Raw genomic sequence first — 115343 nt, forward strand, 5'->3', positions numbered from 1 at the left:
TTTCCAATCGCATCTTTGCCACAGACTGAAAGATGACCGGCAGAGCGTAAGAAAGGCGGCAGATTGCCGCCTTTCTTACGCTCTTAAACCCAAGTGATTTCCTATTATTCGCCAAGTGCGTAGGTTGTAAACGCGATAGCTAACAAGGCGATTCGGCCGTCACGTTTTCCCTGGTCAAATTTCGAGCGAGCAAGACAATGGGCCGGAGCGCCGCTTCAACCTACGCACTTGCCGCACCTTTCGTTGGGCGGTCATTCGGGAATCAGGTTTCGAAGTATCGCCAAGTGCGTAGGTTGATGAGCACAGTGCCACCAAGGCAGGGGCGCCATGCACGTTTCGGCTGCTCGATCTTGGCCCGGACGAAGCCCTAATGCAGCGCGTCACACAAACCTACGCACATCGCGCGCCTTTTGGCGGAACGCTGTCGCAAGCGTGCGCGAACGGCCGCAGCAACCACAGCGACAACCGCAGCAGCAGCAGCCACAGCGACGACCATTGGCCGTTGCCGCCAAATCCAAAACCTAGCAAATCGGGGGTTGACAGAAGAGCGAGCGCCTGTCCCATAGTTTTTGGGCACCCGAGAGCGAAAGCTCATTCGCCATCGCCAGCGCGCTGTGCCCGCGCGAAGACCACGAGTCCGACCCGTTCTGGCCACTTGCCGCAGCGAACTATCTGGCAAGCTACATCGCCTATGTCCTTGAAGCGATTCCCGAAGAGGACCAAACGATGACCGAGGTCATCCGGGTGTTCGACCGCGCTTGCGACAACCAGGCCGGCAAGCTGTTCGAGGAGCTTGAGAGCGAAAACCCCTACAGCTACGCCGTACGGTTGCACCGCCGTGCGAGCTCGACGTGCCTGGCCAAGCGCATGCACGCAAGCATCATGGGCATCATCGCGGCGAACCTGCTGCCAATCGGCTTCAAAGGCGCCATGGCCACCTACGAGAGCTCGCGCCGCGTCAATTTCTGCCATCTGGGCCGCCGGCGCTGTGCGCTGTTCGTCACCATCGACGACATGGACGCCAGTTTGCGCCCGCTGACCAGCCTTTTCGTGCGCCAAGCGTTCTCGACCCTGTGCGACAAGGCCGACCGCAACATCCCCGATGGGCGCCTGACCGTGCCCGTGCGGTTCATGCTCGACGACTTCGCCAACCTCAACCTGGCGAACTTCGACAACGTCTTGTCCGTCACGCGCAGCCGCGAAATCAGCTGCACCGTGGTGTGCCAAACCGTCAGCCAGCTTGAGGCGCGCTACGGCAAGCCTGCGGCGAACTCGATCATCGGCAACTGCGACCACCAGCTTGTCCTGGGGTTTCAGGACGAGGAGACGGCGCGCTACTTCAGCCTGCGCGCGAACAAGCCCGCCGCCAGCCTGCTGGCAACGCCGGCGCGGCGCTGGTGGCTGTTCGAGCGCGGCTGCCCCGCCATCTGCGACGATGCCTATCAGCTTCAGCAGCACCCGCGCTACGCCAAGCTTGCGGCAAGCGAGCGAGCCCTCAGAAGCGAAACCTTCGTGGACGCATGGCTGGAAAGCGTGGTCGCCGACGACGATGGCTTCGAGGAGATGACGCAAGAAGACCTCGAAATCTTCGGCGACTCGTGGGAGGCATAGCGCGAGGTACAATAGCCCGCAAGCAAAAACACCTTCACGGGGGCGCGCAGTTTGCGCCCCGCACCTAGTGCCTCTTCGCTCGGGCAATCGGTCACCGCTATCAACCGGCGATTGCTTGCGCTTTCCGTATGCAACTGCGTTCCCGTCTTCCGGCCGCGCACGTTCACCGCTATACTTACACAGTTACGCACGAAACCATTCACCGGCCGCCCCCAGGCGCGCCCGCGCCCGGACGCGCGACCGGTTTGCGGAAAGGACCTTCATGCCAACGCTGGCAGAACACATCGCGTCGCGACGCACGTTCGCGATCATCTCGCATCCCGACGCGGGCAAAACCACCCTCACCGAGAAGCTGCTGCTGTACTCAGGCAGCATCCAGACGGCCGGCTCGGTCAAGGGCAAGGCCTCGTCGAAACACGCCGTGTCCGACTGGATGGACATCGAGAAGGAACGCGGCATCTCCGTCACGTCGTCCGTGCTGCAGTTCGAGCACGACGGCTGCTGTGTTAACATCCTCGACACCCCCGGCCACCAGGACTTTTCCGAGGACACGTACCGCACGCTCATGGCCGCCGACGCCGCCGTCATGGTCATCGACGGCGCAAAGGGCGTCGAGGCCCAAACGAAGAAGCTGTTCAAGGTGTGCACGCTGCGCCACATCCCCATCTTCACGTTCGTGAACAAGATGGACCGCGAAAGCCGCGACCCGTTCGAGCTTATGGAAGAGATCGAGACGGTGCTCGGCATCGGCACGTACCCCATGAACTGGCCCATCGGCAACGGCCGCACGTTCCGCGGCGTATTCGACCGCCAAACGCGCAACGTCATCGCATTCGACGGCGAAGGCCGCGGCAACTCGGCGAAAAAGGTTGCCGAGATCGAGGCCGAACTGGGCGACACCGCGCTTGACGAGCTGATCGGCGAGGAAAACCACCGCAACCTGATGGACGACATCGAGCTGCTCGACGGCGCCGCCGACGAGTTCGACCTTGACGCCGTGTTGTCGGGCAAGCTGTCGCCGGTGTTCTTCGGCTCGGCGCTCACGAACTTCGGCGTGGAGCCGTTCCTGAAGGAGTTCCTGCACCTGGCCCCCGCGCCGCGCCCCTACCTTGACACCTTGAGCGGCCAGGAAATCGACCCGCAGCGCAAGGAATTCTCCGGCTTCGTGTTCAAAATCCAGGCGAACATGGACAAGAATCACCGCGACCGCATCGCGTTCGTGCGCATCTGCTCGGGCAAGTTCGAGCGCGGCATGGAGGCGTTCCACGTGCAGGGCGGCAAGAAGCTGAAGCTGGCCACGGGCACGTCGCTCATGGCCGACGACCGCGCCACCGTCGACGAGGCGTTCGCCGGCGACATCGTGGGCCTGTTCGATCCCGGCATCTTCAGCATCGGCGACACGGTGTGCAAGGGCGAACACGTGCAATTCCCGCCCATCCCCACGTTCTCGCCGGAGCATTTCGCGCGAATCACGCAGGTCAACACGCTGAAACGCAAGCAGTTCGTCAAGGGCATGCACGAGCTGGCGCAGGAAGGCGCCGTGCAGATCTTCCGCGAGCCGGGCTTCGGCATGGAAAGCGTCATCGCCGGCGTGGTGGGCGTACTGCAGCTTGACGTGCTGGAAACGCGCCTGAAAAACGAGTACGGCGTGGAAGTGCGCCGCCAAGGCATGCCGTACACCGACATCCGCTGGATCGAGAACGACCCCGACGAGTTGGACACGTCGCGCCTGAACATCACGCGCGACACGAAGCTGGTCGAGGACATGCGCGGAGGGCGGCTGCTTTTGTTCACGAACTCGTGGAACGTGAAGTGGGCAACCGATCACAACCCCGAGCTGAAGCTGGCCGAAGTCGGCAACGTCAATTTCTAGTAGATTGGTCAACATTGCGCAAGGCCGCGACCTGGGGAAACACGATTAAAACGAGTAGCAAGGGCGTGGACATAAATATCTAGCATGTTGGTTATCTTTTAGCAGCAATGTACACGCAATTGCAAGGATATTCTTCTAGTCCTTGCTTTCCGCAAAGGCAAAGGCGGCAGCCATCGGCTGCCGCCTTTTTCGTGCCCCGACCCCCAGCATCATCCGCGGCAGGTCCTTCTTGCCACAAACCAACGCCCAAGCAAAACCCAAAATGCCGCCAAATGGCACCTCGAATTCCTAGTGAATCCTTATCATTCGCGAAGTGTGTAGGTTAGCGTGACGAGCGGCTTCAGAGCTTTGCTCAGGCCAAGACCGAGCAGCCGAAACGTGCACGCTGTCCCCGCCTTGGTGGCGCCGTGCTCATAAATCTACGCACTTGACGATACTTCGAAACTCGATTCCCGAATGATTGCTCAACAGAAGGTGCGCGATGTGCGTAGGTTGCCGCACGTGCCTGCACAAGCCGCCCCAGTCCAAAAACCGCCACCAGGGCATTTGCGGCGCGCCGGCGAGGAACTCTCGCGTCCGTCGCCTCAACCTACGCACTTCGCGCACCTTTTGACAAAGCAAGGGCGGCACAGCGATGCGCCCTACGCACTTCGCGAACGTTAGCGTTTTACTAGGATTTCAATGGTCTCGATTTTCTTTCCCAATGGGTCTTTTCGCCGTCCTGCATGCTATAAACGGTTTAAACGGTTGAACGAAAGAAGGTATCACCGATTGGAAAACGCGAAATCACATGATGTGCAAGACGACGAGCAGCGGCAACACGTTAACTCACTCGAAATTCAACAGCTAGCCGAAGAGTTCGCGTCGTGCCGAAAAATCCTGCTGGCACTTGGCGACGAAAACCGCCAACACCTCATCGTCGAGATGATTGGAATCGGCAAGTGCAGTGGCGTTCGCGTAGGCGAGATCACGGAGCGCACGCATCTTTCCCGCCCTGCCGTGTCGCATCATCTGCAAATCCTTAAGGACGCGGGGCTGGTCAAGATGCGCCGCGAGGGCACGAAAAACTATTACTACTTCGACGCCGACGCAAAAGCCATGAACGGCCTGCTTCACATGCTCATGCACACAAAACGCATCATGGAAGACCAGCCCGATCGAAGCTGCATCAAGTAGCACGGGCACGCGCTGCAATCAAATCCTTCGATTCTACCCTGTTTACCTGCGGTTATACCGCATCAAAGAAACGCAGCCACAACGTAAGACGAGGCGGGCACCGTACCCCTGATACGACGAAAAGAGCGAATACCATGGAACTTATGGAAGCAATCCAGCAGCGCCACAGCGTGCGCCAATACACTGACGAGCCCATCGCGGCCGACGCGCTTGCTGCGCTGCAAGACGAAATCGCGGCGTGCAACCGCGAAGGCGGGCTGCACATCCAGCTTGTCGTGAACGAGCCGAAGGCGTTCGACAGCACCATGGCCCACTACGGCAAGTTCAGCGGCGCCAAAAACTACTTGGCGCTGGTGGGCCCGAAAGGCAGCCAGCTTGACGAGCTGTGCGGCTATTACGGCGAGCGCCTAGTGCTGAAGGCGCAGCAGCTGGGCCTGAACACTTGCTGGGTGGCCATGACGTACAAGAAGATTCCGGGCGTGTTCCAGGTGGGCGCCAACGAGAAGCTGACCGTGGTCATTGCGCTGGGACATGGGGAAACGCAAGGCGTGACGCACAAGGTGAAGTCCGCCGCCGAGGTAAGCAACCTGGGCAGCAGATTGCCGGCGTGGTTCAAGGCCGGCGTCGAGGCAGCGCTTCTGGCGCCCACGGCCATGAACCAGCAGAAGTTCAAGCTGACCTTGGAAAACGGCAAAGTGTCGGCAAAGGCAGGCATGGGCTTCTACGCGAAAGTGGACTTAGGCATCGTGAAATACCACTTCGAAGTGGGCGCCGGACGCGAGAATTTCACCTGGGCGTAAGACGAAATCTCGCATCGGCGCAGGCCAAAACGGCAAAGGGGCGGGCTGTTTTTCAGGGCAACCCGTCTTTTTTGCGCAGCCCTATCAAGCGTAATTCCCCCTCGCTGGCAAATCCAGCTTGGCAAGTCACACCACCATCGCCCTCGAAATGCCCCGCGACATCAATCGACGCGCGTCAGCAAAGCCGCTTTCGCCGACAGCAGCCGCCCCGCCGGCACGCCGCACCGCCGTCGCCTTCCCGCAAGCGAAGCGCCGGGCCCCGCTAGCGGCCGAGCGCCGCCGAGAGCGCGTCGATCGTCTTCGTCAAATCGGCGTTGATGCAGATGGATCGGCCCCCTATCTCGCGCGGCGCCACCGCCTCGCCGTAATTCGCGCACACGTACGTGGCCTGCGAATTCTCCAGCACGGCGCGCCAAAACGCCCACAACTCCTCGCTGGTGGCGTACGGATAGAACCCGCCCGAGTACATGTCGGTGAACCCGTAGCGCGCGTGGAAGTCGGCGAAGTGGCGCTCGAAGCGCTCGCCGGTGTAGGTGAACCCGGCCGCCGTGGAAAGCCCCGCGCCGACACCCACGAACACGGCATCGGCCGCATTAATCGTCTCAGCCGTGCGTGCGATATCGCGCTCGAACGTTTCCGCATTGTTTACCCAGTTCATTGCCTAATTCCTTCCGAATTTCCTCATTCGCAACTCACCCTATATTCTTGCGGGGCCGACATCGGCACAAGCTTTTTTGCCACCAGCGCGTCGAAGACGCAGCGCCAGCCCCTACCTCGCTCCGCCAAAGTGCCGCGCGGTTCGCGGCACACGAACCCGCCGCGACGTGTACTTCCGAATGGCGAAACGCCGCCGCGGCAAATCCGTCAGTTGCTAATCCATTTCCATCCAGCATTGCGGGTCAGGGGCGTACCTGTTGCCCGTGTAGCCCGCCGCCACGGCCGGGCAGCCGCGACACCACCCGCGCAGCTTGCAGCAGTTGCACTTCTCGAACTTCGAGAACTCGCGATGCGCTTCCATATTCTGCCCCGTGAACAGGTCGAACATGCTTTCCTCGCGCACGTTGCCGATGCGGCTTTCCATACGGCGGCACGCGTACACGTCGCCGGTTGGCAGCACCGTCATGTGCGCGATGCCGCAGTAATAGCCGTCGTAGATCTTGCCGCACGCCGCGCCCTCCGGGATGGTGGAGCGCCCCTGCTCCCACTCCAGCAGCGTCCACAGGTGGTCTTTTTTCTGGAACGTGGTGGTGCAGCCGGCGGCGGCAAGCGCGTCGATGCGCTCCTGGCAAGCAAGCAGCAGCGCGCGATACTCCAGCGGTTCCATGTGGAATTCCTCGAAACGCTGGGCCTTCGTGGGACAGTAGCGCCCAAACGCGAACACGTCGGCACCGATGCGGGCGGCCAAGCTGATCATGTCGGGCAGCTCAGCGGCGTTCATGCTGCTCACCGTGCTCATAAGCACCAGCCACATGCCGCTGCGCTTGATGCAGCCGGCCGCGCGCAGCGTTTCGTCGAAGCTGCCGGGTTTGCGGAACAGGTCGTGCGCGGCGGCGGTGGCGCCGTCTAGGCTCAGCTGGTACTTGCGGCAGCCCAGTTCGCGCATGCGGCGACACACCTCGTCGGTGAGGTGGAAGGGGTTGCCCATGATGCACCACTTCGCGCCGCGGGCGTGCAGCTCTTCGGCCAACCGCCAGAAATCGCGATGCAAGATGGGGTCGCCGCCAGTGATGTAGGAGTACGGCTCGCGGCCGACGCGGTCGCAGAAGTCATAGCAGCTGTTCAGCACAAGCATCATGTCGTCTCAGCTCATCTACTTGCACGTCATGCGCGCGTCCTCGCTGAACAGGCAGCAGTGCTTGCAGCGCTGATCGCACTCGTCGGTGATGTGCCACTGGAGGGCGAACGTGGGCCGTATAGGTCGGTCACCATTTTCAACCGGTACGGAAACGTTCTCTCCCGCTGTTTCGCAGGTACTGCACATGGAGGATCCTTCTTCGTTTTCCCTGGTTAAATCCGTTCTTGCGAATTGCAAACGACTTTATTCGCCGGTTCGCTCGATGGCCTGGACGGGGCAGGCTTCATAGCATGCGCCGCAGTGCAGGCAGTGCTCGGCTTGGATGCAGAACGGGTCGCCCTCCTCGATGACGCCTTGCGGGCAGACGCCCTGGCAGGTTCCGCAACCGATGCGGCTATCCGTGATGCGGTAGCCGCGAGCCTGTTCGATGGGCGCCGCGCCGTCAAGCCGGTGCAGCCTTCGGGTCGGCAGAGCCGCAAGCAGGCGCCGGGTCCGCGGAGCCGCACGCGGTGCCGCATGCGGGAGCTGAATCCTTCGCGCCGCAGGCCGGAGCCAGGTCGGTGGTGCCGCAGGCCGGCGCGCCGACGACGTCGTTCAGATTGCTCATGTCAGTCTCCTTCTTCATCGCAACGCCTCCCAGTCGGGCGTCTATAATGCATTTTCAGGAAACCCGCGCGGCGGCGGAAGAAGGCACTAATCTATTAGGTACGCATCTTTTGGTAAGTACCCCTTTCGCCAGTGCGAAGGACGCAAACGCCTGCTGGCACACAACACGCGCCAGCGCACGCCCTCGCATATGCCAAGCGCGCAGCAATGCCGAACCGCCTGGCCGGCCGACACGCCAGCGCAAGCCAGCCGGGCTCGCGCGCCAGCGCAGCAACCAACACCAGCACGCTGGGCGACCTCGCGATATGCTCGCCGGCCAGCGCATGCGCGCCCGCAGCGCACGCATGACAACGCCGTCGCGCGCCGCTGGTACGGCATAGACCGCAAGCCTTCGCAAGCCGCCCGCACGACGCAAGAAAGGAACGCCATGCTCACGAAAGAGGAACTGCCGCCCTGCCCCGTTGCCACCACGCTCATGCTCATCGGCAACAAGTGGAAGATCTTCATCATCCAGCAGCTGATGGACCGGCCGTTCCGCTTCGGAGAGTTGCGCCGCGCCATCCCCGGCATCAGCGAGAAAGTGCTCACGGACAACCTGCGCGCCATGGAGAAAGACGGCATCATCACGCGCACCGTCTTCCCCGAAGTGCCGCCGCGCACCGAATACGCCTTAAGCGAGCTGGGCAACACCATGCGCCCCATCATCGAAAGCATGGCCACGTGGGGCACCGGCTACCAGCAGCTCGTGCGCGAGCAGTAACGCGCACGAGGGCATCGCAATCCAAGCCCGCTTCCGCCGAGTTGCCCTTGACGCGTGCGGCCTCTAAGCATCAGGGCCGAAAACCACACGTCTTAGGCTTCGCAACCGCACGGCCAGGCGCCTTCGTTTTCCGACGCGCTCTCGCAAAACGCACTGCCCCGCGGCTTCGCGCGAAAACGCCACGCAGCGAATGCGCGCCCCCGTCGCGCAGCAGCACCCCCCGCGCGGCGAGCGCCTAACAACCCCGCATGCAAACGGTTGGGCGCATCACAGCGCCCAACCAAAAAGGTCCGAGGCACATGCCCCGGACCCTCTCGTTTTCGCTTCGTTTTCCCTCTTCACAGGCTTAATAGCCGAACAGCTCCGCTGCGTATTCCATGCGGCAGGCAATGCGCACGCCGAACGGGCAGTTGCGCTCACAGCAGCCGCAATCCAGGCAGTCGCCCGCGTGCGCCGACAGCGCCGCGTAATGGCCGGCCACCGATTCCGGCACCTCGTCGTGGACGCGCGCCAGATCGTAGAACTTGTTGACTTCCGCGATGTTGATGCCCACCGCGCACGGCTGGCAGTGCCCGCAGTAGATGCACTGGCCGAAATACGAGTGCGCCGGCGCGTGGGACAGCACGCGGCCGCAATTGCGTTCCCAGTCGGTTGCGGTTTCGTACGCCACGCATCCGGCCAGCTCATCGACGTTGCGATAGCCCGCCAGCACCGACGTCACCGCCGGGCGCGCCAGGCAATAGTCGATGCACTGCACCGGCGTCATGGCCACGCCGAACGGCGATTTCTCCGCATCAAGCAGCCGCCCGCCAGCGAACGGCTTCATCACCGCCAGCCCCACGTTGCGCTCTTCGCAGCGATGGTGCAGCTCCTGGCGGCGCGGGTCGATGTTCGACAGGTCGTCGCTGTAATGTTCGGCGAACATGGTGCTGATGTCCTCGGACGGCGGCAGCATGTCGAACGCAGGGTTGAGCGAGAACATGATCATGGCGATGTCGTCATAGTCGCATGCGGCAAGCGCCACGTCGGGGTTGTGCGTCGACAGGCCGATGTGGTCGATGTGGCCCGCCGCGCGCTCGGCGCGCACGTAGTCGATGAACGGGCCCGCCATGATTTCGGCGAACTCGGCCGTCGAGTCAACGTAATGGATAAGCCCCAGCTCAATGTGGCCGCCGAAGCAGTCAAGCAGGTATTCCCACGCCGGCACAACCTTGTCCATGTCGCGCGTGCGCACGTATTGGCCGTCCTGCCAAGTCGAGCCGAAATGCCCCTGCACGATCCACTGTTCGCGCTGCTCGCACACCGCATCGCCCAGCACACGGCGCACGGCCGGATCGGCCATCCAGCAGTCAACGATGTTCACGCCCGCCGCGGCCGCCGCGCGCGTCACCTCGCGCACCGCCTGCGCGTCGCCGCCCGGCATCCACTCGGCGCCGAAGCCGATTTCGCTGACTTTCAATCCCGTCTTCCCCAGCACGCGATAGTTCATGTGTTCCTCCGTGTACCTTTCGATTCTCTCCGCACACCAGGATACCGTCCATGCTCGCGCGCCACAACAATCCCGCGTATACTAATGTCCCATGGACATTGCAAGCAGGACATATCCTCTGGGCGTTTACCGCCTGGTACTGGTGTGCGCGGCCGCCATTTGGGGGCTGGGGTTCGTCATCGGCAAAGGGGCCATCGCAACCGTTGGCGCAACGTGGTTCACCGCCATTCGGTTCTTGGGCGCGGGCATCGTGCTGCTTATCATCCTGTTTCCCCACATCAAACGTCACTTCAACGCGCGCGTTCTTAAAGCAGGGTGCATCATCGGCCTGTTTTCGTTCCTGGGTTTCTGGACGCAGTTTTTAGGGCTCGGCATGACCACGCCGTCGAAAAACGCCTTCCTGAGCGCATGCTATTGCCTGACCGTCCCGTTTATCTGGTGGGTGGTTGCGCGGCGCCGGCCGGCAACAAAAACCCTGATCGCCGCCGCCGTTTGTACAATCGGCATTGCACTGGTGTCGCTGACTGACGGCTTTTCCATCAGCCTCGGCGACGGCGTCAGCGTCCTTTCCGCGTTCCTCTATGGCGCCGAGATCGTTGTCATCGGGCTGGTCATGCGCGACAACGACGTGCTGACCGTCACCGTCATCCAGCAATTCACCAGCGGCGTGCTTGCCCTTGCGCTTGCAGCAGCCACGCAGCCGGCACCTACCGCCGCGCAGGTGGCAACGCCCCAGTTCATCGGCGCGATGGCCTACGTGTGCGTGCTTTCGGCAGCGTTCGGCGCCGTTGCGCAAAACCTCGCGCAAGCACACGTGTCGCCCGCCGAGGCCGGCCTGCTCTGCTCGCTGGAAAGCGTGTTCTGCGCCCTGTTCAGCGTGGCATTTTTCGGCGAGATTCTTACGCCAAGGATGGCGCTGGGCTTCATGCTGATTTTCGGTTCGATTGCCATCACGCAGCTGGGCGACAAGGGTAGCCCCGAACACCAGGAGACAGCCGAAAGCGCGCCCGACGCATCGGCGGACGCCGCGAACGGCAGCACCCCTAACTCCCACCAGCGAAAACGCAATCGCGGCCGTATCGCCCGCTAGCATCGCGCAACCCAAACCAAACCCCCAACCCATCGCCAATCACCACAAACGGCAGCAGCCGTCGTGCCCTTTGATTCCCCAGTAATTCCCTATCATTCGCGAAGTGCGTAGGTTGTAGCCACTCTCCGCCCTCGCGCCAAAATCGCGACGCCATTTCCCAGGCATTTTGTCAACCTGCATCCACCGCCGCATACACCTTGACGCATCACCTACGCACTTCGCGAATAATAGGAGCCAGCTAGGAATTACCGCTCGCCAACAGCGCCCGAAATCGCAGTTAAAGCCCGCGCAGCCTTTTCTGCCGCGGCGCGCAAATGCGGGTATAATGCCATGCAAGCAGCTATCACAAACCCCGAACGCGACGCGCATAGCAAGCTGCCGGCGCGCCGAAGACATGTTTTCAAGGAGAGAGAAGCATGACGAAGTTCAACCACGTAATCATCCGCCGCCCGGGCAAGTCGCTGTGCGACGGCATCACCAGCGCTCCTGAACTGGGCAAACCCATGTACGAGCGCGCCATCGAGGAGCACTACGACTACGAGCACGCCCTTGAGCAGTGCGGCGTCGACGTCACCGTCCTGCCCGCGCTTGAGCAGTATCCCGACAGCTGCTTCGTTGAGGATCCGGCCGTCATCACGCGCTGCGGCGCCATCATCACCAACCCCGGCGCGGACAGCCGCAACGGCGAGAAGAACGAGATCGAGCCGGTCGTGCGCCGCTTCTTCGACGACGAGCATGTCAAGCACATTGAGGCCCCGGGCACGCTCGACGGCGGCGATGTCATGATGGTGGGCGACCACTTCTATGTCGGCCGTTCCGCGCGCACCAACGAAGAGGGCATCCGCCAGTTCTGCGAAATCCTGGCCGGCTGGGGTCTTGAGGGCTCCGAAGTGCCGCTTGAGGAGGTGCTGCATCTGAAGACGGGCGTGAACTACATCGAGGACAACAACATGCTGGTGTCCGGCGAGTTCATCGACAAGCCCGACTTTGCCCAGTACAACAAGGTGGTCGTGCCCGAGGACGAGGCCTACGGCGCGAACTGCATCTGGGTCAACGGCACCGTCATCGTGGCCGAGGGCTACCCCACCGTGCTCAAGGCCGTCCAGGACCTGGGCTACAAGACGCTGGTGGTGGACACCTCCGAGTACCGCAAGATCGACGGCGGCCTGTCCTGCCTGAGCCTGCGCTTCTAATCGCGCGCATTTCACCTGGGGAAACCGATTTCCGCGAAGCCCGCTGGCGAAAGCTAGCGGGCTTTTTTCGCCGCGGGCCGTCGCGTGTCATGCATGTGGCACGCGACGGCATAGCCCCTGGGGCGAGTTTGCGCGTCACACGCATGCGGCACACGGTCGGCGTAGCTGCGGGGGCCGCACAGCTGCAACCACGCGAACTCACCCGCACGAACGCAACCCGCAAGTTGACGATTTTGTGTACCCAACCGTCATCCGTTACTAAAGCGTTACCATAGTCAACCCTTGCAACCGCAAGGCAACAACTGAAAACGCGCATGTCCCGCCCGGGGCAACCTGGGCGGGACATTTTTTGTCTCCAAAGCCCGGCCCGGGCGGCAAGCGCGCCCGCAACCGCACAACCAGCAACGAAACGGAACCCATGCAGCACGACAAACTCAAGCCAATCCTGTTCAGCGTTATCAAACACACCGATAAAGAGGAGCTGCGCCGCCAAATCCCACGCGACATCGTGTCCGGCATCGTCGTAGCTATCGTGGCGCTGCCGCTTTCCATCGCGCTTGCCATCGCGTCAGGCGTCGGCCCTGAGCAGGGGCTTTACACGGCCATCGTCGCCGGCTTCCTTATTGCGCTGCTTGGCGGCAGCCGCGTGCAAATCTCTGGTCCCACCGCCGCGTTCGCCACCATCGTCGCTGGAATTGTTGCCACCGACGGCATCGACGGCCTTATCGCGGCGACCATCATCGCCGGCATTCTGCTGGTGCTCATGGGCCTGCTGAAGCTTGGCACGCTCATCCGCTTCGTGCCGTACACCATTACGACGGGCTTCACGGCCGGCATCGCCGTCACCATCGTGATTGGCCAGGTCAAAGACCTGCTTGGTCTCACGTACCCCGCCGGCACCACCACCATCGAAACCGCCGACAAGCTTGCCGCCATCGGCGCCAACATCGCCACCATCAATGGGCAGGCGCTGCTGGTCGGCGCCGTGTGCCTTGCCATCCTCATCGTGTGGCCGCGCGTGTCCCGCCGCATCCCCGGCTCGCTTGTGGCCGTCATCGTCGGCGCGGCCATGGTTGGCGCCTTCAACCTGAACGTCAACACCATCGGCGACCTGTACACCATCAACACCGGCCTTCCCACGCTTCACGTTCCCCAACTTGACCTGGTCCTTTTCCGCGATGAACTCGCCAACGGCATCACCATCGCCATCCTGGCCGCCATCGAGTCGCTGCTGTCGTGCGTCGTCGCCGACTCCATGATCAGCTCGCACCACCGCTGCAACATGGAGCTGGTGGCGCAAGGCGTCGGCAACATCGGCTCCGTGCTGTTCGGCGGCATCCCCGCCACCGGCGCCATCGCGCGCACGGCCGCCAACGTGAAAAGCGGCGGCCGCACGCCCATCGCCGGCATGGTGCACGCCGTCGTGCTGCTGGTGGTGCTGGTGTTCCTTATGCCCTACGCCGCGCTCATTCCCATGCCCACCATCGCGGCCATCCTGCTGCAAGTTGCCTACAACATGTCGGGCTGGCGCAACTTCGCGCACCTGTGCCGCACCGCGTCGCGCGGCGCCGTGGCCACACTGGTGCTCACGTTCGCGCTCACCATCGTGTTTGACCTGGTCACAGCCATTGCCGTGGGCATGCTGATCACCATGGCGCTGTTCATGAAGATGGTCAGCGAAGAAACCGAAGTGAAAGGCTGGAAATACTACTGCGACGAGAACTCCGAGGTTACGCACCTGCGCGAGCTGCCGAAAAGCGTGCGCGTGTACGAGATCAACGGCCCGATGTTCTTCGGCATGACCGACCGCATCTCCGACATCTCGGTGAAGGATTTCACGAAATACCTAATCATCCGCATGCGCGGTGTGCCGTCGCTTGACGCAACGGGCATGAACGCGCTTGAGAACCTGTACGATTATTGCAGCGAAAACGGCGTTCGGCTCATTTTCAGCCACGCGAACGAGCAGCCGATGAAAACGATGCGCCGCGCCGGATTCGTCGACCTGATCGGCGAAGAGCACTTCCGCCCGAACATCGACGACGCCATCGCCCACGCCCGCGCGCTGCTTGAGGCCGAACGCGAGCAAAAGCAGGCCGCAAAGTCCGCCGCGTAACGGCAAGCGCAAGGGCGTAGGGGCCACAAACGGCGCAAGCGGAACGTACCATCTGCCGCAGCACGGCAGATTGACGAAGGCAGGCAGAGCGATTACCCCTCGCTTACCCGCCTCGTTGCCGCAGGTGAAACAGCAAGAACGCCAGGGGGGGTCAATGCCAAAACGAGCTTCGCACGAGTAGCCAACCCCTTTCGTTTCTCAACCTCGCGGGCTTCCTCCTTTCCCAAACCCCTCACGTCAAATCGCTCATGACTGCCCACCAGCACGCGAAACCTTGCCGCTCTGCTCGCAATGGGTAACGCGTTGGCAACCGTTTCGCGTCGCGGCGCCGAAGCCCGCAATCATCGCGTATAGTTCGCCCATGGAAGAAACCTTATGCGACATATCAGCGTTCCACCTGCACCGCACACCGCCGCAGGTGCTCGCGCTAATGCCCACAGTTCCCGCAGCTCAAACCGACAAAACCCGCAACAGACTTAAGCGCCACCCCTTGGTGCGGCACGTGGTCGGGCCAACCATTCACTTTATGGTCACCAACCGCCGCAAGCGCTCGAGCGCAAAATGCATCCGATCGCACCTTGCCTCCACCGAGCTTCCATTCGGCTGCGTTCAGACTACTGACCTTGGCATCAACGTTACATCGCCCCTGTTCACGCTGCTGCAACTAGCGCAACATCTCTCGGAAGAGCACCTTGCGATGGCCATGTACGAGTTCTGCGGCACGTTTTCCGTGTTCAAACCCTCGACCGAAATCGAAGACCTGCTTGCCACCGCGCAACAAGCCGGCACACTGCCGGCGAACAGCTGGCGGCGAGTCACCGGACAAGACGGTAAACCCACCAGCCTTTGGCAACGCAGCCCGCTCATCAGCCTTGACGAGCTACGCCAGTTCGCGGTGGCCACGAAGGGCATGCGCGGCAACCGACGCTTCGCAAAAGCGGCGAAAACCGTAACGGGCGCAACCGCCTCGCCCTTTGAGGCACAAACATCCATTTTGCTGACCCAATCCCGCCGCAAAGGCGGCGAGGGCTTCCCGGCATTTACCAATAACCAGCGCATTGCGCTTTCCCCCGCCGCATCTATGCTGGCAAATCGCAGCACCTGTTATGCCGACCTGCTGTTTGACCAGCGTAAAGGCAAGAAGCCGCTCATTATCGAGTGCCAGGGGCGCATCGCGCACGACAACACCGCGTCGGCAGTGTCCGACGCCAACCGCACCGTAGCCTTGCAGCACATGGGCTACGAAGTCGTGTTGCTTTCATACGAGCAGATTGCACTGGCCGATCGGTTCGACGCCGTCAAGCGGCTCTTAGCAAGCCACCTCGGCATCACCTACCGCCGCAAAACTAAAAACCTGCGCAAACGAGAGCACGACCTGCGCCGCAACATCTTCATCAACTGGGAAACACTAGCCGCCTAACCACGCCAAGTTAGCGTCCGCCTGCGCACGCCCGGCGCCCACACCGCCGGCAGAGAGCGACTCCTACCCCCCACCACGCCACAAATAAGAAGCATCTGCGCTTTCGAACGCCAAACATCTCAAGCAGATGCTCCAAGAACGATTATTAGCAAAACGCCTAATCAGAACGCTACTGAGGCAGCTCTCTTCTATTCCGCTGTTCTCGGCAATCCACGCATCAACATGCTGGCAGCCTCCATCATCAGCAAATTCAAGCCAATGAAGCGCCACTTTGCTTTTCTCGCGCCACATTCAAAAGCAGAGATGCCAAACAAACCGCAACGTTCCCCCTCGTTCGGCCCATTCCTCTCTATGTCAAATTCCCACCACTTTCCTTTCGTTCGCGAAGTGCGTAGGTATTTCAACCTCCGCTCGCGATACCCGTTTCCACATCGCCGCCATCTGGCCTTTTCCCGTAAAGCAACCTCGCCAAACCCCTGTATATGCGCTTTCGCGAAATCAACCTACGCACTTCGCGCATCTTTTGATGCCCGGAGTGCACCCGACCGCCTTTCGCGCTCCATCAACCCCAGGCAACGCCGTCGGTGGCACGCGGATAAGGCCCTGGCTAACACGATTCCCCATTTGCCCGCTCGACAAAAAGCGCGATAATCAACCAAAGAAAGGGGCATATCATGAATGAGTGCGAATATGAAGCAGCGGCAGGCTACTGGACTAGCAAGGAAAACGATGCGACGCGTATGCCGGATGAACAGCTCAAAGAGGCCATTGACGACTTTCTAACCTCGCATAACACCTGTGCGCTCGCCTGCGCCTCGGGCGATTTTGTGCGATGCACACCGCTTGAGTACGCCTATCGCGATGGCGCGATTTGGATCTTTTCGGAAGGCGGTCTGAAATTCGCGGCGCTCGAGCACAACAAGAACGTGTGCCTTGCTATCTACGAGCCGTATGCCGGATTCGGAACGCTTGCAAGTGCCCAGGTCACTGGCGTTGCGAAAATCGTCGACCCCGACAGCGCAGAGTTCGCCGACGCCGCCAGCGCGAAAGGCATCAAGCCTGCCATGCTCGACAAAATCAAAACTATGCTGCACCTAATTAAGGTCACGCCCACCAGCATCGATTACCTGGCCAGCAACCTTAAGGAGCTGGGCTTCGATTCGCGGCAGCACCTCGATTGCTAGCTGGTGCTGCCCGGCCAATCGCTCGCTACTGTTGCGCGCGATTGGCCGAGCGCATACAATACCGGCAAGCGACAAAGAAAAGCTTTGTCGCAATCAATTTCAAGGGGATGTCTTTTTGGTCCCTGTTCTTTAGAGAACGCTAAGCAAATAGCCTGGTCAGAAGGCTGCGATAAGCAGGTCTAAGGTTTTTGCGGCGTTCTTTTGACCCCTATGTCAAAACCAAGCTATCAACCAATGAGAACAGGACACCATCATGCATTTCCCAAAAGCGAACAGCTTCGAGTCTGCAATCGTACAATCTAAAATCATGGGTCCCACCCCGCTAAAGCTCTGCGAGGAGTTGCTCCTTGAAGCCGACCTCCCTGCAGGCAGCCGCATTTGCGACCTCGGGTCGGGCACCGGCATTACCAGCGTTATGCTTGCGCGCGAATACGGCCTGGATACCTATGCCGTTGATCTGTGGAGCGACCCTGCGGAAAACCACGCGTTTTTCCGCAGCATGAAGGTTCCTGAACAGGGGATACATCCCGTGAAGGCCGATGCAACGCAGGGACTGCCGTTCCCGCACGGCTTCTTCGATGCCGTGGTGAGCATCGACTCCTACAACTACTACGGCCGCGATGCGCACTACCTCGGCGAAAAGCTGCTGCCCTACGTGAAGCAAGGTGGCATGCTGTACCTGTCTATCCCCGGCATGGTGCGCGATTGCCATGACGATTTGCCTGCATGCCTGCTTGAATCTTTGACACCTGAGCAGCTTGCATACATGCACGATATCCCCTGGTGGCGGAGCATGATTGGGCAAACCCCCGGCGTTCAGATTCTCGACATGCACCCCATGACATCCACGGCAGAAGCCTGGGCCGATTGGGTCGCCTGCGACAACCCCTATGCAGCAGGCGATCGCGCAGCCGTTAAGGCCGGCGCGCTCGAGTGCCTCAACACCATCGCGATAACGCTTCGCAAGCAATAGGGGCAAGTGGGCCGGCAGGGTTTCCTGCCGGCCCACTTTTTTCATGCTGCGCATTTTGAGAAATGCGGTTTCGTAGCAGTTTAGCTACGTTGAACCCCGGCGGCGGTAGCCATCGCGGCGAAATTCGTCGTGCCGGCACCCATCGATCTTGCCATTTGCCCTTGAGAAAACTTGGACGCAACAAAACATGCGTGAAGTGCGTAGGTTGCGAAAGGGAGAGCACGCCGACCACCGCACTTCGACGCCAAAACCGCAGGGAAACCGCCCTTCGTGTCGAAATCTCCGAATGAACCTACGCACATGGCGCCCGTTCGAAACAAGCCGACTAAAATCTTGATGCCGAACGAGGTTTACCTACGCACTTGACGCACGTTCGAAACGAAGTCTTTACCTTGCAGGGATTACAATGGTTTTTGCAGGCAAACCGCCGCTGCCACCCAACTGCTCTGCGCTCAAGCGTGGGTTCGCAGCAGCGAAGCAGCCCGCCCCAAAGCGAAATCATCGACCTATCGGCGAAAGAGAGCATCTGCGCCGGAAACGCTCAAATGCAAGCGCTCAGCAAAAGGAGAACCATGGACGCGAAAACTGCACGCATCGGATTCATTGGGTTTGGAAATATGGCCCAGGCAATGGCGAAAGGCCTGGCAGAGCACGCGAATGTTGCAGGCGATCGCATCACCGCCTGCGCCGCGCATTACGACAAGCTTCAGGCCAGCTGCGCCGCGCTGGGCGCGACGCCGGTGCACACCGCAGCCGAAGTCGCCGAAGCAAGCGACCTGATCATCGTTGCCGTGAAGCCGCACATGGTTGTTGACGTGCTTGCACCGGCGCGCGAAGCGCTTGCGGGCAAGGCCGTGGTCTCGGTTGCCGCCGGGCTGCTGTTCGACTTCTACGACGAGCTGCTCGGGCAAGAAAGCCACCACCTGTCCACCATCCCGAACACGCCCATTGCCGTTGGCTGCGGCGTAATCGCCTGCGAGCAAAAACACTCTTTGACCTGCGACGAATGGGACACGTTCACGCAGCTGTTCAGCCCGATCGCGCTCATCGAGCCTGTGGCGGGAAACCTGCTGTCCACTGCATCGGCCGTTGCCGGGTGCGGGCCGGCCTTTGCCGCCATGTTCCTTGAATCGCTTGCCGACGGCGCCGTGAAGAACGGCCTGCCACGCGCCACCGCGTACCGCCTGGCCGCGCAGATGATGGCCGGCACCGCACAGCTGCACCTGGCAGAGGGCACGCATCCCGGCGCCATGAAGGACGCCGTCTGCTCGCCGGGCGGCACCACCATCAAGGGCGTCGCCGCGCTGGAGGCGGCTGGCCTGCGCAACGCCGTGATCAGCGCCGTAGATGCCACGCTGCAGTAAAGGCAAGCGCGACCTGCGAAAACGAAGATACCAACAAGCGCAACCGTAAAGACCGGTTCAAACCGCAACAGGCGCCCTGACAGCCGCACGCATTGCCCTTAAGCCACCGCACAAACTGCAAAGCATTTCGGTTTCGTTTCGGTCTACATGCACCCCACGTAACAGCGCAAGCAGGGGTAAAATAAACACGTTTGTATATTGAATCCGTTCGTGCGCGAAGCACCAAGCCGCACAACCAACCGGCAGGCTGTGCGCGGCCGAAGGCGCCACAACCTGGCCAAACACCAGCGCCGCTACGCTATGCCCACCAAGGCACGTGCACGAGCACCAAGCAAAGGAGCAGCCCCATGAGATTGGGTCCCCAAGAAACCGTATGGATTGCCGGCGCCGCCGGCCGCATGGGCCAAGCCATCGAGCACGCGCTCGACCACAGCCGCTACAAAGTGGTCACCACCGACGCCGAAATCGACGTCACCGACCTGCACGAAATCATGAACTACGCCGAATCGTATCGCCCCGACTTCGTCATCAACTGCGCCGCGCTGGCCAGCCGCACCGAGGCGGACGAAGACCCCGACAAGGCCTACAAGGTCAACGCGCTCGGCGCGCGCAACCTGGCCATCGCCAGCAACGGTGTGGGCGCCACGCTGGTGCACCTGTCCACCGACGACCTGTTCCCGGAAAACGCCGACCATGCGTTCAACGAGTTCGACGTCACGAACCCGCCGCATGTGTACGGCAAGTCGAAGCAGGCCGGCGAGCGCTTCGTGCGCGAGCTGTGCCAGCGCCACATCATCGTGCGCTCCAGCTGGGTGTACACCGCCCAGCCCAACGACCTGCTTGGCCGCGCCCTCAAAGCGTCGGCGCAAGGCAAAACCGTGCCCGTCCCCGCCAACCAGTTCGCCTGCCCCACGTCGGCCGACACATTCGCGCGCTTCGTCCTGGCCGTCATGGAGTCAGACGAGTTCGGCACGTTCCACGCCGCCTGCACGGGCGTGACCAGCCGCTTCGAGTTCTTCGAGCGCGCATTCACGCTTGCCGGCCAGCCCACGGGCAACCTGCGCGGCACCGCGAACCCGCGCCAGGGTTACCGCATCGAGCTCGACGACATGATGGCGCGCCTCACCGGCGTTTTCGCCATGCCCACCTGGGAAGACGACCTTGCCGCCTTCACCGCCGAACACGACCTGGCCGCGCTGGCCTGCGCAGAATAGGGGCGCCGCATGTCCACCAAAATCAACATGGGCGAAAAGCCCAAGCGCTTGCACATCGGGCTGACCGGCGCCATCCTCATCGCGCTTCTGCTCGGCCTTGTCTGCGGCGTGATCTTCCACTACCTGGTGCCGGCCGGCACCATCCGCGACGACGTGTTCGTCAATGGCATCTTCTACATGGTTGGCCAGGGCTTCATCCGCCTGATGCAGATGCTGGTGGTGCCGCTGGTGTTCTGCTCGATCGTGTGCGGCGCGTCGTCCATCGGCGACACGAAAACGCTTGGCACCATCGGCCTGAAAACGCTGGCGTTCTACCTATGCACCACCGCGCTTGCCGTGTCCGTAGCGCTGAGCGTGGCGAACCTTATCAACCCCGGCCGCGGCGTGGACATGTCCAGCCTGGTCGCCGGCGACACCTCGTCGCTTTCAAGCAGCACGTCCACCGACGTCTCGTTCGCCGACACGCTGCTGAACATCATCCCGAAGAACCCCATCCAGGCGCTGGCATCGGGCGATATGCTGGCCATCATCTTCTTCGCCCTGTTCATCGGCATCATCCTGTCCATGATGGGCCGCAAGGTCGAGGTGGTGCACCGCTTCTTCGAGCAGTTCAACGATATCATGATGAAGATGACCTCTCTGGTCATGTACGTGGCGCCCATCGGCGTGTTTTGCCTGCTGGCACGCACGTTCGCCAACATCGGCTTCGACGCGTTCCTGCCCATGGTGAAGTACATGCTCGGCGTGTTGTTGGCGCTGGCCGTGCAGTGCCTGGTGGTGTACATGCTGCTGCTGTTCCTGCTGGCCCGCGTGAACCCCGTGAAGTTCCTGAAGAAGTTCATCTCCGTGATGATGTTCGCGTTCTCCACGGCCACGTCGAACGCCACCATCCCGCTGAACATCGAGACGCTGGAGAAGAAGATGGGCGTCGACCGCCGCATCTCGTCGTTCACCATCCCGCTGGGAGCCACCATCAACATGGACGGTACGTCCATCATGCAGGGCGTGGCCGTGGTGTTCACGGCGCAGCTGTTCGGCGTGCAGCTGGGGCCCATGGAGTATGCAACGGTTATCGCCACGGCAACGCTGGCGTCCATTGGCACGGCTGGCGTCCCGTCCGTGGGACTTATCACGCTGTCGATGGTGTTCAACTCCGTGGGGCTGCCGCTTGAGGGCATCGCACTGATCATGGGCATCGACCGCATCCTGGACATGACCCGCACCGCCGTGAACATCACGGGCGACGCCGTGTGCACCACCGTGGTTGCCAAGCAGGCCGGTCGCATGAACCTTGACGTGTTCAACGACCCGCACGCAGGTCAGGAGCTTGACGACGTGAAAGCGGCGTAAACGGAGCGCCCCGCACGAATCCCGACCGAATAGCACGGGCCGCATCGCCAACGCCTGGCGATGCGGCCCGTTTTCTGTTGCAAGTTTTCACGCTCCGGCGGCTAGCGCCAGGCGCCAACCGCGCCTACTCAGCCGGTTCCTTCGCGTTCGGCGCAACCATCACATGGCTGGTGAACTGTGGGTCGTCGCGCCACGGGACCACCTTGTCGCCGGCAAGCGTGGCCGGCAGGTCGATGATGCGCTGGTTCGACGAGCCGCGGAAGCGCAGCGTGATGTCGTGGTGCGCCTGCACGAACGGACCGTCCACCAGCACATCGATAGCAGCCAGCAGCCGATCGGTCACCTCGGTATGGCGCGGGCTATCGGGATTGCGCAGGTCATCCAGCGAATCGCCCGTGTAGCACCAAATGGACTTGCCGGGATACGTCTGCCGCACGCGCTCCACGAAGTCCACCAGCGCGCGCTGGTTCTCCGGCTCCATCGGCTCGCCGCCAAGCAGCGACAGGCCATCAACATATTCCGGCGCCAGGCTTTCAACGATCTTGTCCTGCACCTCGCGCGAGAACGGCTTGCCCGCCGTGAAATCCCACTGGTCGGGGTTGAAGCAGCCCGGGCACCCATGACGGCACCCCGACACGAACAGGCTGGTGCGCACGCCCTCGCCGTTGGCGATATCGAAATATTTGATCTCCGAGTAGTTCATGCTCCCCCGCTTTCGAAGATTCGTTTGCAAACCAAAGGTTTCACGCTCCATCATGAAGCTTTCTGCCGCCGGGCGCAACCTACCCGCCGTTTACTGGCCATTTTGCGCCATTTGGGCAGGCCGCCGCGCCAATTCGCCCTCGTGAGCCTGCAGCAGATCGCACAGGTTCACATGCAAGCCGCGATAGTCGGGGCACGCGCGCTCAAGCACGGCAACACTGCTTTCGAACGTGAAGGATGCGGTCGCACCGACAACCCCAAAAACATCCATCGCATACTCCTTTCCCAAAATGCGGTTAAGGCTTAATACCACTTTGAACAGGCAAAACAAGACTGATAATCAACGGAGGAATCTGGTAATGTATGAAACATCTCAAAGCAGCAAAACCGCTGTTTGTCCACGTTTCGGTCTGTGCTATGGTGAATTGCGAACCCCGCATCCGACCGAAAGGACCCCTATGAAAAAGCTGCTCTACATCGACAGTTGTGTGCTGCGTGAAACTTCGAACACCAGGAAAATCGCCGATGCGGTGGTGGCAAACTTGCAGCAAACAGGCGAATACGTCACCGAGCAACTGGTGCTTGAGAAGCTCGACCTGCGCCCGTTCACGTCCGAAACGCTCGCCCATCGAAACCAGCTGCGCCACGCGGAAAACTACGACGATGCCATGTTCGACCTGGCCCATCAGTTCGCCGAGGCCGACGTCATTGTTGTTGCGGCGCCATTCTGGGACGGCAGCTACCCGGCGCTTTTGAAGGTGTACCTTGAGCACATAAGCGTCACGGGCATCGTGAACCGCTACACCGACCACGGGCCTGTCGGCCAGTGCCGCGGCCAGAAGCTGTACTACGTCACCACCCGCGGCGGCCTTGCCACCGACGAACAAGATCTTGGCTGGCAAAACATAAAGGCCCTGTGCCACGTATATGGCATTGACCAGGCTGAATGCATCAGCGTCAACGGCACCGACATCCCCACCACCAACGTCGAGCAAGCCGTAGCCGACGCTATTGCCAGCATCCCCGAGCGCATCGGCCGCTAAGCTACCAGCAACCACATAACCGCACATGAGGAGAGGCGCCCACGGGCGCCTCTCCTCATGTTCACGCCAGGTCCGCGCTCATCAAAACGCCCAACACCACACCCAATCGCACCAATTGCGCCAACCTCACGACGCATCACCCCCCAAGTCCCAGCACAAACTATCGCGAAGTGCGTAGGTTGAACAGCATATGGCAGCAAGCCCCCAAACACGCCAATCTGCGACCTGGCGTTTTGCTAGCACCGCATGCCCACCCTGCAGACAATGCGCTTCAACCTACGCACTTGGCGATAGTTCCCAATAGCAGCAAAAAATGCGAGCCACAAGGCAAACGCCCTAAGCGCCAGGTAACTAATCTCCTTTTCGAAGTCGAAGCCAAAAACGCAGGCCATCATCTCGCATGCAAACTATCGCCAAGTGCGTAGGTTGGTGACCACAATTGCTCAACCCACTACGCCGGCAACCGACAACCTGGGGTTTTCCCGGCGCCGCGCGCCGGCTCTGCCGACAGCACACCTCAACCTACGCACATCGCGGTAGTTTCAGCAAAAAATGAGGGCGCGGCGGAGGCAACAACCTCCGCCGCGCCCTCTTGTGCCGCAGCGTTGGAACTCAACAGCCGGTGAACACCTCGCGAACAGTCGCGCGCTCTTAGCAGGCAGGCATTCACCTCGCAAGCCAAGCGTTACGCAACCTGCCATTCAAACAAAGCACGTACGCAATCGAGCACATGCACGAAATAGCCGTCAGGTCGCGAAGCCGCCACTTTGTCGTAAAACCGGCCAATCCAGCAAAGTGGATGCTCGCGCGCAAAGCGCTCAAGCTCCTCAACCTGCGCATCCGCCGAACCACACGTCGAGCGTTGCGCATCCGCAATACGCCGGCACAGCTCGGACAAATACAGCAGCTCGATTCCCAGATGATCCTCGAACTGGTTGCTGGAACCGCATTGCGCCAACCCCACCGCGCGCAAGCGCTCGCGCATCTGATATGTTGCCTCGCCGAAACCAACATGCGATCCCACCGGCCCATTTGCCGATTCCCACGGAGGCGCCGCCGGCGAAGGAGGCCCGACAAACAAATGTGTGAACTCAACGGAAACACGTTGCACCAGCTCATCGCGCGAACAATCACCTGCCGCCCGCTCTGCCCACGCAGCGCAATCCAGCGCCGGGCGCGCAATCGCACCGCCAAGCAGTCCGGCCAAATCATGCCAAAACGCCGGGTCAAGCCCAACCGTTTCCGTGCGATTCATGGGGCTGAGCAGGCTGTTCCCGAAAAACGCGTACAGCTGCCCTAAAGTTCGCCACTCATCGCAATCCAGCACTCGCATATCAAGCTCCCTTGCTATCACGAATCATTACAGCCCTACGCAATAAGCCGTAGAATCAACACCCAGCAGCGCGCCAAACGAAGCTTTCAAGGCGCCCCGCCGTATCGGGCGGCACAAACCAAACAGCAGAAAGCCTCACGCAAATGCTCCCACGCAACCGCCACGCTCCGGGCGCCAAGCGGACTGCGCAAGCGCAGCCCGCAGCCAATCCTTTATGCAGCCTTGACCAGCTTCTTCGACAGCACTGCAATGCCCAAGATGCAGAAGCTCACCACAGCAATCACCACGGCAACCTCAACGGGCGTCGGCGCATAAGAGCCGGTCAGCGCCCACATGCCAAACCCATCAGCACCGCGCGCCGCCGTAGAGCCCGATGAAATGCCCGGCGCTCCGTACACGTTGGTCATGGTGAAGCTGGTGAACAGCAGCCACACGCGCTTGCACAGCACGCCCGCCATCACCAGCGCGCTGGCGGCAACCACCACGGCGGTGCGCTGACGGCGTTTCGCGGACGCCAGCAGCAGAAACGGCACCAGCAAGCCACCCAGAATCTCGAACCAGAAGAACGGCGCGGTTGCCCCCGAGGTCATGATACCCAGCAGCTCGGTAGCGCCCGCCGCACCCGGATACGCCACAGTCAAAAGCTCGCAGCCAATGAAGAACGCGTCCACCGCAATGAAAGTTGCCAGCAGTCGCGCCAGGTCAGCAAACAGTTTCTCGCCGCAATCGAACACGCCGGCCTTCTTCGAGGCCGCCAGCACGCACATAAGCAACGCCAGGCCCGAGTCCATTGCCGACGCCACGAAGATCGGCGCCATGATGGCCGAATACCAGCCTTCCTTCGCGATCTCCAGGCCGAAAATCCATGCCGTCACGCTGTGCACCAAAATGGCAACGGGCAGAGCCACGTACGACAGCATCTGCACCTTGCGCTCATCGCCGCGACGCAGCCACACGATGTCCAGGACGTTGATCACCAGGTACGTGGTGATCACGCACATGTCCCACGCCAGCGGGCTCGTGAAATTCAAGTGCACGAACATATTCCAAATGCGCTGGATACCGCCCAGGTCGATCAGGATGAACGCCCCGGCACAGCAGATGCACACCGTGGAAGTGATGACGGCCGGCATGGCCACGCGCTTGAACGACTCGATATGGAACACGTGCGCCGAGCTGGCCACAATCAGACCACCCGCCGACAGGCCCACGAAAAACATGAAGCACGTGATGTACAGGCCCCACGACACGCCGTTCGACATGCCCGTCACGCACAAACCCTGCGTCAGCTGAAACACATATGCGCACAAGCCGATCGCCATCAGCGCCACCAGAACAGCCGCGCCGGCTTTACCTTTTGCAGAAAGCTTCATCACGGCACCTCCTTACTCGTTGTAGTAGAAGACCTGGGGCTTCGTGCCCTTTTCCTCCAGCAGCAGATGCACGTTGCTGCCGGCCTTGCTGCGCAGCTGCGCCAGCTCCGACGTGGGATCGTCCAGGTCGCCGAACACGCGTGCATGGGTCGGACAGCACACCACGCACATGGGCGCCTCGCCCTCGTCGGTGCGCTCGCGGCACAGCGTGCACTTCTCCATCACGCCGCGCGTGCGCACGGGAACGCGCGCATCGCCCCAGTTGAAACCGCCATCGCGCTGGGGATCTTCCCAGTTGAACACGCGCGCGTTGAACGGACAGGCTGCCATGCACATGCGGCAGCCGATGCAGCGGTCGTACTCGATTTCCACGCGGCCCGCATCGTCTTTGTACGTGGCGCCCGTCGGGCACACCTTCATGCACGCGGGATTCTCGCAATGTTGGCAAGCCAGCGGCACGTACGTGCGCGACAGGTCCGGATACGTGCCCACCGCGCCATCGATGGCGTCGCAACCCTCGGTCAGCACGCGGTTCCACAGCATGCCGTCGGGCACGTTGTTCTGCATCTTGCACGCGTTTGCGCAGGTGTGGCAGCCGATGCAGCGGTCAAGGTTGATTCCTATAGCAAGTTTGGTCATGGCATATCACCTACGCTTTCTTCACTTCGATGAGCGTGTCGTTGAACGGAATGGGCGCGCCGGTGGGCAGGAAGGCGTCGCGCGGATTCACGTGGTCGTTCGTAACGTTTTGCGTGTTGCCCTCCTCGATGTACTTGCTCCAGCCAGCCTCCCACGTGCGGCTTGACCCGGGACGAATGGCGTTGTTCGCGCGGGCCGTGCACTTGAACGACCCGCGGTCGTTGAACGCCTCCACCAGGTCGCCGTCGGCGATGCCGCGCGCTTCCATGTCAACCGGGTTCAGCTCAAGCGTGGGCTTGGCGAATTGCTGCAGCCATTTCGCCGCCTTGAAGTGCGAATGGTTCGAGAAGCGCGTACGCGTCTGCGTGAACTGCAGCGGGTACTTGTCGGCAAGCGGGTTGCCCGCGTACGCCTCGTTGTTCTCTTCCCACGTCGGCCACGCCTGGTCGCACGCCGTCCACGCCTCGTAGTACGGCTCGATGCGCGTGGTGGGCGTTTCGAATACCTGGTCGGTATACGCGCGGCGCGGCTCGTCGGTGCCAGCCATCTTGATGCTGCCGTGGTTTTTCACCAGAGCATCCAACGTAATGCCCTGTTCAGCCAGGTCCTCGGAGTGCTCGATCTGGTAGCGCACCAGCTCTTCGGCCGTTTTCGGCAGGTAATCGCCCACGCCCATCTCCTCGGCGATCAGGCGCATCACGTCGAAATCGGGCTTACTATCGAACAAGGGATCAATGCACTTTGTCTGCAGGTTCACGTGGTTGTAGTCGCTGCGCACGATGGAGTGCTCCACGGTGTCCTCGAACTTGCTGCACACGGGCAGCACGATGTCGGCATAGCGCACCGTGTCCTCGTAGTACATGCCGATGTGCACGATGAAGTCCAGCGAATCGATCCACTCGCGCGTTTTGTTCATGTTCGCCCAATACTGCTGGAACGTGTTGCCCAGCGAGATGATCACGTGCACGCCACCGTTGTCGTTAGGGAAGCGATCGGCGCGAACATCCAGCTCAGCAGGCTTAAACTGCTCGGGAAGCTTCCACTCGCCCAGCGCCACGCTATAGCCGGCGCCGCCGATGGTGTGCCCGATGCCGCAACCAGGCTTGCCGATGTTGCCCGTCAGCGCCGTCAGCACCATGCCGGCATGGCCGATGATGTCGGGGTTGGAATACTTGTCCGAACCGCCCTGGCCGAACGCCAGAAACGCCGGGCCCGCCGTGGCGTATTTGCGCGCCACTTCCTGAATGGTTTCCGTCGGCACGCCGGTGACGCCCTCGGCCCATTCACACGTGAAGGGCTTCTGGTTGCGCTTCAGGCTTTCAAGCACAGTGATGACTTTTGCGCCGTTGACCTCGTATGTTCCCTCAAGCGCGGCCGTCGCAACCGCTTCAGCGTACGGCACGGCGGCATCCGCAGCGCCATCCCACACCAGGAAATCGCCCGGGTCGACCGGCTCGCCGGTTTCCTCGTCGGTGCCCCACGGCGCCCCGGTACGCAGCAGCTTGCCCGTTGCCTCGTCCAGCAAAAATGGGAACGACGTGTGCTCGCGCATGTACGCTTCGTCGTAGAGCTTGTTGTCCAGGATGTAGCTGGTCATGCCCAGGTAGAACGCCGCATCGGTGCCCGGCTGAATGGGAATCCACTGGCTGGCCTTGCTGGCCGTGGTGGAGAAATGCGGGTCAAGCACGATGATGTCGCAACCGGCCTTCTTTGCGTCCAGGAACGTGTTCGACTGCATCATGGACGACTCCAGCAGGTTCGCGCCCGCCACGATAAGCGTCTTCGTGTTCACCCAGTCGCGCGATTCGCACGTGCCACCGCCGAACACATCGCCGCCGATGGCCGGCGCCGAGCCGTTGCCCGTGCCACGGTCGATGCCGGGCTCCACGCCGGTGGCGCAGCCCAAAAGCGCCGGCAGAAAGCCGAAACGCGGTTCGTTCGACGCAGACATGTACACGGACTGCTTGCCGTATTTGCCCCACGCCTTGCGCAGCTCGTCGCCTACCGTCTTGATGGCTTCATCCCAGCTGATGGCCTCGAATTCGTTGTCGCCGCGCTTTCCCACGCGGCGCATGGGCGTTTGCAGGCGCTCGTCGCTGTAAACATGCTGAATCTCGGAGATGCCCTTCATGCACACGTGACGATAGTACGGGTCAACCGTGTCGTTGGGCTGGATCATGGCCAAGCGGCCGTCGCGCACCGTGCACTTCAACGAGCAGCGGCCCGTGCACATGAACTGATGCAGCGTGTAGACGGTTTTCTCTTCGGCGGCCTGCTGCGGCGCGGCGCCAAGCCACGCATCGCAGCCGGTCATCGCGCCGGCAGCGGCAAGTCCCGCCGCCCCGGCCGCGCCGACTTTGAGAAAGTTCCTACGGGTAAGGCTTCGGCTTGCGTCTTGCATTCCCGTCATCTTTCCTCCTCGGTTTTCGTCCGAAAGCCCCACCACAGCTGCACCGTTTGCGCCGTTTGCAACCAGCGTCCATGCGGCTCGCGGCAGGCTCCCCCATTGCATACCACGGTTGGCCAACCTTTCGAGCCGTATATTACTCTGTTATTGAACTAGTTCAATAGTTCAATGGGTATTTTATTGAAGAATAGTGACTACCTGGGAAAATTTGAAAGCATCAAGCATTCATTAGCTTGCGGTCACCGATATTAACCGGTTTTGGCAACCTGTTTATCTCTGCGACAACGCGAAAAACGGTGCACCTCGAAGCGCTACTTACCCGAAGTCTTCCCCACGTCCACGAAGCCATCGGCCAGGCTGCTGGGCGCCAACAGCACGCCCTTGCCATCGCGGGCACTTTCATACGAAAGGTTCATGGCGCGCAATTCCATAGCGCCGGGTTCTTCGTTGTACACGCGTGCCGCTTCAACGTACATTTCAGAAATGTCGCGCTCCACATCGGCCAAAAGCACGCGGGCATCGCGCTCGCGTTCAGCCTGCGCCTCGCGCGCAAGCGAATCTTGCAGCGCCTGGGGAATCTTGATGTTGCGAATTTCCACCGATATGACGCTGATGCCCCACTCCTCGCACTTGTTCGTCATAAACTCCTGCAGCTCATGGTCAAGCTGTCGACGACGCACGGACAGCTCCGCCAGCGTCACCTGGCCAATTGCATCGCGCACGGCGTTTTGCGCTGCGCGGCGCACAGCCTGCGGAAAGTTCGCCACCTCAAGGCACGCCTTCTCAGAATCGAACACCATCCAGAATAGAATTGCGTCAACATCAACGCTGACCAGGTCGGATGTCAATGCCTGCTCGGCGTAAAACGCCGTGGTGATGGTGCGCCTGTCAATATGCATGGCAACCGAATCGATAAAGGGAACGACCACGTACACGCCCGGGCCGGCAACCTTACGGAAGCGTCCCAGGCGTAACAATGCCACGTGCTCCCACTGAGCCGCAACGCGCACCGTCGACGCCACGGCAACGCCCGCAGCCGCAGACGCCAGCACCGTGAACACGCTCAACAGCGGAAACGTAACGGCAAACACCAACCCGAAGCCCACCCCAAACATCAACAGCGCGAACCCGTACACTCCCGCGCGGCTGGCATCTTTTTCCGTGACGATGTTGTCGGGCGACTCATGCGGCGTGTCGGCAAATACCGTCTCGCTCCGTTCGACCCCGCGACGCGCGCGCATCTTTCGCGATTTCCTCATACGAACATCCCCCCTGCTCGCTTCGCCACCGCCTCGGCGGCATCGGCTTCGTTCAAGCCCAACTCCTTGCATTGCTCGAAAAACTTATCTATCAGCAGGTCTATAGCCGCTTTTGCATCAGCAGCCTCATAGCCATCCGAATTGATTTCCGCAACGAACGTGCCTTTGCCGCGGCGGGTGATGACATAGCCGTCCTTCTCGATATCGCGATACACCTTGCTGACCGTGTTGTAGTTCACCTGCAGCGTCGACGACAAATCACGCACCGTGGGCAGCTTTGCACCCGCCGGAAACGTGCCGGACACCACCAGATACACCAAGCGGTTGCGCAGCTGCATCCAAATGGGTACACCGCTTTCCTCGTCGATGGTGATAAGGCTTTTGTCTGCCACCAGGGGCAACGCGCTTGATTGCTGCGTGTGCGTTGATGCCACCATGCTGCGCCTCGCTTCGTCGTGCAGGGCATCAAACAAGCGCCCCGCTTTACCTATTGAACTAGCCTATTATGTCACATTGACCGTAATGGCGGAATACGCCGCCGCAAGCACCACGCAATATCGCAGGCACACGCCGCCCGCAAGCGTAGAGACCGCGCCCGCAAGGCGCAGCACAGGCACGCGCACCAGCCGATTCGCCATGTCGCACGCAAGCGGCGCCGCGAACCCGCACAACACAAGGCCGCCCCAAAACAACCCGGCCAGATCGCCCGCAAACAACGTTGCGCACGACGATTGAGCGGCACCACCCGCAAACCAGCGAGAAAGCAAGAACACCGCAAGCGCAGCAAACTCAACTGCGCGCGAGGTGCCCGCTGCGCGTGCCAAGTCGCGCAGCCCGCGGGAGCTTCCCACCAGCACAAACGACAACGCCTCGACAAGCGCTGCCCCGCAGCTAACAGCCGAAGCAACAAACAGAAGCACAAGCCAAGGCGTGTTCCAAAAATCGATTGACACCATAGACGAAAGCAACACGCCGGTATACGTCATAACACCCGCGCCAAACACCACGCCCGCAAGTTCAAGCACCCGAAACAAGCCCGTCGCCGACCGTCCAAGCAACAGCAACGCCGAAACCGCAACCGAAACGACCAGGCAAAGCATCAATAGCCAGGCGCCCACGGACATAACCGAACGCAGTGGATTCTCGAACAAGTACAAGATGTCGTAAGGATTTCCCAGGTCAAGGAACAGCATCAGCGCCGCAAAAGCAAGCAGCACCGTGCAGCCATGAAATCCCGCCCGCGACCGAAACGGCACGCTGTTCCGCGCAAGTACGTGCGCGCCGCGGATGTCGATAGCTGCAGCCCACAAAAACGCCCCGGCAGCCGTGCCCGCCAAGAACAAGTACCAAATAGCAAAATCGCTGAACACGCATTCCCCCTTGCAGTCCAAGCCAGTATAGCAAGGCCCACCCCGCACCCCAAACGCAAACCCAAACAGGCGATTCACAATGGCAACCAGAGCAAAATTCGCCGGACACGCCAATGAGGCAAAGGCTATGCGCGCGTCCAAACGCACATCAGCGAAACCGCCCACCACTCAATCTATCGCCAAGTGCGTAGGTTGGATGGCATGCGGCAGCATGCAGCCAAAACCGGTAATCCGCGACCTGAGGTTTTACCACCGTGGTGCGCTGGCCCTGCCGGCAACGCGCCCCCACCTACGCACATCGCGACACTTCGAAGCACGCAGCCCGGAAGCGGGCGGGCGGCACAGCCCGACCGCAACCCTCCCCACAACACAAAAGCACCCCTCGCGACTGTTGTCGCGAGGGGTGCCTCGTATCGCTGGGCTACACGCCCGGTTATGTCAACGCAAGCTAATGCACGCTGCAGCTAAAGCAGGGGTCGTAGGCGCGCACGAGTTTCTCGACCTCAAGCTGGACCTCGGGCTTTTCGGCACCATCGGCCACCAGCTTCTCGGCAAGCACGCGCATGTCGGCCTCCAGGTTCGCGCAATTCTGCGCCGTGGGCGTCATGATGGCGGCATGCACCACGCGCCCGGTCTCATCAAGCTCCAGCTCGTGGAACAGCGCGCCGCGCGGCGCCTCCGTGAAGCCCGTGCCCTTGCCAGCACGCACCCCGAACGCCACCGGCTGGCTGTCGCCCGCAAACTCGCCGTCGGGCTCGGCCAAGCGGCGGCACAGCTCAGCGCAACGCGCCAGCGCGTCAAGCACCTCAACCGCCTGAGCCACGTTGTTCAGATACGGGTTGCGCTCGGGCGGGCGCAGGCCGGCCTTAGCCGCCGCCACCTTCGCCTCCTGCGACAACGCGCCCCACGACGCGTTGATGCGCGCCAGCGCGCCCGTGAAATACGGCGTGGCCGTTTGGCGGCAGCGCGCGAACAGCGCCGCCGAATGCGACACCTCGTACTCCTCGATCTGGCCAGCCGCGCCCGCAGCCTCATCGGCGTCGAACGTCACGCCCGCGCCCAAAAACCGCGCATCGCGCGAGTCGCACACCGGGTAGCGCCCGTCGGCAACCATGGCCAGCATGTCACCCTGCGTGGCGATGGCCGGCACGGTGAAGCTGCGGAACAGATCGACCACCTGGCGCGCGAACTCGCGCTCGGCGTCCAGCTTGTCGGCCATGGCCAGGTACTCGTCGCGCGTGGGCTCGTGCGTGAAGCCGCCCACCACCGCGGTGATGGGGTGGATGGAACGCCCGCCCACCAGGTTGCACAACTGATTGCCCAGTGCCTTCAAGCCCAGCGCGCTATCGAACAGCGCCGGGTTCGCCTGCGCCAAGGGGAACACGCTTGCCATGTCCAAAAAGTCCGGCGCCGCGAACACGAACAGGTGCGACGCATGGTTTTGCAGGTAGCTGCCGTACACCAAAAGCTCGCGCAGCGCGCGCGTGCGGTCGGTCACTTCCACGCCGAACACGCGCTCGATGGCCAGAATGTCGGTAATCACGTGGCTTGCCGAGCAGATGCCGCACACGCGGCTGGCAATGTAAGGCACGTCGGCGAACTTGCGGCCCACCACCATGGACTCGAACAGGCGCGCCGGCTCCACCACGTTCATCTCGCACGTGACAACCTGGCCGCCTTCGATGGTCAGATGCACGTTGCCATGGCCCTCGACGCGGGCGATATGGTCGACCGAAATAGCGGTTTTACTCATAGCTCTCCCTTATTCGCGGCCATCACATACGGGGTTGACCTGGTTGAACAGCTGCAGCGCCTCGTCAAGGTCGCCCGGTTCGATGCCGGCGCGCACGCACGCGGCGCGTGCAGCGTCCAGGTTTGCATCAGGCGAAAGCCCGCGGCACCCATTGCACGCACGGCCCAGATTCACGCATTTCGCGCCGCACCCGGCCACGGTGACCAGGCCCAGGCACAGCTGCCCGGACTCGAAGAAGCAGTCCGTGCCGTTGCGCTTGCAGTCACCGCACATGGTGCCCGTATGCTCCAGCTTGTTCGACCCGTACAGCGCGCGCTGCAGCACGTCCACGAAATCCATGGTGTCAACCGGGCAGCACCGCACGGTGAAGTCCACGTCCACCACGGCCGAAACCGGGCGCGGTACCACCATGGAGCCACACGCCGCCGGCACGTCCTTGTACACCTGGCCCGGACGCGCGAAGAAGTTGCGCGCCGCAATGCCGGGGATGCCCGCCGTAGCCGCGCACGCGCCCAGGACGATCACGCACTTCGCGCGCTCGCGCAGCTGGCGCACGCACGCCTCGGACTCCTCGGTGGTCACGGCGCCTTCGACCACTGCAACGTCGAACTCCTCCGGCATGGGGTCGCTTGACGCAAGCTGCCAATACCGCAGGTCAATCTGCCCCAGCACATCGGTCAGGTACGCCTCGACGTTCGTGATCTGCAGCTGACAGCCAAAGCAGCTGGCAAGCCCGATCACCACAACGCGCGGCAGGACGCGCTCCTTGCGCTCTTCGTCAACGCTTCGCATGTTCGAACCTCCCATCTACATCGACCCCTGGATGTTCTTCGCTTCCCAATAATTGAACACGGGCCCGTCGATGCAGCAATACTGATGGCCGATCTGGCAGTGCCCGCACTTGCCCATTCCGCACTTCATCTGCCGCTCGAAGCTCATGTAGATGTGGTCGTAGCTGATGCCCTTCTTGCGCATCTCGGCCACGACGAACCGGTACATCACCGGCGGGCCGCACACGGCGCCGAACGTGTTCGCCGGGCTGATCTCCAGATGCTCGAACGGCTTCGTGACCAGGCCAACCTCGCCATCCCACGTGTCGTCTGGGTTGTCGACGGTCAGGTACAGGTCGAAGTCCTTGCGGTGGCGCCACATCTCGAACTGGTTGCGGAACATCACCTCGGAGGGGTTTTTCGACCCGTAAATGATGGTGACTTTGCCGAAGTCGCTGCGCTCGTCGTGGATGTTGTTGATGAGGCTGCGCAACGGCGCGATGCCCAGGCCACCGGCAACCAGCAGGATGTCGTGGCCCTTCATGTCCTCGAACGGGAAGCCGCGGCCGAACGGCCCGCGGATGCCCACGATATCGCCGCACTGCATCTGGTGCAGCACCTCGGTGAAGCGGCCTGCGCGGCGCACGCACAGCTCGATGAAGCCGCGCTTGGACGGGCTTGACGAAATGGAGATGGGCGCCTCGCCCACGCCGAAGATGGACAGCTCCACGAACTGGCCCGGCTCATGACGAAACGCCTCGCGAATGCGCTCATCGATCAGGCGAAACTCGAACAGCTTCTCCGTTGCGGTCAACTCGGTGATGGACGTGATGCGCGCCGGCCACGGGCGGTACGGGTTCGCCGCCATCATTTCCGCGCCGGTCATGGGCGCCGGCCCGTCGTGGTACGGCGAGATATGCACAGGTTCGAAATCGGTGTTAGCAGGCACCTTCCGCCCCCTTCTTCTCGAAAAACTCCAGCACGCGGATGGGGTTGATGTCGGCCTTGCACGCTTTCACGCAGCGGCCGCACCCCACGCACAGCATGCGGTCGTACGTGGCCAGAAAACCGTTGAGCTTGTGGTACATGCGATGACGCACGCGCTCGCGCCCCGTGGGGCGGAAGTTGTGACCACCGGCCACCATGGCGAACTGCGGTGATGTGCACGCATCCCACACGCGCTGGCGCTCGCCCGCCTGCCCGTTGGGATCAAGCACGTCCTGGATGTCGAAGCAGAAGCACGTCGGGCACACCGCGGCGCACGCGTTGCAGGCCAAGCAGCGGTTGCCAAACTCTTCCCAGAACGGATCGGAATGAAACGCGTCCATGAGCATGGCCACGTCTTGAATCTCGGGGATGTCAGGGTTGAACGCAGCCTGGCGCGCACGCGTAGCATGGCGGAACTCGATGCGGTCCTCGTCGGTAGCGTCGCGCAGGTCAACGGCAGATTCTAAAATGTTGGCCGCTTCCACGCTTGAAATGCTGACCAGGAATTTGTCGCCCAACCTGTGCAGGAACAAATCATAGCCAAAGCGCGCTTCGTCGGCATCCCACAGGTTGCAGAAGCAATCGGCGTCGGGCGTGCACGACACGCCCACGATAATGGTGGCCTCGCGGCGCGCCTTATAGTACGGGTCAGGGTAGCGACCATCGCGAAACACCAGGTCAAGCCTGTTGATTGCGTTGATGTCGCACGCGTGCGCACCGAAAATGACGCGCGGGGTAACCTCTTCGGTGAAGTCAGCCACCTCGTTTTCTGCCGCGTCATAGCGCATAAGCGTCTCTCGCGGCGGCAAGAAGTAGCGTTTGGGCGATGCGAGCGTGGTGTCGTAAGCAAGGTCCATTTCCTCAGGCGAGGAGATGGGCTCGAACGAATAATGCGCATCGCGCTTCACGGGAGCCACAACCTCGTAGCTTTCCATGAATGCCGACACCAGGGCGGGAAGCTCGCTGGCGCCGAAAACTCGATAGAGCATGCTTTCATCCGTTTCTCGTCTTAAGCGAATGCTTGTAGCTCCAATACTTTTCAGGGAATGCGGACCTGATGCCGCGCGACCCACCGTTGCCGCAGCAGCATGCCCGCAAGCAAAACGAAAAGCCCCCTGCCCGCCAAGCGAACAGGAGGCTTTGCTCACAAAGAAGTCCCTTTAAGACTTACGCAAAGAAGATGCCGATTTCGCGCTCAGCGGACTCCGGGGAATCGGAGCCGTGAATCACATTCTCGTCCATAATCAGGCCGAAATCGCCGCGAATCGTGCCGGGGGCCGCTTCCGCCGGATTAGTGGCACCCATGAGCGTGCGCACCTTGGCAACAGCGCCCTCGCCGGAGATGACCATCTTCACGACCGGGCCGGACGTGATGTAGGAGATCAGGCCGTCGTAGAACGGCTTGCCCTCGTGCTCGGCGTAATTGGCCTTGGCCTGGTCAAGCGTCACCATGCCCAGCTCCATGCGCTCGACGGTCAGGCCGGCGCGCTCGAAGCGGTTGACGATCTCGCCGATGTGGCCGTTGCGCACACCGTCGGGCTTGATCATGCTGTAGGTCTTCTGGATAGCCATGTTCAATACCTTTCTTCCATCTGTTTATCCCAAGCGCCCTTGCGGGCGCAGGTTACCGTAAATCGTAAAACGTACGTTCATCAAGTGAAATGCCGCTGCATCGAGCGTTTTGCGCACTGGCACAGCCGCGCGCACGCCGTTAAGCGAAAGCCGGCCGGTAAGCAAACCCGCCGCACGCCCTACCTAACGAAGCGCCGCCCACGCTAGTTCTGGCTGGGGAAATACAGCTCGACGTTGCTGACTTTCCAACCGATCATGTCGCGCACCATGGACACCTTGTACTGCATCTGCCCGCCGCCCTCGGTAGACGCGGTGACGTAAGCCGTGGAGTCGGTCATGCTTTTCTCCACCGCGTTGATGGTAGGCGCGGAATCCTTCACCAGCGCATCGGTCATGGATGCGGCCGAAGAATCGCTGACCTCGGCGGAATACAGCGAAGAGGCGTTATCGGGGTCGGCGAACAGCTGCGTGACCACGCTGTCCTGGCTGGGATAGCCCCAACCCTGCGTGTACATGAACACGCCGGCGCCGAAGGCCACAAGCACCAGCAAGACGATGACGACGAGCACCTTCAGGCCCACGTTCTTGCGCTTGCGCTCCTGCTTGGCCACGCCGCGCGACCACTGCTCAAGCTCTTCGTCGGAAGCGCTGAAGAAACGGTCGTCGGCAGCTGCGGTGTCGTACTGGCCTGCCGCTTCCGGACCGTACGGGTCGGTGTAGTAGTACGGGCTGGGCTGGGCCTGCGTACCGTAAGGGTCCTGCTCGGCGTACATGCCCGAACCGTCAGCCGGCACATCGATGCCCGACGTGTCCGCCGCGCCCGCCGCTGCGGGTGCCGCACCGGAAACAGGCGCCATGACCTGCGTGATCTCGGACGTGCCCTGGGCAACGGCCGCAATGGCGCGCTGGTAGTCAACGCTGGCGGAATCGGACAGGAAGTACGTCTTGTCGGCGATGGACTGCTCGAAGGCGTTCACGGCCTTCTGCATCTGGCCCGTGGCCACATAGGCCTGGCCCAGGTTCGCGTACAGGCGGTTATGCATGGTGGGCTGCATGTCGAACTGCAGCGCGCTTTCGTACGATGCCACGGCGTCGGCCGGACGGTTGAGCGCCATGAAGCACACGCCCAGGTTCAGCAGCGCCTTCGTGGGATCGGGGTTGGCCTCGTCGAGCGCCGCGTTGCGGAACGCCATGCCGGCCTCGGCGGACTTGCCCATTTTCAGCAGCGCATTGCCCATGCCCGTGTAAGCCTTATACGACGAATCGTACTTGGCGTCGGACACGGCGGCCTCGAAGTTCTGCACGGCGTTTTCGTAGTCGTGCAGCGCCGCATAAGCCATGCCCAGGTTGTAGTGCACCGCGCCGCGCGCATCGTAAGCCTCGTCGGCGATAGCCTGCGTATACGACTGGATAGCCTCGTTCGGCGCCTTCAGCTTCACAAGGCAGTTGCCGATCTGGTGGTGCAGCTGGCCCGCCTCACCAGGGGCGACAGGGTTCGCTGCATCCTGCAAGCACTGCTGGTACGCCTCAAGCGCGCCTTGATAATCCTTCTGCGCGTAGGCGCTTCGGGCTTGCTGGAATAGCTGATTGTTCATCTGGATCCTTCGTTATCTCGACCGAATGCACGTACAAGGTGCGGCCGCTATTCGGCGGCATTCTCGATTTCGATGCCTTCGATCACATCGCCCACGCGCAGCTGCGCGATGACGTCTTTGCCCTCAATGGTCTGGCCGAACACAGTGTAGCCGGAGTCGAGCATGGGCTGCGCGCCCAGGCACAGGTAGAACTGAGAGCCGGCCGAATCGGGGTTCTGGCTGCGAGCCATGGCCAGCGCGGCGTCGGCGTGATGGTTGTTCGGGTTCGTGGTGTACTCCTGCTTGATGCAGTAGCCCGGGCCGCCCGTGCCCAGGCCGGCGAACGGGTTGCCCGCCTTCGCGATGACTTCCTCAGGCGTGAGGTCGCGCGTGTTCGGGCAGCCGCCCTGGATGACGAAGCCGGGGACGTAGCGGTGGAACTTCAGGTTGTCGTAGAAGCCCTTCTGAGCCAGCTCAACGAAGTTGCCCACGTGGATGGGGGCGTCCTTACCCGCCAGCTGCACGCGGATGGTGCCCTTCGAGGTTTTGATGACGGCGATTTCCTCGCCCGTCGGCTGATATGCGGGAGTGTACAGTGCCATGAGGCTTCCCCTTTCTTGCTTGGCGCGCGCCGGCATGCGCCGACCCGCTTTCGCGAAAACGCCCGCGCGAGGGCGGGCGTACGGTAACTAATTTCACACGACATTCAGTGTAGCAGCTTGGCATGCGCAGGTGCGCAAACCTGAAAACGCCGACGCGGAAAAACCGTAGAACCCACAAACCGAGCCGGTCAGCGAAAGAAGGCCACAGCGGCGACGCGGGCGGCGTAAGCGAGCGCGAAGGCCCCCGACAGCGCAAGCGTACGCCAAGCTGCCAAACGGAGCTGCGGCACAAGCGAACGCGCAGAAAGCGTGCAGGATTTCGAACTTTCCGGGCCTTTCTTCTTCGTTTTCGAGCCGAATTGGGACGTTTGGTACAAGATTTCGAACTTTCTGAATCCGCTTGCACCCCAACACTCACGCGCAAGCTACGGAAAGTTCGAAATCCTGCACCTTTCGTCGCGCGAAGTGAAGAAGCGGCGAATGAATGCAGCCGTTAGCAGCAAACAAGTTCTACATGACGCGTCCCACCTCGGAGGCCATCGGCATTGTCAAGCAGCGCTTCGCCCGACAATGCGGGCGAAGTACCTGAACGTCACGCTTGCAACGACACGCTAGTGCCTCGAGTCCCTGTTGGAGATCATGTGAGCCTCTTCATCATCTTGTGGAGCTGCGGACGTCCCTGGACATCCTTGTCCGACGCGCACGCCGTGAGCCTCGGCAGGCCCCTCAAACCTAAAGCGCTAAACGGCTATCAGCTCGTCCCGCTCAACCTGCAGCTTGGTCTAGACGCATATGTAGATCACGCGCCTAGCAAGCCCTACCTCCTTCACCATCACCGCCTCTCGCATATGAGCGTTCTAACGATTTCGCAGGCACAGAAAACGGCCTTTTCCCCTTGTGGGGGATTGCCCGAGTCGGGACCGACGCGAATCACTTACTCGCGTCGAGCACCTTGGGCTTCATCCGTGATAAGGCATCACCCCACGGCTTCGGCAGGGACTTGTCTGCATAGGCTGCGAGCGTTGCATCGAGGGTCTTCGTCACCCAGCGACCACCTCCTCGCACCAGCCTCCTCAGCGCCAGCACCGTAACTCTCATCCGCCTGCCGTCCTCGCTGAGCGCAGTAATAACCTCACCGAGGTCATCCTCAACGATGAGGTGTTCCGTGCCGAACTCGTCGACAAACGCACGACCGAGCATCGACCTCTTCCTGCGCGGAGTACTCTCGTCGTCGACCTCAGCCAAACGCGGATCGAAGTCACGCAGCACGTGTCCCGAGAACAGCCGTTGCAAAGGTGCGACGTTGCGGGACAGCTTGTAGGCTCCATGCTTGAGGTCGACCTTTATCATCTCGGCTCGCTCGAGAGCCTCAATGCCCTCGGCGTCCACCGGGGCCAGCATCCCCAACGGGGACGGCGCAAGCACGTCGACATCGTACTTTGCAAGCGCGGCATCGCATCTCTCCTCGACGCTCGCCGCGACGAGCTCGTTACCGTACAAGAGACATCCCTGTTTCACGCTCTCGAGCAGCTTCGGGAAGGACGCAAGCTGGTCGACCAACCCATACGAAGGCGAAGAGTAGAACGCCAGCGAGCCGTCGGCGGGATTCACCATGATGTGGTGATCGAAATTCACGTCCACGATGAGACCGTGGATAGTTCCATAGAATCCAAGCCGCTTCAGCTCGCGCGAGACCTGCTCTTGCCTCTCCCGCAGCGGCTCAAGCGCGGCGAGGTACTTGGCCACGACGATGTCGAAGTTGTCGCAGACCCAATCAATGCTCCCACTCAGGGCGACCTTCTTCGTCTTACCGCCGTTGGCGATAGAGATGCCCTTGTCGCTCACGAGGAAGAACCCGTAGTAGCCATACGACTTGATAACGTACATCTCGTTCTTCTTGCAGCTTTTGCGAATCATTTTGCCCGTGCCCACGTACTCGCCGATGAACCGGTAGAAACTGGAGTACTCGGCGGGCGTCGTCGGGTAGCAGCCGTCTACAAGATCGGCATAGGGGTTTCTCACGCAGCCTGCAGTAGCCGTCCTGAAGCGCATGTCCCGCTCGGGATCGAAGCCACCCCTCTTGTGGCAGCCAACCTGATTGTCGGCGTAAAGAATCACATTCTCTTTCCTAACGTACCTGTTCTGATGCGTGTGCCCCGAGAAGTAGACAGCATCCCTGTCAAGGCGCCCGAGGCAGCCCTCCACGGGGTAGTGTGTGGCACATACAAAGCATTTATCCGTCTCACGCGCATGCTCACGCGCTGCCTCGTAACCCGCCACGAAGAGTCGACTCTGCTCAGCCTCGTACGCCCTCGCACGGGCCTTGGCCGCCTCAAGATCGTCCTCAGCGCCGGGTACACCCTGCTTGACCTTCACGAAGAGCTCGCGGTCGACCATCATCGCGTCGCAGCACACGAGATTACCCGCGTTGTAGCATTCGTTGAGCACCGCGAAGCCCGTCCCGCCATAGATGACGCATCTGTCATCCTCCACGTACTCGTTCTGCAGGACGGTGTAGCCCATGGGCTCGAGCCTCTCCTTGTAAAACGCGACAGCGGAGTCGACGTCGGGGAAACCGACATATTCGTGATTGCCGAGAATCACGATTCCAAGATGTTCATGCGGACGATAGTGTCCGCCCTTCTGCATGTTGCACCAGTTATCGTACCTCCGTATCAAATACGTCCTGAAGCCACGCGAATCGTACGGACGTTCAGTCTCGGTGAACGCCATATGGGACTCGAACCTCTCGTCTTCGAGCCGGCGCTCGAGATCAGCCTTGACAAACTCAAGCCGGCACACCTCGTCCTTGGCGGCTGCGGCGTCCAGAATCCTCTCTCTCGCGGAGTATGGCAGCCCATCCTTTTGCTCACGCTTCTTATAGTAGTCGCTCGCGAGGTACGCCTTGATGCGATCAGCGTTGCCCTTCGGTGCAATGACGCGATTGTAGCTCAAGTACTCGTCAACCTTGGCCTTTAGCCGCTTGAACTCGGCCTCCTTCGCTGCAATATGCCCGTCAAGACTCTTGAGACTGCGCTCGGCGTTCAACCGCCAGCGCATCGACTTGCGGCCGTATCCGTATTTTTTCGCCAGTTCGGCCCTGAATCGTCGGTATTCGCGGTACATCACGTTCAGCCGATAACGCCTGTAGAACTCGACGGTCACCTCCTTGTCGGACGAGACATCGCCCAAGAAAAATGACTTCGGCGCAATCCAGCCACGATGCAAGACGAACTTCGGTTCGGCGTGGGATTCCGCAAGGGTCCCCGCCGCCCCGTTGATGGCCTTGCGCAGGTCTTCACCGTAATACTTCACATGATGCAGCAGGTGCACGTCCGAAATATATTCGATATCGATTGCATCCCCACAATCCTTCGCGCCGCCGTAGTACGACAGCGGCTCGTATTCGGCGCTCTGCGCAGCAAGATCGAAGACAGAACCGCTTGCGGCCAGTTCGGTCTGCTCATCCACGGCCATGCCACCACCTCTCAATCATGTCTTGCCATGCTACTACTCGGGCGCATCGGTGCGGACCAGCTTGCCGTCCTCTGCCTTGTACGGGCCGGGGATGGCATGCGCCCGCGCGTGCAGGTCGTGCCGACTACGTACGACCCACTCACGGGGTTCTCGCCGACGAACAGCATCGGCGCCGCGTGCTCGAGGTTGTAGATGTAGGCGACTATCGCGGGCATCTCGGAGAGCTCACAGTCAATCTCGGCGGTGAGTTTGGCCACCACATCGTAAATCGGCAGCGTCCAACCCTCGTGACGATGTCCGTCAATGAACGACTTGGCGGCCGTGTGGCCTACGTCACGCCCCGCCAGGTCGCCCGTCCACATGATGCCGCCCATGGGGGGATTGGCCCTTCAGATATCCCTTGCTCATCTTCCCATCCCTCCTCTAGGTTCTGGCACACCCACTCGTGGATTATCGCCGCTATCGTGATTTCACGATAGGCCGACATCGGCTTGAGCGCCCGCTTGTCGGCCACGGTCAGCAACAGCAGCAGTGCCGCGCCGTCGCCTATCGTTGGCCGACGACAAGCAGACGGCCCGTTCGATCTTTTGCTCCTCGGCCGCACAGCCGATGGCATGTTTCTCGAGCATATTCGCCGCAGCATTGCCTCTTTTTTATAAATCAACCAGTCGCCCTGTTTCACTCGAGCACGAGCACCGTCGCCTCGCGCTCGGCGTCGGCCACCCCATGCCACCTTGGCGGCCTCGCCGCGCCTGTCGATGTCGATCACCGACACGCCGGCATCCCCTGCAAACGTCTCGAAATGCGACAGCATGACGGCCACCTCACCAGCTATTCATCGCATGGGCAATCCCCGCCCATTAGCAGCGGCCGCGCAACATCCACGCACGAGAGGCTCAGCGAGAGCGCCGGACACATCGACCATGCAACCTCTGCCCCGTCCACCTCACGCGTCGTGTGCAGCGTGCTGTCCTAGCCGTCGAGACGGTAGAAACTCGTGAATATCCAAGCGCTCGAGCGAGAGCGCTATCTCGTCAACAGCAAGCGACTTGTCCACGCCGCCCTTCTAGTTGCGCACAAAGATTGCCCTCATTGGAGCGTCACCATTCGTTACGCAATTTAATCAATTATAGGAACCGAGCTCCTCGGACTCAATGCCCGTTTACGACCTCTAGCTTATCTTTTTCAGAACCGTCTTTCAGCCCACAGCCAGACATCAAACAGGCTTATTGTCTAGGCGAAGGTTCAACACAATCTGCGATTGCGCATATAAAATCGTCAGAAGAAGCCAACACGAGGAAAGCGGGATGGCCGCGTCCGCGTCCCAACGAAATCCTACAACAATTGTGGCAGTTTCCAGCAAATCCCAACACTCACGCGCAAGTTACGGAAAGTTCGAAATCCTGCACCTTTCGCCGTGCGAAGCGAAGAAACGGCGAATGGAAGCGCTCTCTAGCAGCGAACGAAGCAGCTGACGAGTTCTACGTGGTACGTTTGCGGAAACAGGTCGACGGGTTGCACGCGCTCGAGGCGGTAGCCCACGTCCTCGAAACGGCGCACGTCGCGCGCCCACGTGGCGGGGTTGCAGCTGACGTACACCACGCGGCTGGGGCGGGCGGCGGCGATGTCGGCCGGCACGCCGTCGGCAAGGCCGGCGCGCGGCGGGTCCACCACCAACGCGTCCAGGCCGCCCAGCTGGGGCAACTCGCGCGCGGCGTCGCCGCCGATGACGTCGATGTCCACGCTGTTCTCATCGGCGTTGCGGCGCAGGTCGCGCACGGAAGACGCCGCCGACTCCACGGCAATCACGTCCGCACCGGCGCGCGCCAGTGCCACGCCGAACGTGCCGCAGCCCGCGTACAGGTCGGCCACCAGCATGCCGTCAAGGCCGGCGGGGCCCGCATCGCCGATGCTGCCGCCCAGCGCCAAAACGGCCTGCTCAACCAGCTTCTCCGCCTGGGCCGTGTTCACCTGGAAAAACGACGGCGCGTGCGCCACGTAGCGCGCACCGCAAAGCTGCTCGGTCCAGATTCCCTTGCCGTCAAGCACTTCCAGGCCCTTGATTTTGCGCGCCTTACCCGGATCGGCGATGACGCGCACCACGCTGGTGGCCTTCAGCGAGCTTTTCAGCATCTTGGCCGCGGCCGCGCGCGGAAAGCCCGACGGGCGCGTCCACAGCGCAACCTCCGTCTCGCGAGTGCGCACGCTGGTGCGCACGCCCACGCGGAAGATGCCCAGATCGTCGCTGCCCTGCAAAAAGCGCAGCGCACCGCGCAGGGCCTTCGGCGCCTTCGCGATGGCGTCATGCGCCAAGGGGCAAGCCAGCGCCTGCTGCACGTTCGGGTCGCCTTCCTGATGGAACCCCAGGTTAAACGTGCCTTTCGCATCCCACTGCGCGCCGAGTTCTATCTTGTTGCGATACCCCCACTGGCGTTTGGAGGGCAAGCACGACGCCACCAGCTCGTCCGCGCGCTCCCCGAAACCGCCCGTGCGCGAAAGCGCGGCCACCACGTTGGCGCGCTTGGCCTCAAGCTGCGCATCGTAGGCAAGGTGCTGCCACGGGGCGGCACCCAACGCCGCGGGCTCGGCCCACTTCGGCGCCACGCGCGCCGCGCCCGGCTGCTCGATTTTGCCGATGCGTGCGCGGGCGAACGACGGCTTTTCCTCCACCACGTCGATGCTTGCCACGTCTCCCGGCGCGCCGCCTTCGACGAACACCGTTTTGCCGCTTGCCAGGTGGCCAACCGCCTCGGCACCGTAGCCCATGCGTTCGATCGTGATGATTTCGGACATGCGTTCACACTCAATTCTTTTGGGTTGATTTTGCCCATGTTGGCGTATAATTCTTGCACATGCCCTAGTAGCTCAGTTGGATAGAGCGTCTGCCTCCGGAGCAGAAGGCCACAGGTTCGAACCCTGCCTAGGGCACCATTTGCATTGTACCGAACCCGCCCGACACCTTGTCAGGCGGGTTCGTTTCGTTTACGGGAATTCCGCAGCCGCGCCGCCGCGGTGTGCGACAAGGCCTTCGCGAAGAGCGCAAATACGGGGCGGCCACGTTCAAGCCTTCGCCCCGCAGAGGCGGGATGGCCTTCGAAAAGCATCGCCTGCTCGCCACGCGACCCGCCAGCCGCCTTTCGCGGCATGCCGCGCGCCCCGCCGGCCTGCCGCGAAAGCAACGCCAGCGCGACCCGCTAGCGGCCCATCGCGCCGCGCTATGCGGCCTGCGCGTCGCCGCCGTCGAGGAAAATCTTGCGCGTCACGAAGTTCCACACCATAACAACCGCCGTGGCGAAGATCTTCGTAATAAGGTAGTGCACGCCAAGCAGCTCCACGCCGGCCCACATGCAACCGTTGTTGATAAGCAGTCCGATGACCGACAGCACCACGAATATGACGAACTCGCGCGTGCGGCTCATGCCCTCTTTGTGCGTGAACACGTAGCGCATGGAGGCGCAGTAGTTGAAAATCACGGAAACCGTGAACGAAATAGTGGCGCTGACCAGGTAATTTACCCCGAACAGTTCCGTGAGCACCACCAGCAGGCCGTAGTCGATGACAAACGCGATGACGCCGACGACGCCGAATTTCATGAACTGCGCGATAAGCTTCTTCACGCGAAAATCCTTTCGAAAGATACAGCCAGGCATGCGGCCCGGCAGCCGGCAGGGGCGCGCGTCACAAGCGCGAGGGCGCAAAACCGGCCAATGCATAACCGCTCGATTATCGCACCGCGCGGGCGCGCCGCACAACAAACCCCGCAACATGCACGCATATCCTGCGGAAACGAACACATATCTCTAGCGCAGCAGGGCGGATTCGAGTAGCATGACGAATATCTTTGTGCACCTGACTTGTTGCATCGGGCGAAGGCTCGAGGCGCTTACCAATTAAGAAGGAGCAATCGGTGACTTCAGACATCGAAGCCGTACGCCGCGGGTGCGGCGTGGCCGTCATCATACCCTGCTACAACGAGGCCGTCACCATCGGCAAGGTGGTCGACGACTTCCGCCGCGTCATGCCCGAGGCCGACGTGTACGTGTACGACAACAACTCGTCGGACGGCACGGGCGACATCGCGCGGGCGCACGGCGCCACCGTGAAGGTGGAGCGGCGCCAGGGCAAGGGCAACGTCGTGCGCCAGATGATGCGCGACATCGACGCCGACTACTACCTCATGGTGGACGGCGACGACACCTACCCCGCCGAGGCCGGCCCCGACCTGGTGGCGCCGCTGGCCGCCGACGAGGCCGACATGGTGGTGGGCGACCGCCTGTCCAACGGCACGTACGGCGAGGAGAACGACCGCGCGTTCCACGGCTTCGGCAACGACCTGGTGCGCTTCCTCATCAAGGCCATCTACGGGTTCGAGTTTTCCGACGTCATGACGGGCTACCGCGCCTACAACAAGGTGTTCGCCAAGACCATGCCGGTGCTGTCCCCCGGCTTCGAGATCGAGACGGAGCTGTCCATCCACGCGGTGGACAAGCGCTGGCGCATCGCCGAGGTGCCCATCGACTACCGCGACCGCCCCGAGGGCAGCGAGTCGAAGCTGTCCACGTTCTCGGACGGCTTCAAGGTGCTCATGATGATCCTGTCGCTGTTCAAGGACTACAAGCCGCTGGCGCTGTTCTCCTGGGTGGCGCTGCTGTTCGTGGCTCTGGGCCTGATCGCCGGCGTCCCGGTTATCGCGCAGTTCGCCGCCACGGGCTTGGTGCCCCGGCTGCCAAGCGCCCTTCTGGCCGTGGGCCTGGTGTTCGTGGGCCTGCTGGCATTCACGTGCGGGCTCATCCTGGACACGGTGGTCAAGGGCGCGCGCAAGCAATACGAGATTCAGGTCACCGAAGCTTACGAGCGCTACGGTTGCTGCGACAAGGCAGAATAAGGTATCATTACCGCAGCAGCGCGTCTTAAGGAAAGGTCCTTCACATCTAGGCCGTGTGATACTAGGGTGCTTTCCCTTAGGCGCGCTGCTTTTTTGACGCAAGCCGGCATCAGCTGTGCATCCTTCGGCAACTTATGAAGGAATTGTGGCCCGCCGAAGTGGAGTCTTGCGCACCTTCTGGGATTTTGACATACTAATCAAGCTGCTTTTCGACACGGAAGCGCACTTCGTCCCCATAGTCTAGAGGTTAGGACGCGGCCCTTTCAAGGCTGAGACACGAGTTCGATTCTCGTTGGGGGCACCATTCGAACGCTAAGGGTCGGTCGAGCACCGGCCCTTTTTTCTTTTCCAGAAGCCGGTTTTCGCCGGCTTTTCCTATACCGAGGGAAAGGTTCCCGCCATCACTGACGTCATCGCAACCGCCGATCAACCTGAAGCCGAGCGCCCGCTTGTGCTGGTCATGCACGCGTCGGTTGGTTCGGGCCATCGCAGCGCGGCGAACGCGATCGCGCAGGCGTTCGAGCTCATGCGCGACGAGCAGGCCGCCGAGCCCGCCGAAAGTGCCCAGCAACCCGACGTGCCGCACATTCCCGAAAACCTTGAAGTAAAGGTGCTCGACATCCTGGATTTCGGGCGTATCGTGTTCGACGGCGATAAAACCGCTTCCATGTTCACGGGTCCTACGCGCCCCGTCTATGATTTGACCTGGCGTTATACGTTTACCGGCCGTCTTTTATGGGGCGGCGGCACCGTGTGGGCGCACATTATGTACCCCAAGTTCGTGGAATACGTGCGCAATCGCCCGCCAGCGGCCATCGTGTGCACGCACATCACCGCCGCCAACGTGGCCGTGTCCGCGCGCATGCTTACCGGCCAGCACTACCCCATCGTGTGCGTGCCCACCGATTACGAAACCGAGGGCCTGTGGCCACACCTGTCAAGCGACCTGTTCTGCGTGGCAACCGAAAGCATGGCCGAGACGCTGCGCCCGCGCAAGGTGCCCGAAAAGCGCATCCGTATCACGGGCATCCCCACGCGCGACGATTTCCGCCGCACGTACGACCGCGCCGAAACACGGCAGCGCCTGGACCTTCCGCAGGACAAGCGCATCGTGCTGGCGCTGGCCGGTGCGTACCTTCCGCGCCCGTATGTGCACTTCCGCAACGCGTTGGACAATCTGCTGCCGTTTCTGCACACGCTAGGACATTCGCTGCATTTCGTGTTCGTTGCCGGAAACGACCGTGAATACGCCGAGCACCTGCGCACTCAATGCGCCGAGCTGGGCATTTCCGACAACGTCACCGTGCTTGAATACGTGGAGGGCATGGCAGCGCTCATGGCCGCATCGGATCTGGTCATTTGCAAGTCGGGCGGGCTTACCGTCACGGAATGCCTGTGCGCACAGGTGCCCATGATCTTGCTGGGCAAGGCTTACGGGCAGGAAAAAGCGAACGTGCGCATGCTCACGTCGCTAGGCGCCGCCATGCACGTCACCACGTGGCGCGAGCTGCTTGACGCGCTGCGGCACGTGGCGAACAACCCCGACAGCGTGCGGGCCATGCTGGTCAACGGTAGCTTCCTGCGCCGGCCGAACGCCGCGCGCGATATCGCTGCCGCCACGCTTTCGCTGGCCGACGCGCCCAAAGACGAATCAGACCCGCTGTACAAAAAGCATTTTCTCCACTTCTACTGGGGAAAGAAACCCGCGCACGTCCGCTAAAGCGTGCGCACCTCAGAAAGGAACGAACCATATATGTCGCATTTCGACGAACTTGGCCTGTCCGGCCAGGCGCTGCAAGCTGTGGCCGAGCTGGGATACGCCAACCCTACGCCCGTGCAGCAGCAGGCTATCCCCTACGTGCTTGAGGGGCGCGACCTTATTGCCGCCGCGAAAACGGGCACGGGCAAAACGGCCGCGTTCTCGCTGCCGTCCATGGACAAGCTGGGGCACGCGAAGGGCAACAAGGGGCCGCTGATGCTGGTGGTCACGCCCACGCGCGAGCTTGCCGAGCAGATCGGCGAGGTGTGCGGCACCATCGCGCACCACACGCATCACCGCATCCTCACCGTGGTGGGCGGCGTGTCGTACAACCCGCAGATTCAGGCGCTGGGACGCGGCGTGGACATCCTTATTGCCACGCCGGGGCGCCTGGTTGACCTGATGGAGCAGGGCGCCGCGCACCTGTCCAACGTTGAGGTGTTGGTGCTTGACGAGGCCGACCGCATGCTTGACATGGGCTTTTGGCCCGCCATGAAGAAGATCATCGGCGCTACGCCCTCAAGCCGCCAAACGCTTTTGTTCTCGGCCACCATCGACCACACCATCATGAAAACGGCCGGCAAGCTGCTGCGCAACCCCGCCATGGTGGAGATCGCGCACAAGGGAGAGACGGCCGACACCGTTGAGCAGTACGTCATGCACGTACAGCAAGCGGTGAAGCCCGCGCTGCTGAAGGGGCTGCTGAAAGAACGCGGGCATCGCCGCGTCATCGTGTTCTGCCGCACGCGCAGCCGCGCTGACGCCACGTGCCGCCGCCTGAAGAAGGTGGGCTACCACGTGGAGGCCATCCACTCCAGCCGCAGCCAGAACCAGCGTCGCCGCGCACTCGAGAACTTCGCCAACGGCCAAACCGACGTGCTGGTTGCCACCGACGTGCTGGCGCGCGGCATCGACGTGGAAGAGGTGGAGTACGTGGTGAACTACGACCTGCCCACCGTGCCCGAAGACTACGTGCACCGCATCGGGCGCACGGGCCGCGCGGGAGCCACGGGTTTCGCCGTGTCGTTCGTCAGCCCCGAAACCGCCGACGCGCTGCGCGACATCCAGAAGCTGGTGAAGCGCGAGATTCCCGAACTTGAACTTGAGGATTTCGACATGCACGAGGCCGAGATGGAGGCTGCCGCGAAGGCGCAGCAGGCCGAGGCACGTCGCGACCCCGAGATTCAGCAGGCGAAGAAGGAAGAGGCCGCGCGCAAGCGCAAGAAGGCGCGCGCCCGCGAGGCGGCGGCCGCGGTGGAGGATGCGCGCAGCAACCGCAAGAGCGCGCATAACAACCACAGCGGCAAGAAACACGCCGACAAGCCCGCCAGCGGCACGGCGAAAGCCAGCAAGAAGCACGCGAACGCGCAGAACGCGCCTGCAGCAAAGCCCGCGAAGGCGAAGCGCCCCGCGAAGGGCGGCGCTGGCGAAGCGGCGCGCAAGGGCGGCGCGAGCAAGAACGCAGCCGGCAAGGCCAAGAGCGCGCCGAAGCGCGCGGCGGCCGCGCCTGCCGGCGATTTCCGCCCCGGACGCGCACATCGCGCCGCCGTAGCCAGCCAGCGCAGCAGGCGCCGCTAGCAGTTGGTATCGCGCCGATAAGGGATATGGCACAAGCGCGGTGCCAAACAACCGCTAAAGTATTGCTGTCTTAGGAGGGAGGACAGCATGCGCATAGCGGTAGCTAGCCAAGGGCTTGATGTTGCCTCGAAGGTTTTGCGCTGCGCCAGCTACATGTGCTATCGCGTGGATCGCGGCATGATCGTTGATTGTCAGAACATGCCGAACCTGTCGCTTCCGCCCGCCCAGCTTGCAACGCTTATGAAAGACCTCGGCGTCACGGTTATGCTTGCGCAAACCGTCGAGCCGAGCGCGCGAGCAGCGCTTGAGCAAGCGGGAATCGAGGTGGAGGCAGGTTCCACGGGAACAGCATCCGGAGCGGCACGCACGTACTTAGCGCACACGCTGGCCGGCCGCGACGAGGAGTTGGAGGCCTCGTAAAAGGGCAACGCGGCACGCCAAGCAAAGCGGCAACACATGAGAAAGCGCCACCAAGGCGCTTTTTTCATGCCCGCATTCGCAGGCGCGCAAAGCTGCTCCCCGAACGCAAAAAGACCCCGCCCGGTTTCCCGGACGGGGTCGTGAGTTTCGCAAGCGTTAAAGCTTACAGGGCCTTCTTGGCAACCTCGACGATGGCGGTGAAAGCCGCGGGATCGTTGATGGCCATGTCGGACAGCACCTTGCGGTCGAGCTCGATGCCAGCCTTCTTCAGACCATTCATGAAGGAGGAGTAGCTCATGCCGTTCAGACGAGCACCGGCGTTGATGCGGGTGATCCACAGACGACGGATCGCGCGCTTCTTGTTGCGACGGTCACGGTACTGGTACTGCAGCGAGTGCTGCACCTGCTCTTTGGCAGCGGTGTAGGAACGGGACTTCGCGCCGTAGTAACCCTTTGCACGGTTGAGGACGGTGCGACGCTTCTTCTTGGCGTTAACTGCACGCTTAATACGAGCCATTGATTATCACTGCTCCTTATTGACTAGCGACGGCCGAGGTTGCGGGCCACGACACGACGGTCAGCGGCAGCCAGCTCGGTCTCGTGACGGAAATTACGCTTACGCTTCTGAGACTTCTTCGTCAGAATGTGGCTCTTGTAAGCCTTAGCGCGCATGATCTTGCCGGAACCGGTAACGCGGAAGCGCTTAGCCGTACCGCGATGGGTCTTCATCTTAGGCATTGCCTTGGTCCTTTCCTTCGTCTTTCTTATCGTTTGCTTTCTTTTTCTTCGCCGCCATGCTTGCGGGAAGCGGGGCGATGAGCATGTGCATGTTGCGGCCTTCCATCTTCGGCTGGCTTTCGATGACCGCAATGTCTTTGAGGTCGTCGGCCAGGCGCTCCAGAATGGTCAGGCCCTGTTCCGGGTGCGCCATTTCGCGGCCGCGGAACATGATGGTGATCTTGACCTTGTTGCCCGCGGAGAGGAAGCGAAGCACGTGCTTCTTCTTCGTGGTGTAGTCCCCGATGTCGATTTTCGGGCGGAACTTCATTTCCTTGGTCTCGATCTTGCTTTGGTTCTTGCGAGCCTGCTTCGCCTTGATGGCTTGATCGTACTTGAACTTGCCGTAATCCATGATGCGGCACACGGGCGGTTCCGCATTCGGGGCGATTTCCACAAGGTCAAGCCCCTGGTCGTCAGCAACGCGCTGCGCCTGGGCAACCGGGTAGATACCCAATTGCGTACCGTCGAACCCGATCAGGCGGCACTCGCGCACCGTGATCTGTTCGTTGAGCCTAGGCTCCTGAGCAGCTATCGCACTCACCTTCCTTCCTTGCATGCGATTGCATGGCATAAAAAAACCCACAGCTTAAAAGCGTGCGGGCAGTATGAACTATCCGAGTTCGGTATTCATAGAACCCATCAGCAGCTTAAAAGCGCCGAACTAGGTGGGAGGCACATGCCCCCGCTTGTTAACAGCCCGTTCATTATAGCGCGAACCGCCCAACGCGCAAGAGTGAATTTTTCCTTGCGCGCCAGCGTCCACAAGGCGGACACATGCCGGCACCCATCCGCCATCGAGTGCTGAGGGGGTCCTGACTGCAGCGCAATGTTTCGGCGCTAGACGCGTTTTCGGTTGATTTCTTTCCGTTTTAGACACATTTTTGGCATCTTACTTTCCGAGTTAGACACAAACCCCAGGTCATAAGCGTGGCGAGAGGAGCGCGTTTTAGACGCGTGGCACGTTTTGGGACTTTCCGAGCCTTCGTACATTTCGCGGCGATTTTTTGGCACGATTTCGAACTTTCCGAATGTTGCCACATTGCGAATTCGCCGCAGAGGGCCACGTGGGGCACGATTTCGAACTTTCCGAATCTAGCGAAGTTGCAAGAGATTCGGAAAGTTCCGTTTCGTGCCAAAACGGAACGCTTTAGCAACCGAAGGCTCGGAAAGTTCGAAATCGTGCCGCAACCGGGCGAGAAACGGCGAGCGGCGAGCCATCGATAGCCGGCAAGGCGGAAGAGAGGCAAGTAGGGGCGGCAACTAGCCGGGCGGGAGATAGCGGGCGGCAAGCTGCTAGCGACCGGCAAGGCGAGCGGCAGCCAGAGGCACACCGCGGACGACCAACAACCGAAAAGCAACGGACAACGTAGCGACCCTAGCGGTTAGCCAGCCAAGCGGGCGAACGGCATTTCCTATGGTTCGCGGGAATTCATTTGCGAAATCTGCCGATTGGACGGTTGCGCTTGTTTGTGGGGCGTACTACACTAGCGCCAATGAATTCTGTTTCAGGGCGAGGCGCAAATCCTCACTGGCGGTAACCAGAAGCGCCTGTTTGCGGCATGCAAGCGGCGGGCTGGAAGTCCGCGACCCTGTGCGTTGCAGGCAGCTGTACACGCAAGGCTGACCCGGTGCGAATCCGGGACCAACGGTGACAGTCCGGATGGAAGAGGCAGAGTTCGCGATGCGCATCGCGCGGCCGGCGGCCGCGGCGATTTCACGTTGAGCGAATACAAGCCCGTATGGAAGGAATTCATACGGGCTTGTTCTTTTCCGCGAAGCAAAGGGCATCCCCGCCAGGACGCGCTTCGCAGAAAAGAGGCTTCACCATGTCGCAGGTAACCACCGCCGGAGCAATCAAGAACACGAACCGCTGGTCAACTCGCCAGCTGGTTACCATGGCGCTGATGTGCGCCATCGCCGCGCTGTTCTCGTTCGTGCAAATTCCCATCCTGCCCGCCGCGCCGTTTCTGACGTACGACCCCTCGCTCATGCCCGCCATGGTGTGCGGCTTCGCGTTCGGGCCGGGCGCCGGCTTTGCCGTGGGCGCCGTGGCCGCCGTCATCCACGGCCTGATCTTGGGCGAATGGGTGGGCAGCCTGATGAACATCTGCGCCACGCTGTTCTTCGTGGTGCCCGCCGCCGCCATCTACGCGCGCAAGCACACGTTCGCCGGCGCAATCGCGGGCCTGCTGGTGGGCTGCGTCATTGCCACCGCGGGCGCCGTGCTGACGAACCTGACCATCGGCGTGTGGTTCTGGTACGGCAGCGCCGACGCCATCATGCCGCTGATGCTTCCCGCCGTGGTGCCGTTCAACCTTATTAAGACCGTGCTGAACTCCGCGCTGACACTAGTGGTGTACAAGGCCATCTCCAACTTGATCACCCCGAAGAAAGACCAGGTGAAGGGCCGCTAAGGCTTTGCGTGCCCGCCGCGCCCTACTTCCCGCAGCACGAAAGGATTCGGTGACCTGCCGAAATGATTGATATCGACAACGTTCGCTTCACGTATGATGGCGTGCATTTCGCGCTTGACGGCGTGAGCGCGCACGTGGAAACCGGCGAGTTTTTGTGCATCCTGGGCGGCAACGGATCGGGCAAGTCGACGCTAGCGAAGCACCTGAACGCGCTGCTGGTGCCCGACGAAGGGCGTGTGATGGTAGACGGCATGGATACCGCCGACGCCGAGTGCACGTATGCGGTGCGCAAAACGTGCGGCATGGTGTTTCAAAACCCCGACGATCAGCTGGTGGCGTCGCTGGTGGAAGACGACGTGGCCTTCGGCCCCGAAAACCTGGGTATCCCCACGCCTGAGCTGCGCGAACGCGTGACGCAGGCGCTTGAGGACGTGGGGCTTTCCGGCTTTGAGCGCCACGAGACGCACGCGCTGTCCGGCGGACAGAAGCAGCGCGTGGCCATTGCCGGCGTGCTGGCCATGAATCCGTCGGTGCTGGTGCTTGACGAGGCGTCGGCTATGCTGGACCCGCGCGGGCGCGCGGGCCTGATGCGCGTATGCCACGAGCTGCATGAGCGCGGCATGACCATCGTCATGATCACGCACTTCATGGAAGAGGCGGCGCAGGCCGACCGCGTCATCGTGATGGAGCGCGGGCACGTGGCGCTTGAGGGCACGCCCGACGAAGTGCTTTTGCAGGCCGATGCGCTTGATCATTTGAACCTGGACGTGCCGTTCGCGGCGCGGCTTTCGCTTGACGCGCGCCGCGCGGGCGTGAACGTGGCACCGACGGTGAATGCCGACGAGCTGGCTCAGCGCGTGCTGGCGCTAGCGGGCGCGGGCGCACAGGTCACTGCTGCGGCGAATGGCGCTTCCGCCCCCGCAGCCCAGCCGGTTGCTGCGGCGGAAGACCCGCAAGAAGGTGCCGGGAGTTCGCAAGCGGAAGGCGCAAGCGGCAACGGCAGCAACGCCTTGCCCACCCAAGAAGCTGCGACGCGAACGCCTGCGAGCTTTTCCGCTTCCGCAGGCATAGACGCCACGGGCTCGCAGACGGGCAGCGAAAACGACAACGGCGACCTCTTCCCCACTTGCAGCGATGTGGCCGGCAAGCTGGTATCTGCTGCTGCGTCGGGCGACGCCGGGGCCGTCAGCGCTGGCACCGGCACGCCGCTCATCGAGTTTTGCGACGTGTCGTTCACGTACGATGCCGCCGAGGCCAAGCGCCAGCGCAAGCGCGGCGGGCAGCAAGCGAAGCGCCAGGCGAAATGGGGCAACGCACCCGACAGCCTGTGGGCCATCCGCAACGTGTCTTTCGCCGTGCATCAGGGCGAGTTTTTGGGCATCGCCGGGCACACGGGCAGCGGCAAGTCCACCATCATCCAGCACATGAACGGCATCCTGAAGCCCACGTCGGGACAGGTGCTGGTTATGGGCGCCGACATTTCCGACAAGCGCTGCGAGGCCAGCCTGCGCGGCAGCATCGGCGTGGTGTTCCAGTATCCCGAGCACCAGCTGTTCGCCGAGACCGTGTACAAGGACGTGGCGTTCGGGCCGCGCAACCTGGGGCTGAAGGACAACGAGGTGGATGCGCGCGTGCGCGAGTCGCTTGAGCGCGTGGGGCTGGCGTTTGACGAGGTGGCCGAGAAGAGTCCGTTCGAGCTGTCGGGCGGCCAGCAGCGCCGCGTGGCGTTCGCGGGCGTTTTGGCCATGAACCCGCGCGTGCTGGTGCTTGACGAGCCGGCCGCGGGGCTGGACCCGGCAAGCCGCACGTCGTTTCTGGGCATGATTTCGCGCCTGCACCAGCAGGGGCTGACCGTGGTGATGGTGTCGCACAGCATGGACGACCTGGCGCGCATGTGCGACCGCGTGGCCATTATGAACGAGGGCCAGCTGCTGGGCATCGGGGCGCCTGACCAGCTGTTTTTGCGCGCGGCCGAGCTGAAGCGCGTGGGGTTGGGCACCACCGAGGCGCAGGCGTTCGCAAGCGCGCTGGCCGCGGGCGGCATGGCCGTTGAGGCCGGCAAGCTGTACAACGAGCAGGATTTGGTGGACCTGCTGGCGCGCGCGTGCAGCAGCGAAGAGGCAGGAGCGAATGGCTGTGCGGGCGTAGCGGCGGGCAGCGCCACGGACGATGCGGCATCCGTGGCGGCGGGCGGCGCTACGGGCACCGCGAGCGCTGCACCCGAGGCCTCTTCGCCGGCCGCTTCGGGCAATCCCGCTGCAAACAAAAGTACCTCGGCAGCTTCCGACAACGCCGAGCTTGCAGCAGCCGACGCGGGTTCTTGCGAAAGCACAGGTGAGTAGCTATGAACGCGGGATTTTCCTTCGGTAGCTACATCCCGGGGCAAAGCTGTGTGCATCGACTTGACCCGCGCACGAAGCTGGTGCTGGGATGCGTGTTCATCGTGGTGCTGCTGTGTTCGCAATCGGTGATGACGCTGGCCATTTGCGCGGCGTTCGTGGCCGCGGCGTACGGGCTGGCGCAGATTCCGCCGAGCAAGGCCGTGGCGTCCGTGGCGCCGCTTATGGCCATTGTGGTGATTGTGGCGCTGCTGAACCTGTTCGTTACGCAGGGTGGTGAAGTGCTTGTTGAACTGGGATTTCTTCGCATCAGCGAAGCGGGTGTGTACACGTGCTTGTTCATGGGCGCGCGCCTGACCATCATGATGCTGGGCATGAGCCTTATCACGCTTACCACCATGACCATCGATCTGACCGAGGCGTTCGAGCGCCTGCTTTCGCCGTTTGCGCGCTTCGGTCTGCCGGCGCACGAGCTGGGCATGATCATGGGCATCGCGCTGCGGTTCATGCCGCAGTTCGCCAACGAACTGGTGACGGTGTACCACGCGCAGGTCAGTCGCGGCGCGAAGCTGTCGAACAGCCCTGTCAAAGGCGTGCGCATGCTGTCGTCGCTGATGGTGCCGCTGTTCACCAGCGTGTTTCGCCACGCGGAAACGCTGTCGGCGGCCATGGACGCGCGTTGCTATCACGGCGGCGAGGGGCGCACGCACCTGCATCCGCTGCACTTCGCCCCGCGCGACGGCGTAGCAGCAGCGGCCGTAGCGCTGCTGGCCTGCTGCGTGGCGGCGGTGAACGTGTTGTTGTAAGGGCGCAAGAGCGTCCAATTGCCCTCTCTCAGCGAAAGAGCGCGTTACGAATGTCGCTGAGTTGTTGCAGGTTTCCGGAGTTATGCGAAGGAATCGACTTACAACTCCCCACGAATTCTTCGAAAAGCCCTGGAAACGAGCAGCAAAACCTGTATTTAAGGCGCCAACGTTGCAGGTTTTCGGGGCTATGCGGAAGCGTTGCTTCGCACAACCCAGAAAACCTGCAACAAAGCCCCTGCTTTTACAACGCGCCAGGAAGGAACCGAGCGCCGCAAGGTGCTTCGCATCAAACACGAGCAAAGGAGAAACGATGACCGGGAACGAGACCATTCTGCAGTATCTGACGAGCGTGCCCGCGTGGTACCTGGCCACCAGTGAGGGCGACCAGCCGCATGTGCGCCCGTTCAGCTTCGCCGCCGAGCAGGACGGCAAGATTTGGTTCGTCACCGCCACCACCAAAGACGTGTGGCGCGAGCTTGAAGCCAACCAGAAGTTCGAGGCCACGGCATGGTGGCCGGGCCACGGCTGGCTGATTCTGCGCGGCAAGGCCGGCCTTGAGGACAAGGCGAACGCCGACATGCGCTACGCAGGCTACGCGCACCTGTGCAGCCTGGGCGAAAGCTACGACGGCCCGGACGATCCCACACTGGTGTTCTTCAGCGTCGAGGAACCCGAAGCCTGGATCTGCAACCACGAGGAATGGAAGCCGCTCGAGCTGTAGCGGGTGGAGAAAGGCGGCCGTGCTCTCTAGAGAGCACGGCCGCCTTTCGCATATGCCCGAACGCTTATTCGAAGTCGTAGAGATCTTTGGCTGCTTCGCGGAAGTCTTCATAGACTTCGCGGGCAATGGCCTCGTCTTCTACCAGTTCAAACGCGGCGGGCTGGCCGTCTTCGTCAAGCTCCGTGACCTCAAGCGGGATAATCTCACCCGACGAGCAGGCGGGCGTGTCCTCCGTCACCGGGAAGAAAAAGCCGTATCGACGACCCTCGTGCAGAATAAGACCCAGAAACTCAAGCTCTACCAGCTCGCCTTTCTCGTCCTGGAACGTCAGCGTGATGCCCTCTTCCGTAGGCGGGCAAAAATTCGGGGCGCTTCCTTGACGCATAACAACTCCTTCTTATCGGCCGCAAGGTGCACCCTGGGCCAAATCAAACCTCAACACATGGCGCAATACGCGCAGTAGCAGCGTATCACATCACCTATACGCATGTTGTTTACATGCCCGATAGCGACCGGTAATCCTCGGAACTAAAAATATCTATGAGAAAGCACCCTCAGCGTTCCGGCGACAAGCAGCAACGCATGGTTGCACATTCCGGCTTCCGGCAATGTAAACTGAATCAAAAATCGCTCATGTATGTGATTTAATGGCGACAGTCCGACAGCCTTTAATTATTCGCATCGCAGTGACCTGGGCAAATGCTCTTGCTATCATGTCATCAACTTGCTGCTACTGAGTTAAATCACATACATGAGCGCTTTTTCAACTTGCAGACTTGCTGAATGAGAAACATTCGTAGCGCAAACGTAGAAAAAGAGCCTCAATCGGCTCGATTGAGGCTCTTTTTGGTAATGGCGGGTTGCTTAAACGCTAGCCTTGCACTTTCTTGTGCTTCTTTTTGTTCTTGGAACCGCCGTGATTGGCCGGCTTGGTTGCGGGCGTTTGCGCGGAAGCGGTAGCGGGCTGCTGGGCAGCTGCGTTTGCGCTCGTGTTCGCGCTTGCGGCCTGCGTATCAACAGCGGCACCTGCGGTAACACCGGCGGCCGGCGCGCTTGCGCCTGCGGTTGCCGTGGCAGCAGCGGCTTGCGGCAGGCGGTTCAGGAACCAGCGCTGGATTTCCGTACCGTATTTCTTCTGCAGCTTCGCGAACTTCGGCTCGCGCGTCTTCCACATCACGTAGATGGGCGTGGCGATGGCGTACGACGAGTAGCAACCGCACACCAGGCCCACCGTCATGGCCAGCGCGAAGTCGCGCAGTGTCTCGCCGCCGAAGATGAGCATGGCCACAACCGGGATTAGCGAGGTGATGGACGTGTTAAGCGAGCGCACGAGCACCTCGTTGACGGAGTGGTTTGCCATGGTGGCGAACGTGCACTTCGGCGCCTCGGCCTTCATGTTCTCGTTGATGCGGTGGAACACCACCACGGTGTCGTACAGCGAGTAACCCAGGATAGTCAGCAGCGCGGCGATGGTATTCGGCGTGACCTCGCGGCCCACCAGCACGTACACGCCCAGCACGATGACCAGGTCGTGCAGCAGAGCGATAACAGCCGACACGCCCATCTTCGGATCGCGGAAGCGGAACGAGATGTAGGCGATGATCAACAGCAGCGACACGAAGAACGCGATGCAGGAGCTTTGGATGACACTGGTGCCCCAGTCGGGACCGATGGTGGTCACCTCGAAGCTTTCGCTATCCCAGCCAAACTGGTCGGCAACCTGGTTGGCAGCCGTGGCAGCGCTTTCCGCCGACGTGTCGGTGGTGCGCACCAGGAAGCCGGCCTGGCCGTCGGAGTTCGTGGTCTGCACCACGGCGTCGGGCTCGCCCGCAGCGTCAAACGCGGAGCGCACCTGCTCGGTGGTGACATCGTTGCCGCCCTGGTGGAACGTCACGGACGTGCCGCCGACGAACTCGATGCCGAAGTTCACGCCGCGGATGCCCACAAGCGCAACCACAACCACGATGGCGCACGCGGCCACGGTCAGGAAGATCTTGCGGTAACCCAGCAGGTTGATATCAAGCTTGATGAAGCGGCCCTTCACGTCCTTGCGCGACGCGGCGGGCTTCTCACCCTGGAAGTACGGCGCGGCCTGCTCGCAGTCCTTCACGCCCCAGAAGCCGGGGTGGCGCGCGATGGACTTCGGCGCCAGAAGGCGGATGATGGGGGCCTTGAACAGCAGCATCATGACGATGTCGCACACGATGCCCAGCGCCAGCGTCAGGCCGAATCCCTTGACGGAGGCCGATGCCAGGAAGAACAGCGTGAGGGCGGAAACCAGCGTGACCAGATCGGCATCGATGGACGTGAGGATGCCGTGGCGCACGCCGGTGATGGACGCGGCGCGCACGCTGCGGCCCATGCGGATTTCCTCGCGGAAGCGCTCAAGCGTAAGGATTGACGAGTCGGCGGCCATGCCGATGGTCAGCACGACGCCGGCGATGCCGGCCATGGACAGGCTGAACAGGCCGAAGTGGGAAAGCAGCGCCAGAATGCCCAGGTACAGCACGGCGAACACGGCCATAGCGGCCGCAGTGAGGATGCCGAGGCCCTGGTAGAACACCAGCAGGTACAGCATAACCAGCGCCAGGCCGATGGCGGCAACCAGCACGCCGGACGTCAACGCGTCCTGGCCGAGCGTGGGGCCAACTACCTGGGACTGCGCGTACTCGAAGCTGACGGGCAGCGAGCCGGACTCGAGCACCGTCTCCATGGCGGACGCCTCGTCCTTGTCGTAGCCGCCGGTAATGGACACCTGGCCGCCGGTGATTTCGGACTGCACGGCCGGTGCGGACTGCACTTCGCCGTCCAGGATGATGACGATCTTGCCCTTCGAGCTGGCCAGCTCCTTCGTGGCGTCGGCGAACGCCTTCGTGCCCTCGGAATCAAGCGTGACGTTGACGGAGTAGTCGGTGCCCGTTTCGGACGCGCGGCCGATGTCGACCTTCGTGATGTTGTTGCCCGTGATGAGCGGCGTGTACGTGCCCTCGTCGACCTTCAGGTGCTCGACGGTGCCCGACGGCAGCGTGTTGCCGAAGTCGTCAGTGATGGTGCCGTTCGTGCCGTACTGGCCGTTCTCGATCTTGGTCTTCACGTCGGAATCGGTGAACGAATCCAGGCGTGCGAACTCAAGCTTGCCGGTTTTGCCGATGGTGGACAGCGCCGTTTCGGTGTCGGACAGGCCGGGGATTTGCACGAGGATTTGATCGGTGCCCTGCAGCTGCACAACGGCCTCGGACGCGCCGAGGGCGTTCACGCGCTGCTCGATGATAGCGCGGGATTTCTCCATGTCGTCGGTGGAAACCGTGCCGCCGTCCGTGCTTTTCGCCGACAGCACCACCGACAGCCCGCCCTGGATGTCCAGGCCCTGGTTGATCTTTTCCTGCGGCGGGGTGAACATGAAGATGGACCCGATCACCAAGATGGTGGTTGCCACCAGAAGCCAAACGTTGCGGCGGTTGACGTTGCCGCCCTTCTTCTTTTTGGCTTTGGCGTTTTGCAGTTGCGCCATGCGTACTTCTCCTAGCCTTGCGAACCTGCAGACGACGGCACCGTGCCGCCGATCTTTGCGATAGCGCAGCCGCCGCAAGCGCGACGACGCGAAGCTATCGCGATTTGCACATTAACTCTCCTATTGTCCCACACCCGGGAATAATGTGGAAGGAAATTAGGTAACAGATTGCAAATGTTACATATGGTTGACTGCTTTGCGAATTGCCGCTTCAACGCACACCCTTCCGAATCACCGCGCTCATTTTGCGTCCTCGGCAAGCCAGGTGGCGAGGGTTTTAGGGCTGACGTGCAGCTGGCGGGCTGCTTCGGCACGCGTGATCGTGCCGGCGAGGCAGCTTTGCCGCAGGCGAGCATACGCGCACGGACGGGGCTTCTTCGGGCGGCCGAAGCGCACGCCGCGGGCACGCGCCGCCGCGATGCCCTCGCTTTGCCGCTGCTTGATGTTCTCGCGTTCCACCTGCGCCACGTAGCTGAGCAGCTGCAACACGATGTCGGCGATAAGCGCGCTGGTCACGTCGCCTTCGCGCTGGCGCGTGTCGAGCAACGGCATGTCGAGCACCACCACGGCCGCGCCGCGCACCTTCACGATGCGACGCCATTCTTCCTGGATTTCCTCGTAGTTGCGGCCGAAGCGGTCGATGGACTTCACTATCAGCACATCGCCGGGCGCCAGCGAGCCGGTGAGTTGGCGCCACGCGGGGCGTTCGAAGTCTTTGCCGCTGGCCTTGTCGGCGAAGATGCGCTCGGACGGCACGCCGAATTGCCGCAGCGCATCAAGCTGACGCGCCAGGTTTTGGTCGCGCGCGCTGACGCGCGCATAGCCGTATAGCGTGCCGGCTGGCGCGGCGCCGCCGAGAGATTGCGAGGCCGAATAGGTACCGTCGGAAGCAGGCTTCGTCTGATTTGCAAGCTGGTTCGATTTTGCTGCGTTCGCCATGTTTGCGCCTTTCCTCGAAACGAAAATGGCGGCTTTCGGTGCGCAAAAGCCGCGTTCGGGGAAAGCGTAAAGAGGAGTTTCACGCTCAACGTGCAATTTGTGCACGCTTTTCGCTTCTGAACAGCAAAATCCGAGGCGCAGGAGGAAGAGCAAACAAAAAGGGCCGGGTTGCAGCCTGGCCCTAAACTAACCATCAGCGCCGCCCGCCACCTCTAACGCCTTACCCAGGATTAAGAGACGGGCCTTGCCGATGTTTGCATTCTCCCTTGCGCGGCTTACGACGCGCAAGGTCGCACGCGTAACGAATTGATTACGCCGTCCAGCTCGGCATTCGCAAACGGCACGCCGTCAACGCACGGCCCGTTTCGCCAGCTCCAACAACAAAGCGGGGAAGGAGGCGCGCCCCTTCCCCGCTTCTCTTGCAAACCGCCATTGAACTCGACAGATTCGCTCTGCAACATCTCACCGACGCTTTCGGCGCCTCGCCTACACGTAGTAGCGCGGCATGCGATGGGCGAAGGCGATGCACAGCTCGTGCGGGATGGTGCCGAGCGTGTCGCACATCTCCTCGATGGTGACCATGGCGTCGCCCTGCTGGCCGACGATGAGCACCTCGTCGCCCACCTGCGGGTCGATGCGGCGGCGGCGCGCGTAGCTGCGCAGGTCAACCTCGAACATGCACTGGTCCATGCAGATGTTGCCCACCTGGCGGCAGCGCACGCCGTCCACCAGGAAGTCGGTGCGGCCGGACAGCCCGCGACGCAAGCCGTCGCCGTAGCCCACCGGCACGGTGCAGATTTTCACGCTGCCGGGGCTGCGGTAGTTCAGCCCGTAGCTGACGCCTTCGCTCATGGGCACCAGACGCGTATCGGTGATGCGCGCGTGCACGCTCATGGCCGGCTTCAGCTCGATAAGCGGCGTGGTTTCGGGGCACGGCTGATAGCCGTACAGGCCGATGCCCAGGCGCACCATGTCGAAGCGCACGTCGGGGTAGCGGATGGCTGCCGCAGAATTCGCGCAGTGCACGATACCGGGGTTGATGCCGGCGGCGCGCAGGGCCTCGATGGCCTCAATGTAGCGCTTCGCCTGGATCTGGAAGTCAAGCGTTTCGGGGCAGTCGGCCGTGGCGAAGTGCGTGAATACGCCTTCGAGCTCAAGCGCGCGGTGGAAGCCCACCTGGTGCATGAACGTGACAACCTCGTCCCAACGCACGCCGATGCGGTTCATGCCCGTGTTCACGGCAAGATGGAACGGCGCGCGCAGGCCCATGGAGTCGGCGGCCTCGGCGTATTTGATGGCGAACTCCGACGAGTAGACCGCCGGCATGATCTTGTACGCAAGCAACAGCGGGATAGCGCTTGCCGGCGGCTCGGCCAGCATAAGGATTGGCGCGTTGACCAGACCTTCGCGCAGCTGAATGCCCTCGTCGACCGTGGCAACGCCCAGGTAGTCGGCGCCGGAGTTCAGCGCCGTCTTCGCCACGCGCACCGCGCCGTGGCCGTACGCGTCGGCCTTCACGACCGCCATCATGTGGCGGCCCGAGCCGATCATCTTCTTCACGGCCGAGGCGTTGTGGCGGATGGCGTTCAAGTCGATTTCCAGCCACGCCCAGCGGCGGTCCTTCTCGGGGATGGTTGCCAGCTTTTCGGGGTCGAACTCCACGTGGCCCTCCGCGGCGTCAACGGCGGCGGCGTAGGCGGCAGCGGCTTCCTCGTGGTCACGGTTGTATTGGAACGCGCCGCGCACCTCGTTGGCCGCGTCGGCAGCTGCCTCACGATCGGTCAGGTAGCTGTTCGCGCCGCGGCGAGGCGCGGGCTGGACGGGCGCGGGACGACCGGCATGGGCGGCGCGCTGCGCCTCGCGCTCGCGAATGGCGTCCGCGGCGCTTTCCGTGCCCGGCTGCTTGCGGAACGCGAAGCCGGTGAATCCGTTGGGGAGCTCTGTGTTGTCTGCCATGTTCTATACCCTCTTGAACCTTTTCGATATCCCCCGAAGCGCGATGCAGAAAAAGCCGATCAAGCCGCACAGGGCGTTTGAACAGGGCTGCTACCTGCGATTATGGAACGCGTTGGCCGGCTTGTGGCCGCGGCGTGCCGCGCGCTTGGGCGATTTCCCATTTGAGCGCACACCAGTATAGCACTGGCAAGCCGCCGCACCCGGGCCGCAAACGATTGGCACAAAAGCGCTAACGCACGCAAACGGGCCGTCCAAGGTTCGGCCAAGCACTGGGCAAGCCGGCTGCAACGGCGCCCGACGGCAATTGAGACCTGCAGCAAATTTTGCAGTCAGAAGCGCAGGAGGGCGCCCGGACGACCCGTCCGCACCTCCCCAGCTTCAGCAACCCCGCCTTCGCCGCAAAGTGCAAGCGAAAAGTCGAAGCAACAGTGCACGCGGGCGGACCGTCGAACCTAACAGCGACCTTGCGTTTGCAAGCGAAGGCCGCGGAATTCGCCCATTGGTGTTATGGTGGAACCCAACAATTGCGCGCAGGCTGTCGAGCATTTTGCGCGCCGGCTGAGGTCACACGGAACGGAGAACGCCATGCACTGCCCCAACTGCGGAAACGACAACATTGCCGAAGCGAAATTCTGCACGAACTGCGGCACGCCGCTTGCTGCCGCAGCGAGCGCGGCGGGCGCGGCGCAAGCCGATGGCGCGCCAACGGCGCCGGCAGCCTACCAACAGGAAGGCAACGCGGCGAGCGTGGACGCGGACACCCCTAGCCCGGCAGCAGGAGCAGCGCCGCAAGCCGATTATCAGCAGCAACAGCCCTACGCTGCGCCAAAATACGCATCGCCGGGGTTTGCCGCTGCCAGCCAGTCCGCTGCCGAGCAAAACGCTGGCGCATATGGGACGTCCACGCCGGGGTGCGGTTCGCCCAACGGCGCGGCGCCTGGTCAACCGACTTCGCCATACGCAGGCGCAGCGCAACAACCGGGATATTCGTACGGGGCACCTGCGCAGCCCGGCAGCTATGCGCCCGCCAGCGCGCCGGTGTACGTTGTTGACGACTCCGACAAGACGCTGCGCATGGTTGCCTTCGTGTTCTGCCTGATCAGCACCCTTATTTCCGCCCTTGCAATCCTGCCGCTCATTTGGATGATTCCCATGACCGTGCACTGTTGGGGTATCTACAAAGGCACGAAGCCTAACACCGTGCTGTTCGGCGTGTGCACGCTTATCTTCTGCAGCCTGGTCAGCGGCATCCTGCTGCTGATTTCCAACAAGGACCAGTAAGCGGAAAGAGGATACCTTCTCGACGCGTTCAGCTTCTCGAAAAGATAGCCACTCTTTGCCATTTTCCCGAAAAGCTGAACGCGCGCGATGATGCCATCGGCGTTTTTGCACGATTTTGTTTCCCCCGCTCATGAGCGCGTAGAGGTAATATAGCGTTCATTACACAGATAGCTTCGTTTATTCCATCACAGGTGGTGTATCGAGGAGCAGACGAGCGATTGATTTTCAACTTCTCGGATTTTTGCCCAACAATGGACGATTTCGCGCGATTCTGAATGCGAATCAACGGCACAAATACCACGAAGGGGGCGCCGCGCATGTGCGACGCCCCTTCGAACTTGCTTACTTACTGACCACGCGACACCTTGCAAACGCGCGCGGCGCCTTGTGAGCACATGCGGCGAATCTCGAGCACACATGCCCAACGCTTGCACCACCGCACGCCTCAAACCACCATCGATAATCAGCAGGTAGCACGGCTTAGTGGCCGCCGCCGGCCATCATCTTGACAGCGTGCGGCAGGGCTGCCACGATGCCGTCCCAGTTCTCGCGCGCGGCTTTCTCGCTGCCCGGCAGGTTCACCACCAGGTGCGTTCCGCGCTGCATGCACAGCGCGCGCGACAGCATGGCGAACGGCGTGATGGCCAGGCTGTGGGCGCGCATGGCCTCGGCGATGCCAGGCACGTTGCGGTCGCACACGGCCTGCGTGGCCTCGGGCGTGACGTCGCGCAGCGAAAGGCCGCTGCCGCCGCACGTCAGCACGATGTCGGCGTCGATTTCGTCGCACGCTTCCACGATGGCAGCGCTGATCTGCGACACCTCGTCCTTCACCACCACGTGGCTTTTGCACTCCCAGCCGTTGTTGGCGATAAGCTGCTCAAGCGCCGCGCCGGCCGTGTCCTGCTTCATGCCGCGCGTGTCCGAGCACGTGATAATGGCGAACGTCAGCGGCGCTGCCTCATGATTGTGTTCGTGCATGTGCTTCTCCTTTTGATAATGGGGAAAGACCAGCCAACCAGGCAAGGCAGACACGGAAGAAGTCGAACGTCAACCACGTTCGTGCCGCCAGCTTGTTCAGCTGGCCTCAAGATGCAAATCCGCCGCTTGGCAAGCGGGCGAAAACTCGCACACCAAGCGGCGTAAAACACCAGCTAAATGGCCACGTCTTCGCTGACGTCGAGCAGGATGCACTCGATTTCGCTGCCGGCGGTGCGGCCCTCGAAGCCCTCGGGCATGATGGCCAGACAATTGCTGCGCTGGATGACGCCGAACAAACCCGAGCTTTGGTTCTTCGCCGGCTCCACCACGTAAGCGCCGTCGGCGTCTTTCGTGAGCGTGGCGCGCAGGTAGATGCGGCGCGGGTCCTTCTTCTTCGTGTCGCGCGAAAGGCGCGCCATCACGCGCGGGCGCGCCAAGTTCGTGTAACCCTGCATCTTGCGCAGCGCCGGGCGGATGAGCATCTCGAACCCGCAGTAGGCCGCCGCGGGATTGCCGGGCAGGCCGAACACGGGCGTGCCGTTGACCAGGCCAAACGTTTGCGCTTTGCCCGGGCGCATGTTCACAAGCGTCATGAACAGCTGGCCGGTTTGCTCGACGCAGGGCTTGATGAAGTCGAAGTCGCCGTTCGACGCGCCGCCGCTGGTGACCACGAAGTCGTACTCGGCCGTTGCCGCCACCACCGCGGCCTTCAGCGCTTCAAGCGAGTCCTCCACGATGGGCAGCAGCGTGGGGATGGCGCCGGCCGCGCGAGCGGACGCCGACAGGGCATAGCCGTTCGAGTTGCGGATTTTGCCGGCGGTGGGCACCTCGGTGGGCGGCACCAGCTCGCTGCCGATGGAGATGATGGCCACGCGCGGGCGGCGCGGAACCGGCACCTCCGACACGCCGCAGCTGGCCAAAAAGCCCACGCCAGCAGCATTGATGACCTCGCCCGCGTGTACAACGGCCTCGCCGGCGCGCGCTTCCTCGCCCGCCTCGCGCACGTTGTTGCGCAGCTTCACAGGGGCGTCGAACGCCACGCGGCTGCCGGGGCGGCCGTCGCCTTCGACGTTGCGCACGATCTCGTACTTCACCACGGAATCGGCCGCGGCAGGCAGCGGCGCGCCGGTCATGATGCGCACGCACGCGCCGTCGGGGATTTCGCCGTCGAACGTGTCGCCCGCGGCAACTTCCGCGATAACGTCCAGCTCAACGGGGGTTTCCGGGCTGGCACCTTCCAGCTGCGCCGCGCGCACGGCGAACCCGTCCATAGCAGAGTGGGCAAACGGCGAGATATCGATATCGCTTTGCAGGTCGGTTGCCGCAACGCGACCCGCCGCGTCCAAAACCGGCACCGTTTCCGCAGGCAGCTGCGAAACGTGCGACAAAACCAGGTCGCGCGCTTGCTCGACCGAGATCATCTCCGGCATGACATTCCTTTCGAAAGCATTCAACAGTCCGCCCCGCATTATACCGCTTGCCGAATATAACGGCGCGCAAAGCATACCGAGAGTTGAAAAGTGCGACGTCTACTTCCCCGCCAGCATGCGGCAGGCCCATTGGGCAGCTACCATGCTGCCTTTGACCAGCACCGATTCGTCGATGGTGTAGTGGCAGCTGTGCTGCGGGTGCTCGGCGCCCACTGCGGGGTTGCGCGTGCCCACGAAGCAGAACACGCCGGGCACCAAGCGCAGGTACTCGCTGAAGTCCTCGCCGGAAAGCGTGCCGCGGTAGTCGGCCACGCCTTCGGCGCCGAGCGTGTCGAGCACGGCCTGGCGCGCCACCTCGGCGCACGCCGGATCGTTGGCAAGGCCGGCGTTACCCGGCTCGAACGCGAACGTGGCCTTCGCGCCAAGCGCGTGCGCGCTGCGGCTGACGATATGCTCAAGGCGGTCGGGCACCTCGGCGCGCATCTGCTCGGACCACGTGCGCACCGTGCCCGTGAGCGTGGCGTGGCCGGCCATGACGTTGCGCGCCTCGCCGCCGTGGAACTCGCCCACGGTGACCACCACGGGTTCGAACGGCGAAACATCGCGGCTGACCAGCACTTGCAGCGCCATGACCATCTCGGCGCCCACCACCACGGCGTCGACGCCCTTGTGCGGCATGGAGCCGTGCGCGCTGACGCCCTCTATCTCAATGTGGAACCAGTCGGTGTTCGCCATGCGCTGCCCGGGCGCGCACGACACGGTGCCGGCGGGCACTTCGCTCCAGATGTGCGCGCCGTAGATGGCGTCGACGCCCTCGAGCGCGCCGGCTTCGATCATGGAAAGCGCGCCGATGGAGATTTCCTCGGCCGGCTGGAAGATGATGCGCACTTCGCCGACAAGCTGATCGGCAACGTCGCGCAGGATGCGCACGGCGCCGAGCATCATGGCCATGTGCGCATCGTGGCCGCACGCGTGCATGACGCCGGGGTTTTCGGACGCGAACGCCGCGCCCGTGTCCTCGGTGACGGGCAGCGCGTCCATATCGGCGCGCAGGGCCACGCGGTGCGCCGGGGTGCCGTCGGAGCCGTACGCGCCGGGCGCCGTGCCGCGGATGGTGGCGATTATGCCGTGGTTTTCAAGGCACGTGTGCTCAATGCCCAGGTCAGAAAGCTGTTTGCTCAGCAGCTGCTGCGTGTTTTCCTCGTTGCCCGACGTTTCGGGGAAGCGGTGGAACAGCCGGCGCGCGGCGATGACGTCGGCCTCGGCCGCGGCGCCAAGGGCGCGCACCTGCTGGACGGTCTTCGTTCCCGCAGCGGTTTCGTACGCCTGCGAGAATGCGGGACAAGCGGTGATGACGGCGGTCATGGCGCTCCTTTCGACGGGGCGGGTTGGCGAAGTGCGTTTCGGTATTGGCTGCGTAGCGTACCACACGCATGTTGCCAGCGTGAGGCGCGCCGAAAAAATGCAAACTGCGCAGGTACCTATTTCTCCAGTTCCTTCAGCATGGCGGCAATGTGGTGCTGCGCCAGCTCGAATTCGCCGCGCGCCGCCAGGGCCTTCACGATTTGCACCTGGTTGCGCAAGTCGTGGCGCAGCCGTGCCGGGCGCTCCATCTTCTCCACCGTTTCCTGATATTCGGCAAGATAGGCGTCAAGCTGGCTGCGCAGCGCGCGGGCGCGGTCGGCGTGGCGCGTGCTGATGATGGCGACGAGCACCAGCCCGTCCACCGCAAGGCACAGCACCGCAAGCGCCACGCACGCCCACGACAGGTTCCAGTCGGCGCCGCAATAGCGCACCACCACCCAACAGCACAGAAACAGCAGCACGACCTGCAACAGCGGGAACAGGCCGAACGCCCAGTATTGCGACACCGCGCGGCGGCGCTGCCGCACGGCAACCACGGCAGCAAGCGCAAGCGCTGCCGCCAACGCTATAAAGCCCGAAACAATGGCAAACGCGGACGCGCCGGCAATTGCCCCGATCACAGCGCATCGCCTCCTTCGGTATGCAAAATGACGCGCACATGGTAGCGGCCCCGTTCGTTTTGGACTATGACCTGGCCATCGTGGCGCTCGGCGATGTTGTTCACAATACCGCGGCCCCATCCGTGCAGCGCGTGCACGTTGGGAACAGCAGGCGAAGCCGGCACGGAAGCGGAGGCCGCGTCGGCCGGGACTTCGCCGTTTGCGGCACGGCGAGCGTTCGCGCGGTGCGGCGAACTTGCGGTTTCGGGCTTTTCGCCAGCGACAGAGGCTGCGAGAGAGCAATCTTTGCCGCTGGATTTCACCGCAGGCGCACCCGCAGGCGCGGGGATGTCGTGCGCGGAATCATCGGATGCGCAGCTGTTCTCCACGTCCACCACGAAATAGCGGCCCCATATGCGAGCCGCCACGCTGACGTAGCGCTGATCAGGCGCAACGAGACGGCACGCCGTCAACGCGTTATCGATAAGGTTTGAAAACACCGCACAGATCTCGGCACTGGGCAAGGCCAGGTCAAGCGGTATGTTTAGCTGCGCCACAAACCGCACACCAAGTTCGCGCGCATCGGCCAGTTTCAAGCGCACAAGCGCATCGATTGCCGGATGGGCGCAATAGCGAGCCCGCGAACCACCGGCAGCGTTGATCGCCCGGTCGAGGTTTTCCCCGGCTTCCGCCGCACGGCGTTCGCGCAAATCCGCCTCGGCCGCGTACAACTGCTCGCGAACACGCTGGCCGATGCGGTCAGCTTCTTCGCCTTCATGCGCGGAGCGCTCACGCAAAAACTTTTGCGTGGTCAGCTCATCCTCCAATTCGCGCACCTGCTCGGCGGCTTGCGCGCGAAAGCATGCATCGCGCAAACCCTGAAACAGCAGCATATCGACAGGCCCGCACGCGATGCCCACGACGGCAATCACCGCCACCGGCGCGGACGGCGCCGCATAGGCCGCAGCGGCGCCCAGCGCGAACAGCACCAAGCACAGCTGGCTTGTGGGAAACAACAAGCTGAGCAGGCGGCGCCACCAAACAACACCGTGCAGCTTGCGCTGGCAAAACGCCGCAATGACCAGCAGATATACAGTTAGGCAGATAGCGATGAGAAGCGCCGGGGAAAGCACGGACCGCCCCTGCTATTGGGCGTTCAGCCCAACGTAGCGGTAAAACAGGTCGCGAATGACCTTGCGCTGGCGCTGGCTGACCGGCACCTCGACGCCCGAGCGTAGAAGCACGCTGGCCGTGCGCAACTCGGAAATGTGCGCCATGTTCACGATGTAGCTTTTATGGCACTGCACGAAATCGTCGGGCAGCATGTCGATCATCTGGCCAAGCGTGGCGTAGGTTTCAAGCACTTCGCCGGGCGCGGCGTACAGCCGCACCTTGCGGCGGTCGCTTTCGATGTACTCGATTTCGGCAGGGTTGAGCATGGTGACCGCGCCGCCGTGCTGAATGGCAACGGGCGTGTAATCCGTTCCCTGCAGGTTTTTCAGCGCCTTGTCGATAGCCGCGTTGAAATCCGCCTGCTTGATGGGTTTGAGCAGGAAATACGCATGCTCGGTTTCGTAAACGGGCGTGCAGTACTCGATGTGGCCGGAGATATAGACGACCTGCGTGCCGCTACCGGCCGGGAAATGACGTCGCACCAAATCGATGCCGGTAGGCTTGCCGTCACCTAAGCTGATGTCGCACAGGAACACGTCGATATGGTCACCGGAAGCGATAAGTGCCTCAAGGGTAGCAATACTTGAAATGATGTCGACATTCAAACAATCGGCCCCGGGATACTGAGCCAGCATGTCGCGAAGAACATCCTGATATTCGATGTTGTCTTCCAACGCAAGAAGATGAAACGTTCCCACCGATTTGCTCCCTGTTTTAGTCCCAAGCACGGGTCTTTTCGAATTGCCCGCACGTTCCTTTGTCCTAGGTCGAAGTATACGACAGTTAAATTGAGACCCCCCCCCCGCAATCTTCCAATCGGTAAAAAACTCCTGATAGACGACTTGAACGCAGCGTTTTTTGTAGTGAGCGAAAATACGTTCAGCAAAATTGTCACCTAATGCAAAATGCATGATTTCACGAAGAGGCCTTGCAAGGCGAGCGCGCAACCTACACGCCAAGCGACAATACGAACAGGTGGTGCTTGTGGTGTGAATATCGCCGGCAGGGCACGGACGGCGGTGAGCGGCATCTCTATAATACGTGGGATGAACAATTTCGAACATACCGAGCCCTCCGCACAGGGCAAGCACGGCACGCAGCGGCCCGATTTGCAACGCGTGCGCGTTGATGCGCCGCGAAGCCCCTACCGCAACACGCCCCGCAGCGCGGCACAGCACGCCAGCGCGCAGCAGGTAGCGCAACCCGCTGCCCAGCAGGCCACGACCCCGCTTCCCGGGCGTCACGCCGCGCAACCTACGGCGGCCATGCCCGGCCGCCACACCGCGCAAGGCGCGCGCAACGCGCAGCCCACGGCGGCCATCCCAGGTCAGCAGCCCACGGCGGCGCTTCCGGCCGATAGCACGCAGGCCATGCCCGATGGAAAACGCAAACGAGGCCGCGGACGCAAAAGCCGCCGCGGCGACGCGCCGCGCAAGAAAAGCTTCCTTAGCCGCCAGGTTGAAGCCTGGTGCACCCGCGTGCTTGGCGCCGTGAACGACGGCGGCTTGGCTGAGCAGGAAGCCGAATACGCCTCGGGCCGCACCACGCGCGACTTCGCGTGGAACACCATCGGCGTGGGGCTGTGGGGCTGCGTGTTCCCCGTGCTCACCATCGTGGTCACGCAGCTGGCCGGCGCCGAGCAGGCCGGCATGTTCTCGCTGGCCTTCGTCACCGCGCTGCTGCTCATGTTCGTGGGCAACTACGGCATGCGCAATTTCCAGGCTTCCGACCTCGACGAGGAATACTCGTTCGCCGACTATCAGGCCAACCGCGTGCTGACGTGCGCCATCATGCTGGTGGCGGGGCTGACGTACTGCAACATCCGCGGGTACACCGACCAGATGTGGCTTATGAGCCTGGGCGTGTACCTTTATAAGATGGTAGACGCGCTTGCCGACGTGTACGAGGGGCGCCTGCAGCAGAAGGACAAGCTGTACCTGGCGGGCATGTCGCAGGCCTTCCGTTCGGCCGCCGCGCTTATCGGGTTTACGTTTGCCCTGCTCATCACGCGGAACGTGGGCGTGTCAAGCATCGTGATGGCCGTGGTGGCCGCCGCCACGTTCGTGGTGTTCACGTTCCCGCTGGCAAAGCTTGAGACGCCGAAATCGCGCCGCGTGAACGTCAAGCGCGTGGTGAACCTGCTGGTGCAGTGCTTCCCGCTGTTCGTGGCGCTGTTCATGTACAACCTTATCGACAACATGCCGAAGTTCGTGATGGAAGGCGCGCTGTCCTACGACAACCAGCTGTATTACAACGCGCTGTATTTTCCCGCGCACGCCATTTTGCTGACCAGCGGCTTTATCTACAAGCCCATGCTGCTGAAGATGGCCAACGCGTGGGCCGACCCCGCCAAGCGCAAGAAGTTCGACCTGATCATCGTGGTGATGTTCGTGGTGATCGTGGGCATCACGGCGGCCATGGCCGGCATCATGGGATGGTTCGGCCTGACCATCATGAGCTTTTTGTACGGCATCGATTTCGAACCGTATCGCGGCCTGTGCTTCGTCATGCTGGCGGCCGGCGGCGTTACGGCCGGCATCGAGTTTCTGTACCAGGTCATCACCGTGCTGCGCCGCCAGCGCGCCGTGACGAAGCTGTACCTGATCACGTTTGGGTTCAGCCTGCTCGTGCCCATTTTGCTGGTGAACTTCACCGGGTTGCCGGGCGCGGTTATCGGGTACCTCATTGTCATGTGCATCCTGCTGGTGCTGCTGGTCAGCGAATACGCGTCCATCCGCATGGACCTGCGCCGGAAGTTGACGGGCAAGTCGGCGCCTGACGCCGAGATGCCGAAGGCCAGCCGTTCGTTCCGCGGGAAGGCTGCGGAAGCTAGCGCGGGTAGCGCACCGGTTGCGACCGCAGCGGCTGGCGAACCTGCCGGCAGCACAGCGGCTGGCACGCCGGCAGCAGGCGGCGTGGCAGCGGTCGGAGCGCATGCCACGCCCACGGCGGGAAGCGCGCCTGCAGCCGGAGGCGCACCCGCAAGCGCGCAGGCGCCGCAGCAAAGGCAACGCGACGGGCAGACGGCAACGCAGGCAGCGAACCGTCTGCAACCCGGCGCGTACGCCGATTCGCCTATTGCCTGGTCAGCGGGCGAAAGCGTCACCATGCTGGCCGAACCCGAGTCGCCGCGCGCGCCGCGCCCAAGCGAGGTGCGCGCCGAACGCGAGCATCGCGAAGCCGTGAAGGCGCGCTGGACGGAAGCGGGCAAGGAACGCACGGCCAAGCGCCGCGAAGCCACGCGCGCAGGAGCGCACGCGAGCGGCGCTGCATCGGCCAGCAGCAGCGCCGACGCTAGCGCCGACGTAACCGCTAGCGAGGCGCCGAAAGCCGGCCGCCACGCCACCACGCCCGAAGTGGCTCCCAGCTTCGGCAAACGCGGCAAGCACGAAAAAGACGACAACTAGCAAGATGCCCCGTCCGTTCGGGGCATCTTCGTTTTAAGAAGGCATCGGCGGCCGCTCACTCGGGCGATTCTTCCGCAACCCCTGCCAACCGGCGTTTGACCAGCATTTTCACCCAGCAAGGTTTTTCAAGCGCGAGTGCTACTCCAGCAGCCAGCGGGGTTTTCCAGGTAGCGGTAGGCGCACACTTTCGTGCCGGGAATCTGCTCGTCCGCCAAACCGGCGGGAAGAGCGTCGCGATAACGGTTGCGCGTCCAGCCAACCATTTGCAAACGGCGCAGCATCGAAAGCGCGCAGGCCAGGTCAAGGGCGGAATCAGGCAATTCGGTAACGCTGCGGTACGAACGCGATGGGTCGGCCGTGCGTTCAAGCGCAGCGCCCGGCACGAACCGCGTGCACGCGCACGACCAGGAAGTTTACCCGGCGGTTGCCTTATTGCTAGCGCGCTACTTTGCATTGTGCTATACTGCTAGCAACTGAAAGGAGTCCGCTATGGGCGCATCGATGGTGCAAATCAACACGCGCGTTCCCGCCGAGCTAAAAGAACAGGGCGACTTGGCGCTGGCGCGGGCCGGCTACACACCGGCGCAGGCGGTGCGCGCCCTCTGGGAATACGCCGTCGTGCACATTCACGAACCACAGGCGATTCGCAACGTGCTGCAGGAAGAGAGCGCGGAGCCTGAAGATCCGACGGCAGTTGAGAGCAATCCATTCACCGAATGGAAAACAGCCGCGCATGCCGCTTTATGCGAAAGAATGGGAATTTCGATGAGCACCGGTTCGTCGAATATTCCGTTCGATGAGCTCAAAAAACTTGCGTATCTTGAGCGTTCCGAACGATTGGGGCTGTAATGGATTCGAATACCACCATCCTCGTCGATACCAATGTCTGGCTCGATTACTATGCGCTGAATCGAGCAGGTGGCGCAGAGGCCGCAGAGCTGCTAGGCTTCGCATTCTCGCACGGCATCAAACTGCTCTATCAGGCCGACATCATAAAGGACGTGTTTTACCTCGTTTCGGCTACCACAAAGCGAATCGCTCGCGAAGAGAAAGGGGCGCTATCCCCAAGCGACGCAACGGCGGCAAACGAATTCGCGTGGAGCGCCGTGAATCATATGCGGGAAAATGCGTTCGCCATAAGCATCGGGCAATCCGACGTATGGTACGCGGCAAAAATGCGCAGCGTCCATGGCGATTTCGAGGACAACCTTGTACTTGCCGCCGCAGAACGTGCAAACGCAACGTACCTAGTCACGAACGACGAACAGCTTATCAAGCACGCCCCCGTCACCGCGCTCACCCCGCACGACGCGCTTGTGTACCTGCGGGCAAAAATGGAATAGCAGCGCTCCAAGGAGGCCCTTGCTTTCCTTGGAGCGCTGCTTACAAAAGCGATGGCTCTGTTAGACCAGCATGCAACAACATGAATCAGCCGCCAGGAAGACCGGCCAAGGAGCCCGTTTACTTGCGGTTAAGAGTCCACGTGTCAATTGTGGTCTAACAGAGCCAAAGCGACAGAGCTTTCGCCGGTTTGCTTACTTCAGCAGCTTGATGCTGATGGCTTTTGCGGGGCAGGCTTCCACGCAGGCGCCGCATTTGCTGCATTCGGGAATGCGCATCGTGTGCGGGTCAAGCTGCTCGGGACATGCGTCCACGCACGCGTGGCAGTCGACGCCGCGGCTACGCAGGCACGTGTCGGCCTTCACGCGCGGGCGCAGCGTGACGTTGAGGTTCGACAGCAGGCTTACCAGCGCACTGATGGGGCAGATTTTGCTGCACCATTTGCGCAGCACGGTGACTTCCAGAAGCAGGATGATCGGGAAGATGATAAGCGCCCAGGTGGGCTCGTCGAACTGAACCAGGTTCCACAGGCCGATGATGGTGGCGAACGTCAAACCCACGGGGCAGATGAGGCAAAACACCGGAAAGCCGAACACGACCGCGGAAGCCAGCGTGCCCACCAGCACCGCATGGCGACTGTCAAGCTGCACGCCGTCGCGCTTGCCGCCCACCGGCGCCAGCGCTTTGCCGCACGTTGTTGCACCCGGGCAAGCGGAGCACGAATGGCTCGGCTTGCTTTTGAAATCGCCCGTCGCTTTCGAACTCTTTTTCTTCGGGCGGAAAAACTTTTGCAGCCAGGGAACGGGGCACATCCAGGCGCAGAACGCTTTGCCGACCAGGGCAATCAGCACTACCACCAGCGCAAACAACAACAGCGGGTGCAGCATGACGCCCTTTGCGCCCGCCATGGTTTCCAACGCGCCCAGCGGGCAGATGGCCGATATCTGCTGGATGCCGAATGCCGACGGCGTGCCGATGCCCACATGGAACGCAAGCCCCACCAGCACAAACGCCACACACGCAAGCGCCACCCAGCCGCGCGCCGTGCAAAACGGAGACTTCGCGCGGTGATGTTGCTGCGTCTTATCGGTGCGCTGTGAAGGCGAAGAGGGGCCCGCGCTCGCGTTGCGGGCATCGGCGGCGGCCTCTGCCGCGTTCGCGTTTTGGGCAGCGGTAACGGCCCCAGCTTGTGCGGTCGCATCCGATTGAGGCGAGTTCGGCATAGCGCTATTTCGCGTTTCGCAAGCTGCATCCGTGCGGCCAGCCGAATTCAGCTGCTCTTCTGTTTCTTCCTTGCTCATCGCCTAGGCCTCCTTCCCTGCTGCTCGAACGTTGATGCCGCGATCGGCGCCGCCGGTGAACGTGAGGTAGCTGTTCGACGGGCACGCGTTCTCACATGCGCCGCAGCCGTTGCATTTCGCCTGGTCAACAATGGGACGGTTCGCGTCATCCATGGTTATGGCGCCGTAGGGGCATGCGCCGGCGCACACTTGGCAACCGCCCTGGATCCACGCGATGCATCGTTCGCGGTCCACTACCGCCACGCCGATGATCTGCGACGGGTCGTGTGCGCCAACAATGGAGCCCGCCGGGCACACGTCTTCGCACGCGCCGCAAAAGTCGCACAGCCCGCGATGGAAATCCATGATGGGAGTACGCCAATTCAGCACGCCGTCCTCAAGCACGCCCGTGCGCAGGCAGCACTGCGGGCAGGCGGTTTCGCACCGATTGCATTTCAGGCACGTAGCGCGGAAATGCGCTTCGTCCTGCGCGCCGGGCGGACGCAGCAGCCCACGGTCCTCGCCTTCAAGCGCGTACGCCGCGCCACCGACCGCGAACATGCTTGCAACCGCGCCCGCCGCCGCAAGCGCACCGCGGCGCGTGATGCTCAGATGATCGCCCATGAGCATTCCTTTCTCGTCTTCGCCGAAAGCCGCGTCCCCATCGCGGCCGTACCTCGCATGCCCCAAGCCTGCCCGAAGGGGCGCGGGCATGAAATAGCGAGGCGTTGACTATTTCGCCAAACGCCTCGTCAATAATTAGGTAATTCGCGCAAAAGCGCACGTCAGAGCCTGATAGCAGAAGCCCCCTACGCCGCCTTTTCGCCTGCCAGCTCTTGCAGCACGTCGAGCTCGTCGGCGATGACGTCGGTTTCCATGTGCACGAAGCCGCGCGTCACCTTCGACACGCCGCGATAGAAGCGCGTTTCCGCCACATCGAGCACGGCGTCGCACAGGTCGTCGACCCAGTTCAGCTGGTGCTGCGCATGGAAGTCGGACACCGTTTGCGCCAGGTCGCGCGCGCGGTCGAAATCCGATGCCAGCAGCGCCGCGTTCGTGCGCTCGATAACCGTGGCCAGAAACTCGAACTCGAACGACGCGTGATCTTCCGGCACGTGCAAATCGGCCTGCGGCTGGATGTGCTGCTCGCAGTACATTTTGTACACGCCGTCGCGCGCCTCCTGCATCATGAGCCCGAGTTCGCTGGTGAACACGCTTTCGAACGGCGTGGCAGCGAACGTCTCGTAGTTGCCAGCCGCCAGAAACGTGTGCGCATAATCGCAGGCCAACGCCTGGCGCGTACCAGAATTCGCATGGCGAAGATAGCGGTACATGTCTTCGTAGCCCTCGGCGATAAGCGCGTTGTCGCCCGCCATGCCGGCGAAATCCATGCCCGCCAGATGATCGACCTGCTGCTGCGTCAGCTCGCGGAAGAACAGTTCGGCCAGCATGCGGTAATAGGCCGCTCGGCCCGCATTCACCTCGATGAGCTGGGAAATCAGCTCGTCGCGTTCAGATTGCGCCTTCGTTTGCGACGCCTGCGCCGCTGCTTGGTTTTCGATCATCTTGCTACCTTTCTCGAACAGCGCAGACGTTTACCGCCGCGCCATCGCTTTCTCGCGCCATCGCTACCTCGCGCCGTCGCTTTCTTTTCGCTTAGCCAGCCGAACTGGGTGACGACGCCGGCGACAAGGACACTACCGGTGTCACCAAAATGAGGGAAACGGCTTTTCGCCGCCTTCGCTTTGGCGATCCCAACTTCATTTCCTGTCGCCTTTCGCCAGCCAGCAATCGATGCACTCGCGGTTCGCATTCGCCAACGGGAGGGAGAGGAGGGAGTATGCGAATACGAACCGCGAAAGCGTCGATGGCCGGCAATCGCAGACAACCGCGGGGCAAGTCGAGGCGCAAATGGGCTCCGTGACGCCCTTTCGCACCAACCGGCTTCAAAAATCGCTCATGTATGTGATTTAACAAGCGCAAGGCAGGAATCAAAAATTTGCCGATAACGTTTCCCCAGTTCAGAATCTTGCTGATTTATTGGATACCAGCAACATTGTCAGCAAATCACATACATGAGCGATTTTGCCTACGCTCGACGGTGGTACCAACCAAACCCGACGCCGAGTGTAGCGCCCGCGTGCAAGTGCCAGCGCCGCACCCGCCAGCGGGGCGGGAATGCCCGGGTGGGCATTCCCGCATTCCCGCGCTTGGTTACAGCACGTTCAGGAACAGGTTCGCGATCGGGACCGTGATGAGCCACATGATGCAGCGGTAGCTCACGGCGCCAACGAATGCGCAGGCCACAGAACCGCCCGCCGCAGCCATTAGGCTGCCGGGGTTCTTGCCCGCAAGCGCGCCGCACACGGCCGGCACCACGCCGGCGCCGATGACGGCAACCGCAAGCAGCGCCCACTGCACGCCGTCGGCGGGACCCGCCCACAGCACGTAGGCCGCCGCGCCCACGGCGCCCAGCACGCCACCGATCAGCAGCGCGCGGCCGTACGGCGCCACGTCGGCGTCCTTGGCCTTCGCGGCCACGACCACCAGGTACGCGGCGATGCCCTCGGGCACGGCCGTCAGCAAGTAGCCGAGCGGCAGCAGCTGGCTGCACCAGTTCGGGCGCGCTTCCATCAGGTACGACTCGCCCGCCATGAACGACAGCAGCACGCCGAACACCGCGCCGATGACGGCCACGGCCTTGCGCGCGCCGGCACCGGCCTCGCGCTTGAGCAGCACCAGGTACACCACCACGCACACGCACAGGCAGCCAACCAGCAGCGCCTCGGTGAAGATGCCGCTTGTCGGGTGGCTGAGCGCCCCCATGATGCGGTCGGGGTGCGACAGGTGCGTCACGGACGCCAGGCCGCCCACCACCGCGATGATCAGCGACACCAACGCCGCGGGGAACGCCGCCGCCTTCGCGCGGCCAAGGAACTCATCGGCCGCCACGCAGGCGAACATGCAGCCGCCCATGCCGGTCAGGGCTGTGAACAGGACCAGGGATCATTGGATTTCCATCGTTTAGTCCTCCTTCGCGAACCAGGCCGCGTCTTGCGCGCCGGACGCCGGGGCGATGGCGTCTACGTCATGCCACGTGGCAATCTTCTCGGACAGGATGTAGCGCGTCAGCGGTTTGTTACCCGCGTCGTGCAGCGTGTGCACGCTGGCCGGGTCGGCGGCCGCCACGGCTTTGGCCACGTCGGACGACGCATCGTCCATGTCGCCGTAGAAGCGGGCGTTCGCGCAGCACGCCGCCACGCATGCCGGCTCCTGGCCGGCGCTGGTCAGCTGGCCGCACAGCGTGCACTTCTCGACGGCGCGCTCCTTGGCGTTCCACGAACGCACGCCGTACGGGCAGGCCATCATGCAGTATTTGCAGCCGATGCACTTCTCCTTGTCCACCAGCACCTTGCCGTCGGCGTCGCGGTAGCTCGCGCCGGTCGGGCACACGTGCACGCAGGGCGCGTCCTCGCACTGCTAGCACTGCACGGGCCGCCAATACTGCTCCAGGTCGGGGAAGGCCCCGTGCGGGCCGATCTGCAGCACGCGGTTCCAGTACTCGCCCAAGGCGATGCCGTTCTCGTTCTTGCAGGCCACCTCGCACGCGTGGCAGCCGATGCATTTATCCAGGTCAACAACTAAGCAATTGCGGCTCATTTGGTGTAAAACGCTCCTCCCGTGTTTTCCGTGGGCTCAGGCATCCAGGGTTCGAAGTCGGTCGGCTCGTACCAGATGCCCTCTGGGCGCTGCGCCTTGGCAACTTTGACGTGGATGCCGCGCAGGGTGTAGGTGCCGAACTCAGGGTTGAAGTAGCCCGTGTTCTTCGTCAGCACGTTCATGTTCTCCGTGGTCCAAGACTTGCGGCCATCGGAGCCGTCCTCCAAAAACTCAGGGTTCCAGAAGCGCTCCATGTACACGGTGCCCTCCGCGATGCCCTTCGTCACGCGCGCCACGGCGAAGATGCCGTCCTTGACGACGCTCTGGCCGTTAGCCGTCAGCTCCTCGCCGGGGGCGAACTCGCTCGGGCCGAACTTCGCGTCCTTGCCGCCTGCCATGACCGTATCGGTGGGCAGGCCCGTGGTGATGTCGCGGAACACGTCCTTGCCATCGGTGCGCGGGCTCTTGATGTTCACCCAGTCGCCGTCGACGATGCCGTACTTGCCGGCGTTTTCCGGGCTGATCCACAGCTCGGGCGCCGGGTACAGCTCGCGCAGGTAGGGGTTGTTGCGCAGCGTGCCGTGATGGAAGTACGGGATGCGACCCTCAGTCAGGCGCAGCGGGTATTCGTCGCCGTATTCGGACTGGTCCTCGGGCGTGAAGTAGTACGGCATGGGGTTGTAGTCCACCACCGCGGCGGGCATGTCGAACTTCTCGTTGCCGTGACGGCCCAGGTAGAGCATGGTGTCGGCGTACGGGCCGCACTTCTTCGGGTTGTCCTTGATGTCGCGGGCCGCCGTGGAGAAGCCGGTGTAGGTGTTGCCGGCGTCTGCCGAGCCGCCTTCCATACCCGGGTCAACCTTGCCGGCCACGCCGCCGCTGGCGTTGACCTTGCAGTAGCCGTCGTACTCGGTGCCGCCCCAGTACTCGTCGTCTTCGGCCCACTTCTCGGGGAAGGCGTCCATGGCCTGCTCCATCGTGGTGACCTCCGGGTCGCCGCCCTGCTGAGCCACCCAGTCCCAGTACTCGTTGATGGTCTTCCAGTACGCGGGCACCATGGGGCTGCCGATTTTCTCGCCGTCCATGCAGGCGGCCATGTTCTCGTCGTACAGGTCGCTTGACGGGTCGGACATGGCTTCGGCGATCTTGCCCCACATCATGATTTCGTCGGCGGCCTCGAACAGGTTCGTTACCGGCTTTCGCATGAGGTTCACGTTCAGGCGGTTCTGCACGAAGGCGTTCTCCAGCCACTCGCACACGGGGAACACGATGTCGGCGGCCTCGGTGGTGAAGCTGGTCGGGTACATGTAGCCGTGCACGATGAGGTCGAACTTCGGGAACGCGTCAACCCACGAGCTGGAGTTGCCCAGCGCGGCCATCTTGTTGCCGGAGCGCTCGATCCACACCTTCGGCTGGTACGGCTCGCCGGTGAGCACGGCGGACAGCACCGTGGGGATGTGGCTGTGCATCCAGCCGCCGAGGCCCTTGTGCTCGCAGTAGCCCAGGCGCTCCAGGACGGCGTCGTTCGTTTGGAACTGGTACTTCGTGTCGCCGATGAAGCCCGAGGGGAAGATGGTGGATTCCTTCGACTTCAGGCCCTTCGAGCCAGCGCCGCCCACCTTGTTCGCCGGGCAGCCGGAATGCCACAGGTGCGCCGTCATGCAGTCGAGCGCCGCGGCGCCGATGGCGGCCTGCGCCGAACCCGGGTACATGTCGGTGGCCACGCCCAGCGAGATGCCGCCGTGCGCGCTCGAGCAGTACAGCTCGATGGCCTCGATGATCTTCTCCTTCTTGCAGCCGGTGATCTCGGCCACGGTGTCAAGGTCGAAGTCGGCGCAGCGGTCCTTGTAAGCCTGGAACGCCGTCTTGCACGTGATGATGGAGCCGTCGGCCAGCGTGACGTCCACGGTGCCGAACAGCTGCGGGTGATACGTGCCGTCGTTGTCCGGACCCAGAGCGAAGGCCTTCGCGACCTGGCCTTTTTCTGTGTCGAAGTACACGTAGCCCTCGTTGTCGGCGTTCACGTCGTCAAACACTGCCGACGCGCGCAAAAGCTGACCGTCCTTCGTGATGTTCTCGGCAACCGGCGGAAGGCTGACGTTGTCACGCGGGTCAACCAAGAACGGCAGGTTCGTCCACTGCTCGCAGAACGTCTCGTAGCCGGGGATCTTCTCGTACAGCTTGTTCTCGATGATGTAGTGCATCCAACCGAGCATCATGGGCATGTCGGTGCCGGGCTTGATGGGCAGCCACACGTCGGCCTTCGACGCGTCGGCCGTGAAGCGCGGGTCCACGACGACGGTCTTGCAGCCGTTGTCGCGCAGCTCGGCCACGCAACGGCCGGACGTCGAAGGCGAATGCCACGCCGGACCGGTGCCCCAGATGACATAGACTTCCGTCAGTCCGCCGTACTTGGCCGGCTTGTACAGCTCCGAGCAGCCGGAGTCGGCGATGGACGTGTCGCCGATGCCATTGACCAGCGGCATGGTGAAGTTACGCGGCAGGTAGCACTGCGCGCAACCGGGCTCGAACACGTTGCCCGCGCCCCAGAAGTTGCGGAAGCGCGGCGGGCATAGCGCGGGCAGGAAGACGAAGCGCGAACAGCTCAGTTGGCAAAAACAAAGTGCGCCCTGCCCTTTTCAACTGAACCCATGCTTCGCAAGGCGTCCCGCGCTTCCCAAGCGCTATCGAGCGTTCGCGGTCTGCCGCTTGTGCGCCTCCAGCATCTGCTTGCCTGCGTCGGTTGCAACCCAGGCCCCTCTCCAAACCAACGCCCCGGCCTTGTCGAGCTTGTCGACGAAGAAGTCGGGCGAAAGCTTGTGATGATCTGCCACGATGTCCTGGGAAAGCCCGGGCGTGGCCTTGAAAAACGCTTCGATTTCAGGGAATTTGCGCGGTGTGGAGCAGAAGTCCAGCACGGCGAAGTAGGTGTCGCGGCGGTGCGGGCGCAGGGATAGCTGCGCCTCGATGCGGCGCTCGGGAGCCAGCAGGCGCACGGCCTCGCGGCCCGCGTCGGTGGCTTCGATGCGGTACGTGGCCACCAGGTCGTCGGCCTCGTCGGCGGTAAGGTTCGCCAGCTGCTCGGCCGTGACGGGGTTGCCCGCCTCGTCGAGCGGCGTTTGAGAAAGGCCGCCGGCGTCGGTGGGCATGCCGATCATGGCGAACGGCGTTTGCATGATGTGGCTGTACACGAACTCGTCGGTGGCGGCGATGAAGTCTTCGACTTCGGTGAAATCGCGCGGCTGCTCGCAGAACGCCAGCGTTTTGTACAGCGCCTCGCGCAACGCGTTTTGCGAGCCGATGCACATGACCACGGCGTTCACGCGATCGGTGAACGTGGGCTCGTCGGGGAGTTCGTAGTCGGGGAGTTCGTAGTCGGCGGGTTCGGCGCCTTGCGCGATAGCGGCGGGCGTGAGCTCGGCGGCCGGGTCGAGTTGCGCGCCGGCGGCCGACGAGACGGCGGGCTTGTGCGCAGCGAAGCTGTCGGGCTCGCTTTCGCGCATATCCATAAGGTAGCCGCCTTCGGCATATTTCTCGTAGCTTGCCGGAACTTCGAACTTCGGCAGCGGCTTGTTCTTGATGTTCATGAATGCCCCCTTGCTTGAAGCGGCGCCTTCGCGCGGCGCGCTTGCAAACTGCCGCCCGCAGACCTGCGTCCGCGTGCGCCCTCCTCTATTCCGGTAGCGGGTACAGGCTCGCAGGCCCGTGTGCGCCGCAAAGGTTTTCGCAATCTCAAGCGCTGTCGTTCGCTTTCAATCGCCTCAACATCGGAACGGCATTTACCTTACGAATTTTGCAAAAGCCCTGCATAGAAACTAGTTAACTATGTTGCAGCACTCATATGGTCGCTTGTTAACTAATCGAAAATGGACGTGTCGGTTTAGAATACCGACAGCAAGAAACCCGGCGCAGGGAGAGGCGCCAGGGATATGACAAGGGGACAGGTCGTTTGTCATATGGCAGGTCGAAAACAGCGCTTGGGGCCGAGGAAACAGTTTGCCCCAAGCGGAAGTTCGGCTTTCGGCCACACCGCAGCAAGAAGACGAAACAGGGTTGCTAGCAACAGTCTACTGAAGCGAACAACATGACAAACGACCTGTCCCCTTGTCAGAAACGTTGCCAACACGTAAGGCGCGGGAGCTTCTCCCCGCCTTGTCCGCAAAGAGGGGGAATATGGCACAGCGGGAAAGCGCGGCACAGGAGAGCGTCGGGCGTCAAAACGAGGCGAGCCTGAGTGAGCGATTCTCGAAAGCGCTCGCGTCCATCGATCGGCAGGCGCCGACGCTTACGTATCTGGGCTTGGGGTGCTGGATCGCGTGGAACACCATCGCGTTTTCCGGGTCGTTCTGGCTGCACGAAACCGACAACAGCAGCATCGCGGAGAACCTCATGCTCGTGCACCTGCTGGCCTGCTTCGTCACGCTGGCCGCCGTTGCGCTGTTTTCCGACCGCTGTTCACGCTGGATAGCGAAGAACCGCACCACGCTCATCGGCGGCGTGGTTGCATGCGCAGGTACGCTGCTGCTGTGCAACGCGCGCGCTGAAGTCTTCGGCGAGGCATTCCCCCACGCGGGCCTTACCGTGTTGTTCACCAGCGGCTGCATCCTATCCGGCGCGGGCACCACCATGCTGTTTCTGTGCGCCGCGGCGCTGTTCGGCACGCTTGCGCCGCATCGCGCCCTGTATCGCCTGGCCGAGTGCACGCTATTCTCCATTGCAGTGTACTTCGTGCTGAACGGCTGCCCGCAACCAATTGCTGTGGCGGGATTCGTTGTGCTGCCGTTGCTGGGCGCGGGGCTGTTCTGCATCCGCCAGCGCGACGTGCGCGGCGAAAAGCAGGTGCTTTCCACGCCCGTGAAGCTGACGCGCAAGTTTTGGGTGCTGCTGCTTTCCATCGGGCTGTGCTCAACGGCGCTTGAGCTCATTCGCGCCTACGTGTTGATCAGCGCGCCGCCGTATTTCTCCATCGGCGCGAACGTCACCTCGCAGCTTATCGAGATTCCCCTGATGGCAGGCATCATGGCGGCCATTCTGCTCACGAAGTCGCGCCGCGACGGGTTCGCGAAACTGTATTCGGTTGCCGCATGCGCGCTGACGGTGCTGATCGTATGCATTGCCATGTTCTCGCTGAACACACCCGCCATAGCCGCCGGCGCCTGGGTGGTGTGCACGTGCTACAACATGGTGGTGTGGGCCATGCTGTACTATCTGGTGTACCAGTGGCGCGCCGGGGCGCTGCGCATCATGGCGCTTGGCAATGCCGCGCTGTCCGGCGGCACGCTGGTGGCCAGCCTGTTGGCCATGGCGTATCAGGCGTCGCACATTTCCGACAGCGCCATGCGTATCATCATCGCCGTCATCGGCCTTGCGGTGCTGGTAGACGTGCTGTTCGTATTCTCCGAGAAGCAAATCAACGGCATGCTGCTGCCCGTCGACGAGGGCAGCGAGGACGCAACAGCAGGCGAAGGCGGCGCGCAAGGCGCGGCCAAGCAGCCCGGCAAATGGAAGCTTGCCTGCGAAGAAGTGGCGAAGGGCGCCGGACTTTCCGTCCGCGAAACCGAGGTGTTCCTAAGCCTTGCCCGCGGCCGCACCGCGCAAGAAATCGCTGAGCGCGAGGTGGTGTCAATTTACACCGTACGCGCCCACACGCGCTCGATCTACGCGAAACTAGATGTTCACAGCAAGAAAGAACTCACCGCCCTGGTGCAAAAGCACGTTGACGAGGGGTAGAGCTACGATTTCCATAGGCCATAGCAGCTAAGTATTAGCGACCGCCCTTTGTTGACAAGAAGCTCATGGCCAAAGCCACCATCGCCTCTTTCTCTTTAGGCTGAGATTCAGCAATCATGATAGTCAAGGCAACGAGCGCGCCATCGGAGATGCACTTCGTCCCATTCGCAAATAGGGCGCCATTGACATGAAGGAAATAGAGAAACAAAGCTGCCGCAATACGCTTATTCCCATCATGGAAAGAATGATTTTTCACAATAAAGTATAGAAGGTTTGACGCTTTCTCTTCCAGACTCGGATAGAGCTCTCGACCATCAAAACTTTGGTATATTGCAGCAATACTCGACTTGAACGACTCGTCCTTTTCAGACCCGAATAAATCACTCTCAGCCGAAAACGACATGGAATCAATCAATTTTCGGCATTCTTCATAATTAAGGATATATATCGTTTTCCGGCCCTTTGGCTTAAGAATTCGCTGGTGATCATAGTCATCCAGCAGCGTCAGCGCATTCGTATAGGCTTTAACAACCGCCAAGATATCGGTTGATTCAAGAGACTCAGGGATACGTTCCATCACCTGCACGATTTGACCCAATTGTGCAAGCCGCTTCTTATTCTCTGCATATCCCGTAATGACATACTGCCTCAACACCTCGGTTGCCCATCGACGAAACTCCACGCCGCGCTTTGACTTCACGCGGTAGCCGACGGAAATAGCTACATCGAGGTCGTAAAAAGCCACCGGTTTATCCGATTGTGCAATGTGCAAATAATGCACATTACTTTCCTTATCAAGTTCCCCGTCCTTAAAAATATTGCTGACATGGCGCGATATCACGCTTCGATCTTTTTCGAAAAGCGAAGCCATCTGATGCTGCGTCAGCCAAACAGTATCCCCATCAAACTCAACATCAAGACGGATTTCCTCATCAGCCGACTCAAATACCACGATATCGCCCAGTCTCAATCACTTCTCCTCTCCTTATGAAATATTTGTTCTATTATAATCAGTACATACGTTTGTGTCAACCCATATCAAAATACAGCAGCAAGATTTGCCCAACCACCAGCCAATCTTGTATACCAAGTGAACCCAACGAAAAAGCCCCGCCGAGAGCTCGGCGGGGCTTGAGGAGGGGGTATGGGGTTGGGGGACGGCGATGCCCTTGCTTTCGAATTCGTTCACGCTCGCGTGGCGCGCATCGCCGGCAGGGTTGGTTATTCGCTTACGGCAGCGGGCTCAAGCGCCTCGGCTTCCTTGTAGCTGACCCAGCCATCGGGGATGGTGGCGTCGCTGTGGCACTTGCTGCAGTACACCGTGGATGCGCGGTGCGCCTTGTGGCACTCGTTGCAATCGACCTCGCCGTGCTCCTCGACGTGCGGGTTGCGCTTCATGTAGCTCGTCTTCTCGATCAGGTCGTCGCGCGTCATGGCGGAACCGTCGTCGTTGGCATGGCAACCGGAGTTCAGGCAGAACGCCTCGCTGGCAATGCCGCGAGCCGCCGTCAGATCCGAAAGCGCCTTCTCTTCAGGCACGAAGCGCTCGTCGGTGGTCTGGACGACCTCGTAGCTGCCCGTCAGCCAGCCGATACCCTCGGTGACCTGCTCGGACATCTGCGGCACGTGACACTGCACGCACGTGATGCCTTCCTGGGCGTGCACGGGGGCCAGCATGCTCGATGCATCGGCCACCTCGTTGCCCCACTTGTCCGTGGCCGACTCGCCCGGCGTGGCTTCGTACGTGGTCAGATAGCCGTCCATGGGCGTGTGGCAGATAGCGTTGCAGAAGCTGGGCTGGTCGTGCCATACCATGAAGCCGGCGCCGGCTACAACCACAACGGCCGCAACCACGCCGATGATCACCGGCACCTTGCGGTTTTTGCGCTTGGCCGAAGGGGTGCCTGCGCCAGCGGCTGCAACACCGGCGGCCTGCTGCTCGCCAGCCGTTTCACCTGCGGAAACGTTTTCCTCAATCGTGTTGTTCTCGCTCATGGCAGCTCCTTACTTGCCCGCAGCGGCATTCTCGCCGGCAATCTTACCGAACACCATGCACATGCCGCACGACAGGCCCTTGAGCGAGATGGGGTACTGCACGTTGAAGCGGCCGCCCTGCGGGGCGCCGGCCACGTACAGGCCCGGGATAACCTCACGATCGGTGTTGTACACGTGGCAATCGCTGTCGGACTCAAGGCCGCCCAGGTTCGCCAGCGTCAGGGCAACGCCGCACTCGGCCGCGTAGAACGGGCCGTTTTCCAGGGCGAACAGGCGCTTAGCTGATTTGCCGAAGTCTTCGTCGAAGCCGGCCTTGCACAGCTCGTTGTAGCGCTCGATGGCGGCCTTGGCCTTCGTGGCGTCCATGCCGTCGATCTTCGCCAGCAGCTCATTAATGGTGTCGGCCTTCACGCAGCGACCCTCGGACACGGCGGCCTCGATGTCCTCGGGGCAGCGCACGTTGATCTTCAGGCCGGCCGGCGTCCAGTCGGGCAGCGGCTCGTCGCGGTAGATGCACGCGATGCCATGCGCAGCCGGGAAGTACTTCAGCTGCTCAGGCCACGAAGCGTCGAAGAACTGGTACGCCTTGCGCTGCGGCTGCAGCTCCACCTGGTTTTCCAGCTGCTGACCAGGCACGTCTTCGTTCATGAAGCGCTCGCCGCGCAGGTTCAGCATCAGGAAACCATTGTTGCCGATAACGCCGCGGCCGTCGGAACCGGCGCCGCCGCCCATGTGATGGATCATCGGGGCGTGCCACTGCTCGATTGCGGCACCTGCCCACACGCCCATCTTGTGACCGTCGCCGATGTTGGTGTAGTTGCCCTGCGCGTCCAGGTCAAGCGACAGAATCTGGTTGCCGTTCTCTACGCACGCCGGTGCGAAATACTTCATCATGTCCTCGTTGGCCAGGTAATCGCCCGTGCACAGGATGACGCTTTTCGCGTTGATCTTCAGGTACTTGTTCGCGCTGGTATCCTGCGCGTAAATGCCGGTCACGGAACCGTCGTCGGCCGTGATGAGTTTGACGCCCTTCGTGTTGTAGCGCACTTCGGCGCCCGCGGCCTCGGCCATCTTCAGGTTGTCGGCCATAGCCGTGGCCAGGCTGGCGAAGCCCACCGACGTCGGGTAGCAGGGCATGTCTTCCTGCGTGTAATCGTACTCGTCCAGCATCGGGTAGAAGTACGGGTACAGGTAGTGCGCGCGATTGGCCTCGGGCACTTCCTCGTAAGACTCGGACGCAATGTACATATCCGGGCAACCCTGCACGAACCAGTCAAGCGCCTTGCCCGACTCGTCGCAGTAGCGGCTGATGATGCCGAAGTTCGAGTGGTGGCTGCCTTCCTCCATGTGCATGTTCACCACCATGTGCTTGTCAAGGAAGCCGTCGCCGCGGCCCCACTTCGCCATGGTTTCGCCACCCAGGATGGCCATATCGCTGGCCACGCTGTTGAGCTGGGCAGACGCCTCGATTGCGATAACTTTCGCGCCCGCTTCGGCAGCGGCGCGCGTGGCAGGGACGCCCGCAGCGCCCAGGCCCACAACCACAACGTCGGCCTCAAGCGTTTCGGCAACGTCGCTGTCGGAAATCGAAGGCGCCTCACCCAGCCACGGCATAACGCCCGTGCCGTCGTAGCCGACCGTCTGGCCGTTGGCCGAACCCGTGCCGGAGCCGGCGCCGCCCGCAACGCCGACCACCTTCGGCGCGCAACCCGTCAGGCCTGCGCCCGCAAGAGCGGCGCTGATGGCGGCCGCGCCCGTCAGGAAGCCGCGGCGGCTGATTCCCTTGTTGTCCATGCTGTTCCTCCCGTAAGGTCAAAAGATGCCGGGTTTGACCCTGCCCGGCCTTGCGAGGGAAAGTATAGAAAGCCCGCAAGCGGCGCAAAATTGACGGTGAGCGCTTTTCGTATGGGAAGAAGTTAACTTTTTCATCGAATGGTAAAGCTATTTATGCTTGAAAAAGAATAATACGGACAACTTCTGGCAATTTGCGGAACGGGAGAAGACGAACGCTACTGAAAATACTTCGCAATCCCGGCCGGGATGCACAGCGAAATCAATTCGACCAGCTGCTCGTTAGAGAAGTCCATGCCCTGATCGAACCAATGGCGCGTACAACCGGCGCAACCCTTCGAGAAAAAGTCCAGACAAAAGCCCACGGCGCCTTCATCCGGCGCGCCGCACACGCGCACGCGCTTTCCATAAGCATCGCGCAGCGCGTGGTGCATCACGCGGTACAAGCTGTTCACGTCTTGCGAGGTGAACCCGTTGCGCAAAAACGTTTTGCGCTGGCGGCACCGCGTCAGGAAATCAAGGTAGCATTCGCCAAACGGCGCAAGCGTGGTCATACGGTCGAACTGCTGGGAGAACATGTCGCGGAAGCAATACTCCATCAGGTCATACTTATCAGTGAAGTGATGGTAAAACGTCTGCTTGCTCACGCCTGCCAAGGCAACGATCTCGGAAACGCGCACCTGATCAAGCGGCTTTTGCTCCATAAGCTGCTCAAGCGCGCCGGCAAGCTGCCGCTTCGATTCCGCCATGTTCGCCCCTTTCGTTAGACCGCACTCCAACGCGCATAGCATAGCGCAAACCAGCCAGGTTCAATGTAACGGAAAGATTTCGAAGCGGCTCGCTTTTTCAAGAACAAGAAAAGCCGAAACAAGACAATCCCAGCAGGCCATCGCGCCCCTTTAGTAGCACGCAATGGCGGGTAGGTAGAGGGACCGAGGCGCAAAACGGATTCGCCAAAATAAGAGACGGCGGATACGGAGCGAACCCACCAAACGAAAGGACCCTTATCCCCTACCCCACTTTGGCAACATCAGCCCTACCCAGCGCAGCAGAAAAGCTGCCGCGCCACCATCCAGCAGCGCGGCACTCGATACCGAAGCGTCAGACCTTACGCCATGATCTTGCGGAACAGCTCGACCACCTGGTCGTGATCTGCCTCGCGCGGGTTGCCCGGGAAGCAAGCATCGGCCATGGCGTCGCTTGCCAGCTGATCAAGATCTTCGGCAACCAAACCTGCACACGTATGGGGAATCTCCACGTCGGCAGACAGCTGACGCACTGCCGCAATGGCGGCATCGGCAGCCTCTTCCGCGCTCATGCCCGCAACGTCGACGCCCATCGCGCGCGCCACATCAGCCAAACGCTCGGCAGCAACCGGCTTGTTGAATTCCATAGCAACCGGCAGAAGCATTGCGCACGCCACGCCATGTGGCGTGTCGTAGTGCGCGGACAGCGTATGAGCCATAGCGTGATCGATGCCCAAGCCCACGTTCGAGAAGCCCATGCCAGCCACATACTGGCCAAGCGCCATGCCTTCACGACCCTCACCAGGCTTACCGCTTTTCGCCTCAGCGTATGCCGCACGCAGATTCTTCGAAATCAGCTCAATGGCCTTCAAATGGAACATGTCGGACAGCTCCCACGCGCCTTGCGTGGTATAGCCCTCGATGGCATGCGTCAGCGCGTCCATGCCCGTAGCAGCAGTAAGGCCCGCAGGCATAGACGCCATCATGTCGGGGTCCACAACGGCCACATCGGGGATGTCGTTCACATCAACGCACACGAACTTGCGCACCTTTTCCGGGTCGGTTATGACGTAGTTGATGGTAACCTCGGCCGCCGTGCCTGCCGTGGTGGGAACGGCAATGGTAAACGTGGCATGATTCTTCGTGTCGGCCACGCCCTCAAGGGAAACAACGTCGGCAAATTCTGGATTCTCAACAATGATGCCGATGCCCTTCGCCGTGTCCATGGCCGAACCGCCGCCAACGGCCACGATCATGTCTGCACCCGAAGCCTTGAACGCATCCACGCCGTCCTGCACGTTTTTAATGGTAGGGTTGGGTTTGATCTGGTCATACAGCGCCCACGGAATGCCTGCGGCGTCAAGCTTATCCGTGACTTTGCCCACCACGCCGAATTTCACCAGGTCAGGATCAGAGCACACGAAGGCTTTTGCGAGCCCGCGACGCTGAATCTCCCCGGGAATCTCCCCGATTGCACCAGCACCATGATACGAGATGTTATTCAGCACGAAACGATTGACCGCCATAGCGGCACCCCCCTTTTTCTCGGCAGGCCAGCAGCGTTCCCTTTGCCAAGCCTGCACCTACAAGATAATTCCCAGTGTAACGCTGCCCACCGCCGCTCGCCCCCAAAATTGCCACGCTCACGGCTACAATTAGGTTACAAGAGCTTTCGCAGCAAACAACGAAGCGTCGAGATTTGAACAGATAGGGCAGACAAAGGTAGCGAAAGGAGACGGCCACCAAACGACCTGAAAACCCGCCCTAGATAAAAGTGCATCGCCCAGCCAAAGCCACTGGCCTTCCAGCTCTTCCATTTGCTTTAGGACGATACTACTACATTTTAACAGATTAATCGAACATTCGTGCGATTATTTGTGCTATACTTCCAATTGTCGAGCCAATGGGGGCGCGGCCGTATTTGCTAGCAAGCGGCCGTCCATGCGCAATCGCCTTACCACGCCCTCAAGATCCTCTTCAAATTGCAGAGCTGTATTTGCGAAACGGTGTCTCCGCCTTGGGACCTTGCGCCCAGTTGCCATACCCCTTGGCAAGCTAGCCGCGAAGCGACAACTCCCCTAGCGAAGTACATCCTCGCTACCGCGGAGCCTTGGCTTCAACGCGTCTCGCAGATTCGCAGCTCTTGCAGAACTGTATCCGATTAGATACACTTGAGGAGGAGCTCATGGAAGTTGTACCTAGTAAACGATTCAAGAAATGGCTTCTAAAATTACGAGACGCAGAGGCAAGGAACCTCATTTCATTTCGAATTCAAACCATTGCACGGCTTGGCACCCTTGTCGGGGATTGGAAATCAATTGAGGGAAAGATATTCGAGCTCCGTTTTCATCGGGGACCAGGCTATCGCGTCTACGGGGCGATAGAAGATGACACGTTTTTGATTCTTGCCGCCAAAGGAGCGAAAGCAACGCAAACAAGAGATATTGCTCTTGCAAAAAAGCTCGTGCGCGAATGGGAGGATGAGCAGAATGTCTAGCAAATTCACCAAATGGGATGTTAGCGATTATCTCAAGACCGAAGAGGATTACGCCCATTATCTAAATGCCGCCATCGAGGAAGGCGACCCCGACCTGCTGCAAATGGCTATTGGCGACATCGCGCGCGCTAAGGGGATGACCAGCGTAGCGGAAGACGCGGGACTTGGACGCGAAAGCCTTTACAAAGCCCTGCGCGCCGAAGCGAATCCTTCGTTCAAGACTATCGCGAAGGTGGCGAAAGCTTTGGGGTTGAAAATTACATTTGTGCCGGCATAAGACAATTTCCCGGCATAACGCCAAGGCCGGCAGCACCACGCCGCCGGCCTCAGTCTTCAAGTTCCGTTGTCGGTTCTGGATCTGCTCATCAGCCATTCTTTCGATGGGCAGCCCTTATGCAGATCGTCACAGCAGGACCTTAAGCCCCTAACATCAACCATTAGAAAGCTACTTCTGCAGCTCGTTCAGCTGGCCGTTTTCCACCTTATAGGTAGTGCCGTCGATGCTGACGTTCCAGCCGTTCGGAACGCTGGAATACGTGGCATCAAGATGACACTGCGTGCAGTAGAACTCGCTGGTTTCGTGCACCTTATGGCAATTGCCGCAAGCCACAACGCCGTGCTGACTCCAGTCATGCGGGTCGAATTCCTTGTCAGCCGTAGCAGCAGTCAAATCGTCAACCGTGTTGATGCCGTCATGGCAGCCGATGCGCAGGCAAAACTCGGCCGTAGCGAACTCACCCGAACGGCTTTCCAGCATCTGCGAGGACGAATCGAAGTTGTAGCTGCCAGAAACCCAGCTCATGCCTTCGGTCACCTGCTCGTCGATTTTCGCTTCGTGGCAGCTCAGGCGGTTCATGTCGGCATCGGCGCCATGGTATGCCGCCAGCATAGCGCTGCTGCCGCCATCTACCGGGCCGGCCTCGAAATCGGAAACGTACTTGCTCATGGGCGTATGGCACACGGTGCCGCAGAAACTGGGGCTGTTGTGTCACGCGAACATGCCGCACCCCGCCACAATAACTACCGCCACCACAACCGCAATCACGATGCGCTTACGGTTCATTCCACCTTTGTTCAGAGAGGAGCCCTGCATAGAAGCGTCCGTTTTCCCTGTATTCTCGCTCATATTCGACACCCTTTACTTTCCCGCCAGCGCACGGCCGGTCGCCCATGCGGCCGCCGGAATTCACGTGGTAGTCGAACTCGTCTTCGCCGCCCTCGTACGCTGCCAGGTTGGCCTCGTAGCACAGGTTCGGGTCGGGCGTGTGGTTCGTGATAGTGGTGCGCTCCACGTAGTACACGCCGTAATCGGCCGAGTAGCACAGGTTCAGCGTGCGCACGCCGTTCATGTTCACGTTGTGGAACTCGGCGGTGGTGCCGTCGGCGAACGTGACCTGCATCAGGTAGTTCTTCGGCATGCTGATGGTCTTGCCCGCCTGGTTCGTGTACGTGCGCTCGCCGTAATCGTAGACGAACGCCCAACCGGCGGACTGGCCGTCGGACAGCGTGCCCGAAAGCTGTTTGCCCGGATACGACGAGGTGTCCGACGTGCGGAACGTGAACTCCTTCACGTCCTTGCCCAGGCTGTTCGTCACCACGATGGGCGACACGTCGCCCGACGCGCTGCCGATCTGCGCGGAAAGGCCCTGCGCCTCGGCCACGGTGTCGGCGTTTTGATGCGAAATGCTCAACGTGTAGCGCATCGCCTGCACGGTGCAGTCGTTGCGCGCGTCAACTTGGTTGGTGTACGCGCTGTTGCCCAGCGTGGTCGGCGCGTAGCTGGTGTCGGCGGCAATGGCCGCGCCGGCGCCCATGCTCACCGCCAACGCAGCAGCAACGGTTGCACCCGCAACCGCTTTTCCCTTCTTGCTCATGCACCCTCCTTTTCAAATTACAGTCCCTACTTGCCTACGGCAATCAGGAACGGGTCGCGGTGACTGACGCACCGCTCCCAATCAGGGTCTGAACATGCCAGAGGGCATGTTCACCCTTTTCAAGTAACGGCTTTATGCCTCGAATGCCGGCCGCGCGCAAAACCCTTTGGGGAAGGAGGATCGCAACGGTGCGTTGGCTTTCCGCAGCCAGCGTTCTTGCAGGCCATCCTAGCCCGCGCCGGCGCGCAAAGCTATCGCACAAATTCACTTATTTTGACGTTTTACCTGATGAAAGGGTTGCGAGTTCCAATCGTAGCGCCCCGCCGCCCACCGAAACCCGCGAGACCCTACGCGCCAGCGGGTGCGGCGGGCAGTTCGTCTACGTGCAGCTCAGCGGCGGCTTTCACTAGCGCGTTCACGCCGCCGCCCACCGTGGCGGTGGCCAGCTTCGACAGATATTCCAGCGGCAGCTCGGAATCAAGCGCCACCCACTGGCTGAACAGGCCCAAGATGCCCGAGCTAAAATATGCCACGAACACCTCGAGGTACGGCCCAAGCGCTTTCGCCAGGCCCAACGAGTCCCGCTCCGCAAGAGCCTTCGCGAACATCGGGCGCATTTGCACGATAAGCGAAGGCAAGTCGACATGGCGCAGCACGTCGCTGTTGCGGCTGAAGTTCGCCAGCAGCGACGCACCCAGAGCCTCGTACAGCTTCGCCTCGTTCGTGCCACCCGGGTTTTTTCGCAGCGCTTCCTCAAGCTGGTCCACCACGTAGCGGCATTCTTCTTGCAAAAGCTCGCTGATCAGGTCTTCTATGGCGTGTAGTGCAGGTAGAACGTTTTGCGGTTGCGGTTGGCGCGCTGCGCGATTTCCGTCACCGTGATCTGCGACAGGTCCTTCTCGCTCAGAAGCTCGCGAAACGCCGCGCGTATGGCCTCGCGGCTGCGCTTCGACCGGCGGTCGATTTTCTTCCTTTCCGCAGCCTGCGCACGAACGACACTCTCCATTCCTCGCCCTCCCGATCGTCCCCTTAATTTCTACTAACGAGGATTAAGCCTCATTGTGGCGTAGTTGCAATTGTTTTATTCCGCATACGTCAGATACTGAACAGCGTGTAGTACCTGCTGCACAACCTGTTCAGAATTCAGGTGAGGAACATGAGAGCAACAGACCAGCTCAAGCGCGCGGCGCTTATGAAAACGATGGACTACCTGCTCGAGGACCCCGAGCACAACGTCACCACCATCATGGACATGCTTGACAAAGTGGCGCCGGCGCGCACTGCACTGACCTGCAGGAACAGGAGAGCGCCGAGCATCTGTGCGGCAAGTGCCGCACCTTCGCCGACGAGTGGGCGCCGGTGGCCGAGCGCATGTGGAACAACCCCGCCGACCCGCGCCGGCCCTACCGCGCCGACATCACCGCGAACATGGCCGACACCGACAAAGAAAAGCTCACCATCCAAGGCCGCACGTTCGAGAAGATGACGGAATAGAACGCGCCCGCCACACGCCCGCCATGCCCTCGCCGTCGACGCCAATGGCGAGGGCAACGCAAAACCAGCGGGGGCACGCGCCTCGCCAGCAACCGAGAAAACGAAATCCTTTCATTTTCTCGGCTATTTCTCAACATCCTAAAATCGATTTTCGTTTCGTCGAATTCGGCGTGAAATGTAAATGGCATTTCAGTTCCCAAGCGAATATGCCGGAAAACCCAACCCTCTCTACCAAGCGTAGGTTGCCGGAAGCTGTGCTTGGCCGCACAATGCTCTTTGTCAACAAGCAGTGAGACAAGCTGCCGCGCAAAACTTCCGTTAGTTTGTGTTTTAACGCAAACCAGCCAAATATCAAACAAACCTGGACCTTCATTTTCCCAGGTCAAACGTTTGTACTGCATTTAGCTACCCAAAGCAATCCCAGCATCATTTCACTCCCAAAAGTCAAACGAAATTAAAGTTTTGGGAGTGAAACGATGAGGGTATTTTGCACACGTGCCGTTCGCAGCGCGACTGCCGCTGCGGGCGTTCTCGCACCTGCCGTCAAATCCCATGGCGTTGCTGTGAATTCCTTGGCGCGTTGGCGCGGCCGGCCGGCGCCCGCCGTATGCTCGCATGCCATGGGACCGGGGTGTTTTTGGTGCCGCAATTTCTGTACGACCCGCTGAACATCGTCGGCCAAGCAGCCGTGCCCCTGATCCTGTGCGCGTTCGGCATGTCGCTGCGCGGCGCTCGCCCACTTGCCAGCCGCGAAGGTCGCCAGGCCACCTTCACGGCAGCCGCGCTGAAGAACGCGTTCATGCCAGCGGTGGCGTTTGCCCTGGCCAGCGCCATGGGATTCACCGGCCACGACCTGTACGCGTGCGTCGTGCTGGCCGCGCTGCCCTCCGCGCAAAACGTCTTCAACTACGCCGCGCGCTACAACGCCGGCACCACGTTCGCCCGCGACGGCGTACTGCTATCCACCATCTGCTCGCCAGTGTGCATCCTCGCGATCGCCCTGTTGCTGAGCTAGGAAGAGCGAACCGGCGACCGGCACCAGCGAAACCGCACGACGGCCGCCACGTCTAACGCTGGCACGCCCAGCACCGCCCACACCCAAACTCGCTCGAGTTTGGGGACTTGTTAGGCCGCCAACACGCACCCCCTCTATGCACACCACTCTGAACTGGGAAAACATGCGACCGTCATCCGCAAGGAACCACACCACCAACGTTAAGTCCCAAACTCGAGCGAGTTTGCGCAACGAGGAACGACCCCGTTGCTGCACGATGCCAGAACCGCCCGCCACCTCTGTCGCACCCAAAAATCGCTCATGTATGTGATTTAACTCGGTTAGGTGAAGTACAAGCTCCAGTCCTATTTACATAACCCCAGGTCAAAAGGTTGCGTGTCAAACGGCTACTCAACCGATTGCCAACAAATCACATACATGAGCGACTTTTCGCAGCAAGCGCGCGTTTCGCGGCACCGTGCGCCAGCCACGCCAAGCGTCAAGAGCGCGAAACGGCCCCTTCAGCTGAGGGGCTTTCCTGTTTGCTTGTCGAACAATCCGGTGGACGCTCGATGCGTTACGAACTTGTCAACGTTCGTCCAGACCAAACGCCTGCTGCTCGCCGCAGAACGCAAAACGGCCCCTTCCGCTTGGAGACATCCTGTTTGCAAGGGGGTTAGGGGAAGGAAGTCTCCAAGCGGAAGGGGGCACCATAGGTGGTGGGCCGGAAGATGCGAAGGAACCCGGCGAGCCGGGCCTGGTTTTCAAGAAACCGGCGCGCCGCCGGAATCGCGAAACGGCCGATCAGCCGCCTGTTTCCGGCCAACCTAACAAGAGGACAGGGCGGTTTCAAGCGGTCATCGCAACATCGATCAATGGCAGATGGCCTGCAATGGGATGCGACAGCAAAACCAGGTACGAGGCGATAACGGCCGTCAGGGACGGATGTTCCCTCCGCCGGGCCGCCGCAAGGACTGGCGTCAGTGAGCAACGGGGGTTGCCCGCCAGCCGCCGCTTTCCGTAGGGCGGAGCGAAAACTCCGCCCCTTCTAGGCAGCGCCCGAAGAGCGCGTCACCATCTTCCAGGGAGCGTGGACGACTTAATATGGTGTCGCGCCTCGCGCTCTCTTGCTGGGACCGAGCTCTCGCTCGGCCCTACGAGGAGCGAGCAGCAGGAGCCGGGCAGCAAAATCCAATCGTCTGCGAGTGGGACAAAGGGACTGTCCCTTTGTCCCACTCCTCGCTCCCTTTTGCGGGCCGGACGTCGCCATCGGGGATTCCGAAGAGTCAGCGAGGGTGCCCGAGGTGCCCAGGTTGCCCTGCCGAACGCGCCGGCGGCGTGTTCGATTCCTGCCTACGCGCCCGAGCGGGCGCGCCCAGCTCAGCTGGGATCGGCATTGGCCTTTCGGCCATGCCCGCGAAGCTGAAGGACAAGATGGGGCGCATCGGGCGGCCGCAGCGTCGGCCCCGTCCGCCGGCCGGCAGACCGGCGGAACTCAGTAGAACATGAACACGCTCAGGCCCATGTTGTAGAAGGCCACGCGCAGGCAGATGGCGCCGACGACGCCTGCCACCACGGCCACGGCGCCGAACGCCTTCCAAACCGCCGCGTCGCCCTTCTTGCGGGCAAGCACGCAGCACACCAGCGGCACCAGCGCGCCCACAACCACGGCACCCAGCCACAGAAGCGGCGCCTGTCCGGCCGCCGTCGCGGCCGCATTCGCCATCTCCTTCGTGGGCACAGTGGGGTCGAAATAATACCCCACCTGCGTAAACGCGCCGCCGCCCATCTGGATAACGGCCGCATACGCCGCCGTGCACGCGGCGCCCACGGCGGAACCCACCACAGCCGGCAGGCCGCACACGTCAACCGCGTCGCCCTTCGCGGCCAGCACCACGGCGCACGTGGCGGGCCCCAAAATGCACGCGGCGCCCACGATCGACAGCACCTCAAGCACGCTATTCCACACCGGGCGCGCCGCCATCATGTACGAATGCGCGCACACCGCGGCCAGCACCACCGAAATCGCGATGGCAACCCACGCCATCCACTTCGGCACGGTGCCGCCGTCGGCCGACTTGCGCGCCATGGCGAAAAACGCCACGGCCACCACCACGAACACGACGATCGCGATCAGCTCCTGCGTAATGCCGCTGGTCAAGTGCCCGAAACCGTTGAAGATGCGCTCCCAATGCTGCAGGTGGAAGAACACCGCCACGCCGGACGCCGCCAGAAGCACGCAGCTCAAAACCGTCAGCAGCTGCTGCGACTTCTTGCCCGCGCCCGCAAGCGCCAGCACGCCCTGGCAGCCGAACACGCCGGCCGACCAGGCCACCAGCGTGGTGAACAAAATCAAAGGCCATTGCAATTCCATGCTACTCACCTTCCTTCACAGGCACCGCGGCGCGGGCGGCCGGCCCGCACCCGGCCGCGCAGGCGGCAACTGCCGCGTCGCCCGCGCAAGCCTTGGTGCCACTTTCCAGGCGCGCGCCCGCCCCCGCCGCGCGGGAAAGCGGAACAATCACGCCAGTCACCGTCATTCCTGTCCCTGCCACTGCTCGTTGCGCAGGATGTACACGAACCCGGGGTCGTTGCCCACGTTCGGCAGGTGATACACCTCAGAGTCCTTGTACGGCTTCACCGGGTAGTCGCACCCCTCGCCCGTCGCATCGCCCAAGCGGATGCGCGACTTGACCTGCGCGTCGTAGGACTTGTCGCCCTCAAGCGGCGCGCCGGGCGCCTCGAAGCTCTCGATGCCCTTCTCCAGGTCGCCGAAGAAACGCGCACGCCCGCCGCACTGGCTGACGCACTGCGGCAGCTCGCCTTGGGCCACCTTCTGCTCGCACAGCGTGCACTTCTCCACCACGCGCTCTTCCTCGTTCAGATAGCGAACGCCATAAGGGCAGGCCATCGCACAGAACTGGCAGCCGATGCACTTCGACTTGTCGATCTGTACGGTGCCGTCGGCAAGCACGTGGCTGGCCTCGGTGGGGCACACCTGCACGCACGCGGGGTTCTTGCAGTGCTGGCACTGCACCGTCAGGAAGTACGTGTACACGTCGGGCCACTGGCCGCCTTCCTGGCGCGGGTTCGGGCCGATGCGCAGCACCTTGTTCCAGTAGCTGCCGATAGGCACGTTGTTCACAACCTTGCAGCTGATGGAGCAGGCAAGGCAACCGACGCACTTGTTGAGGTCGGTCAGAATCGCGTAATGCGTCATGGTTTACTCCTCCCCCCTCGGGCTGTCGTAGTCGGGCAGCCAATCTTTCAGGCGCGGGTCGTCGCACGTGTGGATGATGGGCGTACCGTCGTCGCCGCACGGCACGGGGTTGCCGAACGGGGAATTCTCCGCCGTGGCCTTGTACACGCGCACCGGGTAGGCGCGCAGGTTCGACGAGCCGCAGATGCGGTCCTGCGCATGGCGGTCGATCAGGCAGTTCACGCCGGAAAGCTTGAAGCCGTGATCAGCCTGTTCAAGCTCGGGGTACCACCACTGGTGCTCCGCGTTCACCACGCCGGGCTCGATGCCGTAGTACAGGTCCACGACTTCGCGAATCTTGTGCGTGAACGCCTCGGTGTACGGCGTCGCCTCGTACGCCGACTCGATCCACACCCAGTCGCCCTGCTCAAGCCCCAGGCGCTGCGCGTCAACGGGATTCATCTCCAAGCGCGGCACGGGCCACTGCTCGCGGCACCACGGCAGCTGCCGGTGCTCGCTGTGGAAGTACGTGCCCTGGCGACGGCCCGTCGTCAGCAAAAACGCGTTGTCGTCGGTGTAGGAATCGGGTTCCTCGACGGGGCTGTGCGGCGCCTCCTTGAACAGCGGGAACACTTCCTTGTCGGAGAACTTTTCCTCCGAGTAGGCCATGTTCGGCGTCACGCCGCCGTTGTTCACACCGTTGACCAGCCACGATTCAAGCACCGTCGACCAAATCTCCTGCTTGTGCGTCGTAGTGTTCCAGCCCTGGCGCTGCTTGGGCGTGGGCGGGAAACCGCCGGAAATGTGCCCGTTGCCAATCTGGTAGCGACGGTAGATGCCCCAGTCCTCGCGCTTTTCCACCTTCGAGTCGAACCAGCCGTTCTTCTGGAACTCTTCCTTGAAATCGGCCCATTTCGGAATGCGGAAACCGGCAAGCGCAACCTCGTTGCACGCGTCCACGCACGCTTCGCCTTCCAGCCACTTCGCGCCGTGCTTCTCCTCGTCGAAGTACGGAATGCCGGCGGCCTTGTACAGCCCCACCACGATTTCCAGGTCGTTTTTCGCCTCGCCGGGCGGGTCGATGGCCTTCACCGTGGCGCCGAACGCGCCCGAAGAGCCCTGCGATTTGCGGATGCAGTCGAGCTCCATCCAGTGCGCCGCCGGCATGACGATGTCGGCCACCATGTCCACCGTCGGCGTGTGCCACAGGTCGATGGCGCACCAGAAGTCCAGCTTGCACAGCTGCTCGGAGTTGTAGATGGAGTTGCCCTGGTTCATGAAGTCGCCCGTCTGGCCGATGCCGACGGTGACCGGATACGGGTCGCTGGTGTTGATGGCGTCGTAGATCGACGTGCAGTCCGCCCAGCCCGGGCCGCAGTCGCTGCCAATCATCGGGAAGCGCTCGGAGCCCAGAATCTTGCTGGAGTCGTACTTCGGGATCTCCTTCGAGTCGCCGATGCACATGGCCAGGTCGAAGTACGGCCAGCCCGGCGTGGAGCCGCGCATGCCGCCGGGCACGTCCATGTTGCCCGTGATGCCCGCCACCAGGTCGCAGGCGCGCTGGTTCTGCACGGAGTTGCACGCGTGCTCGGGCGCCAGCATGTACTGGATGCCGCCGTTGCCGTAGCCGGTGGACGGGTCCACGCGCGTGGCGTAGGCCAGCGCCGCCTTCTTCAGCACGTCGGCGTCCACGCCCGTGATCTTCGACGTCTTCTCGGGCGTGTAGTCCTGCAAGAAGTCGATGTAGTGCTCCCACACGGTGCGCACGTGCACCTTCGTGCCGTCCTTCAGCGTCACCTCGTGTCCGCCCGATTCCGTGAACAGTGCCGGGTACAACCCATCGGGGAACGGCGTGTAGTCAAGCACGAAACCTTGCGTTTGTCCCGTGGCGTCCAGGCCGGGCTGCTTCGCCTCGCGGCCCTCGGTGGCCGGCTGCCAGTCTTCGCCTTTCCACCCGGGGTTGTCGGCCGTGGTGTCATAGTACGAAAGCTCGCCGGACAGCTCGTTGAGCACCATGAAGCGGCCCGAAGACCCGCCTTCCTTGATGTCGGATTCCTTCAGCAGGCGCGTCTTGATCTTCTTCGACTGCTGCGTCGAGGCGCACTCGGTGGGCTCGAACGACGCCTCTTCCACCACCAGCATGGGCGCGTTCATCCATTTGCGCACGTACATGTCGTCGATGAGGTCGTTCTCGATGATGACCTGGGCCCAGCAGTTCGCCACAGCGCCGTCGGTGCCGGGGCGCAGGTTCACCCAGATGTCGGCCTCCTTGCCCAGGTTCGTTTGGCGCGGGTCCACGATGATGTGCGTATCGGCGCGCGTGGCCACGTCCACGGTGGTGCGGCAGCTGTCGTCGTAGTTCGAAAGCTCCGACGCGCCACCCCACTGCACGAACACGTGCGGGCGCCCCACCACTTCCATCCAGCTGTACGCATTCGACGCGTCAAGGCTGGTGGCGTAGAAGCGCGGGCCCTTGCAGATCTCGTTGGCCTGGATGCCGTTGGGGCTGCCGAAGCACGACTTCAGGCTGCCGTAGGGGCCCATGGCCCAGATGCGCGACGTGCCGCCCATGAAGATGCAGGTTTCCTTGCCGTATTTGTCCTGCTTCTCGCGGATGGTGTCGGCCGTGGTCTTGTACGCCTCGTCCCAGGTGATGCGCTCCCACGCGGGGTCTTCGCCCTTCGCGCCCGTGCGGCGCAGCGGATAGCGCAGGCGCGTGGGATGGTAGGCCGCCTGCAGGCTGGCCTGGCCCTTCGCGCAGTGGTTGCCGGCCGACTGGAACGCGCTCTCGTCGCCTTCGGACTTGATGACGCGGCCGTCTTGCACGGTCACCCACACGCCGCATTCCATCTTGCCGCACCCGCGGCAGCACGAGCGGATGTGCTTGACCTCGCCCGCCGTCTGCGTTGCCGCCCCCTTGGTTTCGGCTAGGGCTTCTCCCTCGATTCCCGCCACGCCGAGCGCAGCGGCAGATACTGCCGCCATCTTCGTGAACGTCCGGCGCGTCATGTTGAACTTGCCCATTTCCTCCTCCTCTCGTCGGTTACGAAGATGCATTCACGATATGTACACAACTGAAGAAGAGGTATCGAGCGCAGCGCGCATTTCGCCGTTGGTGCGCATCGTGCGCTGCGCACGATGCCGGTTGACCTGGGAAAACAGCTAATTATCCACAAGATAGGATAGCTTGTTGGAATACCGTTTCCTTGCGCCGCGCGTCCTAGATACCCCTTAACAGGTACAATCAAACGCAAGATGCGCCGCCGAAACCAGGGGGGAAACGGGGAGTCGCCGCGCTCGCGCATCGCTTTCTGCAACGCATGATCTAAGGGAGGGGCTCATGCAGCAAAACCACGTCCCAACGGCCGCCGAGCTGATTGTCGGCGCAGCCCTCGGGTGCAATACGGCATGGGTGTCCATGGCGTTCAAAAGCCTGTCGCTGTACACGGGACTTGCCCAAAGCGAGGTGATTCTCGACACCGTCTACCTGGTGTCCATCGTGTGCGTGGCGCTGATGCTTGTCGTCGCCGGCGTGTACGACCAGGCAACCGAGCGGCTGCTTTCGCGCAAGGAAAGCATGTGGGCGCTGCCCGCCCTTGTTGCCGCAAGCACGCTTGCCATGCCGGCAAGCGCCGCGCTGCCCGACGGCGCGAGCGTTGTGGGCATGGTTGCCGCCGGCGCCGTGGCCGGCGTGGCGTCGGGGCTGTTCCTCATCCGCTTCGGCATCGCGTTCAGCCGGCTTTCCACCAGCTCGTGCATCATCGGCGCGACAACGGGCACGGTGCTCGCGTCGCTGCTGTTCGCGCTGTTTTTGCTGTTCGACCGCCTTTCGGCCTGCGCCTTCGCCGCCAGCATGCCCGTGCTGGCCGGGCTGCTGCTGTCCTACGGCATGCACATGCTCGTAGACCAAGGCAAAGCCGAACCCGAAAGCGCCAGCGCACACGATGCGCAGGCGTGCGGCGGCTCTTCGCGTGGCAGCAAAAGCGAGCTTTCGCGCCTGACAGCCAAGCTGGCCGCAAGCTCGGTGCTGGTGGGGTTCTCCGCCGAGGTCGTGCGCACGCTGTACGTGCAAATGGGCGTGAAAGACCTTGGCGGCACAGCATATGCCCTGGTCGAAGGCGGAGGCGCATTTGCGGCCACCGTCATCGTCGTCGGCATCGCGCTGCTACTTGCCACACTGAAAACGCCGCGCATGGCACGCAACATCTACCACTTCCTTATTCTGCTGCTGGTTGCCGGAGCGCTCATGCTGCTGGTGCCCGTCGTGTACGGGCAGCGCGCCGCGCTGGTGCCGCACGCGCTGAACTCCGCGTCGTACGCGTGCTTCGGCATGCTCATGTGGACGATCCTGGCCGGCGTGTGCAACCGCTGGCCGGCGCAGCGTGCGCGCACGTTCGCCCTCGTGCGCGCAGGTTGGGCGGCCGGCCCGCTGCTGGGACTGGTGGTCGGGCGGTTCGTGCTGCACGGCGTGGGCATCAGCATCGACAGCGCCATGCCCGTGATGATGGCCAGCGTCATCGCCATCCTTGCGGCCAGCGGCTTCGCGTTCTCCGAGACCGACCTCGTGCGCGCCATGGACCTACTGCCCCTGCAACGCAAGCAGCACTTCCGCGAGAAATGCGCCAAAGTGGCCGCCGACTACGCGCTGTCCGAGCGCGAGCACGAGGTGATGGTGCTGCTGGCAAAAGGCCGCAACCTGCCGTTCATCCAGGAAGAGCTGCTGCTCTCGAAAAGCACCGTCAGCACGCACCGCCAGCACATCTACGCCAAACTTGACATCCACTCCCAACAAGAACTCATCAACCTGGTGCAAGAAACCCAAACATGAAGCACAACGGGTGGACCGCCCCACCCCAAGCGACCTGCCAGCACCCCTGCTGTTCGCCCAGCTTGCTAGCACCAAACCCGCCAGGTCTCCGCCCGCCGGCGACCCCGGCCCGTCAGCGCTCGGCCAGCTCAGCCGCCCGCCCCCACAAGCCTCTGCCGTTCGCACCCCCGCACGAAACGCTTGCCGCATCGCCATGCTCGTCTTCTCGGCCCAACCAGAAAACGCAAGCCTAGAATCAGAGGAATACCGGCATTCTTTCTCCCTTGCACCGCAAAGTTGCCCAAGTTTGGCACCTGGCAAAGCAAGCCTCGCAGGCGATCGACGTCACCAACGCAGTCGCCAACTTGGCGCTTTCCCAAAAATCGCTCATGTATGTGATTTGTTACCACTTGCCAAAGTATCCTCAAAACAAGCAGACATCTGAACTGGGAAAACTCCGCCACAAATTCGACAGCTACCTCCGAGCACGGATTAAATCACATACATGAGCGATTTTTATTACGGCCGTGCCCAAAACGCACGCCATTAGGCCCCAAACAAGCCGAGCAACTATGCCGCAAAGCTATTGCAACGATTCCCGACTACAAACCCAAACATATTTTGCGGCAAGAAGCGGACGCATCACGACCGTGCCCCATAGCACCCGAGGGTTGCAGCCCGGCATCTTTCCCGACGCGCCAGACGCAACAACAACCAAAGCCCCTCTACACGCGACGCATCCACCCGATGCAAGCCAACATAGCTTGCGCCAGCAAGGCGGCTGGCCAAAATGCCGGCAATGCCCGAAACGCATGAACCCGACCACCAAGCGCCAACCAGCTTGCGGCCAAGCGTCGCAAATCGCCCAACCAAACAGTCGGTTTCCGGCACGCAACCCTCTCGCGCCGCTCAAGTCAAAACGCTTGACGCCTCTTTTTCGACAGCGCGAATGACAAAAAACGACGCCAATCAGAAATCTGCAAGATTTAGCGTGTATTCCCGCAAGACCTCAATCACACCTGAGATAGAATCCGTGTAAGCTTCTGACCAGGCATTATTCCGTAAATCATGATATCCTATAGCCATGGATACCATCATTTGCGACATAACGGCATTCGACTATTCGCGCATCCCGCCCATAGTCCAACTACTGCTTGCCGGCAACGAAACCGACCCCGTTCTCACCAAACTGTTCAAGGAAGAAACGGTTTTGGCAACACGCGAGGCCATGGCCTCTTCGCCGCTTTGCCAGACATGGCTTCGCCCCAATCCCGCCACCAGAAACATCGGGCGCGCAGCAAAAAGACCTCATGCCAGCGATATCGCTTCTTGCCGCCAGTCACCGCGGCCCCGTCGACATCTCCGTCGACGATCGTGCCCGCTGCTATACGCCGGGCATTACGCGCCCGCGCTTTTCCGCCAACGACATGCCGTTCGGGTCAACCACTCCCATCGGCGAGAGCCTTCAAGTGACAAACCTACCATTTACGCTCCTGCAGCTTGCGGCGAGGGCAAGCCTTACCCGCGTCATCATGCTGGCAACAGAAGCTTGCGGATCTTTTACGATTTACCAAGCGCCGCAGCCAATCAAAGATGCACTCCAAACATGCGTCCGAAACCGCCGCTTTCCCGTAGTTGGAGGATGGGAGCCGTTCATCGATGGCAATGGCTGTTTGACGGATCTCTGGACGCGCCCCGCCTCCACCACCGCGCAGGAGCTATCCCGCATGGCACTTGACGCTGCGCCAAAACGCGGTTGTGAACGGCTTCGGGTTGCGGCAAGCCTCGTTAAACCCGATGCGGCATCCCCTTTCGAAGCGCGAGCGGGCATTTTGCTCGGGCTTCCACGCCAACGCGGAGGCGAAGGGCACGCAGGGCTCTCATTCAACAAGCGCATCAACCTGTCCAGCAAAGCGAAGACCCTTGCACATCGCTCTTTTTGCCTTTGCGACCTATATTGGGAAGAAGGCCTCGATGTCGAATGCCAAAGCACTCTCGTGCACAATAAGGCAAACAGCTTTCTTTCCGACTCGGACCGAACAACTGCGCTCAGAAACATGGGTATAGACGTCCTCCCCCTCACGTACGACCAGCTCAAAAGCGAAGCGCGGTTTGCCGCATTCTCTGAAACCGTAGCAAACATCCGCGGCAAACGCCTCAAGCCGAAAACCGCGCGCCAAGCCGCCATGGCCAGAGAACTTCGCACTGAACTTTTTACCGATTGGGGAACCGCACACCTCGTCTAGAGCCAAACAGGCAGCGCAACTCGCAAGAAAACGCAGTCGCAATTCAAAAATCGCTCATGTATGTGATTTAATCCGGAAACGCGACATGCCGAAGATTTCCCAGCTGCGTTTTCCCAGGTCACAAGCTTACGTGAAATCAATCTACTACAGCCACTGCCAACAAATCACATACATGAGCGATTTTTGATTTCGAGCCGCCGTTTTCGCGAAAAATGAGCGCTTCAGACCGGCACGACGGAAGGTCCAGCGGACGGCGAGCCGGCAAGCCCGATAGTCCAGCAGCCCGACGTGGCAACGCTCCCTACGCTAGTCGGCAAACACAGCATCCGTTTTCAGCAGGCTCACGCGGACGAAGCCACCAGCCGTTCACGTCATCTTCCTCACCCGCGCCGCCGCCGGCACGGCGTGGCAGGTGCGCCCCACCGCTCAGCCTCCACCGCGCAAATCCGGACGCGCAGCCTGGGAGCGTAGGGTTCGCCGCCGAGGGGGACATGGGTCGCGCGACCCCGGAAGCGTGGAGTGCGCGACTCCAGAGGGCATGGGGGCGAGCGACCTCGGGGACCGCGCGGCCTTGGGGCATGGTTGCATACTGTGTACGGGACACGAGTGCGCGACGTGCCCCGCTGGGTCGTTGAAGCAGGTCGTGCGCCAGATTTAATGGGCATTCCACTATGATTTGCCCCGTTACTGTGGGACAATCGTAAAGCTTAGAAGGGAAATCATGGGATTGTTCGGCTCACATAGCAAACGCAACGAAAACAGCGCATCGCAGCTGTTCGAGGCCGCGTGCGCCCAAGCGGACCCGAACACCAGCTTCCTGTTGCGCGCAAGCGACCTGTACCCCGTCCACATCGCGCCAAGCTTCCAGCACGTGTTCGGCGTCGAGCCGGCGCGCCTGGTCGACGACGTCGAAACGCTTCTGCGCTTCGTGCCCGACGAGGACCGCGCGCGCATCAAGCGCATCATCGGCACATGGGACCGCACAACGCCGCTCACGCTCGATTCCGACTACCGCATGCCGAACGACGCCGCGGCCACCAAGCACATCCGCGCCACGTTCACCTCGGTCGAGGGCGGCGAATACACCCTGGTCACGGCCACGGACGTCACCGACGAGCACGAAACCATCGAAACAGCGCGCGAACAAGAGTCGCACGCCATGAAAAATGCCCAGGAGCGCACGGACTTCATGAGCCAGTTGAGCCACGAAATCCGCACGCCGCTTAACGGCATCAAGGGCATGATCGCGCTGGCGCAGGAGCATCACACGAAAGAAGAGCGCCTACTCGACGACCTGGCCCGCGCCACGAAGCTGTCCGACTACCTGTTGTCGCTGGTCAACGACGTGCTCGACATGAGCCGTCTCAACAGCGGCCACGTCGAGTTGGAAGCGCGCCCGTTCGACATCCGCCTAGTGGCCAACGAGCTGGTGGCCATGTTCGAGGCGCAGGCGCGCGAAAAAGGCATCGACTACCGCGTGGAAACCGAGGACTGCCACAGCATGTTCCTCATCGGCGACCGCATGCGCCTCAACCAAATCATCGTGAACTTCATCTCGAACGCGCTGAAGTTCACCGACGCCGGCGGCCACGTCACGGTCACGTTCCGCGAAATGTACCGCCGCGACGACGAAGTCAACTACATGATTCGCGTGCGCGACACCGGCAAGGGCATGGACCCGCGCTTCACCAGCCGCATCTTCGAGCCCTTCGAGCAGGAAGACCGCACCATCGCGCGGCGCTACGGCGGCACGGGCCTGGGCATGGCCATCACCGGCGCACTCGTGGAGCTAATGCAGGGCGAAATCGTCGTGGACACCGAGCTGGGCCGCGGCACGGACTTCACCACGTACATCCCCTTCGGCCTGGCAACGCAGCAGCAAGCCGACGAGCTGGCCAGCGCGGGCGAAACGCTCGAGATGTTCCACAGCAAGGAAAGCGACGCCACGCAGTACAACTTCGAAGGCAAGCACTTCCTTATGGCCGAAGACAACGACTTCAACGCCGAAATCGCCATCGAACTTCTGGGCACGCTCGGCGTCACGGTCGACCACGCCAACGACGGCCCCGTGGTGGTGGACATGTTCGAGAAGGCGCCCGCGGGCACGTACGACGCCATCCTCATGGACATCCAAATGCCCACGTTCAACGGCTGGGAGGCAACGCGGCGCATCCGCGCGCTCGACAAAGACGACGCGAAAACGGTGCCCATCATCGCGCTGTCGGCGAACAACTACGTGGAAGACGCGCGGCAGTCGCGCGAGGCGGGCATGAACGGTCACACGGGCAAACCCATCGAAATGGACGAACTGAAAGCACAGCTTGCGGCCGCAACCGCAGAATCCGCCTATCTAGGAGGGAAATAAATGATCGTCGAGCAATCAAAGGCCATCGTCGCGGAAGTGAACAAGGCCCTTATCGGCAAGCAGGAAGTCGTGGAGCAGGCGCTTATGGCCATTTACGCCGGCGGCCACATCCTGCTTGAAGACGTCCCCGGCACGGGCAAAACCACGCTGGCCCTGGCGCTGTCGAAGTGCCTTGACCTGGATTACAAGCGCGTGCAGTTCACCCCCGACACCATGCCGTCGGACATCACGGGCTTCACCATGCTCAACCGCAAAACGGGCGAATTCGAGTTCAACTGGGGCGCCGTGAACTGCAACCTGCTGCTGGGCGACGAAATCAACCGCACCAGCGCCAAAACGCAATCGGCCCTGCTTGAGGTCATGGAAGAGCTTGCCGTCACCGTCGACGGCGTCAGCCACCCCGTGCCCAAGCCGTTCATCTGCATCGCCACGGAAAACCCCGTGGGCTCGGCCGGCACGCAGCCTCTGCCCGACAGCCAGATCGACCGCTTCATGGTGCGCCTGTCCATCGGCTACCCCTCCACGGCCGACCAGGTCAACATCCTGAAGGCGAAGCGCTACGCCAACCCGCTTGACGACATCAAGGCGAAGATCAGCCGCGACAACCTGCTGGAAATCCAGAACTTCCTGGGCAACGTGCAGGTGGCCGACACCGTGCTCGACTACATCGTGCGCCTGTGCGAGCAAACACGCGACATGGAGCTGGTGGAGCTGGGCGTCAGCCCCCGCGGCGTCATCGCGCTGACGCGCATGGCCCGCGCCTGCGCGCTTATCCGCGAGCGCGACTTCGTGTCGCCTGAGGACGTGCGCGAGGTGTTCAAGGCCACGTGCGCGCACCGCTTGGCGCTCAAACCCCAGGCCCGCATCGAATCCGTCACCGCCGAGGACATCCTCGACCAGGTCATGGAAATCGTGCCCGCGCCCTCCATGGGCCAGGTCGTCGGCCGCGCCGCGCGCTAGTAAGCACGCCTCATGAAGCGGAATCCCATCATATGCATCGTCGCCATCGTGCTGGCCGTCGGCTCGTTTGTTGCCACGAACAACGCCGCCGCCTTGACGGTTGCGCTCATCGCCATCATCGCACCGGCCGCTAGCACGGCGTTCGGGCGCGCCACGGCTGCCCACACGCAGCTGCAGTTCGGGCTTCAGCACGCCTGCACCGCAGGTCAGCCGCTTGAACTGGGCATCACCGTCACGCGCCCGGCGCTTTCGCGCAACCGCATTCGCTTGACGTTTCGCTTCCGCAACCTGCTGACGAACGCCACGGAGGAGGTGCCCGTCACGCTTGCGCCCGCGTCGGGCAAAACCGAGCACTTCCACCTGCCGCTCAACACCAGCTTCTGCGGGCGCATCGAGGTGTCGCTCGTGTCCGCCCGCGCCACCAACTCGCTGGACTTCATCGACGCCGACATCCAAGACGCGCGCCTGGAAACGTCCTACACCGTGTACCCGGAAATCGCCGACATCATCGCGCAGACCACGCGCGCAAACCGCTCCAGCATCTCCGGCAGCACCTACGATTACCACCGCAAGGGCCAGGACCGCACAGAAGTGTTCGAGATGCGCGACTTCCAGGAAGGCGACTCGCTCAAAGCGGTGCACTGGAAGCTTTCGGCGCGCTTCGACGACCTGATGGTGCGCGAACCCTCGCGTCCCACCGACTACGACATCACCATCCTGTGCGACCCGCACGACCCGGGGCACGGCAGCGCGCACGCCAACGTGCTCAACGGCGTCATGTCCGTTACCGCGTCCATCAGCCTGTCGCTTATCCAGCAGGGCCTTTCCCACTCGGTGGCCTACCTCACCGACGATGCGCTGGAATCGGAGTTCGTCGACAGCCGCAACTCGTTCAACACCATGCTTGACATGCTGGTTTCCACGCCACTGCCCACCGCCGCGTTCGAGGACACGGCCGCATTCGACGAGTTCCGCCGCGCGCACAACGTCACGCGAACGGTGCTGGTCACCGACGTGCTTGACGAAGCGCTGGCCGCAAAGCTCAACCAGCTTACCGACTTAAGCGTGTTCTACATCAGCGAAAGCACGCAGACGGGATCGGACACCTCAAGCGGCTACCTGCTCACCCACATTCCCGCCGACGGCATTGGCGAGCGCATCAAGAATCTGGAGCTGTAACATGGCCGCCAGCGAGAACATACGCATCATGCCGCGCGTCATCCTGTCCGCGTGCAATGCACGCAACCAAAAGCAGTCCGCCGACCGCGCGCAAGCCATCGCTTCGGCGCTTGCCGCCGTGCTTCTGGCCTGCGGCGGGCCCATCCTGTTCGCCGGCTGCATGACCCTGCCCACCCTGGTGGCCACGCTCATCGCCGCCACGGTGGTGGGCGCGCTGGCCGGCGCACTCAGCGTTATCGGGCCCATCAAGCGCATCGTCCCCTTAGGCGTGGTGGCGGCAAGCGCGCTGGCGCTGATCCTGCTGCTTGCCGTCCCCGACGCGCGCGGTGGCATGTTCAGCATGTACAACGCGCTGGCGTCGCGCTTCGACGACGCGTTTTACTCCTACGCGGGTCTGGTGCAAGGCTACGGCACCGTTGCCGCTTCCCCGCTGTTCGGCGCGTGCCTGGGCACGCTTACCGCAACGGCCGCATGGGGCTTCACGCGCCTGCGCACCACGGGCGTCACGCTGCTGATGCTGGTAACCGTGTGCGGCTTCGGCCTGCGCCTTTCCAGCGGCATCGGCACCATCGGCTGCGCCGTGGGCATTGCCGGCTGGCTGACGCAATGCCGCTACATCCAGCTGCGCGGCTCCATGTGCTCCACGAAGTCGCTGCTTGCCGATCTGGGCATCAACGCCGTTATGTGCGTGGGCGTATTCGTCATCATCGGCGCCATATTCGTTCCCAGCGCAGCCGTGGACAACGCGCACAATGCCATGTGGAACGCCATCAACCACGCGCGCTACGGCGAAGAGACGCTGCCCGAAGGCGACATGGGCAAAGCCGCGCGCCTCAACGACCAGTCCGACGCCACGCTGCGCATCACGCCGGAGGGAACGTTTTCCGATGACATGCTGCTGCGCGGCTTCGTAGGCGCGAACTTCAGCGAAAGCGAACGCTGGTCGGCGCTTGACCACACCGCCTACGAAGGCAGCTGGTCGGGCATCATGAGCTGGCTTTCCGCCGAAGGCCTTACGCCGGCCATGCAACGCGCCGCCTACGACGACGCGAACGCGAACCGCGGCGGCGAGCGCACCGAGGTGTCCACCGTCTCCGTGGACGCGGGCAACGCCTACCGCGGCTACACGTTCGCGCCCTACACCATGCGCAGCCTGACCGGCTCGAACGCCAATCTCAACCTTGACGGCACGCTGCAAAGCGGGCTTGCGGGATCGCGCTCGTACCACTTCGAGATGGACAACGTGGCAACCGCCAACGTGCTTGACGACACCAGCTGGCTTGAATCCGCGGACAGCCCCTACGCGTCCACGGAAAGCGTGTACGCCGCGTTCGCCAAGGAGCACTACCTGGACGTTCCCGACGACGAGGCGGGCGACATCAAGCGCCTGGTGTTCAACGACGCCACGTGGGACAGCGCGGCGGCTTCGTCGGAATTCGCCGTTATCAGCCGTGTGCGCACCATGATGGACACGATGGCAAGCTATACGGAAAGCCCGAAAACCATGCCTGCCGAGGCGGGAAACTCGTTCGCGTCGTGGTTCTTCGAGCAGGCGCGCGAAGGCAACTCCAGCTACTTCGCCACCGCCGCTACGCTGGCGTTCCGCGCGCAGGGCATCCCCGCCCGCTACGTAGAGGGCTACCGCGCGGGCGACCTGACGGGTGCGGCGCTGACGAACTCCACGCTGACGCTTGACCACGGCAACGCGCACGCATGGTGCGAGATTTACCTTGACGGCCTGGGTTGGACGCCCGTGGAAGTGACGCCCGGCTTCTACACGCAGGCCTTTGAGCCCGATGCCGTCATCGATGTGGGCGAAACCTGGAGCAGCGGCGCGAGCGACCAGGTGCTCCAAACCGGGTCCATCGCCGGGCAAACGAACGACAACCAGGACAACGGCAACGAATCCGACGCCGCCGCGTCCGTACTTGACGTGCTACGCGAGGTGCTGGTCACGCTTGCCATCATC

General features: G+C 62.0%; 99 protein-coding genes, 2 tRNA genes, 1 pseudogene and 1 riboswitch (1 of these 103 only partly in view). Of the genes and pseudogenes, 40 read left to right on the plus strand and 62 right to left on the minus strand.

Features of this window, described 5'->3' with window-relative positions:
* The first annotated feature begins 600 nt into the window (after nucleotides 1–600).
* Both ET524_RS08865 and ET524_RS08870 read left to right on the plus strand, forming a co-directional pair.
* Nucleotides 601–1611 carry a type IV secretory system conjugative DNA transfer family protein gene (locus ET524_RS08865; protein ID WP_269089567.1) on the plus strand — a complete coding sequence of 337 codons (1011 nt, stop codon included), beginning with the start codon at nucleotides 601–603 and terminating at the stop codon, nucleotides 1609–1611.
* A gap of 262 nt (nucleotides 1612–1873) precedes the next feature.
* Nucleotides 1874–3484, plus strand: coding sequence for a peptide chain release factor 3 (locus ET524_RS08870; RefSeq protein ID WP_129425100.1), 1611 nt, complete (start codon nucleotides 1874–1876; stop codon nucleotides 3482–3484).
* A 135-nt stretch (nucleotides 3485–3619) separates the two neighbouring features.
* On the opposite strand, the gene ET524_RS11575 is transcribed toward ET524_RS08870, so the two are convergent.
* Nucleotides 3620–3763, minus strand: coding sequence for a hypothetical protein (locus ET524_RS11575; RefSeq protein WP_161566663.1), 144 nt, complete (start codon nucleotides 3761–3763; stop codon nucleotides 3620–3622).
* Nucleotides 3764–4255: 492 nt separating this feature from the next.
* Here ET524_RS11575 and ET524_RS08875 point away from each other — a divergent pair, with 492 nt between their 5' ends.
* Complete coding sequence (locus tag ET524_RS08875; RefSeq protein WP_201738748.1) at nucleotides 4256–4660, plus strand: ArsR/SmtB family transcription factor; 405 nt, start codon at nucleotides 4256–4258, stop codon at nucleotides 4658–4660.
* A gap of 134 nt (nucleotides 4661–4794) precedes the next feature.
* The gene (locus ET524_RS08880) at nucleotides 4795–5460 is read left to right on the plus strand and encodes a nitroreductase family protein (protein WP_129425105.1); all 666 of its coding nucleotides are present in this window, start codon (nucleotides 4795–4797) and stop codon (nucleotides 5458–5460) included.
* Nucleotides 5461–5722: 262 nt separating this feature from the next.
* On the opposite strand, the gene ET524_RS11785 is transcribed toward ET524_RS08880, so the two are convergent.
* The 5 genes from ET524_RS11785 to ET524_RS11800 all read right to left on the minus strand — a co-directional run bounded on the left by ET524_RS11785 (nucleotide 5723) and on the right by ET524_RS11800 (nucleotide 7862).
* On the minus strand, nucleotides 5723–6118 hold the full coding sequence (locus tag ET524_RS11785) for an SIR2 family NAD-dependent protein deacylase (RefSeq protein ID WP_201738749.1): 396 nt from the start codon (nucleotides 6116–6118) through the stop codon (nucleotides 5723–5725).
* 213 nt (nucleotides 6119–6331) lie between these two features.
* Nucleotides 6332–7255, minus strand: coding sequence for a radical SAM/SPASM domain protein, ACGX system (gene acgM / locus ET524_RS08890; protein WP_201738750.1), 924 nt, complete (start codon nucleotides 7253–7255; stop codon nucleotides 6332–6334).
* A 15-nt stretch (nucleotides 7256–7270) separates the two neighbouring features.
* A complete protein-coding gene (locus ET524_RS11790) occupies nucleotides 7271–7441 on the minus strand; it encodes a hypothetical protein (protein ID WP_201738751.1) in 171 nt (56 codons plus the stop codon).
* A gap of 57 nt (nucleotides 7442–7498) precedes the next feature.
* On the minus strand, nucleotides 7499–7738 hold the full coding sequence (locus tag ET524_RS12100) for a 4Fe-4S binding protein (RefSeq protein WP_330854454.1): 240 nt from the start codon (nucleotides 7736–7738) through the stop codon (nucleotides 7499–7501).
* A complete protein-coding gene (locus ET524_RS11800; RefSeq protein ID WP_201738752.1) occupies nucleotides 7698–7862 on the minus strand; it encodes a hypothetical protein in 165 nt (54 codons plus the stop codon). Before ET524_RS11800 ends, ET524_RS12100 begins: the two co-directional genes overlap by 41 nt.
* Before the next feature lie 426 nt (nucleotides 7863–8288).
* Between ET524_RS11800 and ET524_RS08900 the strand changes: the two genes are divergently transcribed.
* Nucleotides 8289–8621: a winged helix-turn-helix transcriptional regulator gene (locus ET524_RS08900; protein ID WP_129425107.1), complete on the plus strand. Its 333-nt coding sequence runs from the start codon at nucleotides 8289–8291 to the stop codon at nucleotides 8619–8621.
* A 346-nt stretch (nucleotides 8622–8967) separates the two neighbouring features.
* Here the strand turns inward: ET524_RS08900 and ET524_RS08905 are convergent, their stop codons facing one another.
* Nucleotides 8968–10110, minus strand: coding sequence for an aldo/keto reductase (locus ET524_RS08905; protein ID WP_129425109.1), 1143 nt, complete (start codon nucleotides 10108–10110; stop codon nucleotides 8968–8970).
* 91 nt (nucleotides 10111–10201) lie between these two features.
* On the opposite strand from ET524_RS08905, the gene ET524_RS08910 reads away from it, so the two are divergent.
* From ET524_RS08910 to ET524_RS08950, 9 genes are all read left to right on the plus strand, one after another.
* Nucleotides 10202–11200, plus strand: coding sequence for a DMT family transporter (locus tag ET524_RS08910; protein ID WP_129425111.1), 999 nt, complete (start codon nucleotides 10202–10204; stop codon nucleotides 11198–11200).
* 416 nt (nucleotides 11201–11616) lie between these two features.
* Nucleotides 11617–12393: a dimethylarginine dimethylaminohydrolase family protein gene (locus tag ET524_RS08915; RefSeq protein ID WP_129425113.1), complete on the plus strand. Its 777-nt coding sequence runs from the start codon at nucleotides 11617–11619 to the stop codon at nucleotides 12391–12393.
* A gap of 418 nt (nucleotides 12394–12811) precedes the next feature.
* Nucleotides 12812–14509: a SulP family inorganic anion transporter gene (locus tag ET524_RS08920; protein WP_129425115.1), complete on the plus strand. Its 1698-nt coding sequence runs from the start codon at nucleotides 12812–12814 to the stop codon at nucleotides 14507–14509.
* Nucleotides 14510–14870: 361 nt separating this feature from the next.
* Entirely contained in the window at nucleotides 14871–15929 is a 1059-nt protein-coding gene (locus tag ET524_RS08925) for a PDDEXK family nuclease (RefSeq protein ID WP_129425117.1), read from the plus strand.
* A 674-nt stretch (nucleotides 15930–16603) separates the two neighbouring features.
* Complete coding sequence (locus tag ET524_RS08930; protein WP_129425119.1) at nucleotides 16604–17113, plus strand: pyridoxamine 5'-phosphate oxidase family protein; 510 nt, start codon at nucleotides 16604–16606, stop codon at nucleotides 17111–17113.
* 253 nt (nucleotides 17114–17366) lie between these two features.
* Nucleotides 17367–18086: a class I SAM-dependent methyltransferase gene (locus ET524_RS08935; protein ID WP_129425121.1), complete on the plus strand. Its 720-nt coding sequence runs from the start codon at nucleotides 17367–17369 to the stop codon at nucleotides 18084–18086.
* Nucleotides 18087–18658: 572 nt separating this feature from the next.
* Entirely contained in the window at nucleotides 18659–19450 is a 792-nt protein-coding gene (gene proC, locus ET524_RS08940; RefSeq protein ID WP_129425123.1) for a pyrroline-5-carboxylate reductase, read from the plus strand.
* Between the two features lie 347 nt (nucleotides 19451–19797).
* Nucleotides 19798–20664, plus strand: coding sequence for an SDR family oxidoreductase (locus ET524_RS08945; protein WP_201738753.1), 867 nt, complete (start codon nucleotides 19798–19800; stop codon nucleotides 20662–20664).
* Nucleotides 20665–20673: 9 nt separating this feature from the next.
* Entirely contained in the window at nucleotides 20674–22014 is a 1341-nt protein-coding gene (locus ET524_RS08950; RefSeq protein WP_201738754.1) for a dicarboxylate/amino acid:cation symporter, read from the plus strand.
* Between the two features lie 124 nt (nucleotides 22015–22138).
* Here the strand turns inward: ET524_RS08950 and nrdG are convergent, their stop codons facing one another.
* Together nrdG and ET524_RS08960 are read right to left on the minus strand one after the other, a co-directional pair.
* Nucleotides 22139–22717 (minus strand): anaerobic ribonucleoside-triphosphate reductase activating protein, encoded by a 579-nt coding sequence (nrdG, locus tag ET524_RS08955; RefSeq protein ID WP_129425125.1) that lies wholly within the window; start codon nucleotides 22715–22717, stop codon nucleotides 22139–22141.
* A gap of 90 nt (nucleotides 22718–22807) precedes the next feature.
* Entirely contained in the window at nucleotides 22808–22987 is a 180-nt protein-coding gene (locus tag ET524_RS08960) for a hypothetical protein (RefSeq protein ID WP_129425127.1), read from the minus strand.
* A gap of 187 nt (nucleotides 22988–23174) precedes the next feature.
* On the opposite strand from ET524_RS08960, the gene ET524_RS08965 reads away from it, so the two are divergent.
* Nucleotides 23175–23759 (plus strand): NAD(P)H-dependent oxidoreductase, encoded by a 585-nt coding sequence (locus tag ET524_RS08965; RefSeq protein WP_161566664.1) that lies wholly within the window; start codon nucleotides 23175–23177, stop codon nucleotides 23757–23759.
* A gap of 685 nt (nucleotides 23760–24444) precedes the next feature.
* Here ET524_RS08965 and ET524_RS08970 read toward each other — a convergent pair.
* From ET524_RS08970 to rlmD, 17 genes are all read right to left on the minus strand, one after another.
* Nucleotides 24445–25092 carry a TorD/DmsD family molecular chaperone gene (locus tag ET524_RS08970; protein WP_129425131.1) on the minus strand — a complete coding sequence of 216 codons (648 nt, stop codon included), beginning with the start codon at nucleotides 25090–25092 and terminating at the stop codon, nucleotides 24445–24447.
* 212 nt (nucleotides 25093–25304) lie between these two features.
* On the minus strand, nucleotides 25305–26465 hold the full coding sequence (gene nrfD, locus ET524_RS08975) for an NrfD/PsrC family molybdoenzyme membrane anchor subunit (RefSeq protein ID WP_129426199.1): 1161 nt from the start codon (nucleotides 26463–26465) through the stop codon (nucleotides 25305–25307).
* A 12-nt stretch (nucleotides 26466–26477) separates the two neighbouring features.
* Complete coding sequence (locus ET524_RS08980; protein WP_129425133.1) at nucleotides 26478–27104, minus strand: 4Fe-4S dicluster domain-containing protein; 627 nt, start codon at nucleotides 27102–27104, stop codon at nucleotides 26478–26480.
* A gap of 10 nt (nucleotides 27105–27114) precedes the next feature.
* The gene (locus ET524_RS08985; protein ID WP_201738756.1) at nucleotides 27115–29514 is read right to left on the minus strand and encodes a molybdopterin-dependent oxidoreductase; all 2400 of its coding nucleotides are present in this window, start codon (nucleotides 29512–29514) and stop codon (nucleotides 27115–27117) included.
* Nucleotides 29515–29822: 308 nt separating this feature from the next.
* Entirely contained in the window at nucleotides 29823–30770 is a 948-nt protein-coding gene (locus ET524_RS08990) for a slipin family protein (protein WP_201738757.1), read from the minus strand.
* The gene (locus ET524_RS08995) at nucleotides 30767–31207 is read right to left on the minus strand and encodes a GntR family transcriptional regulator (RefSeq protein WP_129425135.1); all 441 of its coding nucleotides are present in this window, start codon (nucleotides 31205–31207) and stop codon (nucleotides 30767–30769) included. Before ET524_RS08995 ends, ET524_RS08990 begins: the two co-directional genes overlap by 4 nt.
* Nucleotides 31208–31273: 66 nt before the next feature.
* Entirely contained in the window at nucleotides 31274–32140 is an 867-nt protein-coding gene (gene nrfD, locus ET524_RS09000; protein ID WP_161566665.1) for an NrfD/PsrC family molybdoenzyme membrane anchor subunit, read from the minus strand.
* A gap of 448 nt (nucleotides 32141–32588) precedes the next feature.
* On the minus strand, nucleotides 32589–33893 hold the full coding sequence (locus ET524_RS09005; RefSeq protein WP_129425139.1) for a Ni/Fe hydrogenase subunit alpha: 1305 nt from the start codon (nucleotides 33891–33893) through the stop codon (nucleotides 32589–32591).
* Nucleotides 33894–33902: 9 nt separating this feature from the next.
* Complete coding sequence (locus ET524_RS09010) at nucleotides 33903–34685, minus strand: NADH-quinone oxidoreductase subunit B family protein (protein ID WP_201738758.1); 783 nt, start codon at nucleotides 34683–34685, stop codon at nucleotides 33903–33905.
* Between the two features lie 15 nt (nucleotides 34686–34700).
* Nucleotides 34701–35612, minus strand: a complete 912-nt coding sequence (locus tag ET524_RS09015; protein ID WP_129425143.1) for an FAD/NAD(P)-binding protein — start codon at nucleotides 35610–35612, stop codon at nucleotides 34701–34703.
* Nucleotides 35602–36639 (minus strand): 4Fe-4S dicluster domain-containing protein, encoded by a 1038-nt coding sequence (locus tag ET524_RS09020; protein WP_129425145.1) that lies wholly within the window; start codon nucleotides 36637–36639, stop codon nucleotides 35602–35604. The genes ET524_RS09015 and ET524_RS09020 overlap by 11 nt, the downstream gene beginning before the upstream one ends.
* A gap of 178 nt (nucleotides 36640–36817) precedes the next feature.
* Nucleotides 36818–37222, minus strand: coding sequence for a nucleoside-diphosphate kinase (gene ndk / locus ET524_RS09025; RefSeq protein WP_042434618.1), 405 nt, complete (start codon nucleotides 37220–37222; stop codon nucleotides 36818–36820).
* A 203-nt stretch (nucleotides 37223–37425) separates the two neighbouring features.
* On the minus strand, nucleotides 37426–38817 hold the full coding sequence (locus ET524_RS09030; protein WP_129425147.1) for a tetratricopeptide repeat protein: 1392 nt from the start codon (nucleotides 38815–38817) through the stop codon (nucleotides 37426–37428).
* Between the two features lie 47 nt (nucleotides 38818–38864).
* Nucleotides 38865–39398, minus strand: coding sequence for a peptidylprolyl isomerase (locus ET524_RS09035; RefSeq protein ID WP_129425149.1), 534 nt, complete (start codon nucleotides 39396–39398; stop codon nucleotides 38865–38867).
* A gap of 930 nt (nucleotides 39399–40328) precedes the next feature.
* Nucleotides 40329–42875, minus strand: a complete 2547-nt coding sequence (locus tag ET524_RS09040) for a metallophosphoesterase family protein (RefSeq protein ID WP_129425151.1) — start codon at nucleotides 42873–42875, stop codon at nucleotides 40329–40331.
* Nucleotides 42876–42886: 11 nt separating this feature from the next.
* Nucleotides 42887–43249 carry a hypothetical protein gene (locus ET524_RS11580; protein WP_161566666.1) on the minus strand — a complete coding sequence of 121 codons (363 nt, stop codon included), beginning with the start codon at nucleotides 43247–43249 and terminating at the stop codon, nucleotides 42887–42889.
* Between the two features lie 1078 nt (nucleotides 43250–44327).
* Nucleotides 44328–45668: a 23S rRNA (uracil(1939)-C(5))-methyltransferase RlmD gene (gene rlmD / locus ET524_RS09050; RefSeq protein WP_129425153.1), complete on the minus strand. Its 1341-nt coding sequence runs from the start codon at nucleotides 45666–45668 to the stop codon at nucleotides 44328–44330.
* A 61-nt stretch (nucleotides 45669–45729) separates the two neighbouring features.
* Between rlmD and ET524_RS09055 the strand changes: the two genes are divergently transcribed.
* Nucleotides 45730–45806 (plus strand) — tRNA-Arg (locus ET524_RS09055).
* 284 nt (nucleotides 45807–46090) lie between these two features.
* On the opposite strand, the gene ET524_RS09060 is transcribed toward ET524_RS09055, so the two are convergent.
* The gene (locus ET524_RS09060) at nucleotides 46091–46492 is read right to left on the minus strand and encodes a GtrA family protein (protein ID WP_129425155.1); all 402 of its coding nucleotides are present in this window, start codon (nucleotides 46490–46492) and stop codon (nucleotides 46091–46093) included.
* 290 nt (nucleotides 46493–46782) lie between these two features.
* On the opposite strand from ET524_RS09060, the gene ET524_RS09065 reads away from it, so the two are divergent.
* The 5 genes from ET524_RS09065 (at nucleotide 46783) to ET524_RS09085 (ending at nucleotide 51517) form a co-directional block, all read left to right on the plus strand.
* Complete coding sequence (locus ET524_RS09065) at nucleotides 46783–47760, plus strand: glycosyltransferase family 2 protein (RefSeq protein ID WP_129425157.1); 978 nt, start codon at nucleotides 46783–46785, stop codon at nucleotides 47758–47760.
* Nucleotides 47761–47989: 229 nt separating this feature from the next.
* A tRNA-Glu gene (locus ET524_RS09070) sits at nucleotides 47990–48064 on the plus strand.
* 156 nt (nucleotides 48065–48220) lie between these two features.
* Complete coding sequence (locus tag ET524_RS09075) at nucleotides 48221–49480, plus strand: glycosyltransferase (protein ID WP_129426204.1); 1260 nt, start codon at nucleotides 48221–48223, stop codon at nucleotides 49478–49480.
* 33 nt (nucleotides 49481–49513) lie between these two features.
* On the plus strand, nucleotides 49514–51097 hold the full coding sequence (locus tag ET524_RS09080; RefSeq protein ID WP_129425159.1) for a DEAD/DEAH box helicase: 1584 nt from the start codon (nucleotides 49514–49516) through the stop codon (nucleotides 51095–51097).
* An 87-nt stretch (nucleotides 51098–51184) separates the two neighbouring features.
* Nucleotides 51185–51517: a NifB/NifX family molybdenum-iron cluster-binding protein gene (locus ET524_RS09085; RefSeq protein WP_129425162.1), complete on the plus strand. Its 333-nt coding sequence runs from the start codon at nucleotides 51185–51187 to the stop codon at nucleotides 51515–51517.
* A gap of 163 nt (nucleotides 51518–51680) precedes the next feature.
* Here ET524_RS09085 and rplT read toward each other — a convergent pair whose 3' ends face one another.
* Genes rplT through infC form a run of 3 tightly spaced genes read right to left on the minus strand, consistent with a single transcriptional unit; the run spans nucleotide 51681 to nucleotide 52868 of the window.
* On the minus strand, nucleotides 51681–52034 hold the full coding sequence (rplT, locus tag ET524_RS09090; protein ID WP_129425164.1) for a 50S ribosomal protein L20: 354 nt from the start codon (nucleotides 52032–52034) through the stop codon (nucleotides 51681–51683).
* A gap of 23 nt (nucleotides 52035–52057) precedes the next feature.
* Nucleotides 52058–52255, minus strand: coding sequence for a 50S ribosomal protein L35 (gene rpmI / locus ET524_RS09095; RefSeq protein ID WP_129425166.1), 198 nt, complete (start codon nucleotides 52253–52255; stop codon nucleotides 52058–52060).
* Complete coding sequence (gene infC, locus ET524_RS09100) at nucleotides 52248–52868, minus strand: translation initiation factor IF-3 (RefSeq protein ID WP_449134367.1); 621 nt, start codon at nucleotides 52866–52868, stop codon at nucleotides 52248–52250. Before infC ends, rpmI begins: the two co-directional genes overlap by 8 nt.
* Nucleotides 52869–53794: 926 nt before the next feature.
* A riboswitch (FMN riboswitch) is annotated at nucleotides 53795–53973 on the plus strand.
* Nucleotides 53974–54123: 150 nt separating this feature from the next.
* Here infC and ET524_RS09105 point away from each other — a divergent pair.
* The 4 genes from ET524_RS09105 (at nucleotide 54124) to ET524_RS09120 (ending at nucleotide 58577) form a co-directional block, all read left to right on the plus strand.
* Nucleotides 54124–54711 carry an ECF transporter S component gene (locus ET524_RS09105; protein WP_129425170.1) on the plus strand — a complete coding sequence of 196 codons (588 nt, stop codon included), beginning with the start codon at nucleotides 54124–54126 and terminating at the stop codon, nucleotides 54709–54711.
* Nucleotides 54712–54773: 62 nt separating this feature from the next.
* Nucleotides 54774–57053 (plus strand): energy-coupling factor transporter ATPase, encoded by a 2280-nt coding sequence (locus ET524_RS09110; protein WP_129425172.1) that lies wholly within the window; start codon nucleotides 54774–54776, stop codon nucleotides 57051–57053.
* A 2-nt stretch (nucleotides 57054–57055) separates the two neighbouring features.
* Nucleotides 57056–57856, plus strand: coding sequence for an energy-coupling factor transporter transmembrane component T family protein (locus ET524_RS09115; RefSeq protein ID WP_129425174.1), 801 nt, complete (start codon nucleotides 57056–57058; stop codon nucleotides 57854–57856).
* Nucleotides 57857–58166: 310 nt separating this feature from the next.
* Nucleotides 58167–58577, plus strand: a complete 411-nt coding sequence (locus ET524_RS09120) for a pyridoxamine 5'-phosphate oxidase family protein (protein WP_129425176.1) — start codon at nucleotides 58167–58169, stop codon at nucleotides 58575–58577.
* Nucleotides 58578–58641: 64 nt separating this feature from the next.
* Here ET524_RS09120 and ET524_RS09125 read toward each other — a convergent pair whose 3' ends face one another.
* The 4 genes from ET524_RS09125 to alr all read right to left on the minus strand — a co-directional run bounded on the left by ET524_RS09125 (nucleotide 58642) and on the right by alr (nucleotide 64983).
* Nucleotides 58642–58962, minus strand: coding sequence for a DUF1292 domain-containing protein (locus ET524_RS09125; RefSeq protein WP_129425178.1), 321 nt, complete (start codon nucleotides 58960–58962; stop codon nucleotides 58642–58644).
* Nucleotides 58963–59448: 486 nt separating this feature from the next.
* Nucleotides 59449–62088: a protein translocase subunit SecD gene (gene secD / locus ET524_RS09130; RefSeq protein ID WP_129425180.1), complete on the minus strand. Its 2640-nt coding sequence runs from the start codon at nucleotides 62086–62088 to the stop codon at nucleotides 59449–59451.
* 240 nt (nucleotides 62089–62328) lie between these two features.
* A complete protein-coding gene (locus tag ET524_RS09135; protein ID WP_129425182.1) occupies nucleotides 62329–63027 on the minus strand; it encodes a recombinase family protein in 699 nt (232 codons plus the stop codon).
* A 486-nt stretch (nucleotides 63028–63513) separates the two neighbouring features.
* Nucleotides 63514–64983, minus strand: coding sequence for an alanine racemase (alr, locus tag ET524_RS09140; RefSeq protein ID WP_129425184.1), 1470 nt, complete (start codon nucleotides 64981–64983; stop codon nucleotides 63514–63516).
* A gap of 585 nt (nucleotides 64984–65568) precedes the next feature.
* Between alr and ET524_RS09145 the strand changes: the two genes are divergently transcribed.
* Entirely contained in the window at nucleotides 65569–66264 is a 696-nt protein-coding gene (locus tag ET524_RS09145; RefSeq protein WP_161566667.1) for a zinc ribbon domain-containing protein, read from the plus strand.
* Nucleotides 66265–66744: 480 nt separating this feature from the next.
* On the opposite strand, the gene ET524_RS09150 is transcribed toward ET524_RS09145, so the two are convergent.
* From ET524_RS09150 to ET524_RS09175, 6 genes are all read right to left on the minus strand, one after another.
* Entirely contained in the window at nucleotides 66745–67242 is a 498-nt protein-coding gene (locus ET524_RS09150) for a MogA/MoaB family molybdenum cofactor biosynthesis protein (RefSeq protein ID WP_129425188.1), read from the minus strand.
* 173 nt (nucleotides 67243–67415) lie between these two features.
* Nucleotides 67416–68672, minus strand: coding sequence for a molybdopterin molybdotransferase MoeA (locus ET524_RS09155; RefSeq protein WP_129425190.1), 1257 nt, complete (start codon nucleotides 68670–68672; stop codon nucleotides 67416–67418).
* Between the two features lie 99 nt (nucleotides 68673–68771).
* Complete coding sequence (locus ET524_RS09160) at nucleotides 68772–70037, minus strand: amidohydrolase (RefSeq protein ID WP_129425192.1); 1266 nt, start codon at nucleotides 70035–70037, stop codon at nucleotides 68772–68774.
* A gap of 116 nt (nucleotides 70038–70153) precedes the next feature.
* Complete coding sequence (locus ET524_RS09165; RefSeq protein ID WP_129425194.1) at nucleotides 70154–70657, minus strand: hypothetical protein; 504 nt, start codon at nucleotides 70655–70657, stop codon at nucleotides 70154–70156.
* Entirely contained in the window at nucleotides 70654–71769 is a 1116-nt protein-coding gene (locus ET524_RS09170; RefSeq protein WP_129425196.1) for a GHKL domain-containing protein, read from the minus strand. Before ET524_RS09170 ends, ET524_RS09165 begins: the two co-directional genes overlap by 4 nt.
* A 12-nt stretch (nucleotides 71770–71781) precedes the next feature.
* The gene (locus ET524_RS09175; protein ID WP_161566668.1) at nucleotides 71782–72507 is read right to left on the minus strand and encodes a LytR/AlgR family response regulator transcription factor; all 726 of its coding nucleotides are present in this window, start codon (nucleotides 72505–72507) and stop codon (nucleotides 71782–71784) included.
* A 348-nt stretch (nucleotides 72508–72855) separates the two neighbouring features.
* Between ET524_RS09175 and ET524_RS11810 the strand changes: the two genes are divergently transcribed.
* Nucleotides 72856–75216 carry a lipopolysaccharide biosynthesis protein gene (locus ET524_RS11810; protein WP_201738760.1) on the plus strand — a complete coding sequence of 787 codons (2361 nt, stop codon included), beginning with the start codon at nucleotides 72856–72858 and terminating at the stop codon, nucleotides 75214–75216.
* A gap of 125 nt (nucleotides 75217–75341) precedes the next feature.
* Here ET524_RS11810 and ET524_RS09185 read toward each other — a convergent pair whose 3' ends face one another.
* Nucleotides 75342–75599, minus strand: coding sequence for a hypothetical protein (locus ET524_RS09185; RefSeq protein ID WP_129425200.1), 258 nt, complete (start codon nucleotides 75597–75599; stop codon nucleotides 75342–75344).
* Between the two features lie 106 nt (nucleotides 75600–75705).
* Between ET524_RS09185 and ET524_RS09190 the strand changes: the two genes are divergently transcribed.
* Both ET524_RS09190 and ET524_RS09195 read left to right on the plus strand, forming a co-directional pair.
* Nucleotides 75706–76065, plus strand: a complete 360-nt coding sequence (locus tag ET524_RS09190; RefSeq protein ID WP_129425202.1) for a translation repressor RelB — start codon at nucleotides 75706–75708, stop codon at nucleotides 76063–76065.
* Complete coding sequence (locus tag ET524_RS09195) at nucleotides 76065–76559, plus strand: type II toxin-antitoxin system VapC family toxin (RefSeq protein WP_129425204.1); 495 nt, start codon at nucleotides 76065–76067, stop codon at nucleotides 76557–76559. Before ET524_RS09190 ends, ET524_RS09195 begins: the two co-directional genes overlap by 1 nt.
* Nucleotides 76560–76751: 192 nt before the next feature.
* Here ET524_RS09195 and ET524_RS09200 read toward each other — a convergent pair whose 3' ends face one another.
* From ET524_RS09200 to ET524_RS09230, 8 genes and pseudogenes are all read right to left on the minus strand, one after another.
* Nucleotides 76752–77858, minus strand: coding sequence for a 4Fe-4S binding protein (locus tag ET524_RS09200; RefSeq protein ID WP_129425206.1), 1107 nt, complete (start codon nucleotides 77856–77858; stop codon nucleotides 76752–76754).
* 3 nt (nucleotides 77859–77861) lie between these two features.
* The gene (locus ET524_RS09205; RefSeq protein ID WP_161566669.1) at nucleotides 77862–78461 is read right to left on the minus strand and encodes a 4Fe-4S dicluster domain-containing protein; all 600 of its coding nucleotides are present in this window, start codon (nucleotides 78459–78461) and stop codon (nucleotides 77862–77864) included.
* Between the two features lie 185 nt (nucleotides 78462–78646).
* A complete protein-coding gene (locus tag ET524_RS09210; protein ID WP_129425210.1) occupies nucleotides 78647–79402 on the minus strand; it encodes a TorD/DmsD family molecular chaperone in 756 nt (251 codons plus the stop codon).
* A gap of 649 nt (nucleotides 79403–80051) precedes the next feature.
* Nucleotides 80052–80840, minus strand: coding sequence for a DmsC/YnfH family molybdoenzyme membrane anchor subunit (locus ET524_RS09215; protein WP_330854457.1), 789 nt, complete (start codon nucleotides 80838–80840; stop codon nucleotides 80052–80054).
* A gap of 21 nt (nucleotides 80841–80861) precedes the next feature.
* Nucleotides 80862–81302, minus strand: a pseudogene (locus ET524_RS09220) (4Fe-4S dicluster domain-containing protein); the annotation flags it as partial.
* Between the two features lie 15 nt (nucleotides 81303–81317).
* Nucleotides 81318–81497, minus strand: a complete 180-nt coding sequence (locus tag ET524_RS11815; protein ID WP_201738767.1) for a 4Fe-4S binding protein — start codon at nucleotides 81495–81497, stop codon at nucleotides 81318–81320.
* Nucleotides 81494–84031 (minus strand): molybdopterin dinucleotide binding domain-containing protein, encoded by a 2538-nt coding sequence (locus ET524_RS09225; protein ID WP_129425213.1) that lies wholly within the window; start codon nucleotides 84029–84031, stop codon nucleotides 81494–81496. The genes ET524_RS11815 and ET524_RS09225 overlap by 4 nt, the downstream gene beginning before the upstream one ends.
* A 150-nt stretch (nucleotides 84032–84181) precedes the next feature.
* The gene (locus tag ET524_RS09230; RefSeq protein WP_129425215.1) at nucleotides 84182–85084 is read right to left on the minus strand and encodes a hypothetical protein; all 903 of its coding nucleotides are present in this window, start codon (nucleotides 85082–85084) and stop codon (nucleotides 84182–84184) included.
* A gap of 586 nt (nucleotides 85085–85670) precedes the next feature.
* On the opposite strand from ET524_RS09230, the gene ET524_RS09235 reads away from it, so the two are divergent.
* On the plus strand, nucleotides 85671–87227 hold the full coding sequence (locus ET524_RS09235) for a helix-turn-helix transcriptional regulator (protein WP_129425218.1): 1557 nt from the start codon (nucleotides 85671–85673) through the stop codon (nucleotides 87225–87227).
* A 34-nt stretch (nucleotides 87228–87261) separates the two neighbouring features.
* Here the strand turns inward: ET524_RS09235 and rhuM are convergent, their stop codons facing one another.
* From rhuM to fucO, 5 genes are all read right to left on the minus strand, one after another.
* Nucleotides 87262–88197: a virulence protein RhuM/Fic/DOC family protein gene (rhuM, locus tag ET524_RS09240; protein WP_236648298.1), complete on the minus strand. Its 936-nt coding sequence runs from the start codon at nucleotides 88195–88197 to the stop codon at nucleotides 87262–87264.
* Between the two features lie 251 nt (nucleotides 88198–88448).
* The gene (locus ET524_RS09245; protein ID WP_129425220.1) at nucleotides 88449–89222 is read right to left on the minus strand and encodes a cytochrome c3 family protein; all 774 of its coding nucleotides are present in this window, start codon (nucleotides 89220–89222) and stop codon (nucleotides 88449–88451) included.
* A 9-nt stretch (nucleotides 89223–89231) separates the two neighbouring features.
* Nucleotides 89232–91016 carry an FAD-binding protein gene (locus tag ET524_RS09250; protein WP_129425222.1) on the minus strand — a complete coding sequence of 595 codons (1785 nt, stop codon included), beginning with the start codon at nucleotides 91014–91016 and terminating at the stop codon, nucleotides 89232–89234.
* 215 nt (nucleotides 91017–91231) lie between these two features.
* Nucleotides 91232–91762 (minus strand): TetR/AcrR family transcriptional regulator, encoded by a 531-nt coding sequence (locus tag ET524_RS09255; RefSeq protein ID WP_161566671.1) that lies wholly within the window; start codon nucleotides 91760–91762, stop codon nucleotides 91232–91234.
* 359 nt (nucleotides 91763–92121) lie between these two features.
* Entirely contained in the window at nucleotides 92122–93285 is a 1164-nt protein-coding gene (gene fucO / locus ET524_RS09260) for a lactaldehyde reductase (protein WP_129425226.1), read from the minus strand.
* 659 nt (nucleotides 93286–93944) lie between these two features.
* On the opposite strand from fucO, the gene ET524_RS09265 reads away from it, so the two are divergent.
* Together ET524_RS09265 and ET524_RS09270 are read left to right on the plus strand one after the other, a co-directional pair.
* On the plus strand, nucleotides 93945–94256 hold the full coding sequence (locus tag ET524_RS09265) for a type II toxin-antitoxin system RelE/ParE family toxin (RefSeq protein ID WP_129425228.1): 312 nt from the start codon (nucleotides 93945–93947) through the stop codon (nucleotides 94254–94256).
* The gene (locus ET524_RS09270; protein WP_129425230.1) at nucleotides 94249–94533 is read left to right on the plus strand and encodes an addiction module antidote protein; all 285 of its coding nucleotides are present in this window, start codon (nucleotides 94249–94251) and stop codon (nucleotides 94531–94533) included. Before ET524_RS09265 ends, ET524_RS09270 begins: the two co-directional genes overlap by 8 nt.
* A 168-nt stretch (nucleotides 94534–94701) precedes the next feature.
* Here ET524_RS09270 and ET524_RS09275 read toward each other — a convergent pair whose 3' ends face one another.
* From ET524_RS09275 to ET524_RS09290, 4 genes are all read right to left on the minus strand, one after another.
* Nucleotides 94702–95202 (minus strand): cytochrome c3 family protein, encoded by a 501-nt coding sequence (locus ET524_RS09275; RefSeq protein ID WP_129425232.1) that lies wholly within the window; start codon nucleotides 95200–95202, stop codon nucleotides 94702–94704.
* A gap of 106 nt (nucleotides 95203–95308) precedes the next feature.
* A complete protein-coding gene (locus ET524_RS09280) occupies nucleotides 95309–96130 on the minus strand; it encodes a hypothetical protein (RefSeq protein WP_129425234.1) in 822 nt (273 codons plus the stop codon).
* 347 nt (nucleotides 96131–96477) lie between these two features.
* A complete protein-coding gene (locus tag ET524_RS09285) occupies nucleotides 96478–96921 on the minus strand; it encodes a hypothetical protein (RefSeq protein ID WP_129425236.1) in 444 nt (147 codons plus the stop codon).
* A 20-nt stretch (nucleotides 96922–96941) separates the two neighbouring features.
* On the minus strand, nucleotides 96942–97136 hold the full coding sequence (locus ET524_RS09290) for a TetR/AcrR family transcriptional regulator (protein WP_129425238.1): 195 nt from the start codon (nucleotides 97134–97136) through the stop codon (nucleotides 96942–96944).
* Between the two features lie 353 nt (nucleotides 97137–97489).
* On the opposite strand from ET524_RS09290, the gene ET524_RS12050 reads away from it, so the two are divergent.
* Both ET524_RS12050 and ET524_RS09300 read left to right on the plus strand, forming a co-directional pair.
* Nucleotides 97490–97624 (plus strand): hypothetical protein, encoded by a 135-nt coding sequence (locus ET524_RS12050; protein ID WP_269089550.1) that lies wholly within the window; start codon nucleotides 97490–97492, stop codon nucleotides 97622–97624.
* A 631-nt stretch (nucleotides 97625–98255) separates the two neighbouring features.
* Entirely contained in the window at nucleotides 98256–98639 is a 384-nt protein-coding gene (locus tag ET524_RS09300; RefSeq protein ID WP_236648299.1) for an AEC family transporter, read from the plus strand.
* Between the two features lie 1474 nt (nucleotides 98640–100113).
* Here the strand turns inward: ET524_RS09300 and ET524_RS09305 are convergent.
* From ET524_RS09305 to ET524_RS09315, 4 genes are read right to left on the minus strand one after another with little or no spacing between them, the layout of a single operon-like run.
* Nucleotides 100114–100992 (minus strand): dimethyl sulfoxide reductase anchor subunit family protein, encoded by an 879-nt coding sequence (locus ET524_RS09305; RefSeq protein ID WP_129425244.1) that lies wholly within the window; start codon nucleotides 100990–100992, stop codon nucleotides 100114–100116.
* Between the two features lies 1 nt (nucleotide 100993).
* Nucleotides 100994–101158: a hypothetical protein gene (locus ET524_RS11585; RefSeq protein ID WP_161566672.1), complete on the minus strand. Its 165-nt coding sequence runs from the start codon at nucleotides 101156–101158 to the stop codon at nucleotides 100994–100996.
* Nucleotides 101155–101838: a 4Fe-4S dicluster domain-containing protein gene (locus ET524_RS09310; protein ID WP_129425246.1), complete on the minus strand. Its 684-nt coding sequence runs from the start codon at nucleotides 101836–101838 to the stop codon at nucleotides 101155–101157. The genes ET524_RS11585 and ET524_RS09310 overlap by 4 nt, the downstream gene beginning before the upstream one ends.
* Nucleotides 101839–101841: 3 nt before the next feature.
* Entirely contained in the window at nucleotides 101842–104841 is a 3000-nt protein-coding gene (locus ET524_RS09315) for a molybdopterin-containing oxidoreductase family protein (protein WP_129425249.1), read from the minus strand.
* 316 nt (nucleotides 104842–105157) lie between these two features.
* Here ET524_RS09315 and ET524_RS09320 point away from each other — a divergent pair, with 316 nt between their 5' ends.
* The 6 genes from ET524_RS09320 to ET524_RS09345 form a co-directional block, all read left to right on the plus strand.
* Nucleotides 105158–106645, plus strand: coding sequence for a helix-turn-helix transcriptional regulator (locus tag ET524_RS09320; protein WP_129425251.1), 1488 nt, complete (start codon nucleotides 105158–105160; stop codon nucleotides 106643–106645).
* Between the two features lie 1289 nt (nucleotides 106646–107934).
* On the plus strand, nucleotides 107935–108870 hold the full coding sequence (locus ET524_RS09325) for a hypothetical protein (protein ID WP_129425253.1): 936 nt from the start codon (nucleotides 107935–107937) through the stop codon (nucleotides 108868–108870).
* Nucleotides 108871–109591: 721 nt separating this feature from the next.
* Nucleotides 109592–111235, plus strand: a complete 1644-nt coding sequence (locus ET524_RS09330; RefSeq protein WP_129425255.1) for a hybrid sensor histidine kinase/response regulator — start codon at nucleotides 109592–109594, stop codon at nucleotides 111233–111235.
* Nucleotides 111236–112195: an AAA family ATPase gene (locus tag ET524_RS09335; protein WP_129425257.1), complete on the plus strand. Its 960-nt coding sequence runs from the start codon at nucleotides 111236–111238 to the stop codon at nucleotides 112193–112195. It begins immediately after the preceding gene.
* Between the two features lie 12 nt (nucleotides 112196–112207).
* Nucleotides 112208–113374 (plus strand): DUF58 domain-containing protein, encoded by a 1167-nt coding sequence (locus ET524_RS09340; protein WP_129425259.1) that lies wholly within the window; start codon nucleotides 112208–112210, stop codon nucleotides 113372–113374.
* A gap of 1 nt (nucleotide 113375) precedes the next feature.
* Nucleotides 113376–115343, plus strand: partial view of a transglutaminase-like domain-containing protein gene (locus tag ET524_RS09345; protein WP_129425261.1) — the 5' portion only. It continues 384 nt past the right edge of the window; the window shows 1968 of its 2352 coding nt (coding positions 1–1968); it begins with the start codon at nucleotides 113376–113378; the stop codon falls past the right edge of the window.

The organism is Senegalimassilia faecalis (assembly GCF_004135645.1).
GTDB lineage: Bacteria > Actinomycetota > Coriobacteriia > Coriobacteriales > Eggerthellaceae > Senegalimassilia > Senegalimassilia faecalis.

What these genes read in the sequence shown, in the direction of transcription:
- ET524_RS11800 (WP_201738752.1), bottom strand. Translation starts at nt 7,862, where the DNA reads ATGAGCAATCTGAACGACGTCGTCGGCGCGCCGGCCTGCGGCACCACC.
- ET524_RS09035 (WP_129425149.1), bottom strand. Translation starts at nt 39,398, where the DNA reads ATGGCACTGTACACTCCCGCATATCAGCCGACGGGCGAGGAAATCGCC.
- ET524_RS08905 (WP_129425109.1), bottom strand. Translation starts at nt 10,110, where the DNA reads ATGAACTATCGCGTGCTGGGGAAGACGGGATTGAAAGTCAGCGAAATC.
- ET524_RS09205 (WP_161566669.1), bottom strand. Translation starts at nt 78,461, where the DNA reads ATGGGCGATCATCTGAGCATCACGCGCCGCGGTGCGCTTGCGGCGGCG.
- ET524_RS08970 (WP_129425131.1), bottom strand. Translation starts at nt 25,092, where the DNA reads ATGCGAGTGCTGGATTGCGATGAGTGGCGAACTTTAGGGCAGCTGTAC.
- ET524_RS08945 (WP_201738753.1), top strand. Translation starts at nt 19,798, where the DNA reads ATGAGATTGGGTCCCCAAGAAACCGTATGGATTGCCGGCGCCGCCGGC.
- ET524_RS11815 (WP_201738767.1), bottom strand. Translation starts at nt 81,497, where the DNA reads ATGAGCCGCAATTGCTTAGTTGTTGACCTGGATAAATGCATCGGCTGC.
- infC (WP_449134367.1), bottom strand. Translation starts at nt 52,868, where the DNA reads ATGCCATGCAATCGCATGCAAGGAAGGAAGGTGAGTGCGATAGCTGCT.
- rpmI (WP_129425166.1), bottom strand. Translation starts at nt 52,255, where the DNA reads ATGCCTAAGATGAAGACCCATCGCGGTACGGCTAAGCGCTTCCGCGTT.
- ET524_RS08985 (WP_201738756.1), bottom strand. Translation starts at nt 29,514, where the DNA reads ATGACGGGAATGCAAGACGCAAGCCGAAGCCTTACCCGTAGGAACTTT.
- ET524_RS09275 (WP_129425232.1), bottom strand. Translation starts at nt 95,202, where the DNA reads ATGAGCAAGTACGTTTCCGATTTCGAGGCCGGCCCGGTAGATGGCGGC.
- ET524_RS09230 (WP_129425215.1), bottom strand. Translation starts at nt 85,084, where the DNA reads ATGAACATCAAGAACAAGCCGCTGCCGAAGTTCGAAGTTCCGGCAAGC.
- ET524_RS09080 (WP_129425159.1), top strand. Translation starts at nt 49,514, where the DNA reads ATGTCGCATTTCGACGAACTTGGCCTGTCCGGCCAGGCGCTGCAAGCT.
- nrfD (WP_129426199.1), bottom strand. Translation starts at nt 26,465, where the DNA reads ATGAAGCTTTCTGCAAAAGGTAAAGCCGGCGCGGCTGTTCTGGTGGCG.
- secD (WP_129425180.1), bottom strand. Translation starts at nt 62,088, where the DNA reads ATGGCGCAACTGCAAAACGCCAAAGCCAAAAAGAAGAAGGGCGGCAAC.
- ET524_RS09120 (WP_129425176.1), top strand. Translation starts at nt 58,167, where the DNA reads ATGACCGGGAACGAGACCATTCTGCAGTATCTGACGAGCGTGCCCGCG.
- ET524_RS09305 (WP_129425244.1), bottom strand. Translation starts at nt 100,992, where the DNA reads ATGGAATTGCAATGGCCTTTGATTTTGTTCACCACGCTGGTGGCCTGG.
- ET524_RS08880 (WP_129425105.1), top strand. Translation starts at nt 4,795, where the DNA reads ATGGAACTTATGGAAGCAATCCAGCAGCGCCACAGCGTGCGCCAATAC.
- ET524_RS09085 (WP_129425162.1), top strand. Translation starts at nt 51,185, where the DNA reads ATGCGCATAGCGGTAGCTAGCCAAGGGCTTGATGTTGCCTCGAAGGTT.
- ET524_RS08870 (WP_129425100.1), top strand. Translation starts at nt 1,874, where the DNA reads ATGCCAACGCTGGCAGAACACATCGCGTCGCGACGCACGTTCGCGATC.
- ET524_RS09315 (WP_129425249.1), bottom strand. Translation starts at nt 104,841, where the DNA reads ATGGGCAAGTTCAACATGACGCGCCGGACGTTCACGAAGATGGCGGCA.
- nrdG (WP_129425125.1), bottom strand. Translation starts at nt 22,717, where the DNA reads ATGAACTACTCGGAGATCAAATATTTCGATATCGCCAACGGCGAGGGC.
- ET524_RS09190 (WP_129425202.1), top strand. Translation starts at nt 75,706, where the DNA reads ATGGGCGCATCGATGGTGCAAATCAACACGCGCGTTCCCGCCGAGCTA.
- ET524_RS09105 (WP_129425170.1), top strand. Translation starts at nt 54,124, where the DNA reads ATGTCGCAGGTAACCACCGCCGGAGCAATCAAGAACACGAACCGCTGG.
- ET524_RS09330 (WP_129425255.1), top strand. Translation starts at nt 109,592, where the DNA reads ATGGGATTGTTCGGCTCACATAGCAAACGCAACGAAAACAGCGCATCG.
- ET524_RS09135 (WP_129425182.1), bottom strand. Translation starts at nt 63,027, where the DNA reads ATGGCGAACGCAGCAAAATCGAACCAGCTTGCAAATCAGACGAAGCCT.
- ET524_RS11810 (WP_201738760.1), top strand. Translation starts at nt 72,856, where the DNA reads ATGAACAATTTCGAACATACCGAGCCCTCCGCACAGGGCAAGCACGGC.
- ET524_RS09335 (WP_129425257.1), top strand. Translation starts at nt 111,236, where the DNA reads ATGATCGTCGAGCAATCAAAGGCCATCGTCGCGGAAGTGAACAAGGCC.
- ET524_RS09235 (WP_129425218.1), top strand. Translation starts at nt 85,671, where the DNA reads ATGGCACAGCGGGAAAGCGCGGCACAGGAGAGCGTCGGGCGTCAAAAC.
- ET524_RS09325 (WP_129425253.1), top strand. Translation starts at nt 107,935, where the DNA reads ATGCCAGCGATATCGCTTCTTGCCGCCAGTCACCGCGGCCCCGTCGAC.
- ET524_RS11790 (WP_201738751.1), bottom strand. Translation starts at nt 7,441, where the DNA reads ATGTGCAGTACCTGCGAAACAGCGGGAGAGAACGTTTCCGTACCGGTT.
- ET524_RS08980 (WP_129425133.1), bottom strand. Translation starts at nt 27,104, where the DNA reads ATGACCAAACTTGCTATAGGAATCAACCTTGACCGCTGCATCGGCTGC.
- ET524_RS09255 (WP_161566671.1), bottom strand. Translation starts at nt 91,762, where the DNA reads ATGGCGGAATCGAAGCGGCAGCTTGCCGGCGCGCTTGAGCAGCTTATG.
- ET524_RS09245 (WP_129425220.1), bottom strand. Translation starts at nt 89,222, where the DNA reads ATGAGCGAGAACAACACGATTGAGGAAAACGTTTCCGCAGGTGAAACG.
- rplT (WP_129425164.1), bottom strand. Translation starts at nt 52,034, where the DNA reads ATGGCTCGTATTAAGCGTGCAGTTAACGCCAAGAAGAAGCGTCGCACC.
- ET524_RS08990 (WP_201738757.1), bottom strand. Translation starts at nt 30,770, where the DNA reads ATGAGGAAATCGCGAAAGATGCGCGCGCGTCGCGGGGTCGAACGGAGC.
- ET524_RS11785 (WP_201738749.1), bottom strand. Translation starts at nt 6,118, where the DNA reads ATGAACTGGGTAAACAATGCGGAAACGTTCGAGCGCGATATCGCACGC.
- ET524_RS08920 (WP_129425115.1), top strand. Translation starts at nt 12,812, where the DNA reads ATGCAGCACGACAAACTCAAGCCAATCCTGTTCAGCGTTATCAAACAC.
- ET524_RS09110 (WP_129425172.1), top strand. Translation starts at nt 54,774, where the DNA reads ATGATTGATATCGACAACGTTCGCTTCACGTATGATGGCGTGCATTTC.
- ET524_RS08950 (WP_201738754.1), top strand. Translation starts at nt 20,674, where the DNA reads ATGTCCACCAAAATCAACATGGGCGAAAAGCCCAAGCGCTTGCACATC.
- ET524_RS09145 (WP_161566667.1), top strand. Translation starts at nt 65,569, where the DNA reads ATGCACTGCCCCAACTGCGGAAACGACAACATTGCCGAAGCGAAATTC.
- ET524_RS08915 (WP_129425113.1), top strand. Translation starts at nt 11,617, where the DNA reads ATGACGAAGTTCAACCACGTAATCATCCGCCGCCCGGGCAAGTCGCTG.
- fucO (WP_129425226.1), bottom strand. Translation starts at nt 93,285, where the DNA reads ATGGCGGTCAATCGTTTCGTGCTGAATAACATCTCGTATCATGGTGCT.
- ET524_RS09160 (WP_129425192.1), bottom strand. Translation starts at nt 70,037, where the DNA reads ATGACCGCCGTCATCACCGCTTGTCCCGCATTCTCGCAGGCGTACGAA.
- ET524_RS09155 (WP_129425190.1), bottom strand. Translation starts at nt 68,672, where the DNA reads ATGCCGGAGATGATCTCGGTCGAGCAAGCGCGCGACCTGGTTTTGTCG.
- ET524_RS08995 (WP_129425135.1), bottom strand. Translation starts at nt 31,207, where the DNA reads ATGGTGGCATCAACGCACACGCAGCAATCAAGCGCGTTGCCCCTGGTG.
- ET524_RS09040 (WP_129425151.1), bottom strand. Translation starts at nt 42,875, where the DNA reads ATGGCCGTGGATGAGCAGACCGAACTGGCCGCAAGCGGTTCTGTCTTC.
- ET524_RS09195 (WP_129425204.1), top strand. Translation starts at nt 76,065, where the DNA reads ATGGATTCGAATACCACCATCCTCGTCGATACCAATGTCTGGCTCGAT.
- ET524_RS09250 (WP_129425222.1), bottom strand. Translation starts at nt 91,016, where the DNA reads ATGGACAACAAGGGAATCAGCCGCCGCGGCTTCCTGACGGGCGCGGCC.
- ET524_RS08965 (WP_161566664.1), top strand. Translation starts at nt 23,175, where the DNA reads ATGAAAAAGCTGCTCTACATCGACAGTTGTGTGCTGCGTGAAACTTCG.
- ET524_RS11585 (WP_161566672.1), bottom strand. Translation starts at nt 101,158, where the DNA reads ATGACGGTGACTGGCGTGATTGTTCCGCTTTCCCGCGCGGCGGGGGCG.
- ET524_RS08960 (WP_129425127.1), bottom strand. Translation starts at nt 22,987, where the DNA reads ATGGATGTTTTTGGGGTTGTCGGTGCGACCGCATCCTTCACGTTCGAA.
- ndk (WP_042434618.1), bottom strand. Translation starts at nt 37,222, where the DNA reads ATGGCTATCCAGAAGACCTACAGCATGATCAAGCCCGACGGTGTGCGC.
- ET524_RS08935 (WP_129425121.1), top strand. Translation starts at nt 17,367, where the DNA reads ATGCATTTCCCAAAAGCGAACAGCTTCGAGTCTGCAATCGTACAATCT.
- proC (WP_129425123.1), top strand. Translation starts at nt 18,659, where the DNA reads ATGGACGCGAAAACTGCACGCATCGGATTCATTGGGTTTGGAAATATG.
- ET524_RS09020 (WP_129425145.1), bottom strand. Translation starts at nt 36,639, where the DNA reads ATGCTCTATCGAGTTTTCGGCGCCAGCGAGCTTCCCGCCCTGGTGTCG.
- ET524_RS09270 (WP_129425230.1), top strand. Translation starts at nt 94,249, where the DNA reads ATGTCTAGCAAATTCACCAAATGGGATGTTAGCGATTATCTCAAGACC.
- acgM (WP_201738750.1), bottom strand. Translation starts at nt 7,255, where the DNA reads ATGATGCTTGTGCTGAACAGCTGCTATGACTTCTGCGACCGCGTCGGC.
- ET524_RS09005 (WP_129425139.1), bottom strand. Translation starts at nt 33,893, where the DNA reads ATGAGTAAAACCGCTATTTCGGTCGACCATATCGCCCGCGTCGAGGGC.
- ET524_RS09280 (WP_129425234.1), bottom strand. Translation starts at nt 96,130, where the DNA reads ATGAGCAAGAAGGGAAAAGCGGTTGCGGGTGCAACCGTTGCTGCTGCG.
- rlmD (WP_129425153.1), bottom strand. Translation starts at nt 45,668, where the DNA reads ATGTCCGAAATCATCACGATCGAACGCATGGGCTACGGTGCCGAGGCG.
- ET524_RS08925 (WP_129425117.1), top strand. Translation starts at nt 14,871, where the DNA reads ATGGAAGAAACCTTATGCGACATATCAGCGTTCCACCTGCACCGCACA.
- ET524_RS09320 (WP_129425251.1), top strand. Translation starts at nt 105,158, where the DNA reads ATGCAGCAAAACCACGTCCCAACGGCCGCCGAGCTGATTGTCGGCGCA.
- ET524_RS09075 (WP_129426204.1), top strand. Translation starts at nt 48,221, where the DNA reads ATGCACGCGTCGGTTGGTTCGGGCCATCGCAGCGCGGCGAACGCGATC.
- ET524_RS08930 (WP_129425119.1), top strand. Translation starts at nt 16,604, where the DNA reads ATGAATGAGTGCGAATATGAAGCAGCGGCAGGCTACTGGACTAGCAAG.
- ET524_RS09030 (WP_129425147.1), bottom strand. Translation starts at nt 38,817, where the DNA reads ATGAACAATCAGCTATTCCAGCAAGCCCGAAGCGCCTACGCGCAGAAG.
- ET524_RS09010 (WP_201738758.1), bottom strand. Translation starts at nt 34,685, where the DNA reads ATGCGAAGCGTTGACGAAGAGCGCAAGGAGCGCGTCCTGCCGCGCGTT.
- ET524_RS09125 (WP_129425178.1), bottom strand. Translation starts at nt 58,962, where the DNA reads ATGCGTCAAGGAAGCGCCCCGAATTTTTGCCCGCCTACGGAAGAGGGC.
- ET524_RS09290 (WP_129425238.1), bottom strand. Translation starts at nt 97,136, where the DNA reads ATGGAGAGTGTCGTTCGTGCGCAGGCTGCGGAAAGGAAGAAAATCGAC.
- ET524_RS09115 (WP_129425174.1), top strand. Translation starts at nt 57,056, where the DNA reads ATGAACGCGGGATTTTCCTTCGGTAGCTACATCCCGGGGCAAAGCTGT.
- ET524_RS09150 (WP_129425188.1), bottom strand. Translation starts at nt 67,242, where the DNA reads ATGCACGAACACAATCATGAGGCAGCGCCGCTGACGTTCGCCATTATC.
- ET524_RS09265 (WP_129425228.1), top strand. Translation starts at nt 93,945, where the DNA reads ATGGAAGTTGTACCTAGTAAACGATTCAAGAAATGGCTTCTAAAATTA.
- ET524_RS08900 (WP_129425107.1), top strand. Translation starts at nt 8,289, where the DNA reads ATGCTCACGAAAGAGGAACTGCCGCCCTGCCCCGTTGCCACCACGCTC.
- alr (WP_129425184.1), bottom strand. Translation starts at nt 64,983, where the DNA reads ATGGCAGACAACACAGAGCTCCCCAACGGATTCACCGGCTTCGCGTTC.
- ET524_RS09310 (WP_129425246.1), bottom strand. Translation starts at nt 101,838, where the DNA reads ATGACGCATTACGCGATTCTGACCGACCTCAACAAGTGCGTCGGTTGC.
- ET524_RS09200 (WP_129425206.1), bottom strand. Translation starts at nt 77,858, where the DNA reads ATGAGCAAGGAAGAAACAGAAGAGCAGCTGAATTCGGCTGGCCGCACG.
- ET524_RS09210 (WP_129425210.1), bottom strand. Translation starts at nt 79,402, where the DNA reads ATGATCGAAAACCAAGCAGCGGCGCAGGCGTCGCAAACGAAGGCGCAA.
- ET524_RS08910 (WP_129425111.1), top strand. Translation starts at nt 10,202, where the DNA reads ATGGACATTGCAAGCAGGACATATCCTCTGGGCGTTTACCGCCTGGTA.
- ET524_RS09340 (WP_129425259.1), top strand. Translation starts at nt 112,208, where the DNA reads ATGAAGCGGAATCCCATCATATGCATCGTCGCCATCGTGCTGGCCGTC.
- ET524_RS11580 (WP_161566666.1), bottom strand. Translation starts at nt 43,249, where the DNA reads ATGGGCGGCATCATGTGGACGGGCGACCTGGCGGGGCGTGACGTAGGC.